We start from the raw sequence: 115,343 nt of genomic DNA, 5'->3' as shown, positions 1-115,343 counted from the left end.
TACTACGGTGTGATTGATGAGCGCATGGATCTGCCGCTGGTCACCGCGCTGGCTGACGCGCACCCTGACTGGCAGATCATCATGGTGGGACCGGTGGTCAAGATCGAGCCTGCGACGCTGCCGCAGCGTAAAAACCTGCACTGGTTCGGACAGCAGCCTTATGCCGCCCTGCCGCAGTTTCTGGCGGGCTGGGATGTCTGCCTGATGCCGTTTGCGCTCAATACCTCCACGCGCTTTATCAGCCCGACAAAGGTTCTGGAGTACATGGCCGCGCAGCTGCCGATTGTCAGCACAGCGATCGCTGACGTAGCGCGCCAGTATGCTGACGTCGTGACAATAGCCGATTCGCAGGAAGCCTTTATTCAGGGCTGCGAACACGCTCTGCGCCAGACAGCTGAACGGCGTCATATGCAGGCTGAAGCGATGGCTGCCGTAGTCGCCGCGACGTCCTGGGATAATACGGTGGCGCAGATGCAGCAGCACCTCAGCGCCATTAAACGTCAGCCCGCCCGGCCTGCGACGCAGGCCGCTGCACCCGCTGAACGCACGCAGCCGGTCACGCTGCATCCGGTTGAATGTCTTATCCTCGGCGCAGGGCCTACCGGCCTGAGTGCCGGTTATCATTACGGTAAAGGGGCCGTCGTACTGGAGAAAAATGAGTCGCCAGGCGGCTGGTGCCGGTCAATCGAAGATAAGGGTTTTACCTTCGACTATGCCGGTCACATCATGTTCTCCAACGATCCCTACGTGCTGGAGCTCTACGATCTGCTGCTGGGTGAGAATCAGCACTGGCAGATGCGCGAAGCTTGGGTCTATAGCCACGATGTCTATACGCGCTACCCGTTCCAGTCAGCGCTGCACGGCCTGCCGGCGGAGGTGATTAGTGAATGTGTGCTGGGCGCGATTGAAGCGCGCTACGGCGCGGCAGAAAACGATACCGCCATACTGCCTGGCGCAGACGCATCGCGCGACTGCTGCGCCGACGGCGTGGTAGCGGATGAGAGCTGCATCACTGAACAGCGCGACAGTGAAGATTTTGAACATTTTATCTATCGCGTCTGGGGCAAAGGCATCGCCCGTCATTTTGCCGTTCCCTATAACCGTAAACTGTGGAAAACGCCGCTGGCCAGCATGGAGACCTCGTGGCTGGGCGGTCGCGTACCCCTGCCGGATCTGGCGCAGATCGTCAGCGGTGCGCTTGCGCCGCTGGAGAAACCGGTCGGGCCCAACGCGCGCTTCGGCTATCCGCTGCGCGGCGGCTTTCAGGCGCTGATGAACGGTTTCCTGCCTCACCTTAGCTGTACGCTGGAGACCGGAACGGCGGTAGCCGAGATTCAGCCGCAGTCGCGCAGCGTCACGCTCAGCGACGGCAGGCATCTGCAGTATGACCAGCTCATCAGCACGCTGCCCTTACCGGAACTGGTGCGCCTGATGGGCGCCCGCGCGCCGCAGGCGGTACAGCAGGCGGCTTCTCAGCTGCGTCATACCTCTGTGTGCTGCGTTAATCTTGGTATCGGACGTCCGGCGATCAGTGAAAAGCACTGGATTTACTATCCGGGAGACACGCTGTTCCATCGCATCTTTCTGCAGGGTAATGCCAGCCCGCACTGTAATCCTCCGGGCGGATTCGGTCTGACCTGTGAAATCACCTGGCGTGACGATCAACCGCTGCCCTGTGAGGGTGAAGCGCTGATCCAGCGCTGTATCGATGACTGTATCCGGGTAGGCATTATCAATGAGGATGATGAGATCCTCACCAGCAGTATCGTAAACATGCCGTACGCCTATGTCGTTTACGATCATGCGCGCAGTGCCAACGTGGCGCTGATCCGTAGCTGGCTGGCCACGCAAAGTATCCATCTGGCCGGGCGCTATAGCGAATGGGAGTATTACAATTCGGATCACGCTTTCCTGGCGGGCAAGCGGGTAGCAGAGAGCGTGAAAGATCTGCTCAGCAATCGCAAAACTATCGCCTGAGGCGGGGCGTGCCGGGCCGCATGGCCCGGCACGCCTTACTGACCGGCGAGCCGCTTGCGTATCGGCTCAAACTCTTTTGTGGCGCTGCGCGGCAGGGGATCGGGCAGATTTTTCTCTGCCGCCTGCCAGTAGCGCCACGGCACTTTCTGACGACCCAGTTCATAATCCATGCCGTCCCAGCTATCTTCACGAAAGCTATAAAATGCCCAGTGCGCGTCATGGCTGTCCAGCACCGTCAGCACATCTTCCAGGTACCGGGTACAACCGGCCAGCGTGCGCACGCAGCCAAACTCGCTAACCACCAGCTGCCGCTTATCGATCCCGTTACGCGCAGCCCATTCAAAAGGGCGTGCCAGATAGTCCGCGACACGCGCCGCATCCCACTGCTGCATATCCTCGCCGAAAGGTACGTAACCCGGATAGGGCCAGGGTTTTTCACGCCGGGCGTTGGGTGCGCTGGTCGCAGCATAGGGTTCATACATGTGCACGCTGTAAAGTATGCGCGTGTCGTGCAGCGCCTCAGGCCAGTAGTCAAACGCATCGGCGGCGGCATACCAGCCGCTGTCGACCATTATCGGTGTAACGGCATCTGCTTCACGAATAGCGGCTATCAGCGCGGCATAAAACGCCGGCAGATCGCGGCTTCCGCCACGCTGCTGCTGATACCAGCGCGCCATCGCCTCGCTGCTGGCGTGCTCTGCCAGTCCGCCATTTTTTTCCGGCGCGGGCTCATTGATCAGGTTATAGGCGGCGATAGCGGGATGATGGTGCAGAGCAGCAGCCAGATCGTGCCAGTAGCGCACGCTGGCTTCCCACCAGGCTTTATCCTGCCAGAGCCGATCGTCAAATTTTCCCCCGTTATTCTGCGCCCAGCGCATGCCGGGCAGAGAGAGAGGCGTAATAACCACGCGCAGGCCCGCTGCCCAGGCGCGGTCGAGGGTGTGGATAAGCGTCTGCAGATCGCCGGCGTCCAGCCCGCGATACTCATCTGCGTTACCCAGCAAAAAATCGCGTTGCTGCGTGGGCCACTTATCCCAGGAGAGCCGTACCCAGCTGGCACCGTAGTCATGCAGAGCCGTAAAATATTTGCTGTCAGGCGGCAGCCGGTTAAAACTGTTGGCCCCGTGCCGCGATGCTGACCAGAACGCCATGGCGTCTGCCGCCAGGCTAACCGGGCTGGTCAGAACGAGTGTTATAAACAGGGTAATAGTTGTCAGAAATGCACGCACAAGAACTCCTTCTTTTGCCTGCATTTATAGCGATAAAACCGCACCGGCAGGTGTTATTTTTCGTGAAATTTGCGCGCGCCGGATATTCACGATCGGTTCACACTTAGCGTTTAGTACCGGGCTTAAGCGATCGGTTTAGCTCCTGAATCCGCTTCATGGTTTTCACCGTGCGTCCGGCATTGACTGAGGCAACCGACAGGATAAGCATTTCAAGACAGACCAGCACGGTCCCGTGCAGCGGCATGCGTCCTCCTTCCCCGCCGCGTGGTACATTGATCACGATATCAGCCTCGCGCGCAAAGGCAGACTCCATCGCATGCGTCAGCAGAATGACAGGAATGCCCAGCTTTCTCGCCTCCTTTAACGCCGTGACCCCTTCACGATGCGCCGATTTCTGCGCCATCATCACCAGTACATCACCACGCTGCAGGCTCAGCAACTGCTCTGCCAGCGCAATGCCGGTGCGGTTCAGGGTTGTGGCGGGCAGCCCGATACGGCTGAACATACGGGCGCTGTAGTCCGCAAGAATACCTGACGCGTTGATGCCAAAGAGGGCGACCTGACGCGCTTCGCTCAGCAACGCCACCGCCTGTGCCACCGCCTGACGGTTTTCGGGCTGTGCCAGCGCGTGACACGCCTGCTGGTGTCCCAGCAGCACAAAATCGATGCTGGCATCAATATCGCAGGCCAGTTCGCTAACGGTCGCGCTCATCTTTGCCGCAGAGTTAATGGCCGGCCCCGCCCACTCCGCCAGCGTGAGTTTAAGATCGCGCAGGCCCGTAAAGCCCAGCGCCTGTACGGCACGGATCACCGTCGCATCAGACGTTCCCGTTGCGGCGGCAATATCGATAGCCGTCGCTTCCGCCACGCTCTCACGATGCGCATCAATATAGCGGGCGACCGTCTGCAGCCGGGGGGAGAGACTGGCGATACGAGCCCGGCAGCGGTCGCCAAAAATGTCTGTCCGGACACCCTTTTTTTTCAGCGCCATGGGCTGAGGCTCCTGACATTACCCGCTGTGAAAGGCGGATATGTTGTAGTGGCTGGTCTCGTGATAATGAGATGCGCCCTATTCACTTTACTCACAGAACGAGAAACCTCTTCGCATTTTAATGATTAATATATTGATTTATAACATTAATATTTAAATATACCGTCATTAGACGGATTCCGGATAAATGTAGTATTACCTGCATTATATCCGTTTACTACTACATTCTTTCATGTTTGAATGATTCTCAATTACATTCAAGCCTGCATTTTGGCCGCTGAATGATTATTCTGCCTGCCCGCGCGCGGCAGGTTTTGCCGATGGCTTTATGACGGAACACTCCGTCTTTACCAGGTTTGCTGACATGCTTATTTCCTCTACTTTTGTGCCAAAGGCGTTACGCCCTGCGTTATATGTTGCGCTGCAGGGGCTTATCCCTGTCTCCGTTACGGCCAATGCCGCAGAGCAGGAAACCACGCTCACGGTTCAGGCTGATAGTGAAACCGCGTCCGGCTATAGCGCCGGCAGCAGCACCGTCAGCAGCAAACTGCCCGTTGCGCGGCTTGATGAGATCCAGTCAGTCAGCATTGTAACGCCGCAACAGCTGGAGGATTACCAGGTCAGTCGCCTGACGGAGGCGATGCGCTTTGTCAGCGGCGTAAGCGAAGGTAATACGCTGGCAGGCACGGAAGATGGCTTTGTGCGCCGCGGGTTTGGCGGCAACAGCGACGGTTCGATCTATCGCGATGGCATACGCAGCAGTCAGGGCCTCAATGTCAACGCAGCAACGGAGCGGGTTGAAGTACTGAAAGGATCCGCTTCACTGCTCTACGGCATCCAGAATCCGGGCGGCGTCATCAATATCATCAGCAAAAAACCGCTTTATGAATGGCGTACCGCGCTGAGCGGCCGGACCGCCAGCAGCGGCGGCGGCAGCGGTACGTTCGATATCACCGGACCACTGGATAACGGTTTTGCTTTCCGGCTGGTCGCAGAGCAGCAGAACCAGGATTACTGGCGCAATTTTGGTCGTGATAAACACCGGCTCATCGCACCCTCGCTGCAGTGGTATGGCGAGAAAGCCAGCTTTCTGCTGAGTTACGAAGATTACCAGTATGATATTCCTTACGATCGCGGTACGGCGTTTATCCATAACCGCCCGGTTGATATCGGCTACAAAGATCGGCTGGATGATAAAGCTGGCCACGCCTGGGGCCATAATAAAACGCTGCATACCCACTACGACTGGCAGTTTAGTGACGACTGGAGCACGCGTGTGACGCTGGGCTGGAACCAGCGGCAGTATGATAATAATGAAGTGCGCGTTACCGCCATCGATCCGGACAGCGGGGTTGTGACGCGTCGCGCTGACGCCAATCGCGGTTTTAATCATCAGACAAAATATATCGCCTGGGATCTGACCGGTACGCAGCAGCTTGCCGGCATGACGCACACGCTGGTGGCGGGCACCGATTATGAGATGAATCAGACCTTGCGGGCGCGGCAGTATCAGGGCAAAGCAAATCGCGGGTTTACGCTTGCCGAACCGCATTACGATCTGCTTGCGCCGGTCACGGATGCCACTACCGAGCGCCGCGCAAATGCGCGGCTGCTGAACCGCATTCACAGCCGCTCGCTTTACGCCAAAGATAGCGTAGCGATTAACGATCGCTGGACCCTGGTGGCGGGCGGCCGCTATCAGCATTATGAACAGCGCGCCTCAAAGGGAGCCGACCCAATCGTGCCGACGCTGGAGAGCAGCGGCAACAAATTTTTGCCGCAGGCAGGCGCGATCTACAAACTGACACCGGATATATCGCTCTACACCAGCGTCAGCAAATCGTTCACCCCCTCAACCGAGGTGGATGATGCGGGACGGGTGGGCAAACCTGAACAGGGCACCAGCTGGGAAGCGGGCAGCAAGTGGCAAATCACGCCGACGCTGTTTGCCAGCCTGGCGCTTTACCGCATTAATGAGCGCGATATGTCACTCAGCATCAATGGCACCACGCGCACTATCAACCGGGCGCGATCCACAGGCGCTGAAGCGGAGCTTAACGGGGAAGTGGCTGCCGGCTGGGAGATCAGCGCCAGTTACAGCTATGATATAGCGGAGATCGCTGACGATGGCGTAAACAGGGCCAATAACGGCAACCGGCTGCAGAACGCTCCCCGTCACGCCGGTGCACTTTGGCTCACCCACACGCTGGCGCTGCCCGGCATTCCGGGTGATTTCCGCATCGGGGGGGGTGCCCGCTATGTCGGTTCACGCGCGGGCGATCCGGAGAACAGCTTTACCCTGCCTGACTATACGGTAGCCGACACCTTTATTGCCTGGAACAGTACCCTTTCCGGACATAAAACCCGGCTTCAGCTGAACCTGAATAATCTGTTTGATAAACACTACTACACCTCCAGCGGTGGCAACCTGCGCGTACGCGAAGGCGAGACCCGCAATCTGGTGGCGGAGGCGAGCATTGCGTTCTGATTCACTCTTTTTCGCCAGCCTGCTGCTGTTAGCCGGGCTGCTGCTAAGCCCGCTGGCGCAGGCAAAAACACTTACCGATATTGACGGTCATTGGGTGACAATACCCGATCGCCCGCAGCGTATTGTGCTTGGCGAGAGCCGTATGCTTTACACACTGGCGCTGCTGGCGCCTGATAATCCGCTGCAGCACATTGTGGGCTGGCCACGCGATCTGCAGAAATATGATGCGCAGATGTGGCGCAGCTTTGCGCGGCGTTTTCCGCAAATAGAGACGGTTCCGTCACTTGGCAGCGGTGGCCCGGCGGCGATCAACCCGGAACAGATTATTGCGCTGCGCCCCGACGTCGTCATTTTACCCAGCCTGGCACGCTATGATGATGCTGACGCGCGTCTGCTTGCGGTACTGCAGGCGGCACACATTCCGGTCGTGAAGATCGACCTGCGCGTTCAGCTGCTGAAGAATACCCGGCGCAGCGTGGAGATCCTGGGTGATGTAATTAATCAGCAGGCGCGGGCAGCCGCATTTAACCGGTTTTACGCCGCCCATATGCGGGTCATTGAGGAGCGGCTTGCTGATTTTCACGGTGCGCGCCCTGAAGTGCTGCTGCACCTGCATCTGGGACGCCGCAATGAGTGCTGCGTGACGGCAATCAACGGCAGTCTGGGCGAGCTTCTGCGCCTGGCCGGAGGCGACAACATCGCCGCCCGTACCCGGCAGGGTGTGTTTGCCCGCCTGAGTGAAGAGAGCGTGATTGCCGCGCAGCCTGACTACTACTTTGCTACCGGTTTTAGCGACAATCAGAGCAGTGGCCGGCTGAAGCTCGGACCGGAGATCGCGCCTGATGTTGCACTGCAGAGTTTTCAGCAGCTGACCGGACAGCAGAAAGGGCTGCGCGGGCTGAAGGCGCTGCATAATGGTCAGGCGGGCGCGCTGTGGATGAATTTTTATCTCAGCCCGTGGCACGTCGTTGCAGCAGAATTTATGGCTAAAACGCTCTATCCGCAGCGTTTCGCTGACGTCGATCCTCAGCAGACGCTGGAAACACTGTTTCGCGATTTTTTACGCATGCAGCTGCAGGGAACCTGGTTTATGCGTATACCCGCTGACCAGCCGTAAACTCAGCGCTGATGGCGGCGTTTGAATACCCAAAAGGACCAGCTGTGGTAGGCCAGCGTCAGCGGCAGGAAAATCAGCATGCCGGTCAGCACCACGCCCTGCGTCACCGGCGACGAGGCCTCTTCCTGAATACGCAGCTGAAACGGCAGCAGCCACGGATAGAGGCCGAACGCCAGGGCGATGACCACTGCGCCGACAAGCAGCAGCGTTGTCATCAGCAGCGCCACCATCGCTTCGCGCCAGAGTAATATGGCCTGAAGCACAATCAGCAGCGGGATCGCAATCAGAATAAGCTGGCCAGGCGCGCGCTGCCAGCTCAGCTGCCTTAGCGTCGGCTCCAGCAGTATCACGCCTGTCAGACATATCACCGCGCAGGTCCATGCCAGCACGGCAAGTGACCGGGCGCGTTCTCCCGCCGCCTCACCCAGACGCCAGCAGATCCAGCAGCAGCCCAGCAGCAGATCGACTGCCACCACGCCGGCGCCACACAGCAGCGGTGCCAGCGAGAGATCGATCATAATTCCGGCAGGCGGACGCGAAACCAGGATCAGGCCGCTTATCCAGCCGGGCAAAAAGGCTGCGGCCAGCGAACTGGCTATCATCAGACGGTCAAGCCAGACACGCCATGCCCTACTCACCTGCGCGCGATACGCCAGCGCCAGCGCGCGCAGAAACAGCGCCAGCAGCAGCAGAAATACCGGCACCATCAGCGTCTGCAGCAGCAGACTATAGAGCGCAGGAAAAAGCGCCAGCATTCCCCCGGCCATCAGCACCAGCCAGGTCTCGTTAGCATCCCATAGCGGCAGCAGGCTGTGTGCCATCCACTGCCGCTGCTGTGGCGTGTCGAAAGCGTAAAACAGCATGCCCACGCCAAGATCGGTGCCATCCAGCGCCAGATACATCAGCAGTGAAAAAATCAGCACGGCGGCAGAGAGATCGGCAAGCATCATCAGCTCCTCAGGCCGGTGTTTCAACGTGCTCGGCTGCCACGTCGGCATCGTCAGGCAGCGGTGCGTTGATTTGACGCACTAAATAGAGCAGGCCAGCCGCAAAACCCAGCGTATAGACCAGCACGATAGCGATAAAAATGACCAATGTACTGCTGAGCGACAGCGGCGAAAGGCTGTCAGCAGTACGTAACACGCCATAAACCGTCCAGGGCTGACGTCCCATTTCCGTGACCACCCAGCCAGCCAGCAGCGCCAAAAACCCGGCAGGCGACATCAGCGTCAGCAGACGCAACAGGCGCGGTGAATGGTATAAACGACCGCGCCAGCGCTGCAGGTTGGCCGCCAGGCTAACCACCAGCATCAGTACGCCGCATCCCACCATCAGGCGAAACGCAAAAAACACCGGTAACACGGGCGGCAACGCCTCTGCCGGAAACTCGCTCAGACTTTTAATATGCCCGCTGAGGTTGTGACGCAGGTAGAGGGAGCCGATCGCCGGGATCGCCAGTTCAGCGTGGTTGCGCTGCGCCTGCTGATCCGGAATGGCAAACAGCCGCAGCGGCTCTCCCTGACCCGGCGGCGGAGCGTGCCAGCTCCCCTCGATGGCAGCCAGCTTAGCCGGTTGCCAGGTGCGCGTATTTTCACCATGCAGATCGCCCACTACAATCTGCGCCGGTACCGCCAGTAGCGTTACCGTCAGCGCGCTGCGCAGCATCAGACGACTGGCCGCTTCATCCGGCTGACGGCACAAGCGCCACGCGGCTACGCCGCCCAGCAGGAAGCTGACGCTTATTGCCGAGGCGAGCAGCATATGAGCCAGACGCCAGCCAAAGGAGGGAGCAGCAAGCAGCGTCCACGCGCTGTCGGGCAGCAGACGGCCATCATCGGTCAGATGAAAATCAACCGGCGTCTGCATCCAGGAGTTAGCCGCAAGGATCCAGAACGCGCTCAGCACGGCGCCCAGCGCCACAAAACAGGTCACGGTGAAATGGACGCCAGGCTTAACCCGATCAAAACCAAACAGCATCACGCCGGTCAGCGCGGACTCCAGAAAAAAGGCGATAAGCACTTCGTACAGCATCAGCGGGCCTATCACCCCGCCCGCGCGTGACGCCAGCCCGGACCAGTGCGTGCCGAACTGAAATTCCATAACGACGCCAGAGACGGTGCCGATAGCCACCGTCAGGGCAAAAATTTTGATCCAGAACTGCAGCGCCTGCCGCGCTTCAGGGCGCTTCCCCCATAGCCAGCGCGCTTCAAACCAGACCAGGAAAGGCGCCAGGCCCAGCGTCAGCGCTGCCAGCGTAATGTGCATGCCCATGGTCAGCGCAAACTGACCACGGGCAATCAGCAGCACCCACTCCTGACTATTCACGGGTCGGCTTACCGCTGTAGCGGGTAATCGGGGTCTCCTCCTCTTTCTGCATCTCGCGCGAAAAAACTTCCAGCGCCGACAGCAGCGGACGCACACCCTGCCACAGGTCTTCATCATTAAGCAGTTTCATTACCCCTCTGATGCCGGGCGCAGCTTTCTCCTGCTGAACAGACTCGCTCGCTGGCTTCATCGCGACCAGCGCATCGCGCAGCGCCAGCAGTACATGATTAAACCGCTCGGGCGGAATAGTGCTCAGCATCATAAACAGCAGCGAAATGTTCTGGATGGCGTTCTGAGTACCGGGGCGATTCAGCCCGCCGGCAAGAATTTTACCAATGTCGTTGTTCGCTTTAACCACGTCATTGGCGAGACGCAGAAAGCCGTGCTGATGCAGATTCTCCAGCAGCGTATTGAGTGACTCCTGCGCGGTAGGTTCAGTGCGCGCAGGTTCAGGCTGGTAGTCCAGCGGTTCGGCCATTAGCTTTTCTCCGGGTGCGAAACATGTTCAGGGGGCAAACGGTACTCCGGCTGCTGCCATTTCACCTCAACCGGCAGGTGATCCAGCGGCGTGCGCTGACCGTGACGGAAGTTATGCAACGGCAGCGGATGCGGCTGAGGCTGACGCGCCAGTTTACGCAGGCTGACGGCAATCTCTTTGTAAGCCGGCGTGTTCACATCCGGGTCGTGGTGGTTACCGGTCAGACCATTGACGCCGGGTTTGCCATAGTGAATCGGGATAAACAGCACGTTCCCTGCGGCACGATCGGTCACCACCACCGGCACCTCCAGCGCGCCGCGCCGCGAGCGGATTTCAACCCAGTCACCCTCCTGCAGCTGACGCGCTTCCGCCAGCTGCGGCGAGATCTCCACAAACCAGTTGGGTGACAGCGACATGATGCGTCCGCCCTGCCCGGTCTGGTTTGTGGACTGGAAATGCTCCAGCATGCGGCCATTATTCAGCAGCAGATCGTACTCTGCGTCCGGCTGCTCTTCTGGCGGCTGCCACTCAAGCGCATAGAGACGCGCTTTACCATCCGGAAACGCAAATGCGTCGGTATAGAGCAGCGGCGTACTGCTGCCATCTGCTTTCACCGGCCAGAGCTGTGACTGCCAGCCTACCAGCTGTTCATAGCTCACACCGGCAAACAGATCCGCAATGCCCGCCGCCTCCGCCATGATGGCGCCGGGGTTTGGATAGCGCCAGTGATGCCCGAGACGCGCGGCGAGATCGGTCAGAATCTGCCAGTCAGGCCGGCTCTCACCCAGTGGAGCAAACGCCGGGGAGAAGTGCTGTATACGGCGCTCGGTATTGACGAATGTGCCCTCTTTTTCCAGGCTCGGACAGCCGGGCAGCACCACGTCGGCGTAGCGCGCGGTTTTGCTCATGAAAATGTCCTGCACCACCATAAAATCGAGCTGGCTGAACGCTTCATCCACTTTGGTGGAGTTAGCGTCTGAAAAGGCGGTATCTTCGCCGATGATGTACATTGCGCGCAGCTGCTTATCGTGGGCGTGCTCAATCATCAGGAAGTTATCCAGCCCCTCTTCATCAGAGAGCGCTTCCGGCGCAACCTGCCAGGCACGCGCCCACTTCTCGCGAACCGCATCATCCGTTACGCTTTCATAGCCGGGGTAAACATTGCTCAGGCAGCCAAAGTCGCTGGCCCCCTGCACGTTGTTATGGCCGCGCATCGGATAGCCACCGGTGCCGGGGCGACCATAGTTGCCGGTCACCAGCAGCAGGTTAGAGAGTGCCGTGCTGGCATCGGCACCGTGGCTGTGCTGCGTGATACCCATCGCCCAGAGAATACAGGCGCTGTTTGCCTGGCCGATCATCTCCGCTGCCTCGGTGAGCGCCTCCACGCTCAGACCGGTTACTTCACTCGCCATCTCAAGCGTAAACGGCGCGAGCGAGGCGCGGTAGGCGTCAACATCATTAACGCGTTCAGCCAGAAACGCGTCATCTGCATAGTGATGATCGAACATATATTTTGCCATCGCAGAGGCCCAGACCATATCGGTACCGGGCCGGATACGCAGATAGCAGTCGGCGCGCTCCGCCATTTCATGCTTACGCGGATCCACGACCAGCAGTTTCTGCCCGTGATGTTTATGGCTCTGTTTGATGTGCGAGGCGAATACCGGATGGTTTTCTGCAAGATTACTGCCCACGGTGATAATCAGATCGGTCTGCTGCAGATCGCGCAGCGTGCCGGCATCGCCGCCATAACCCACGGTGCGGAACAGCCCCTGGGTAGCCGGGTTCTGACAATAGCGTGAAGAGTTATCGACATTGTTGGTACCAAAAATCAGGCGCGCGATCTTTTGCGTCAGATAGGCCTCTTCATTACTGGCTTTACTGGAGCCAATAAATCCAATTGCTGCGCCGCCGTGCTGATGCGCTACGGCACGCAGCCCTTCCGCCACCCGGTTCAGCGCCTCTTCCCAGCTGGCAGGCCGGAATGCTCCGTTTTCCCGGATAAGCGGCGTGGTCAGGCGATTCGGGCTGTTAACAAAATCCCAACCAAACTTGCCTTTTACGCAGGTGGAGATGCCGTTTACCGGCGCCTCAGCGACCGGCTGCACCTTCAGGATATGGCGATCGCGCGTCCAGACCTCAAAGCTGCAGCCAACGCCGCAGTAGGTGCAGACTGTTTTGGTTTTTTTAATTTCTGTTTTGCGCAAAGCATCATCAATCAGTGAGATGCCGGTTATCGGCTCCATGCCGATACTCTTCTCCATTTTTTTAATGGCATCAATAAACGGCCGCTTTAAATCCTCATCCATGCGGGTAAACGGACCGGCATCGGGCTGCATGGTTTTTTCTAAAAGCGCGTTACACGGGCAAACCGTGACGCAGTGACCGCAGCTGACGCAGCTCGATCCGGCAATCTCCGTCCCGCCATCCCACAATACGCGCGGATGTTCTGCGCTGTAGTCAATTGAGAGTGTCTCATTGACTTCTATGTTCTGACACGCCTCAACGCAGCGTCCGCAGAGAATGCACTGGTCGGGATCGTAGGTATAAAACGGATTGCTGTGATCTTTCGTGTAGGGTTTACGTTCATAGGGATAGAACTGAATCGGCATGTGCATATCGGCTACCGCATTATGCAGCGTACAGTCGCCGGTATTGTGCTCACACACCGTGCAGTAAAGTTCATGGCGATTCAGAATACGGTCCATACCTTCCTGCTGTGCAGCAGCCAGGTCGGCGCCTTCACTGACCACCTGCAAGCCTTCATACGTCCGCAGGGTACAGCCACGCACCTGCTCTCCGTCAGCCCTGACCCAGCAGACATCGCAGCTTTGCAGCGGCGGCAACGCCGGGTGGTAGCAGACGTGCGGCAGTTTTTTTCCCTGCTGCTGCAGAAAATCGATCAGCGGTTGATCCGCTGCGCCACTCAGCCGTTCCCCGTTATAAATAATGGTACAGAGTGCTTCGCTCATTTTCGCCTCGTTGACGACAGTGCTCATTATGTTTATCCCGGTAAAACGCCGGGAATTTATTAAAGTTATTCAATGAGCTTAGAGCTAATTTTCTGCTCTGCAATATTGCCGACTCGCTTATTTTATAAATGTGGACTAAGAGGGGATAAATAATCATTACGTTAGTGAAATTGTAAGGAAAAATAACTTCCCCCACTGCATGGATATTGCACAAATAAAATTCATTCGTAATTTTTTTACGTGACAAATATCGCATCTCTGCCAGGCTTATTTTCTACACGTTCACTGTACAAGGAGCCCGTTATGAATTCGTTCACTAACAAAACGCTAATCGCTAATGAATATCCGCAGCCGCCGTTTAACACGCCGTCGCAGGATTTCCCCGGCTTAGCCAGTAAAATGGATCCGCGTCCCGATCACGGTGAAACAAGCTATCGCGGTTCAGGCCGCCTGACCGGACGTAAAGCGCTAATCACCGGCGGCGATTCAGGTATTGGCCGCGCCGTGGCTATCGCTTACGCTCGTGAAGGCGCAGACGTTGCCATCAACTATCTGCCTGCTGAAGAGTCAGATGCGCAGGAAGTGGTTAAGCTGATTGAAGCTGAAGGACGTAAAGCCGTCGCTATTCCGGGTGATATCCGTTCCGAATCGTTTTGCCAGCAGCTGGTTAAAGAAGCCGCTGAAAAACTCGATGGCCTGGATATTCTGGTTAATAATGCCGGACGTCAGCAGTTTAATGAATCTATTCGCACGCTCTCGACGGAAGATTTTGACGCAACGTTTAAGACCAACGTCTATGCGATGTTCTGGATCACTAAAGCCGCGCTGGAATATCTGCCAGAGGGCGCCTCTATTATAAATACCTCTTCCGTTCAGGCTTATGAGCCAAGCGCTATTCTGCTGGATTATGCGCAGACCAAAGCCTCAATTGCCGCCTTTACTAAAGCGCTGGCTAAACAGCTGGCGGAACAGAAGATCCGCGTTAACGCTGTGGCACCGGGCCCATACTGGACGCCACTTCAGGCGTGCGGTGGTCAGCCGGAAGAGAAACTGCAGCAGTTTGGTTCCGGTGCACCGATGGGCCGTCCGGGCCAGCCGGTGGAAATCGCGCCGCTCTATGTCACCTTTGCTGAAAACCTGAACGGCTTTACTTCCGGCCAGGTATGGTGCTCAGACGGCGGTACCGGCACGCTGTAATAGCACATTCTGCCCGATATCAGCGTGGCTGCCCCTGTGGCAGCCACGCTGTCGTTTCAGCTGACAGGGAAGCATGATGAATAACCAGATTTTGCAGTCGCCGATGCGCGAGAAAGGGTTTGCGCGCCTTGGAGATTACGCTGCCATCGGGGAAGGCCGTTCCGTTGCGCTTATCGCACCGGATGGGGCTATTGACTGGTGGTGTGCACCTAATCTCGACTCCGCCCCGCTGTTTGACCGCCTGCTCGATCCGGAGATTGGCGGGTTTTTCCAGATTGTACCCGCAGCCCCCTTCCGCACCGAACGCGCTTATCGCGCTGACAGTAACGTGCTGGAAACCACCTTTATCACCGCAGAGGGTTCAGTCCTGCTGACTGAATCATTAAACAGCACGCTGGCCGGTCGTCTGCCGTGGAGTGAGCTGGCGCGGCGCGTTGAAGGGATCGAGGGCCACGTTGAGCTGACGCTGACGTTACGCTTTGGTACGCTGGCTGAGACCTGCTCGCCGTGGCGGGACTGCACTGAACAGGGCGATGTTTATCATATTGCCGATCTGATGGCGATGCTGCGCACCAGTGACGCGTGGCATGTTACGCAGCGGGACGATGAACGTATCGCTGCCACGCTCAAAACCTCGCCCGGCAGTCACGCGCTGGTTGCTCTGCTGGTCACCGAGCGCGAACCGCTGGCGGTGCCGGATTTAAGCGCTATCGATACCCGTATTGAAACCAGCCACACCGCCTGGTGCGACTGGACGCGCAGCCTGAGTTATCAGGGGCGCTATGAAAAGCACGTGCGGCGTTCAGCGCTGTCGCTGAAATTCCTCTGGTACTCTCCTACCGGCGCGCTGGCGGCGGCGGCCACAACTTCCCTGCCGGAAGGTATCGGCGGCGAAAAAAATTATGACTATCGCTATGCGTGGGTACGCGACGCCTGCCTGATTATCAAATCGTTTGTGTTTCTGGGCGCGCTGGAAGATTGTAAGGCTGCTTTCTCATGGCTGTCGAAAACGATTATTCGTCACGGCACCGCGCTGCGCGCCTGTTATACGCTCGAAGGGGATGAAGTCCCGGCTGAATCTTATCCGCCGCTGCGGGGGTACCACCATTCACAGCCGGTACGCATCGGCAATAATGCGCGCGATCAGCTCCAGCTCAGTATGTATGGCGACATGCTCGCCACCGCCGATTTGTTTATACAGGCTGGTCACATTCTCGATCTCTCTACCTCGCGCATGCTGGGTGAGCTGGCGAATCATTGCGCTGATTCATGGCGTCAGCAGGATTGCGGGATCTGGGAGCTGCCCGATCAGCATCACTATACGCATTCCAAGATGGCCTGCTGGCTGGCGCTGGATCGCGCCGTGGCGCTGGCAGAGGCGAAACATATTGAGCGACCTAGCTTGAGCGCTGGCAGCGCGAACGCGATCGCATCAGCGAGTGGGTGGAGGCGCACTGCTGGAGCGAGGCCAGACAGGCTTATCTCTTCTACCCGGACAGCGAAGATAAACTGGATGCGGCGCTGGCGCTGATGCACCGTTACGGCAACCAGGTGAATCCTGAGCGCATGCGCGCGACCTATCGCGCTATCCGTCAGGATCTGGGACACAACAGCGCAATGGTTTATCGCTACTCCGGTGTGGAACAGGAGGAGAGTACCTTTATTGCCTGCTCTTTCTGGCTGGTGGAAGCGCTGGCCGCGCTGGGTGATATTCCACAGGCAGAGCAGGCGATGGAAGAGATCCTCGACAAACTTTGTCAGCGTGGCAACGTTGAAACCTTTAATGAGATGTTCGATGTTCGCACCGATGAGTGGCGCGGTAACATGCCGCAGGGGCTGAGCCATCTGGCGCTGATTTGCGCAGCGCAGTCGCTGACGGATCACGGCTGAGAAAAGGCTAACGCCGCAGGCATGAGGGCGGGAACGGAGTCCCCCCTGATGCCGCTTAGTGGCTCAGGCTATACTGTACCGTGAGCTCACCCTTCTTTTCTTTTACTTTGCCAATCACAATGTCACCGATCTCCCCGGTACTGAGCACATGCGTGCCGCCGCAGGCATAGGGGGTCAGTTCACCCCAGCTCACCATACGTTTTCCCGCCTCTTCACCCAGCACGCGGGGGTAGTTGCCCGCCACCAGCGCTGCAGCCCGCTGCATCAGCGCCTCTGCCGTAACCGGCTGAGTCTGATCCAGCGCGGTAAAAACAATGCGACCTTCCCCTGGCCGGTGGTTGGCTTTATATCCACGCCAGCCAAATGACTCTCCGGCATAAGCGATCAAATGACCCGCGGAGTGGTAACGCGAGTGCAGCTCGCGCAGCTCGCCATCCACCACCAGCTCCACCTCGCCTGGTTCAACCGGCCGATCGGTATAGTGTGCGACATTGTCGCCCTCCTGCAGCGCCTGCAGCATCGCCGCGCCGGCAAGGGTTCCGCGATCGGAGGGCTGTCCGCCACCCTGCGGATGAAACAGCGTTTCACTGAGTATGAGACGAAAGCGGCCATCATCCTGCGGTTCACAGCGTAATACCCGGGTGGTAAGCGTCAGCTGGTCGCTGGTGAAATAACGTTTGAGCGTCATAATACGTCTGGTTCCTTACGGCAGAGAAAAACGATCTCTCTTTTTAACCTGGTTCGGGGGCGGCAGGCGAAAAAAATCCGCAGGGCGAACGCTGCGGATAGATTTTGTGGCGATCAGTGCGCCTGATGTACGCGCTGGCAGTTATCAGCGCCTGCGGCCACCGGATGCGCGTCGAGATCGGCGCGCGCCGCACGAATTTTCTGCGTGTCGACGGCAAAGCGCTGGTCACGATCGCGCAGCAGCGCCGGGTTCATCTCTCCGTCGGCGGTAAAGCCCATCATCAGCGCTGGCTCGCCCAGCGGCAGGGTTTTGTCGCGGTCAGTATGCCAGGTGTGCCAGGTTTTTCCGTAGGTATTGACGATTTTGCCCATCAGCGCATGTTCAGCGGCGTCCGGGATGCCCGGCGCAATCAGAGAGCCTGATTTCACTTCATAGCGGTGGCTGTGCCAGTACTTCTTCTCGCCCGCCGGAAGCTGCTTAAACAGCCGCTCGCTGATGATATATTCAACGCCCATCAGCTTGGCATCTTTTTTATTGCCGTCGAAGATCACTGCCTGCATCACATCATCGTTGAGAATGGTAACATAGTGATGCGCTTCCATCTGTCCCTGTTTATCACCACAGTAGTAGTGAAATCCATCCAGATAGGTGTTAATGGCATCAATCGGCGGGCGCGACTGCAGTGCGGCCGCGCCGCTCTCCAGCAGCGCGGTTTTACCCGCCACGGGCGCACCGGGAGCGTTGACCGGTGACGCACTGTTATTCGCGCCGCATCCTGACAGCAACAATACGGTGAATCCACTCAATATAAGATTACGCATAGAGCATCCTTTTATTCTTTGAGTCATAAACATAGTTAATATGAATCAGGATGCCAGCGCAGCGGCGGAAACAATTACGTTACTGATTGTCCGATAAAAAAAGGCGACCGCCATAGAGAATTATTTAGAAACCTGTTTTATTACGCTTCAGGCGGCCAACTGCGCGAACGTGAATAATACTTAGCACTTCCCTCTTCTGTTATCAGCAGAATATCAGCCTGAACCGGAGTCTTTATATGTCAGATTACTCCTCTGTCGCACTGCTCGGCCCTGGCGCTATCGGCACCACCGTTGCAGCTGCCCTGTATGAAGCCGGGCGCCCGCCGCTGCTCTGTGGCCGTACGCCCCATGCATGCCTGAGGCTGCGTCATGACGACGGCGAAATCCGGGTGCCGGGTCCGGTGCTGACCGATCCTGTCGCTATCCGTCATGCGGTTACGCTACTGTTTGTTGCGGTCAAAACCACTCAGGTGGCGCAGTGTGCAGGCTGGCTGCGGGCATTATGCAATGAGAATACCGTGGTGTGCGCGCTGCAAAACGGCATTGAACAGCAGACGCAGCTGCAGCCGCTGGTGAATGGCGCGCAAATTATTCCTTCGGTGGTCTGGTTTCCGGCTCAGCGCGAAGCGGACGCCTCTGTCTGGCTGCGCGCCCGGCCGCGGCTGACGCTGCCCGATACGCCAGGCGCAGCACGCATCGTTGCTGCTCTGGCGGGCACGCGCTGCAGCACCGATCTCAGCGCTGATTTTCACTCTGTGGCATGGCGCAAGCTGTTACAGAATGCGGTAGCGGGCCTGATGGTGCTGGCAAATCGCCGGGCAGGCATGTTTAACCGGAGAGATATTGCTGAACTGGCGCTGGCTTATCTCAGTGAAGCACTTAACGTGGCGCGCGCCTGCGGGGCAACTCTAAGTGACAATGTCACACACGAAATATTGGCAGGGTTGCAGAGCGCACCAGCCGATCTGAGCACCTCTATTCTCGCTGACCGGCAGGCGGGTCGACCGCTGGAGTGGCAGTGCCGCAACGGGGTTATACAGCGGTATGGACGCAGCAAAGGCGTGCCTACGCCATTGAGTGACATTGTTGTGCCACTGCTGGCGGCAGCAAGCGAAGGGCCAGGATAATTATCCTGACATTAGCTGACAGCAGTTGACGCAGCTGTCAACCAATGACGTTTTTTTGCCCACCGGTATATCACAGAGTAATATCTCGGGTTTACGATATTTCTGCCCAGACAGGCTCGGTGACCAGCATAATATCGCGTCTTATCTCTCTGTAATCTCAATTAACGCGATAACCTGTTATCCCGCCGTCGCGCTTTTTGACAGTTCTTTACTTCAGCGCTACGCTTATTGCCAGTGATATACATCACAAAGTTGCGTAAAGAAAAATTATCTCCTAAGGTGTTCGCCTTTCGGCCTCTTATAGCTTTCTTTTCCACCCTGCAATAACCGGCTGCGAAAGCTATAAGATCGCTTTTATTTCATTGTCAAAGGAAGCCTATGAGCACTGAAACAGTAAATAAACCCGATCTGACCGTTGATGATATTACCGTCATCGACAATAAACTTTTAAAACGCGCCGTCGGCGCAGCTGCTCTTGGTAATACCATGGAGTGGTTCGATTTTGGCGTATACAGCTATCTGGCCGTGATTATTGGTCAGGTCTTCTTCCCCGATGCCAGTAATACCGCGCAGCTTATCGCTTCATTTGGTACCTTTGCCGCCGCGTTCCTCGTGCGTCCGATTGGCGGTATGGTGTTCGGACCGCTGGGCGATCGCTTTGGCCGTCAGAAAGTCCTCGCTTTTACCATGGTAATGATGTCCATCGGCACCTTCTGTATTGGTCTTATCCCGAGCTATGCCAGTATCGGCATTGCGGCGCCGATTCTGCTGCTGGTAGCCCGTCTGGTTCAGGGCTTCTCAACCGGCGGCGAATATGGCGGTGCAGCAACCTTTATTGCCGAGTATTCAACTGATAAGCGCCGCGGTTTTATGGGCAGCTTCCTGGAGTTCGGCACGCTGGCGGGCTATCTGCTGGGTGCCAGCCTGGTAACCGGGATGATTGCGTACCTGCCGCATGATGAGATGATGTCGTGGGGCTGGCGTATTCCGTTCTTTCTCGCGGCACCACTAGGTCTGTTTGGTCTCTATATTCGCCTGAAGCTGGAAGAGACGCCGGCATTTAAAGACCATATGGATCAGCGTGAAGAGATGGAGCATAACAAGCCGCCGCTGACGCTGTGGCAGATGCTGCGTACCCAGAGCAAACCGCTGCTGAAGTGTATCGGGCTGGTGCTGCTGTTCAACGTCTCCAACTATATGCTGACCGCATATATGCCAAGCTACCTTACCGGGATCCTCGGCCTGAGCGAACTCTCCGGCCTGCTGCTGGTGATGGTGGTGATGTTTATCATGATGCCACTGACGCTGATGTGGGGCTACTTTACCGATCGTCTCGGCCGCAAGCCGGTTATCGGCTTTGGCGCGCTGGGCCTGATTGTGCTGGCTATCCCTGCGTTTATGCTGCTGGGTACCGGCAATATGTACTGGGTTTTTGCCGGACTGGCGATTCTGGGTCTGCTGCATACCTGCTTTAGCGGCACCATGCCTGCCACCCTGCCGGCACTGTTTGTCACCGATATCCGTTATAGCGCGCTGGCGATTGGCTTCAACCTTTCGGTCTCACTGTTTGGTGGCACCACGCCGCTAATCACAGCCTGGCTGGTGGATACCACGCACAACAAAATGATGCCTGCTTACTACATGATGGGCGCCGCAGTTATTGGCCTGCTGACGGTGCTGACGCTGAGCGAAACGGCGCGTAAACCACTGAAGGGGTCATCGCCTGCGGTCGCCACCCGTGCGGAAGCGCATCGCCTGATTGATAAACTGCGCCGGCAGCGCAAACACAAAAAGCAGCAAAAAACTGCCTGATACGCTGTCACGCTGGCCACCTTCGGGTGGCCTTTTTTTTGCCTGCAATTGCGTGCGCCTCACAGACACCGCATTGAAATCTATGCCTTAATGCCGCTTTACAGCTCTCTTCTCTACGCTTCTGTCTATAAGGATAGGCTATGCCTGCTCAGATGATGCCAGCGCATCGACGTATTATCGTCGCCGGTTCGGTTGGCAATTTTATCGAATGGTATGAATTTGCCGTTTATGGCTTTATGGCCCCGATTATTGCCAGGCACTTTTTCCAGCTGCCGGATGAGCGTGCCGGCACCAGTATCATCCTGACCTGGGCCGCCTTCGCCGTGGCGTTCTTTTTCCGTCCGCTCGGCGCGATTATTTTTGGCCGGCTGGGCGATCGTCACGGACGTAAACCGGTGCTTATCGGCGTACTGATCATGATGACGCTGGTGACGGCTGCTATCGGGCTGGTGCCGGACTATGCGGCTATCGGTCTTGCCGCGCCGTTAATGCTGACGCTGTTGCGTATTCTGCAGGGCCTGTTTGCCGGTGGCGAGTATGGCGGCGCGGTGTCGCTGATGACGGAAGCCGCCCCGCCAGGCAAACGGGGCCTGTATGGTGCGTGGCAGTCGCTAACGGTGGCGTGCGGCCTGCTGGCCGGTGCGGCGACCGTCGCGCTGATCCCGCTGCTTATCGGTGAAGAGGCGATGTTCGCCTGGGGATGGCGACTGCCGTTTTTGCTGGCGCTGCCGCTGGGAGGCGCTGCACTCTGGCTGCGGGCCGGGCTGGATGAGTCGCCGCAGTTTAACGCTGCGCGGCAGGCTCCGGCGCCGGAACGCGCTTCTTTCACCGCCACATTGCGCGCCATTGCGCTTGCCATCAGCCGCCTGATGGTCTGGTCAGCGGCGGGCTACACCTATCTGGTGATTATGCCAACCTATCTGCAAACCACGCTGCATACCGGCTTTAATCAGGCGCTGCTGATTGCCGTGATCTCAAACCTCGGTTTTGCCACCACTATTCTGCCCGCCGGCTGGCTGAGCGATCGCATCGGCAGGCGTACCATTATGCTGGTTGCCACCTTTATGCTGCTGATCTTCGCCCTTCCGCTGCTTGGGGTGTTGCAAAATCCCGCTTCCGGGCTGTTAACGAAAGCGCTGGTGGTCTTTGTGGCTGGTGCGCTGGTCGGCATGCTGGCAGGCCCGGGACCCGCCATGCTGGCAGAGATGTTTCCCACGCGGGTGCGGTACACCGGCCTGGGTTTCGCCTATGCCCTCTCAAACGCGTTATTTTCCGGCTGCGCCGGGCTGATTATTTCAGGGCTGATCAAACAAACCGGAAATCCGGATATTCCGGCATGGTACGTGATGATTACCGCACTGATTAGTTTTGTCGCGCTGCTGAGTTTAAATAAAGACGACCATAAGCGGCCATTATAATAACGACTGATGAGTGCCAGCGCAGAAATAGCAGCGGGAGAGGAATAAACATAGCGGGAAAAGGCGATGTGCTGAAACAAAATATCCCGGCACGAACGTGCCGGGAAGCTAAGACTTACCAGTGATACTTGTTGCTATCTTCCCAGTCTTTCAGCTCTTTTTCTGCCTGGTCTTTACCGTAGCCGTAGCGTTCCTGAATGCGGCCCAGCAGCTGATCGCGTTTGCCGTCGGCAACGTCCATATCGTCGTCAGTCAGCTGACCCCATTTCTCTTTCACTTTTCCTTTGAACTGCTTCCAGTTTCCACTGATGCGATCTTCGTTCATAAGTGCTCTCCTGTTTGACGGTGAAAGCCGTCTGGCTTTATTGGCGCATCGCTTACATGCGTAACCATAACCGTAGCCTATGACGGCAAAAATAAATGTTTTGCCGCACAAATCGGAAAATTTACTTCTGCAACGACTTTACGGCGCGCCCGGACTTATATTTCCAAATATAGGCTATGATTTTCAGGGTACTCAGCACTTTACCTGAGACCTTTCTTCATTACCGGGGTGATTAGCCTTTTATTTCATAGAGTAAATGATTTCGGGAATGCGAATCGCTTGATGTCGTCCATTGCCCCGCGCGGGGCTTAACGAGGCAATAGAATGGAATCCACAACGTTGGAAAAATCCTGGGGTGCTGAAATCCTGGCTGACGGCACCGTGCGTTTTCGTCTCTGGGCACCGGGTCAGCAGCAGGTAGCCCTGCGCCTGAACGGTACTGATTATCCTATGCAGGCGGAAAAAGATGGCTGGTTTACCCTGTCACAGTCAGGGGTGACGCCAGGTGCAGAATATCACTACGTGCTGGCCGATGGCAGCGTGGTGCCTGACCCGGCTTCGCGGGCGCAAAAAGCAGAGGTTAACGGTCCGTCACTGGTCATCGATCCCCAAAGCTACCGCTGGCAGCAGACCGAGTGGCGCGGACGTCCATGGCAGGAGACGGTGGTGTATGAGCTGCATATCGGAACCTTTACGCCTGAAGGGACCTTTCGTGCAGCTATTGAAAAACTGCCGCAGCTGGCTGAGCTGGGTATCACCATGATTGAGGTGCTGCCGGTGTCGCAGTTTGGCGGTAATCGCGGCTGGGGCTATGACGGCGTCCTGCTCTATGCGCCACACACCGCTTACGGCAGCCCGGATGATTTCAAAGCGTTTGTTGACGCGGCGCATGCGCTTAACCTCTCCGTGGTGCTGGACATTGTGCTGAATCACTTCGGTCCTGAAGGCAACTATCTGCCGCTGCTGGCCCCGCAGTTTTTCCATGAAGAGCGCCAGACCCCCTGGGGGGCCGGTATCGCCTACGATGTGGATGCGGCCCGCCGCTACATCTCTGAGGCGCCGCTCTACTGGCTGAAAGAGTATCGCCTCGACGGCCTGCGTTTTGACGCTATCGATCAGATTGAAGACAGCTCAGATAAACATGTGCTGATTGAAATTGCAGAGCGCATTCGTCATGAAATCCCGGACCGTCCGGCACACCTCACCACGGAAGATTCACGAAACGTGATCTTCCTGCATCCGCGCGATGAACAGGGCAATACTCCGCTCTTCAGCGGAGAGTGGAACGACGATTTCCATAACGCTATTCATGTGCTGGCAACCGGTGAAACTCACGCCTACTACCAGGATTTTGCCGATGCGCCGGAGAAAAAAGTCGCGCGTATTCTGACCGAGGGATTTGCCTATCAGGGTGAGGTCTCGGCCCAGAGCGGTGAGACGCGCGGCGTACCGAGTGCAGGCCAGCCCCCGGTGGCGTTTGTTGATTTTATTCAGAATCACGATCAGGTGGGCAACCGGGCACAGGGCGATCGCCTGATCACGCTGGCCGGAGAGGCGCGTACCAAAGTGCTCTACTCGGCTCTGCTGCTGTCACCGCATATCCCGCTGCTGTTTATGGGCGAAGAATATGGTGAAACTAATCCGTTTCTGTTTTTTACCGACTTTCACGGCGATCTGGCGAAAGCGGTGCGTGAAGGACGTGCACGCGAGTTTACCGGCCATGCCGGACATGACGATGAGGTGCCGGATCCCAACGCGGAAGAGACATTCCGGCGTTCAAAGCTCGACTGGGCGAAGACGACCAGCTGCGAGGGCAAAGCCTGGCTGGCGCTGACGCGCACGCTGCTGTCGCTGCGTCAGCAGCATCTGGTTCCGCTGCTGGCGACGGCCGGGGGTCACAGCGGTCAGGTACTGGCGACCGGTGATGGCTACGTCGCCGTGAAGTGGCGCTTCCCGCAGGGCACGCTCTCTATGGCTTTTAATCTGGGCAATACTGCTCAGGCACTTCCTGATATGCCAGGCGAAACGCTGTTTGCCTGGCCGCAGGAGCAACATGAACTCGCGCAGAACGCCATTATTGTCCGTCTGGCACCAGGAGCAGCAGCATGACTATCCCGACCTCCACTTATCGCATTCAGTTTCGCAACGGCATGACCTTTGATCGTGCCACGGAACTGGTGCCTTACCTGCAGAAGCTGGGCATCAGCCATCTGTATGCTTCACCCATTTTTACCGCGACGAAAGAGTCAACGCACGGCTACGACGTCACCGATGCCAACGAAATCGATCCGGCTATCGGCGGCAGAGCGGGCTTTGATCGACTGAGCGCAGCGCTGCAGGCCGCCGGCATGGAGCTGATCCTGGATATTGTGCCTAACCATATGGCGGCTTCACTGGAGAATGCCTGGTGGCGTGATGTGATTGAGCATGGACAGGAGAGCCAGTATGCGCGCTATTTTGATATCGACTGGTCGCGCAGACTGACGCTGCCGTTTCTCGGTGACGATTTCGATCGCGTACTGGAAAAAGGTGAGATCACGATTAAAGCCGATCCGCAGAGCGGTAAACCGGCGCTGGCGTATTTCGACAGCTACTATCCGCTGACGCCTGCGAGCTGGCAGGGACGTGAAGCAGAACTACTGGCGCTGACGGACCCCGCCGCCATTACTCAGCTGCACGAGGAGCAGCCGTGGCAGCTTATGAACTGGCGTGAAGCGCGTAGCGCCCTCTCCTATCGCCGCTTTTTTGAGATCACCGGGCTGGCAGGCGTACGCGTCGAAGATCCGGTGGTCTTTGAGGATTCGCACCGACTTATCCTGTCGCTGGTGCGCAGCGGCGCGGTTAGCGGCCTGCGTGTCGATCACGTTGATGGCCTCGCCGATCCGCTGGGTTATCTGCAGCAGCTCCGCACGGCGGCCGGTGAAGGGTGTTACATCACCGTAGAGAAAATTCTGGCCGACGGTGAACAGCTGCCGAAAGAGTGGTCCGTCTCCGGTACAACCGGCTATGAGTTTATTGCGGCGCTCTCGCATGTGCTGATTGACGATACAAAAATCGACACGCTGCGTCTCGCCTATGAGTCAGCCACGCGCGAGCGCAATGACGTTGAAGCCGGTCTGCGCGCGGCGCGCGAGCTGATGGTTGACCGTAATTTTGCCGGCGAATTCAGCCGGCTGCTCTCGCTGGCAACCGATGCTGCCGGACTGGAGCATCGCAATTTTGGTGAGGCGGAGCTGCACGTGGCGCTGCGCGAGTTGCTGATTGCTTTCCCGGTCTATCGCACTTATGGTCGGGCAGCGGGTATGCCGCTGGTGGGCGAAGAGCGTCTGCTCAGCGTGCTTGAGGGCGTAAAGCATAGCGCGTTCCCTGCTACCCTCAGTTTCCTGCAGGCGCTGCTGCTGGGTGCAGTCAGCGAAGAGGGTGAAGCGCTGGCGGCGGAGTTCCGCGCCCGTTTCCAGCAGCTGACCGGACCGCTGATGGCGAAATCGGTTGAAGATACGCTGTTTTTCCGCAATCACGTGGCGCTTGCGATTAATGAAGTGGGTGCAGAGCCGCTGCCGCACGCGTTCTCACTGGCACATTTTCATCAGGAGATGCAGACCCGTCTTCAGCACCAGCCTGACGCTATCTCCAGCACTTCCACGCACGATACCAAACGCGGAGAGGATGCGCGCGCGCGGCTCTATACCCTGAGCGAAGCGCCGGATGAGTGGGCAGAGAACGTGACGCGCTGGCAGCAGCTTAATCAGGAGCGCGTTCAGGAGCTGGCGGATGGCCCCGCGCCGGAACCCGCCGTTGAGTGGATGCTCTATCAGGCGCTGGCCGGTGTCTGGCCTGCGACGCTGCAGCCGGACGATCGCACCGGACTGGACGCGCTGTGCGAACGCTTTATTCCGTTTGTGGAAAAGGCGCTGCGCGAAGCGAAGCTGCGCACCGACTGGGCAGACAGTAATGAAGCCTATGAAAATGCGGTACTGGATTACGTACGTCACCTGTTCGCTGCAGAAAACGCTGCATTTCTCACGGATTTTGCCCAGGCGCTGCAGCCGTTTATCCGCGCCGGCCTGGTGAACAGCTTTACCCAGACGGTGATCAAACTTACCGCACCCGGCGTGCCTGATATCTATCAGGGCTGTGAAGCGCTCGATTTCAGCCTGGTCGATCCGGACAACCGCCGCGAACCCGATTTTGCAACTCTGGTCAGCCAGCTTGATGCTGACGCCTTCCCTGACTTTACCAGTCAGCAGGGCTGGCTGAGCGGCAGCCTGAAACAGCAGATGGTTATGCGCCTGCTTCACCTGCGCCGCGACCACGCCGCGCTCTTTCGTTTTGGCGACTATGAAGCGCTGGACGCCAGCGGTGAACATGCAGAAAAAGTGGTGGCCTATGCCCGTCAGTCTGAAACGGGTGCACTGATTGTAATTGCTCCGCGCCTGATCTTTGCTGATGCCCAGTGGGCAGACGTCTCGGTTGCGCTGAGCGAAACGCTGTCGCACCGCAAGTGGCTGAACGTCCTGAATGGAGAAACCTACGCTATCACCGACAGTATCGCGCTGGAAAACCTGAATTACAGCGCACCGCTGGTCCTGCTCAGCAGCTAACCCTGACTGATGGAACTGAAGTTATGCCTGCATATCTGTTCACTGAATGGAGAGGATTAAATGTCAAACGGTAAGCCTGTTGAGATTACGGCTGGTACAGGGTATCAGCTCGGCGCTAACTTTGATGGGGAAGGCGTTAACTTCGCCCTTTTCTCCGCACACGCTGAGCGGGTTGAACTCTGCCTGTATGATCCGAGCGGTCAGCATGAGATTGCCCGCTTTGATCTGCCGGAATATACGCATGAAGTATGGCACGGCTATGTGCCCGGCCTGCAGCCGGGTGCGCTGTATGGCTATCGCGTGCACGGCCCTTATGATCCGGAAAACGGTCATCGCTTTAACCCGAACAAACTTCTGATCGATCCGTATGCGCGGGAACTGCAGGGCGATATCGACTGGAACGAAGCGCATTTTGCTTACGAACTGTTGCATGAAGATAAAGATCTGACCTTTGACAGCCGCGACAGCGGTCCGTTTACGCCTAAATGCCGGGTGGTAAACCCGAATGAGTTTGACTGGCAGGATCAGAACCGGCCTTCCATTCCCTGGTCTCAGACGCTGATCTATGAAACCCACGTTAAGGGCTTCACACAGCTCAACCCGCTAATCCCGGAAAACATGCGCGGCACCTACGATGGCATGGGTAATAAAGCCACGGTGGATTACATCAAAAGCCTGGGTATCACGTCAGTAGAACTGCTGCCGGTACACTGGTTCCCGGACGATCAGCATCTGCTGGACAGAGGCCTGAAAAACTTCTGGGGCTACAATTCGCTGGCGTTTTTTGCACCCGCTACACGTTATTTTGGTCCGCGCGGCATTCAGGGCTTTCGCGATATGGTGCGCAGCTTCCATGATGCCGGCATCGAAGTGATCCTCGATGTGGTCTACAACCATACCGCTGAAGGTAACGAGCTTGGCCCGACGCTCTCCTTTAAGGGTATCGATAACTTCTCTTACTATCGCACCCTGCCGGACCAGCATCGTTACTATATCAATGACACCGGTACCGGAAACACGGTAAATACCTCGCATCCGCGGGTACTGCAGCTGGTGACTGATTCGCTGCGCTACTGGGCAGAATCGATGCATATTGATGGCTTCCGCTTCGATCTCGGCACCATCCTCGGCCGTGAGCCGGAGGGCTTCGATCAGCGCGGCGGTTTCTTTGACGCGGTAACGCAGGATCCGGTGCTGTCTAAACTCAAGCTGATTGGTGAGCCGTGGGACATCGGCCCTGGCGGCTATCAGGTTGGTGGCTTCCCGCCGGGCTGGGCGGAGTGGAACGATAAATATCGCGATACGGTGCGTGAATACTGGAAAGGTGACAACGTCTCGACGGACTTCGCCGCGCGCCTGCTCGGTTCCGGCGATCTCTACGATCAGCGCGGTCGTCGTCCGTGGGCCAGCGTCAACTTTATTACCGCCCATGACGGGTTCACGCTGAATGACCTGGTTTCCTACAACGAGAAACACAACGACGATAACGGCGAGGATAACAACGACGGTCATAACGATAACCGCTCATATAACTACGGTGCTGAAGGCGCAACCGAAGATGAGGGAATTGTCGCCGTGCGCGAACGTCAGAAACGCAACTTCCTCGCCACGCTGCTCTTCTCCCACGGTACGCCGATGCTGCTTGCAGGCGATGAGTTTGGTCGCAGCCAGATGGGCAATAACAATGGCTACTGTCAGGATAGTGATATCTCCTGGCTCCACTGGGAAAACCTGCCGCCGTCGGCTGACGCGCTGCGTGAATTTACCAAACGCGTCATTGCCCTGCGTGCTAAACAGCCGCTGCTGCGCCGCGAAAGCTGGCGCGACGGCATGGACATCAAATGGTTTAACGCCGGCGGTGGTTTCCAGCAGTCGGAGCAGTGGGAAGAAGGCTCCACGCTGGGCGTCTATATTGGCCGTCCCGATCTGCAGCCGGAAGAAGGCATCTGGCACGACGTGCTGATGCTGTTTAACCCGTTTGAAGGCAATGTGCCGTTCCGCATTCCGCAGTTTGGTGAAGGCGGCTGGGTGCTGGAGCTGACCACGTCAGAGACCGCCAATGAGGGCCTGGTCATCACTCAGGAGCAGGATTTCGAACTGGAAGGGCGCAGCCTGGCGCTGTTCCGCCGTCCGTAACCCATTCCCCCGCGGAGCCGATCGCCGGCTCCGCATTTTTACCCGCCTGATGCACTAACTGTTAACGCCGTCACGAAAAAATCCTTAACTATTTTATCCTGCTGCCGATGAACCTCCATCGACCCTGCTTTTTGTGTGCCTTTGCGCCGGGGTGTAACGCTATTAAGGATAATAATATGACCATCTCGCAACGCCTGCTGCTCACGTTTTCTATGCTGTTCGGCGCGATTATTCTACAGGCTCTTCTGGCTATCTCCCTGCTCTCAGGCTTTCAGGAGCGCTTTGAATTCGTCCAGGACAATGCCATCCCTTCAATAAAAGATCTCAGTGAGCTGGTGGATCAGAGCAATCAGCTGGCGTTGCTGCTCTATAAGCATCAGTCTCAGCCTGATGAGCGCGCGCTCCCGGTAGTGGAAAGCAGCATTCATCAACAGCTCGGGCTGCTGAAAACGCATACCGATTATTATCTCGCGCATGAGATATCGAGCGAGGAGGATAAGCGCCTTACTGAAGTCGCCTACGCCAGCCTGCAACGCGTTAACGACCACCTTCCGGCATTTCTCAGCGCCTCCCGTCAGCATCAAAACGCGGTCAGCCTGGCGTTGATTGAAGGCGAACAGGGGATCGGCGCCGCTATCCGGGAGCTTATCCGCGGCTATCAGCAGCAGCTGGAACTGAACATCACTATCAGCAATACGCTGCGCGCTGCCAACCGCGCAACATTCCATAATGTCCTGTGGGCCACCATCGCCGGCGTGGTCGCGACGGTCGTTGTTTTTGGTATCTTCGCGACCCTGACAGTGCTGCGCATTCGTCGCAGCCTGAGCCACGCCGGTCAGGTCATGCTGCGCGCCAGTGATAATCTCGATCTGACTCTGAATGCTGACGCTACGCGCCGCGATGAGGTGGGTAATATGGCTCAGGCATTCAACACGCTGATAGGTAACGTGGCCACCTCACTGTCGGCGGTGCAGCACGCGTCCCGTTCGGTCAGCGGAGCAGCGGCAGAAATCAGCGCCGGTAATCAGGATCTCTCGGCACGTTCAGAAGAGCAGGCGGCTTCGCTGGAGCAGACCTCTGCCAGCATGACCGAGCTGGGCGAAACCGTACGCCAGACGGCTGATAACACCCGTCAGGCCAGCAGTCTGGCAGAACATGCCAGTACGCTGTCGGAACAGAGTAGCCAGTCACTCACTACCCTGCTCACCACCATGGGTGATATCCGCAGCAGCTCACGCAGCGTCACCGAGATTGTCTCGCTGATAGAAGGGATCGCTTTTCAGACCAATATTCTGGCGCTGAACGCTGCTGTTGAAGCCGCTCGCGCCGGCGAACACGGCAAAGGCTTTGCCGTTGTTGCCGGTGAAGTGCGGAACCTGTCGCAGCGTTCAACGTCTGCGGCACGGGAAATTAAAGTGCTGATTGAAAACGCACATCGCCTGACTGAAGCCGGGGCCGCACAGGCCAGCCACGTCAGCCAGAATATGCAGATAATGAATGATGCCATTCATCAGGTCAGCGCTCTGATGGGCGAGATTGCCGCCGCCGCCGTTGAGCAGAGTCAGGGCATAATGCAGGTTCAGCAGGCCGTCAATCAGATGGATGACGTAACGCAGCAGAACGCCGCGCTGGTGGAGCAGGCTTCTGCCGCCTCGCAGTCCCTGCAGGATCAGGCAGAGATGCTCAGCCAGCTGGCGGCGAAATTTATTCTCACCGCCGAGCCTGAAACCGCCCCGGCAGCGACCGGCGACTCAGCCGCAGCACCGGCATTCGCCTTTTCATAATACGGGAGCAAACCGGCGCAACCGTTTCTGCAGCGATCGGATGCGCGCCCTGTTCATCTCCTCTGGCGCCTGCCCGCGACGACGGGCAATGGCGGCAGAGCGATGCGGTTACGTCACTTCTGCGTTGATATCTGAAACGTTCAGAAACGCGCCGCAATAAAAGTCACGATCGTTTCGGGCAAAGAATAATCTTAAAGTTAGCTTAAGACTAAGACTGTAATCTGTTGAGTGCGCACTGCACATGCGATGCACGCGCGTACGAAGATGGTAATTTCTGGAATAATTTGCCCGCCCTGCGCGGGTTTTTTTAAGTCAAATTTGCACTAATCCCCGATAAAGCCACCACGCTTCGCTTTTTATCAGTGCCACTCTAATATGAAGGCGGCGATAACGTTTGTGATCATCACGCCTGCACGCTTTTTTTGCCTGCAAAAACAGTACCTTTACGCACCGGAGAGATAGCCTATGCTGGCTGCACAATAAAATTCCACGTTAGAGGGATCTGTTATGTTTGCTGCGTCCGTACCCTGCACCAAAGAAGTCATGCCGTTGTATCATGAGATCATTGATACCGTTAATCTGAACGGCGTACGCTGCCACATCATCTATAACAGCGTGGCACCCAGCGTCAGCGTAATAGTGGCGGAGGTAAGCGAAATGCAGCATCGGGTGCTGGCTGTGCTAGAGCTGGAGCGCGTGAATGGGATTAATACTCTGCTGCGCATCAAATCATTTAGTACGGCGTCTGAACAGAAGCTGGCTGGCACTATCGTAATTGAACCCTGCGGCCTGGCTGCAGCCCTCTATAAAGCGCTGACAATAAAAAAGCATATTACGCTGACAGGATTGTAAGGCATGAAGCGCCCGCAGCGTGCGGGCTCTTCTGTCACTTTGTATCAGCTGCCGCAGCTTCCCGCGCATTAACCTTTTCCAGATATGAATCAGCCTCAGCCTTATCCATAATCACCTGGGCGCAGGCCATGCAATGGCTGCCTTTAACATCGGGTACGATGTCATCGGGATTACCTGTATTGAGCGGTACATCTCGCGTGTCGTAAACAAAAGCTTCTGAGCCACATGCCGGACATTTCATGCTATTTCTCCCTTTTTAAACCGGTGAAACAATCATAGCTGACAGACCTCAACCCGGCTGGCAACGGCTGACCAAATTATGCGGCGTCAGCATCACTATCCTGAGACATCGTCACCAGATTCGATAATTTCAGATATTTCACACTCTCGTTTAATCGCCCGCAACGCCCTGCCCCGGCTTAAGCGTAAACAGGTGATTCGCTCATTTTATGCAACAGTTTGTCCCCTGTAGTGCTGTTTATCCCTTTGCAGCGTACAGATAGAGTGTGTGTTATCAGCAACGGCCTCAGAGGCCCGATAACACTCAGGAGCAGCAAAATGAAAATTGCATTGATTGGCGCATCCGGACAGGCGGGTTCCCGCATTCTTCACGAACTGACTGCACGCGGCCATACCGTAACGGCTATTGCGCGCAATGCGGATAAGATTGCGCCAGCTGAAGGCGTTATTCCGGCCGCGGGTGATATCAACGATCCGCAGGCGCTGGCAGAGGTGCTGGCCGGGCACGATGCCGTGATCAGCTCAGTACACTTCAGCGCCAGCGATCCCGATAAACTGATAGACGCGGTAAAAGCGTCAGGTGTAAAACGCTATTACGTTGTTGGCGGCGCAGGCAGCCTGGAAGTTGCGCCAGGCGTAAAAGTGATCGATACCCCCACCTTCCCGGAAATGTACAAAACGGAAGCTGAGGCGGGCGTGCGCTTTCTGGAAAAACTGCGTGCGCAGCATGACCTTACCTGGACCTTTCTTTCGCCATCCGCCCTGTTCACGGCGGGCGAACGCACCGGTAAATTTCGCCTGGGGAAAGATACGCTGCTGACCAATGAGCAGGGTAGCAGCATTTCGTTTGAAGATTACGCCATTGCGATGGCTGATGAGATTGAAACCCCGGCGCACGCTAACCAGCGCTTTACCGTGGGTTATTAATGGTCGAAGCGCAGAGACGCACCTCAGGGCAGCCTGAGGTGCTTGACCAGATAGTCGATCAGTACGCGCTGCGCCTGCGGCATCTTTTTCTGCGTGAGATAGACTGCACTGACCGCCAGCCGATTGGGTTCATATTCCGGCAGCAGCCTGACTAACCTGCCCGCTGCAATCTCCTCCTGCACGGCAAACAGCGGGAGCACAGCCATTCCGCCCCCCATTTTTACCGCTTTCAGCAAAATCGCTGCTTCATTGGTGCTGATACTGCCTGTTACGGGCAGGTCGATAACTTCATTTTCATGATGAAACCGCCACGCATGACCAAAACAGCTATAGGTCAGACAGTTATGAGCCTGCAGCTCGCGCAGGCTGCCGGGGGTGCCCTGTTTATCCAGATAGGCTTTGCTGGCGCACAGCACTGAGGAGCAGTATCCGAGGTGACGCGCGTAAAGCGCCGGGGCGAGTGTGGCGGCGATGCGGATAGCCAGATCGATCCCCTCTTCTGCCAGATCAAGCGACCTGCCTGTAACCTGCAGAGTAACCTCTATTTCCGGGTAGATTTGCAGAAAATCGATCAGCATGCCCGTCAGGCAGCACTCGGCCAGCAGGGCGTCAGCGGTGACTTTCAGTTTACCTCTCGGTACGGCAGTGATCCCCGGCCCCATCGCGGTAAGTCCGTCGACGAGCGTCCTGATCTCCTGACACAGCAGCAGTGCCTGCTCGCCGGCGACGGTCAGGCTGAGTTTGCGTGTCGTGCGGTGCAGCAGACGCGAACCTGTCCACTCCTCCATCAGCGCAATGTAGCGTGATGCCATAGCCCGCGACAGGCCCAGATGCTCTGCCGCCGCCGTTATGCTGCCTCGCTTTGCCGTCTCTGCAAAGACGATAAGCGCTGTGATCCTGTCCATTCACTCACCTCGTGCAACAATGCACCTGAAGTATGCCTGTTTTACTGTTGCGGCGTCTGATTATCATTAACAGCAGTAAACCCTGCAGGATGTTGATGATATCATCGCAGAATCTGTTGAGATCTGAGGCCACCCGCATGACCGTTTTTTACCAATTCTCCGCAACCCGCCTGCAGGGTGAGCCGGTTTCAATGTCTGACTACGCCGGTAAGCTGGTTCTGGTGGTGAATACCGCCAGCCACTGCGGGTTTACGCGCCAGTATGCGGGCCTTGAAGCGCTCTGGCAGAAGTACGCGGCACAGGGGCTGGTGATACTCGGTTTCCCCTGCAACCAGTTTGGCAAGCAGGAGCCCGGCACTGCCAGTGAGATTGCGCAGACGTGCCATATTAACTACGGGGTAAGCTTCCCGATGTTTGAAAAAACCGAGGTTAACGGAGCCGCAGCACATCCGCTGTTTGATTATCTTAAGACGGAATTACCTGGCCTCGCGGGCAGGCGAATCAAGTGGAACTTTACGAAGTTTCTCGTCGGACGCGACGGCCAGCCGTTAAGACGTTTTGCCCCCATCACCTCACCGGAAAAAATAGAAGCGGCAATCATTGCGGCGTTATGACGGTATAACTTCGCCCGTTTGCTCTTAGCCTGACCTGCAACCCTACCGCCTCTCTTTGATCTGGTTTCAGAGGGCTATAGGTTTAAACCCTGCATCCAGAACTGACTGAGTTGTGCAACGGAAACAGTGGATGCAGGCAGCAGGGGTTCGGGTTGTTCAGAAAAAATTTTCTTCGCTAATTGCCTTCCCACCAGCTGCGCTGCGGCAGTTTTACTGTGTCTCTGGTGGTAAAAGTGTTGCAGAGCAATGACCGGATCCTCTATCTCTTCCAGTATACATGTCAGACGCCATGCATCTTCCAGCGCCTGACACGCTCCCTGCCCGGAGGTGGGCAGAGAAGCATGAGCCGCATCCCCGATGAGTAAGACATTATCTTTATGCCAAAAAGGAAGCGGATCGACATCATGCACCAATATACCCTTCACAGATGCTCTGTCGCATGACAGTAACACCTTCCGCACCGGCTCAGGCCAGTCCTGAAAGCGCTGATTTAGCTCATCGTACCAGTATGCCTGAGAAAATTTATTATCAGCAGGCGTGTTCCAGGCCCCTGCCCAATAGCACCACTCATTCTTTACCGGAACGATTCCAAAACGCTCACCCTGACCACGGAAATCATCGATCGCATTGTTCAGGAGGCACTTTGGCTGTCTTGCCACCCCGATTACATTCACAAAACCATGATAACGAGGTGTGACTTCTTCCGAATATAATGCCTGGCGGACAACCGAATTCATGCGACCGTCCGCGCCGACGACCAGATCAAACGCCTGGCTTAGCTTCATTACGTCCGCTGCACTGATTGCTCGATTGAACGTAATCTCTCTGCCCAGACTCGCAAACGCACTGGCCAGTAAGCCCATCAGCTCACGCCGTAACACTGTCACACTCGGAAAACCACAAAGTGAATTTACTGCTGAAATGTCGAATTGCGTCTGGAGGCAACCATTTCTATCAAACTGGCGCATCATGCACGGTACACCTCCTGTCTGTTTAATTTTTTCGTCCAGACCCATCTTATGCATGACGAACATGGCATTGGGCCATAATGTCACGCCTGCGCCCATGTCAGACACGTTTCTTCCACGCTCAAACAGGCTGACCTGATGGCCCTGTCGGGTCGCGAGTATGCCAAGTGCCATTCCTGCAATGCCGGCACCGACGATGGCAATTTTCTTAGGTCTGGTCATCAATATTCTCCTTGTACGAAACGGAATAAAAATTGTAATGACCTTCTGATTGTTGATAAATACAAAGCTATAGCTTTGTTAATCTCATTTTCCGGGATAATTGATGATTGAAAAATGTGAATTGCAGTGGTTGATCAGCTTTCAGGTTGTTTATGAAAAGCTGAGTTTTAAGCGCGCGTCAGAGCAGCTTCAGTTGCCATCGTCTAATGTCAGCCGACATGTGGCTTTACTGGAACAACTCCTTCATGTGCGTCTGCTGGAGCGTACAACGCGCAGAATAATGCCAACCGCAGCCGGCAGACAGCTATATCAATCCATTACTCCGCTGACTCACGGATTAGATCATGCTTTGCAAGAAGCTGCCCTGTCTGGTGATTCACTGACAGGGCACCTGAAGATCATTACACCAGATCTGCCATTCATGGCAGATATCCTCGCTGACTTCTGCATCAGGCATCCTCAAATCCAGCTCAGCTGTGACACGCAATTGGATCCAACAGAAGGCCTGCTGGACGGCTTTGATCTGATATTACGCTTTGGGCGTGGGCCACTGAAGGACTCCAGCTGGGTTGCGAGGGAGATCCTTCGCTGGCCGAGCTGTGTGGTCGCGGCCCCGACACTTCTGGAACGTTATCCCTTACCGCAATCTATTGATGAACTGACCAAACTCCCCTGCATTACCAGTATGTCGGTACTTCAGGGAATGCCGTGGAGATTTGAACACGGCCATACCGTTCAGGTGCAGTCCGGCTACAAGGTGAACAGCGGACAGATGGCTAAAGCCGCTGCAATGAAAGGAGTGGGTTTTGCCATTTTGCCTCATCATGCCTGTGAGTCAGAAGTGAATAACGGTTCCCTCGTTAAAATCACCTGCAACCGCCAGCCCGAAGATTTGGTGCTATATGCGCTCTATTCCGGCAAAAAATACCTGCAGATAAAAGTAAAGGCGTTTCTGGAACATCTGCAACAGGCTATTGCTCCACTGGATATACACAGTAAGAAAAAACCATGATTGACCTGGCAATTCACTATTCTGGCTGAAATGAAAAAAGTGCGGCAAAAGGGTTTGAAGAAATGGCTCGGCGGTGTTTTGAGCAACGCAGCCAGACACTCTTCGTTAAATTACTGCCCGGTAAGGTCTGTACGATCTCCACGCAGTGTTGGATGGGAGATGACGATAAACTCGACCGCAGCATCAGTGCCATTTCTGGCCTGATGTTTTGAGCCAGGGGGAATCTCAATGCCCTGCTGAGCAACGATACGATGCTCTTTCCCTTCCAGTTCCATGGTCAGAACCCCATCCAGAACGAAAAAAAACTGCCTGGATATGGAGTGTTAGTGTCGCTTTTCACACGTTTTTGGGGCATCTTTTCATGAATAACCAGCATATCTTGTCTGTTTACCAGATACCAACCATCGCACTTATCACCCCATACATAATGCTCAGCATTAGACTTAGAAATCATGGATTATTACCTGTTGCTCGCTTAAGAATTTCCGACCTGATGAGTTGTTATACTTTGAGAACTCTTCGATTCGCAACAGAGACGTTAAGTTAAGTTTGGATAACAGGCTTGTACAAGACCAGTAAGCAACAGCCCTGAAGGACAGACTCGCCGCTTCTGCTGAAGCGTTGACGCTGTGTTCACTTTGACAGAGTACTTTGGTAACGGTTTTGGCAGCCTGGTTATCAACGCTATCTAAAATGAGGCACGCAGACAGGCGTTGGAGACATTAGCCTTATTTTCAGCGTCGAATGCACAATCTTTTTATAAAAACGCGGCCTTACTCTTGTCAGAAAAAGTCTCTTCCCATCAGGTCTTACCCGGACAGATCTGCGCTGTATGGATATAGTTAGCAAGCTATAATATAGCTGCGTAATGTATGTTCGAATCGGGATGAGAGGCGGCGGCGCTGAAAGCTGCGGGTTCAGCAAACAGGCAGCGGACACCGCTTCGCTATACGTTAACGGGTTTCTCATGAGGCGGGACTCAGAGGCCGATTCATAACAGCATGATTATATTTAATAGGGCAAAGCTACCCGTTTGTCACGATCCTGACGTCCGCTTCTCGCTCAAAGCGAGTTTTTTAATGCCGCCCGTCCGCTTTGTGCCAGAAGCGGATATTGCCTTTGAGCCTGAACTGTCAAAGTTTTATCAGTATCAAAGCTGATGGAATGTATGTGCAGCAAAGCGGTTTTCAGATAATCCGGGGCTGACATCAGATTTAGCTTTGAGCAGTACACCGTCATATTCAGACTGCACAGTAAGTCCCACAGAAGCAGTGGTGCAATAGAGACGGGTAAACCTCTCACCGGCAAGTGTCGGGCAGGTGCACTGGATCCCAGGTGAGGTCAGAATAGTGTCGGTGGTCCCATCCGGGTGGTAACGGATAACACGGTTCCCTCCCCATTCAGCATTCCACTGCGGGTTGCTAAACGTGAATAAAGGCATTACTGCAGAAAACGTGCAGAGAGCCGGTCGCCGAAAAGCATGATGGCGAGCCCGGTCAGCATGACCAGCACTCCTCCCAGCTTCAGCAACGAGACTGGCCGCCTTACCGCGCCCATCAGGGCAAAATGGTCGATGATCTGCGATGAGAGTAGCTGTCCGACAATCGCCAGTCCAAGCAGGGCTGAAAAACCAATTTTGGGTGCGAGCACGACATAGCTGAATAATGCACAGGCACCGATCAGTCCGCCCGCCAGGCTCCACACAGGCTGCGAAGGAATAGCTGCAAGGGAGATGAAGAGCCCCCCACGCAGCAGCGAGTATATTCCGAGGCTGAACGCTCCGACCGTAAAGGAAAACCACGCGGCGGTGACAGGATCCCCGCCGAGCCCTTTTGCGAGCTGACTGTTCAGGGTCGTCTGAAGCGTAATCCCCAGACCTGCCGCAAACGCTATCACGTAATAAATCGCGCTCATGCTGTCTGTCTCTGTCAGTTTGCCTGAACCAGCGGCAGGAATTTTTCCGCAAAGATGTCTGGCTGATACCCTGCTGCGGCAAAAAGGTGCTCACGTGATTCATCGATGGCGGCGCGAAGGTGCTTGCTGTCCACACCCAGCACTTTGCCGTTTTGCTTGACGATGCGCCCGCCGATCATCACGGTATCAATGTTGCTGCGTTCAGCAGCATGTACCACCGTGCCAAACGCATTTCCGTTGGGATAAAGGTTGAGGTCAGCCGCGTTAATCAAGATCAAATCTGCCTGTTTGCCTGGCGTCAGGCTCCCGATTTTATCCTGCAGCCCGGCACAAACCGCGCCATCAACGGTTGCCGATTTAAGCAGCTGCGCAGCCGGAAGCGTTGTCAGCGAATGTCCGGAATCACAGCAGTGCTGCTTATGCATACCCATCACACGCTGCAAATAGAACGCCACTCGCATTTCCATAAACATGTCGGTGCTGTAAGACGTTTCATTGTCCACGCTAAGGCCAGGATTGATGCCATGACGCTGCGCGGCTTCAATGGCGAACATCCCGCTTTCGATCCCATAGTGCGAATCTGAGCGCGGGCAGACGTTGACCCGGACACCGGCGGCGCGCAGAATCTCCCATCCCTTATCTGGCAGGGCTGTGCAGTGGTTGAAAATATTGTCCGGGCCAAGCAGACCCTGCTGATGCAGTGAATCGAGTTCGGAGGCCATTTCAGCACCAAAGAACTCGGTGACAATCGGCAGCCCCAGCCTGCGGGCCTCAGCCCACAATTCCGGCTCCAGCTGGGCCATGACGCCCAGCGTCACAAGACTCTCAGGATTATCCCTGAAATATTTTTCCTGCAGACGCTGCCAGTTGCCAGGCCAGTGCGCCTTATCCCATTCACCGGCCACCGGCGCGCCGGAAGCATGGATAGCGCGAATACCGGCATCAAGCAGGGCTTCAACGGCGGCATCGGCGTGTGCTGCGGTCCGGCTGTTGTGTGAGTTATCAATCATCGTGGTGATACCCGCATCAATCGCGCCCAGCGCCGTCAGAAGATTACCGACATAGATATCTTCCGGGCGGTAATATCTGGCGAATGAAAAGTGCGTCGCATTGCTATAGTCGTCCAGACAGGTTGCGTTAGGGTTGATGCGACGCAGCTGACCTTCCCAGGCGTGACGATGAGAATCGACCATCCCCGGCATGGCAATCATATTTGTGGCATCAATGACGTGAGCACCTGGTGCGTCAAGGTTCTGACCCACGGCGGTAATCGTTGAGCCGTTGATGAGGATGTCACCGCGCTCCATGTTGCCGACGCTCTCGTCCATACTCAGTATCGTCGCGCCACGAATCAACGTAGCCTGTAACGTGACATTCTGATTGTTAACAATATTTCTGATGTAATCGGTCATTAACCCGCCTCTTTCCTAATCAATAAGGAAACGATACGCGACGCTATTAACCTTAAAAAGATGTCTAAACCGTTTTTATCATTCATAATTCGCGAATAATCAGACTCAGTTTTTACTCAGGGAAAGGATGATGGATCGGATTCAGGCTATGCAGATTTTCATGCGGATTGCTGAAGCCGGAAGTTTTGTGCGCGCGGCAGAAACGCTGTCACTGCCTTCTTCGACTGTTACCAGCACGATCAAAAACCTGGAGAAGTACCTGCAGGTACGTCTGCTGAACCGCACGACAAGACGGGTCAGCCTTACTCCTGAAGGTCTGCAGTATCTGGCGCAATGCCGGGAAATCCTGTCGCTGATTGAACATAGCGAATCCAGCCTGAGTGATTCCATCAGCCGTCCCCGGGGGCGGCTGCGGGTTGATATGCCTGGTGGGATCGCCCATTTCATCGTCATGCCAAACCTGAAAAACTTTTACCGGCTTTATCCGGATATTTACCTGATGATTGGTGTGAGCGATCGGCAGGTCGATCTTGTGCAGGAAGGGGTGGATTGCGTCATACGAACCGGTGAATTAACTGACTCTACATTGGTTGCCCGTCCGCTTGGCCGGTTTCGCTGGGTGACCTGTGCCTCACCGGACTATCTCAGGGAGTTCGGTGTTCCTGAAACGCCTGAAACGTTGTCACAGCATCGGGCGATTCATTACTTTTCCGGTTCGGGAAGACGCACTAATGAACTGCGTTTTACACAAGGCGCTGAGACCCTCTCTGTTCCGGTGGAGGGGAATGCAGCCGTCAACGAAACGGGACTCTACATTAGACTGTGTCTTGAGGGATTTGGGCTGGCACAGCTTGCTGAGAATGTGATTTCGAAGGATCTGCAGCAAGGCAAACTGGTCGAAGTTCTGGCGGACTGGCAGCCCCCCTCCGTGCCGGTGACGATGCTCTATCCGCATCAGCGTTTTCTTTCTCCCGCCGTGCGTGCTTTTGCTGACTGGGTTTCCGGACTTTTTAACGAAGGCGCAGGTGAGAAGCAATCTTTCCGGTAAAAGAGGGCGCCGGTAACAGGAAGCGCCTTTAGAACAATAATCAACAGCACCCTCAGCAGAGGACCCGATCGTTTCCCCTGCTGTATCGGTGAATTTAGCCCGGCTGCTGTGCAGGTTCCAGGTGAGCGTTGCGTCCGGCAGCCATTCCGGTGCAGGCGCCTGCGACTGCGATTGCTGCGGTCATCAGTAATGGCATCGTCCAGCCTCCGGACAGCTCCTGCACTTTGCCCAGCAACAGCGGTCCCATCGCCGCCATCAGATAACCGACACTCTGTGCCATGCCTGACAACGCGGCAGCATCATCGACGTTTTTAGTACGCAGTCCGATGAAGGTCAGACCCAGCATCATGCTGGCACCTGAGCCGAAGCCGAGAAGCCCCGCCCACAGCATGGCCAGATTCGGCAGATACAGGATGCCGATAAAGGACACCGCGGTTAACAGGCTGACGCCAGCAGCAGCTAATTTCTGATCGTTAAGACGACGCAGCGTGGCTGCCAGAATCAGGCCGGGTATGGCAGTGGTCAGCTGAAGGATGCCGTGTACCTCACCAGCCTGAACGGAAGAGAGTCCACTGTCCGTCAGAATGGCAGGCAGCCAGCCGACCGCCACATAAAACGGCATCGCATTCAGGCCCATAAACAGGGTGACCTGCCATGCCAGAGGCGAGCGCCAGACCGCGACGGTCGCTGCTTTTTTCTCACCCGCTGCTGGCAGCTGATGCTTCTTCGCTAACTGGGGCAACCATAAAAACAGCGCAAAGAGTGGTGCAAAAACCAGCATGGCTAACGCGATGTTCCAGCCCCAGCGCTGCGTCAGAGGAATGACAATGGCAGAGCCAATGGCACCAGCCGCGCCCATGGTGATGGAATAGGCCCCTGTTACGGAAGCCATCCTGTCAGAAAAGTCACGCTTGATAAGGCCAGGCAGCAGGACATTGCCCAGGGCAATCCCGATACCTATCAATACTGTTCCGGCATAAAGCGCCCAGACACTGGCTGTGGAGCGAAGCAGAATGCCCGCTGAAATCACGATCAGGGCACCAAAAAGGGTTCGTTCCAGGCCGTACTTGCGGGAAATGGATGCGCTCAGGGGGGAAAAAGCGGCAAAGGCCAGCAAAGGCAGCGAGTTAAGTAACCCAATGGCTGTGATACTTAGCCCAAAATCATGGCGAATGGACTCTAAAACGGGTGCGATAGCGGTAAAAGGAACACGCAGGTTAATGGCGATAAAGAGGATGCCGGTCACAAGTATGACAAAAGACCACTTGTTCGTAATGCGGGACATAGATTCTGCTTTCTCTAAAAAAAGAAAGACTTTAAAGGAGGTATAAGTTACAGAATATAGATAACCTGACAACATATAACTAAATCATGCCAGTTAATAAAAAACCGGTGACCTCACCGGATGAGTTTGATGCTGATGCTTTCAGTCAGGCTGCGGTCGCCCTGCATGTATTATCGTCTGGCGAGTATGCCGGGCAGAGTCCACACGCTCACCGTAAAGGACAACTTATTCTCGCTTTACGCGGTGCAGTAAGCTGTGAGGTTCAGGATGCGCTATGGATTGTTCCGCCGGGACATGCTGTCTGGGTACCGGGAGAAATACCTCACAGTTGCCGGGTTACGAAGAATGCGGCCACCTGCTTTTTGTTTATCGAACCCGGCGCGGCAGCGATGCCGGAAACCTGCTGTACCCTTGCCATTACCCCTCTGGTCCGCGAGCTGATTCTGTTTCTGGCAGAGCAGGAACATGCTTATTTACCTGACGATAAAACCGCGAGGCTTGCAGCGGTACTGCTGGAACATATACCGGATGTGCCGGTTAAAGCGCTTCACCTGCCTGTATCCGACCATCCTAAAATCCGGTATATGGCTGAGGCACTTTTTAATGTGCCTGATGACCGGAGAACGTTAAAACAGTGGGCTGCGGATCTTGCAACCAGCGAACGATCTCTTGCCAGACTGGTCAGAGACGTGACAGGAATGAGCTTTGGTCGCTGGCGTCAGCAGTTGCACTTAATGATTGCTCTAAGCCATCTGGCAGAAGGTCAGTCCGTGCAGCGCGTAGCTGGAACGCTGGGATATGATTCGGTCAGCGCATTTATCACAATGTTCAGAAAAGCACTGGGGAAATCGCCGACACACTATTTTTCGTCTCTGAACTAATGCAAAAAAACACCAACCAGATTTATATAAACAACGTCAACGTCCGATTTTTGCTTAAAGCGGACAGGGAGTGACCTGTATTTTTATTCCTGATGTAACCTGCAAAGCAGATACCCATCTCCAGACCGCTGGAAACAGCAGAATCCTGTCTGGTTCAGATGCATACCGGCAATAATCAGTTTGTCATCCACGGCCTGTTGCAGCGCTTTTTTCCTTGTCTCTTCAGCCTGTAGAGGATTGACATCAAACATGATTGAAACAGCGGGAACTGCTGACTGAATATAGGGAAAATGAACGACATCTCCCCATATTAACACCGCTTTTTTATCGGAATGAATATGAAATCCGGTGTGTCCTGGGGTATGGCCTGGTAGCCATACAGGGCGAATGCCCTGCACAACTTCATTTTCATCAAGCAGGCGTATCTTCCCGGCATAGGCGGCCAGGACTTTTCGGAACAGTGCAAAATTATGTTTGCCGCGCTCACTGGCTCTCTGTAGTTTTTCATTATCCTGCCAGTGCGCAATTTCAAGGGGATGAATATAGAGATCAGCTTTTTTATATACCGGCTCTCCGTTTTCATGCAGCAGACCGCCGATATGATCGGGATGACCGTGCGTCAGTAATATCCTGTCTACGACATCAGGCAGAATGCCGAGCATCGTCAGCTTCTCCTTAAGCCTCCCACCCACGTTGTTTTGCCCGCCAGCGCCCGCATCTACCAGAATAGTGTGTCCATATCCACGGATGAGATAACCGTTAATATGGATATCACCCTGTCTCTCAATCCCGGCAGCGCACTGGATACTTGCAGCCTTTGCGACGTCAATACCTGAAAGAAGATCAAGCGTGGCCGCCATAGTGCCATCGCTCAGCGCAATAACCTGATAACCGCCAACCTGACAGGTCGGGAAACTATCACCGTGCATACATACCTCATAATAGTGCTGGCAGGCGCCCGCTTGCCTGATGTGTTTTCATCATGCTAAGCAACTGTTTTCCTGATTTGAATCGAAATTAATTCACTGATTAATGATATTTTGTCACTGTAAAGAATTTTGTATCAATAATCAGGCCGTATTAATGCTAAGAAAAATTCCCAGCAGTCGAGCCATGCTTGCCTTTGAAGCCGCAGCAAGGCATGGAAATTTTGCGCGGGCAGCGCAGGAGTTATCACTTACCGAAGGCGCAATCAGTCGACAAATAGCCCGCCTTGAGTCCATGTTAAACTGCAGATTGTTTGATCGCAGCGGAAGTCGCGTTACGCTCAATTCAGTTGGCGCCCGCTATGCAGATCAAATACGCGAATCGCTTGACCGGCTGGAAAGAGATACGCAATCGGTCATAGGTGTGCCAGAAGGCGGTAAGACTCTGGAGATTGCTGCCCTGCCAACGTTTTCATGCCGCTGGCTAATCCCGCGTCTGAAAAGCTTTTATACCCTGTATCCGGAAATTAGTGTGAACATCGCCGCCAGAACAGATCCTTTTATTCTCGCTGGCAGTGGTTTTGACGCGGTAATACATTTCGATCATCCGGCATGGGCAGGTATGCATATGCAGTTTCTTTTTCAGGAAACGCTGCTGCCTGTATGCCATCCGGCACTTCTGAAGAACAAAAAAGAGAGCGTGCCGCTTAATGAGCTGCCTCGCATTCACCGTCTTCAGAATCCGCAGGCATGGCAGTACTATGCGCAGGAAACCGGAATTGAACTTGATAACCCGGCGCAGGGAGTCCGCTATGATCTGCACGAAATGTCTATCGCCGCAGCGCTGTCAGTACAGGGCGTTGCACTGGTGCCGCGGATATATGTCGAAAAAGAGTTAACTAACGGCGAGCTTATTGCTCCCTGGCCTGAGTCTGCTTCACTCAGCAAAAACTTTCATTTAATAAAACCGGCTTCAACAGGCATAAATGAAACGGCGCTGCATGCTTTTGAGCAATGGCTGATGACGGAAATTAATCCGAAAGCATAACGTCGCCGTTATTGATAAAACCAACTTCTGACGCTGATAACGCTCCGGACACGTCTCCGACCGTTGCAGAACTGCGCGTGCGGGTGCTCTGGTCGGAAGCAAGATGAAGGCACAGACTGACCCCTTCCCGCCGTCGTTTAAGGCCAGCTGTTTTTGCCTCTCCCGCTCTGTTGGCGGAATGCCAGGGTGTCAGTGGCCGATACGGTTTCCGTGCTCATCGATAATCTGTTCACCATCTTCTTTCATCAATGCCCCTTTCTGTGGATCAGGCAGAATATCCAGAACGGCTTCAGACGGACGACAGAGCGCTGTACCGAGCGGCGTTACCACCACCGGACGGTTAATGAGAATGGGGTGAGCCAGCATAGCATCCAGCAGTTCGTCATCGCTGAACCGATCCTCTGCCAGACCCAGCTGCTCAAACGGTTCCGTATTTTTGCGCAGCAGTGCGCGCACGCTGATTCCCATATCTGCAATCAGCGTCTGCAGCTCAGCGCGTGTCGGCGGCGTCTCCAGATATAAAATCACTGCTGGCTCCACGCCACTATTGCGGATAAGCGCCAGGGTGTTACGGGACGTGCCGCAGGCCGGGTTGTGGTAAATAGTAATGTCAGTCATCAGTCATACTCCATACAGGCGCTGCATGCACGCAGCCCGGATCACGTTTAAACAGACAGGCGCAGGGCCAGCGCGGCCAGCGTCACAAAAAGCACCGGCAGGGTCATCACGATGCCAACACGAAAGTAATAGCCCCAGCTAACAGTGATATTTTTTTGCGCCAGAACGTGCAGCCACAGCAGGGTTGCCAGGCTGCCAATCGGGGTAATTTTCGGGCCGAGGTCGCAGCCAATGATGTTCGCGTAAATCATTGCCTCTTTTACCGTGCCCTGAGCGGTACTGCCGTCAATAGAGAGCGCCCCGACCAGCACGGTGGGCATGTTGTTCATGACCGATGACAGAAAGGCCGTCAGAAAGCCCGTACCCAGCGTTGCCCCCCAGACGCCGTGCTCTGCAAAGCGGTTCAGAATGGCTGAGAGATCATCCGTCAGGCCGGCATTACGCAGACCATATACCACCAGATACATGCCCAGCGAGAAGATAACGATTTGCCAGGGTGCACCTTTCAGCACCTTACGGGTATCGATAACGTGACCTTTGCGTGCAACCAGCCAGAGAATGAAGGCCGCCGCTGCCGCAACCAGGCTGACCGGTACGCCAAGCGGCTCCAGCGCAAAAAAACCGGCCAGCAGCAGAATCAGCACCAGCCAGCCGGTTTTGAAGGTCCGCCTGTCACGGATAGCGTCACGGGGCATTTTTAGCTTTGTCAGGTCATAACCTGCCGGAATATCTTTGCGGAAAAACAGGTGCAGCATTACCAGCGTAGCCACTACGGAAGCAATATTCACCGGCACCATAACGGACGCATATTCGCTAAAGCCCAGCGTAAAGAAATCCGCCGTTACGATGTTGACCAGGTTCGATACGATGAGCGGCAGGCTGGACGTGTCCGCGATAAACCCAGCCGCCATCACAAATGCCAGCGTGGCACCTGGGCTGAAGCCCAGCGCCAGCAGCATGGCGATGACAATCGGCGTGAGGATAAGCGCCGCGCCGTCATTGGCGAACAGCGCCGCCACCGCCGCGCCCAGCAGAACAATATACGTGAACAGCAGCCTGCCTCTGCCGCCTCCCCAGCGGGAAACATGCAGTGCCGCCCACTCAAAAAAGCCGGATGCATCCAGCAGCAGGCTGATGATGATAACCGCGATAAACGTGGCCGTGGCGTTCCAGACAATCTGCCAGACCGCTGGAATATCCCCGATATGCACCACGCCCGTCAGCAGCGCCAGCGCAGCCCCGATAACAGCACTCCAGCCAATACTGAGTCCTTTCGGCTGCCAGATAACCAGCACCAGCGTCAGAACAAAAATTGCACCTGCCAGAAACATAGTCCCTCCTTCACTACTGCACCTCACAGAATAAGCACAGCGCAACCAGAAACGTTAAATATGGAAAAGCATATATGTATAGGTAAATTTTTAAATGCAGACAGGTTTGCCATTGGTCGTAGCGTTGTCCCGCTCAGCCTGCCGGCTAAGATGCTGGATGTCATCCTGCTGACACAGATAAGCCTGTTCAATCACGGCTGCAGCCCAGGCGGGCATGTGAGGGGACAGCCGGTAATGGATCCATTTGCCGTCACGCCTGTCGATAAGCAGGCCGCTGTCTCTGAGTAGCGCAAGATGCCGGGATACTTTGGGCTGGCTCTCTTTCAGTATCAGCGTCAGCTCGCATACACAGAGTTCACCTTTTTCACGCAAAAGCAGGACAAGCTTTAAACGCGTTTCGTCAGACAGCCCCTTAAAAAGCTGAAGAGGAAAAAGCTGAGGCATGATAACTCCGGGTAGCTGGCGTAAAAAGCCAGTGTGACTTTACGCGCAAATGCCGTCAATACATATGCATAAATTCATATATAAATACCAGGCTGATTCCATGTGTTTCTGCGGTGACATGCGCAGACATGGTTAATATACGCGCTGGTACCGCTGTTCGCAGCCCTTTTCCGCTTACTGAAACGTTGACCTCTCACCGTTTTTGTTTATAGTTTAGTGCCTGTCCTGAGAGGGACAGGCTTCGCCGTCAGTGCCCCGCGCCGGGTTTCGCTGGCTTATTGCAGTCCTGAAGGCATCCTTTTGCCGTAAAGGAGAACTCAAAAATCATGCGTCTTACGCCACCCTGAGTCGTCATCCTCCCCTGTCGCACTGAGTAGTTTCAGTCGCGCACTCAAAAACATCCCGTCTGCGGATGTGCTTTTTCGTCCCTGAATTTTTTGCCCTCACGGGCTGACTGTATCTAAAATCTGAGAAATTACTATGCTGCTGTCCTCGACGCGTAAGGACTGGCTGGGCAACGTCCGTGGTGACGTGCTCGCCGGTATTGTCGTCGCGCTCGCGCTCATTCCTGAAGCGATCGCGTTTTCCATCATTGCCGGAGTCGACCCGCAGGTCGGCCTCTACTCGGCGTTCTGTATTCCCGTGGTGATGGCCATCTTTGGCGGACGTCCCGCCATGATTTCATCGGCCACCGGTGCCATGGCGCTGCTGATGATAACCCTGGTGAAAGATCACGGCCTGCAGTATCTGCTGGCGGCATCAGTGCTAACCGGCCTGCTGCAGCTGGCTGCCGGCTACCTGAGGCTTGGCAGTCTGATGCGCTACGTGTCGCGCTCGGTCGTGACGGGCTTCGTCAATGCGCTGGCTATTCTGATATTCATGGCGCAACTGCCGGAGCTGACCAACGTGACCTGGCACGTTTATGCGCTTACCGCCGCCGGCCTGGCCATCATCTATCTTTTTCCATACCTCAATAAAACCATTCCCTCCCCGCTGGTCTGCATCGTGGTGCTGACGGCCATCTCCATGTGGCTGCACCTGGATGTGCGTACCGTGGGCGACATGGGCAAACTGCCCGACAGCCTGCCGGTGTTCCTCATTCCGGACATTCCGCTGAACCTGGATACGCTGCTGATTATCCTGCCTTACTCTGCCGGTCTCGCCGTGGTGGGACTGCTGGAGTCAATGATGACCGCCACTATCGTGGACGACATGACCGATACCCCGAGCGATAAAAACCGCGAGTGCAAGGCGCAGGGCATCGCCAACGTCTGCACGGCGTTTATCGGCGGCATGGCGGGCTGCGCCATGATTGGTCAGTCGGTGATTAACGTAAAATCCGGCGGGCGCGGGCGCCTCTCCACCCTGACGGCCGGGCTGGTGCTGCTCTGTCTGATTATTTTCCTCCGCGATCAGGTGTCGCAGATCCCGATGGCGGCGCTGGTCGCGGTGATGATCATGGTCTCCATCGGCACCTTCTCCTGGCGATCCATCACCGACCTGCGCCGCCATCCGCTCTCGACCAGCGTGGTCATGCTGGCAACCGTGGTCGTGGTGGTGGCCACCGACAACCTGGCCTTCGGCGTGCTGACCGGGGTGCTGATTGCTTCGCTGAACTTTGCCACTAAGGTAGCACGCTTTATGACGGTCAGATCGTCACGGGAGGGTGAGACACGGATCTATACCGTGACCGGCCAGGTCTTTTTTGCCTCCGCCGATCGCTTTATGAGCCACTTTGACTTCAGGGAAGCGGCAGAGCGCGTGGTCATTGACGTCACGCACGCCCACTTCTGGGACATCACCGCCGTTAGCGCACTGGACAGGGCGGTAATTAAGTTCCGCCGCGAAGGCGCTGAGGTAGAAATACCGGGCATGAACGACGCCACCCGTACCCTCGTTGACCGCTTCGGCGTGCATGACAAGCCGGAAGAAGCGGAAAAACTGATGGGCGGTCACTAACTGACAGGAGTTACAGCTATGAACAATACCGTTGTGGCCTGCGTGGATGGTTCGCCGTCAACCGGGCCAGTCTGTGACTACGCGGCGTGGGCCGCCGCCGGCCTTTCCGCGCCGCTGGCCCTGCTGCACGTGCTGGAAAAAGACGGTCATCCGGCCGTCTCTGACCTGAGCGGCAGCATTGGCATCGACAGCAAAGAGCTGCTGACCGAAGCGCTTGTGCGCGTAGAGGGTGAGCGCAGCCGCCTGCTTATGGCGCAGGGGAAAACTATTCTGGCCGGCTGTGCTGAACGGCTGGCCCGGGCGGGACGCCCGGAGGTACGCCAGCTGCAGATGCACGGCGCACTGGACGAAATCCTTGCCGGGCTGGATGACGTCAGGCTGATGGTGCTCGGACGACGGGGCGCAGAACATACGGTGGGCAGCCAGCTGGAAAGCGTCATCCGCCTGCAGAAAGCGCCCGTGCTGGTTGTGCCGGAAACGTTTATTGCGCCATCCCGGGTACTTTTTGCCTGGGATGGCAGCGAGGCCAGCCGCCGAAACCTGACCCGGCTGACCGTGAGCCCGCTGCTTCGCGGCCTGGCCTGCCATGTTGTGATGGTGAACGGCGACGATGCTTCACTCCATGATGCGCAGCACATCCTGCAGGCAGCCGGCATTGATGCAGAGTCACGGCTGATACAGGATGAATCCGTCTCGCGCGGGCTGTGCCGTTACGCGCAGGAGAACGGAACGGACCTGATCGTGATGGGAGCCTGGGGACACTCCCGGCTGCGCTGCTTCTTTATCGGCAGTCACACCACGGCGATGCTGGCTGAAAGCCGTTATCCGCTGCTGATGCTGCGGTAAACGTTACGGGCCTGCAATCGCAGACCCTTTTCATAACGAGCCTCCGGAACACAAGTCCCGGAGCAGTTCATTTGTGCGGCGCCTTTGTCAGCCGTGCTCAGGGAATACCATGCGTCAGCTGTTTCGCTTTATGTATCAGCACGGCAGTCATCTCGCCTTTGGCGCGATACTGATGGCCATGTCGAGTTTTGGACAGACTTACTTCGTATCGCTTTACGGGCAGGACCTGCGTCAGGCATTCGGGCTCAGCGACGGCGGACTGGGCGGCCTTTATGCCGCGGGCACCGTGATGAGTGCCGTCACCCTGACATGGGCGGGCCGGCTGATTGACTACACCACTACCCGTCGATTCACCCTGGCCGTTACCCTGCTGCTGATAACGGCGTGCCTGCTCGTCTCCGGTGCGCAGGCGGCATGGACGCTCTGTGCAGGCTTTTACCTGCTTCGCCTCGGCGGACAAGGCCTGATGGTGCATACCGCCCTGACGGCGACTGCGCGCCAGTTTCCGCTTGATGCTGGCAAGGCACTGGGTGCTATCGCACTGGGCCTGTCGCTCGCACAGGCGCTGTTTCCGTTGGCTGCCGTGCAGATTAACGCTCTGACGGGATGGCGCACTGCCTGGCTGATAAACGCTGCGGTTCTGGTGGCCGGCGTTGCGCTGGCTGTCAGCTGCCTTCCGCGCGCTGCCGAAAAGCCGCTGCGGACGTTCAGAAAGCGGGGCGCAGAGAAGGTTCGCGAAGCGTCAGTATGGAAGAACCGGAATCTGCTTTTTGCTCTGCCCGCAGTGCTGGCGTCACCTTTCATCACCACAGGGTTCTTTTTCCATCAGGCGCGTCTGGCAGAGGAGAAAGGATGGGCGCTGTCGTGGGTTGCAGGGTGGTTTATTGCTTACGCGATAACGCAGGCGGTTTCCCTGTTATCATTTGGTCCGCTGATAGACCGGCTGACGCCACGCCGTCTGTTGCCGTGGTTTCTGCTGCCGCAGGGCGCTGGCATGCTGGCGCTGTGGCTCAGTAACAGCGTGTGGGTCACGCCGTTTTATCTCATCATGACCGGTATATCGTCAGCCATTGCGTCCACACTGGCGACTGCGCTATGGGTACAGCTGTTTGGCCCCGCGCAACTGGCAAAGGTGCGCTCGGCTGTTGAGGCGGGTACCGTGCTTGCCAGTGGTGCCTCTCCGGTCATCATGGGCGTTCTGATTGATAACCATATTGCCCTTCGGGTGCAGGCGCTGTTATGCCTCGTCTTTATACTCGCAGCCAGTCTGGTGGCAACCCGTGTCAGAGCTGGCGTACCGGAAAATGAAACTGATATTTCTGGCTAATCGGAACACGATACGTGAGGCAGGAAACACTGTCCGCTTTGTGCCAGAAGTGGACGTTTCCGGCATCTGCATGCACTAAGCCGTGGAGAATAGCTTTCACTGCATAACCATACAGATATACAGGAATTATCAGGGGCATTTGTCAGTATTTCGGACAGGAAAAATACCGAAAACAGCCTTCGGGCTGCAGAACCGCGCTGAGGGCTTTTCAGGCGGTGCATCAGGCACTTTTATGTAAAAAAGACTCTCATGCATACAGTAAATCGTGCATGCTTCATGACACAAATTCACAGGTAGTGAATCCGATTGAATAAGGAATTCAGGACGTGATTGACTTCACCCGTTTTGTCGAACGCTATGAGCAATTTAACGCTTCATTACTCCCTTCTGATAACATCACCGAAAGCCGGATCAATGATTTATATATCCGGGTATACAGGCCAATGGCAGCCCTTGATGAGGTTCTTATTGTCTACCATGGTGGCGGGGTCAACTCTGACGCTGGCTACGACATTCTTGCACGACAGTTGAGTTACGATCTGCCCGTCTGTGTTTGTCTCGTCGATATCCGTGGGCACGGTCGTTCGGTAGGTGTCCGGGGAGAAGCTTCCAGTCCTGTTCAAATCTGGCGTGATGTGGATGTCGTCATTGATTATGTCCGAACCTCTTTTCCTGATGCCAGAATTCACTTGATTGGGCACTCCAGTGGAGGCGGTATGCTGATAAATTACTTTACCCGATACTCTCTATCGAGGGTTGTTGAAAGCCTGATCTTGCTAGCCCCAGCATTAGGTCCTTTTTCACCTCCTGCTCTGAACCGCGAGTTTTCCTCTCCCTTTGCATCGATAAACCGTTTGAGCTTCATAATCAATGCTATGAGTGCAGGTTTTCTATATGGACGTCGTGCAGGAGTAAGGCTTAATTTCCCCTGTGAGGTTATTAATGCAAGGCCTGACTTTGTTCAGACATACAGCGTTAATATGGCTAACGCTCTTACCCCTCGTAATCCTGAAAGGCAACTTAAAGAAATCTCTATTCCAGTAACAATCATGCTTGCTGAGCATGATGAACTGTTTGATGTAAGCCGTATGGAAGAATTTTTCAGGAACTGCGGCAATCCGAATGTAAGCAGTCGGGTTGTGGCAGATAGTACACATCTCGATTGTATTTTCGAGTTAACGGATATGGTGAGGGAACACTTCACTGGCCTGACTTCAAGAGCGCAATAGGTCAGTTATGTTCAACGTATTAGAACCCCTCAGCTGTCATAAGTGAAATGTCCGCTGCTCGCTCATAGCGGACCTGACCCACGCGCCAGTCTGTTTGTGCCAAAGAGGGCATAACTCACTTTAAAACAAGTTAATTAACCGGGCAGTTCGCCCATCCTTTTGCTCATAAACTTTGGCAGGATAAATGCGCTCTTCTGTCAGCTCGCGATCCCTTCCAGCGTGACAGAGGCCCCGCCGCATACGATGACCAGTACATTATCAGCCGGCTTGAATAAGACTTTTTTGTCGTACAAAAGTGAGAGTGATACACCGCATGCAGGCTCAGTGAGCACCCGATGGTCATCGAGAAAGCACCGGCAGGCATTCAGCGCTTCCTGGTCTGAAACCAGCATACTTCTGACGTCCATACGGCTGGCCACATTGAAAACATTTTCGCACACCTGGCTTGCGGCCAGCGTCGTGGCTATGCCGCTGACCTTATCAAGACGTACCAGCCTGCCGGCATTAAGCGAGGCGCGAAGAGAGGCCGTACCCTGGGTTTCTGCGGCGTAAACCGGAATATGACCAAGCTGATGTTTCACCAGTCCCTGAGCGATACCGGACAGCATGCTCCCGCCGCCAACAGAAAGAATTACCGCATCAGGCGTTACCCCTTCGCTGATGACCTCATCCACGATTGTGCTGATACCTTCCCACAAAAGTGGATGATCAAAGGGATGTACACAGATAATGTCATCCGTCGCCAGTGACAGGGCGTAGTCGTTCGCCTCACTCCATACTTTTCCGTGCACAACAACTCTTGCACCCTCCTGTTCAATAAGCTGTTTTGCCCTGTCAGACGTGGTTTCCGGCACAACCACAGTGACCGGCAGCCCCAGTTTGCGGCCGCAATGTGCCACCGCTATGCCTGCATTGCCGCCCGATGAACTGATGAAAGCTGTTGCGCCCCTTTCCGCATAATGGCGACAAATGTTCTCTGCACTTCTGAGCTTGAACGATCCCGTCGGCTGGGAAGATTCCATTTTAAGCCAGACAAGGCATCCACAATGCTGGCTTAAGGGCAGTGAATGTATAAGAGGGGTTTGTATACTTATTGCCATGAGGAAGATCCTTATTATCTTTTCCCGTGATAAACGAGAAGCATTCCAGGTTTAGAAACAGATTTATCATAATGGGTTAGAGCGTAAAGGGATGGATACAATGGGTAATAAAAGTGCCGGTTACAATTCCGTCCAGACAAGACTAAAGTGCGACCGTTTTTCGCTCAAAGCGGACGTTGCTCCAGTATCGGCCCGCTTTGTGCCAGAAGCGGACGTTGCACGTTTCATAATTAAAAAATTAAGATTGAACATTAAGAGGACGATGGTAAGGTCGTTATTTCCTCACTTCCGGAAAGGATCTCATTATGAACAATGTGTTACGGAAGAATTATCCCGAACTAGGTGAAGTAAAGGCTCCTTATGTTCACTCTGTAAAACATAACAGTACGCTCTACATTTCAGGGTTGACTGCGTTTGGTACAAGTGCTCAACATAAAGGTATTGCTGGACAGGCACAGGAAATATTCAGCCAAATCAGGAAAATAATCAGCATAGAAGGTACAGATTTTTCAGCCCTAATCAAAGTAACCATATTCATTACCTCTTTTGAGGAGATCGACGAGTTACGCAAAGTATTGTACCAAAATTACGGTAATCACTTGCCAGCCAGCTCGCTCGTAGAAGTCAGCCGCCTCTTTTCACCTGACCTCTCAATTGAAATTGAGGCTATATTTGGCCTTTGATTTATTGCTCATAACCGGATGGCGATAACTGATCGGTTCTAATGCCGTTTTCTCATATCCTCTCTGAGACATGACGTCCATTGATATAACGTCCGCTTCTCGCTCTTTGCGGACGTTAAGGTACGCAGCGGGCTGAGTTCTCCCGGAGTTGATCAGGACGGGGGCTCAGAACAGTAAGCACATTTGCTTAGGACATATCTCAATAGCCCGTCATTTGTTCAGGAACACCTATAATTTAAGTTATCTTAAATTATACATCTGTCAGGTATCGCTATGGCCAGTTATACAGTCCGGATTGAGTTAAAGGAGCAGACCGAAAAAGCGCACATTGAGATGATGTTTGCCATGCATGAGAACGGTTTTTCACGAAGCGTCGTCTGCAGGCGGGGGTTCACGTATGCCCTGCCGACGGACGAGTTCGTCTACGTGGGTTCTGAAAAGATTACGGATTTAATGAGCCGGGTATGCACCCTGCTGAGCAGCTTCAGTGAGGCGCCCGTCGTACTGATAACCGGTGCCGGAGAGCGGTGCTGGTCAGGACTGCGTGTGATTGACCTTGAATAGTCCAGCCCTGTTCAGCAGCTCCGGCCGTCGCGCTGCAGAATGATGCCTGACCCGGCGACCGCCTGCATGTGCGTCATACCAGTACGCGGTGACACGATGTGGACTTTATTGACCCTGCTCCATCAACTCTAGTGTCTGTCCATCGGGGCTTTGTAAATAGATTACTCTGGTTCCCTGCATGGGGCCTGATAAGATTGTCTGAGGTTTACCTGGTGTCTTCCAGCCATACTCAGATGCTTTACTCAAGAGCGTATCAATATCCTCAACTATAAATGCAAGGTGAGCATAGCCAGGGATATAAGGTACTGAAGGTTCTTCTGGCTGTTTGATGTTATCGTATTGCAGTAATTCAATTTTGATGCCAGCCAGTTCAAGCAACGCCATTCGCACATCAGCGCCCCTTGCGCCTGTCACTTCATCAATGATAGGCCCAGACATTTTTCCTTCGCGTAATAACTTTCCGCCAAGAATATCAGTCCAGAAAAATAATGACTCTTCAATGCTTCTGACTGAAAATCCGACGTGATCTGCTTTTTTTATCATACAATTACCTGCTGTGCGCGACTGCATCGTAAACCAATATCAATTATAGAAAACCTGAATGTTCGCTGTGAGCAAACATATCTGAATGGCTTAATTGAACATACTACTGTCCGGACCCGGGTACTGCTGTTGCAGTCAGAAAAGATTCTATTCCTGTATGCTTAGACACCCTGGATGACGTGCTCCGGAGAACAGAAAAACTGTTGAGCTGATTTCTATGTCAGAACTACGCGGTCACGGCCCGGCGTTGGGTAGAGCAGCTCTCACCGGTCCGGCCGTAAAAATGACGATGCAGGTTATCTTTGTGGTTGCGGATTGTGAGCGTGCATATGCAGGTATAGCGCGTGCTAAGGCATCAGGAAGATGATCCTGACGTAGAGAGCATATGTGTTTCTTAACATTCAGAAGGGGCAGAAAGCATACATGTCCCCAGACAAGCAGCACAACGACTGATAGTATAATTTTCAATCAAAACGAACCGTAGCGGTTGTATCTGTTTGTTGTGTGCCGGAAACGAAACGACTCATTTCCAATGTCTGAATAGGCCAGATATGCCCTTTCCATATTTACTTACTGAAGCCTGTAGCTACTTGCGTTTCAGTAACCACTACCCTGACAACGATATTCTTTAAAACCCAATGACCTCAGTTCCCTTGCAATTAGCCGATTCATTACTCCATGTCCCATAAGCAGCACGGTACCGTCAGATCTTTTTGCAAACGCTGCAAGGATACCCGCAGCCTGAATAGCACGTTTCTTTGCTGTTCCGACGCGCTCTACGTCACGGGATATGCCGCATAACCACATGACGCGGAAAAAAACAGCCCATACGGTCGGTGATAGCCTGAAACCGGGCATAGGAAATACCGGCAGATCTGCTTCCCTGAAAACCTCATCAATGACATCCGGTTCAAGGTCTAATGCTTTCAGGGAAGAAAGTGCTCTGGGAAGAGGGCTACTGAGGATTTACGATGCGCTGAACGCCAATGATTCACTGGACTCAGGCGGTATATCTTCTCCTGTATCAGAACGATCATAATCTGCAATCCAGTTGGACATTTCACGGCTCGTTACTTTCGCAGAACCTGTAAAAGCGGGCTTTCCATGACGCATTAAAATAATTTCCATACAACGCTTCTTGCTTATGGTCCTTCCAGGCGGTCAGACTAACGCGATAAACATATGACGCACCACTACTTTGTCCAGGATTGATACTGATCGATGAGATGATATTTCAGGTGATAATCACTGTATGAAAAAGTAAATACCTTAATACACACGTCACACCGTCATGATGTCCGCTTCTCGCCCATAGCGGACATCAGCCCGATGTCAGTCCGCTTAGCGCCACAACCGGACGGTTTACGTCGCTTCCCGGTTTGCCGCAAGGCGAAACCGGGGTCTGCCCGCTGCCTTCGTGACCCTGTTCACACTCTGTTCAAATAAAAAGCATAGCCGCTACCAGACTGATGATAAAAACACCGCCGATGGTCCGTTAAGTTAATTTATTGTTAATATATTGATTAATTTATGTTAATAAAATACAGGTTTTCGGCCCCGTAAAATAGCAACCTGACTCAAAACGGATTTTTATAACTTATTTTTTACATAAAAAACCATTAAATTTAACAAATGCGGACATTGCTCACATTTCGCTCAAGGGCGAGCGAAAAGCGATACCCCCTTACGTTAATCTCAGAACGTGGATGTGAAAGCTGTCGCCTGTCCCCTTTATCAGAACCTCATAAGAAAGGTACCGAAATGAAATTTAACCTCGCATTAGTCAGTGCATGTGTGGTTTCAGCATGCATGTTATTTACAACACCTTCATTTGCCGCCAAACCTTACGATATCGCCGTCGTTGCCAAAGTTACGGGCATTCCCTGGTTTACCCGTATGGAGGTCGGCGTAAAAGAAGCCGCGCAGAAACTCGATGTCAACGCATACCAGGTCGGTGCGTCTACCCCGGATCCGGCCCAGCAGGTCAAAGTTATTGAAGATTTGATCGCTAAAAAAGTTAACGCAATCATTGTGGTACCCAATGACGCTAAAGTGCTGGAACCGGTGCTGAAAAAAGCCCGCGATCAGGGCATCGTGGTATTAACGCATGAATCGCCGGATCAGCAAATTGGCCAGTGGGATGTCGAAACCATCGACAGCCAGAAATATGCTCAGGCCAACATGGATGAGCTGGCAAAAGATATGGGTGGCAAAGGGGGTTACGCCATTTATGTCGGCTCTCTGACCGTGCCATTGCACAATGCGTGGGCGGATGCTGCGATTAAATATCAGAAAGAGAAGTATCCGGACATGCATGAAGTGACTTCACGTCTGCCGGTGGCCGAAAATATTGATAAGTCATACTCCACCACGCTGGATTTAATGAAAACCTACCCTGACCTGAAGGGGATTATCGGTTTCGGCTCGCTCGGTCCTATCGGTGCCGGTCAGGCTATTCAGCAGAAACGTGCAAAAAACAAAATTGCAGTTGTCGGTATCGCTATGCCAGGCCAGGCGGCTCCTTACCTGATGCGCGGTGATATTAAGAAAGTTCTGCTGTGGGATCCGAAAGATGCCGGTTACGCCCTGGTGACAGTTGCCGATCAGCTGCTTCAGGGTAAAGAAGTGACTAAAGAGCTGAGTATCGAAAAATTGGGCAAAGCCGATGTAGATATGGACAAAAAAGTGATCCGCTTTAATAAAATTCTTGAAGTCACACCAGAGAATGCGAAATCACTTGGCTTTTGATGGGTCATTTTAATTATTTTATTTTCCGGAGATATATTATCTCCCGCGCTACACCAGGCAAATAGAAACAGATACGGCGTTGTATGCTGTGCTGTATCTGAATTTCTACTGAGAGATTGAAAACCTATATCCTGTATAGCCCGGATTGGGTGTGCATGAATTCCTGCGATCACATCCGTCAGTGATCCGCAGGAGTAAATGCAGCCAAAGCCCCAGCCCGAATATAACCGGTATGCTTAAGGACCTGTGATGGATATGCACAACGCGCCCCCTGCCCCTGCTGAAGCCTTTATCAGTCTTGAGAAGATCAGTAAAAAATTCCCCGGCGTATTAGCACTGGATAATGTCAGCCTGACGCTTAATAAAGGCGAAGTACATTGTCTGGCCGGTCAGAATGGCTGTGGTAAAAGCACGATAATTAAAGTCATTTCCGGCGTCTATCAGCCGGAAAAAGGTGCGACGATTACGCTGGACGGAAAACTATTTCATACCCTGACGCCGCAGCTCTCTTCCTGGTACGGTATTCAGGTTATTTATCAGGATCTGTCCCTCTTTCCAAATTTATCGGTAGCCGAAAATATTGCTATTAACCGTTATCTCCCGGGCGGTGATTTTTGGGTACATCGTGAGTCAATGCGCAAAAAGGCTGTAGCGGCGATGCAACGCGTCGGCGTTTCTCTGGATCCGGATCGTAAAGTAGAAAAACTTTCGATCGCCGACCGTCAGTTAGTCGCAATATGCCGTGCAATCGCCGCTGATGCCACGCTGGTGATCATGGATGAACCGACGGCCTCACTGACCCGAACCGAGGTTAATGGCCTGCTGCGGGTAGTGAGCGAGCTGAAAGCCGCCGGTATCTGTGTGGTGTTTGTCAGCCACCGTCTGGATGAAGTAATGGAAGTGGCTGACCGCATCAGCGTAATGCGCGATGGCAAACTGGTCGGCACCTGGCCGGCGAGCGATCTCGACAGCAACGAGCTGGCGTTCCTGATGACCGGTCAGCGCTTTACCTACAGCCACCTGCCGCACCGGGCACCTGCCGAAGTTACGCCGTTACTGGAGATCAGCCATCTGAGCCGCAAGGGTCAGTATCATGATATCTCGCTGTCGCTGCGCCAGGGCGAGATCGCATCGATTGTTGGTCTGCTCGGTTCAGGGCGTACGGAACTCTGCCTGAGTCTGTTTGGCATGAGTCAACCAGACAACGGCGAGATCCGCATCAACGGTAATGCGGTGAAACTCCACTCAAACCGTGACGCTATCCGGCACGGTATTGCCTATGTGTCAGAAGACCGCCTGACGCAGGGGCTGATAATGGAGCAATCCATTTACGATAACACGCTGGTATCCATTTTCGACAAGCTGCACACCCGCGCAGGATTGATGGATCATCACAAAGCCGCCCTGGTGGTGAAAGAGCTGATCCGCGATCTGAACATTAAAGTTTCGGACAGCAGTTTACCCGTGAAGACGCTTTCCGGCGGTAATGCACAGCGTATCGCCATCGCCAAATGGGTGGCGACGCAGCCACGTATCCTGATCCTCGATTCGCCGACGGTCGGTGTGGATATTGCCAACAAAGAGGGAATTTACCGCATCGCACGCGATCTGGCGGAGTCCGGCATGGCGGTGCTGATGATTTGCGATGAGATCCCGGAAGCGTATTACAACAGCCATCGCGTGCTGGTAATGCGCAAAGGTAAACTGGTAGCGGAATTTGCGCCGCATCAGAGCAGCGAAGCGCAGATTGCGGAGGTGATAAATGGGTAATAAATCGCTCTCGAAACTGTTTTCACAGCACGAATTCTGGCTGGGATTACTGGTTCTGCTGTTGGTGATTGGTCTGAGCGTCCGCACCAGCGAATTTATGACGCTGGGTAACCTGACGGACGTCGCCACCAGCTACGCCATTCTCGGCATTCTGGCCTGCGGTCTGTTTGTGGTGCTGATCGCCGGAGGTATCGACATCTCCTTCCCGGCCGTAACCTCCATCGGCCAATACGTTATGGCGAGTTACATCATCCATCACGGTGGCAGCTTCCCACTGGCATTTGCTCTGTCGATGGGTACCGGTTTGCTACTTGGGCTGGTCAACGGTTTTCTGGTTTACTGGCTGCGCGTGCCAGCCATCATCATCACCATCGCCACACTGAACCTGTTCTACGGTTTGCTGGTGTATCTCACTAACGGCACCTGGCTGTACGGTTTCCCCGACTGGTTTATGAACGGCATTAACTGGTTCTCCTTCACCGCCGCCGATGGCTACGACTATGGCCTCACTCTGCCGCTTCTCAGCCTGCTGGGGGTGATCATCGCCACCGGGGTACTGATGAACCGGACCCGCGTGGGTCGCCAGATTTACGCTATGGGCAGCAATCGTGATGCTGCTTCGCGTCTTGGTCTGAATATTTTGCGGCTGCATTTCTACGTCTACGGTTTTATGGGTTTGCTGGCGGGAATTGCTGCCGTGGTGCAGGCGCAAATCACTCAGTCAGTCGCGCCTAACTCCCTGCTCGGTTATGAGCTGACGGTCCTTGCCGCTGTAGTTTTAGGCGGTACCAGCATGACCGGCGGGCGTGGTTCGCTGACCGGCACCATTCTGGGCGTGATGCTGCTGGCCTTCCTGCAGAATGGTTTGACCTTACTCAGCATTTCAGCTTACTGGCATCAGGTATTCAGCGGCGTAATCATTCTGGTCAGCATCAGCAGCACCGCGTGGAATGAAAAACGCAAACTGGCAAAGGGAATGTGACATGACAACCATAAACCGACTCTTCCCCGGCGACCGCATCATTCGTTTGCAGTTACTGATTATCGTAGCCGTTGCCGTACTGTTTTCGTTCACGCTGGGCGGCAGCTTCTACAGCGTCGGCAATTTCCAGTCAATCGCTTCACAGTTACCGATTCTGGGCATGCTGGCGCTGGGGATGGGCATTACCATGCTTACCGGCGGTATCAACCTTTCGATCATCGCCGGTGCCAATGCCTGTTCGCTGGTGATGGCGGCCATTCTGGTGGCCCACCCTGACCAGCCGCACTATTTCGCACTGGCGATGCTCGCCGGACTGGCCGTAGCGGTGGTCATTGGCGTGCTCAATGGTGCGCTGATCGCATATATCGGCGTTTCGCCGATTCTGGCGACGCTCGGTACTATGACACTTATCGCCGGGCTGAATATTCTGCTGACCAACGGCACAGTGCTTTCCGGTTTTCCAGCGGCCATTCAGTATCTCAGTAACGGTAGCCTGATGGGCATTCCGGTTGCGCTGCTGTTATTCCTGCTGGTAGCACTGCTGCTGTGGGTCCTGCTGGAACATACCACGCTGGGTCGCAGCCTGTATCTGATGGGCTCCAATGAACAGGCTACGCGCTTTAGCGGTGTTAATACGCACAAAGTCACCATCGCAGTGTACGTGCTTTCGGCGCTGCTCGGATGGGGTGCAGCACTGCTGATGATGTCCAAATTTAACTCGGCGAAAGCGGGTTACGGCGATGCCTATTTACTGGTGACCATTCTGGCCTCTGTGCTCGGCGGAATTAACCCTGACGGCGGTTTTGGCCGGGTCCTCGGGCTGGTGCTGGCGCTAATCGTTCTGCAAATGCTGGAGAGCGGCCTGAATCTGATGGGCGTCAGCAGTTACCTGACCATGGCGCTGTGGGGATGCGTTCTGATCCTGTTTATCGCTCTGCAAAACAGAAAATCATAAGCGAAAGCTTTCTAAAAAAAGGAAAGAACATGGCGAGTTATTTTATCGGCGTAGACGTAGGAACCGGCAGCGCCCGCGCAGGGGTTTTCGATATGAGTGGTCGTATGCTCGGTCAGGCCAGCCGTGAGATCACATTATACCGCCCGAAAGCCGATTTTGTTGAGCAATCTTCCGACGAGATCTGGCAGGCCGTTTGTAACGCGGTAAGAGACGTAGTCAGTCAGGCGGATATTAACCCGATTCAGGTGAAAGGCGTCGGTTTTGACGCGACCTGCTCGCTGGTGGTGCTGGATAAAGAGGGCAATCCCCTGACTGTCAGCCCATCAGGACGCAGTGAACAAAATATTATTGTATGGATGGATCATCGCGCCATCACTCAGGCAGAACGCATCAATGCCACCGGCCATCGCGTACTGGAGTTTGTCGGCGGGATTATCTCTCCGGAGATGCAGACACCCAAACTGCTCTGGCTAAAACAGCACATGCCGACCACCTGGAGCAACGTCGGACATCTGTTCGACCTGCCTGATTTTCTTACCTGGCGCGCCACGCAGGACCCCACGCGCTCGATATGTTCCACCGTCTGCAAATGGACATATATCGGTCACGAAGACCGCTGGGATCCCGGCTATTTTCGTCAGATCGGTCTGGACGATTTGCTGGAAAACAACGCATCAAAAATCGGCAGCGAAGTGAAAGCTATGGGTGAGCCGCTGGGGCATGGGCTGACACAGCGCGCTGCCGCAGAGATGGGACTGATAGCGGGTACCGCAGTCAGCGTCTCGATTATTGATGCTCACGCAGGCAGTCTTGGCATTCTTGGCGCCAGTGGTGTATCCGGCGAATCAGCGGATTTTGACAACCGCATCGCACTCATTGGCGGCACATCTACGGCGCATATGGCGATGTCGCGTAGCGCGCGCTATATCGGCGGCATCTGGGGGCCGTATTATTCGGCAATTCTGCCGGATTACTGGTTGAATGAAGGCGGACAATCCACTACCGGCGCGTTGATTGATCATGTGATTCAGTCGCATCCCTGCTATCAGGATCTGCTTAAACAGGGTAAAGACAGCGGTAAAAACATCTATGAGGTTCTCAACGGCATTCTGCGCAGCATGGCGGGCGAATCAGAGAATATTGCGTTTCTGACTAAAGACATTCATATGCTGCCCTATTTTCACGGCAATCGCTCACCGCGCGCCAACCCGACGCTGACTGGCACGCTGACGGGCCTGAAATTATCACGTACGCCGGAAGATATGGCGCTGCATTACCTCGCCACCATTCAGGCGCTGGCGCTCGGCACTCGCCACATTATTGAAACCATGAACCAGAATGGTTACTGCATTGATACTATGATGGCGTGTGGTGGCGGCATCAAAAACCCAATCTTTGTGCAGGAGCATTCCAATGCGACGGGCTGCGCAATGCTGTTGCCGGAAGAGAGTGAAGCGATGCTGCTTGGCAGCGCAATGATGGGCACCGTCGCGGCGGGCGCTTATGAATCATTGCCAGAAGCGATGGCTGCCATGAGCCGCATTGGTAAGACCATCACGCCACAGACAAACAAAATCAAAGAGTATTACGATCGTAAGTATCGCGTCTTCCATGAGATGTATCATGACAGTATGAAATACCGGCATCTGATGCAGGGGGAAACGCAATGAATGCGGATGAAGAATTTGCCCTGGCGTGTCAGGGCTGGCAGACCTACAGTCAGGAGTTGCTGGCGCTGCAGCGTCATCTCAATGCCGCGACCTGGCAGCAGCTGCTGATGCTGATCACCGGCTGCAAGGGAAAAATTGCCGTGACGGGCGTTGGCACCTCGGGCATCGCCGCCCGAAAAATCGCCCACATGCTGGCATGCGTCGAGCAGCCGGCAGTGTATCTCAGCGCTACCGATGCGGCCCATGGCGATCTGGGCTTCATGCGCAGCAACGACCTGATGATCCTGATATCGCGAGGCGGCAACTCTGAAGAACTGACGCGCCTGCTACCGACGCTTAAAACCAAAGGCGTGACGATTATTAGCGTGACGGAGAACCCGGACTCAGCCATTGCCCGCGCCGCCACGCTGGTGGTTAAAACACATATCCAGCGTGAAATCGACCCGCTTAATATGTTAGCCACTACCTCTATTGTGCTGGTGCTGGCGGTGTTTGATGCGCTGTGCGGAAACATTATGCTGCGTAACGGCTTCGATCAGAAGCGGCTGCTGAACGTTCATCCGGGTGGCAATGTTGGTAAAACGTTGCGCGAACAGGATGTGTGAACAGGACGTTAATTGTTTTATCTCATCTGGTCCGTCAGCCATACCCGCCAGTAGATATGCCGCGTGCGAGCGGTTATACCAACGATAGAACCGGGTAATAGCCCGGTTTGTCCCTTTTTCAGCAATCTCGCTTATAGGGTATTACCGGCCGCGCTTTTTATCCGGCATAAACAGCCCAGCAGCAGCAGGAAAGCACACAGGCCATAAACCCACTCAATGCCGTATATATCTGCCATCTTGCCAGGACCGGCGGCGGCGAGCCCGCTGACGCCAAACATGAGCCCGGTGACCATCCCTGCACGACCCGGGACAATTTCCTGAGCGTAAACCACCAGCGCAGAGAAAGCCGATGAGAGAATCAGGCCAATAAAGATGGTGAACACAATAGCCTGCAGGTGAGTGTCAGCATGGGACTGCAGCCAGGCGGATATCAGGCGGCGACTTAACGAATAAGCGCCGCGCCTGCTCTTCATAACTGACACTCATCAGCGCTTTTTTCCGCAACGCCATCAACGCAGGTTGCGGGAGCGCGCAAGATAGTTATTTACCGGCTTGTGACATCTGTTCGGCAGACTTCAGATGCTCTTCAACAACCGGCGTGTGTGCGTCAGCCAGTGCTTTGACATCGGGATCCTTAATCATTTTGGCGTCACGCTGCAGGGTCGACAGCACCATCTTGTGATCTTTCGTGCCGGCGTTAGTCATATACATCTTGTCAAATGCGGCACCGCTCTGTTTTTCCAGCTGAGCGGCCATCGTTTTGTGCTTCGCATCCGGTTCAGTCGGCAGCGTTACGCCTTTTTGCCCGGCGACCGTCTGAACTTTGGTCAGCGCAGCGCTGTGATCGTCTACCATTTTTTGTGCATAGGCCTTCACTTCGCTGCTTTCCGCTTTCGTCAGCGCAATTTTGCCGGCAGCGACTTCATTGATATTGGCCTGCGCCATATCCTTCAGCGCTTTTTCATCGCTGGCGCTCAGTTTGCCGCCCGCTGCGCTCTGGCCTGCAGCACCATCCTGCACGGTGCTGGCTGGCGTCTGAGCATATACGCCAGCTGTGCTAAACATGGCGACAACTGCTGACAGAACCAGTACTGTTTTCAACGTTTTATTCTTATGCATATTATTCTCCAGAATATCGATGAGGTGGCTGACGTCTGGCTATTAACCATACGCAGCCATGCAGGGAAATCAGAAGTGTATTAATCAGTATAGACAGTGATAAAGAGAGGAGATTTTACCGCGCTAAATTCCGCGAAATCTATTGGAGACAGGTCACGATAAGATCATTTAACGCGAGCCGCAAAAAAAACAGCTCGTGTTAAAAAATACAATGAAGATATTTTATATTAATCAACTGAACAGGCAGGTTTTATATCAGTCCGTGCCTCCCTGGTAATAAGACCCGGACTTTTCAGACAGAACGTTTACTCATTCAGCAGGGGCAACCTGCTCACGGACGCGTAAAGATGCCATGCATCTCAAAAAAACCGATAGTTTTCTTTGTTCCGTCATCCACTATTTATCTTCTGATATCACCTGCGCAGATTGAATATCAGATCTGTTCTTTTTCCTTTATGTCCGCAACTGGCGAAAGAATATCCTCAGGCAGACTCTCAAGCGGTAAATTGCTCTCAACTTTGTGAGGCCAGTCAGGATTAGCCAGCGCAGCCTTACCGATAGCAACAAAATCAGCGCCCATACCGAGCAGTTGTTCTGCCAGCTTACCATCATCAAGGCCGCCATTAGCGATAATCACAGTATCCGGAGCCGCTTCCCGCGCAATTTCAACAAGGCTTCTCTGACCATCTTCAAACGCAGGCAACCACGATTTGTATTCAGTTATATGAATGTAATCGACGCCGGCTGCGGCAAGCAGAGTAAAAATTGTTCTGGCTCCGCTCTCACCCTCTTTCCATTTATGATGAAAATCATTTACTTTTCCCTGCGAAATTCTGACGCCCAGCACGCTATCCGTACCGATTTCTTTGCGCACCGCGCGGATAACGCTTAGCGTAATAGCCAGACGATTTTCGAGTGTCCCACCCCATTCATCGCTGCGCGCATTGGTATAATCTGTCAGGAACTGGTCAAGCAGATAACCATTAGCCGCATGAATCTCCACTCCATCGAATCCGGCCTTGCTCACGGCCCGCCCGGCGCTATCAGCAAAACTGGTGATAATTGCCTGAATCTGCTGTTCACCCAGTGCCTCAGGTATGCCGTACTCACCAGAACCATGATAGAACTCCAGCTGCTGACCTTTAGGTTTTATGGCTGAAGGCGCCGCGGTACCAGGGCGATAAATATTGTGCTGAGACAGCGCGCCAGCATGGATCAGCTGAGCAATAATGCGCGCACCGGCGTTATGAGAATGCCTGACAACCTGTTTCCAGCCTGATATCTGCTCATCATTAACTATGCCCGGCTGAAACGCATAGGTCTGCGACCATGCCGTATCGATATAGATACCCTCAGTAATCAGGGCGCCAAATCCACCGCGCGCAAACCGGGTGTAGTAATTCAGCATCTTTTCTCCCGGCACACCGCTTTCCGAAGCGGAAATACGCGTCATGGGAGCGACCATAATCCGGTTTTTAAATATGACATTTCCAATAGAAGCAGTATCGAACAGTGAAGTATGTGGCATGGAAAATACTCTCAGTTAATTATAATGAATGCCATTATAATAGAGACTGAAGGAGAATATAAACGCGACTTAAAGCATCACTGTATAACGGAATCAGATATAATGAATGTAAAGCATATTGAATTATTCATCGTTCTTGCTGAAACCTGTAACCTGAGCCGGGCTGCGCGAAGACTGGGCATGAGCGCAATGACCGTTTCCCGGCACCTTGCTCAGCTTGAAAAGGATCTGGGCGTACGGCTGTTTCAGCGCACCACCCGTGCTGTGTCGCTAACCAGTGAAGGTGAAGAGTTTCTTCCCTACGCCAGAACTATCACCGAGGCGGAACAAAGCGCCCGGGTCATGTTCAATAATGAAATTGCCGGGGCATCAGGCTTGCTAAAGATGTCGGCTCCGTCAGGTATTGGCCGGCGCAACATTCTGCCCCTGCTTCCGGAATTGATGAAAAAAAATCCAAAATTGAAAATCGATCTCAACCTTAGCGATGACGTGGTTGATATTGTAGGGCAAGGTTATGACGTAGCGATAAGAGTGGCACCACTCAAAGATTCCAATCTGATTGCACATAAACTCAGTAATAACCCGCGTATCCTTTGTGCATCACCAGAATATATTTCGCAATATGGCCAGCCTGTAATTCTGGCAGACCTTTCTGATCACTGGTGTCTCAAAACGGCAATGGTGGCGCAATGGACGTTTATACAGAATACCGCAACCATAAATTATGTTTTTGACCCACGATTCACCTGTAATAGCGTTGAGGGTGTACGATCAATGTGTAAAGCAGGGGCCGGAATTGCTCAGCTGACAAAAGTTGATGTTGAGCAGGAGCTGGCGAAAGGCGAGCTTATCGAAATACCGCTGAAAGATGCAGAGCCACACATGCTGGCAATTTGGGCACTATTGCCAACTAAACGCTATCTTCCCTGCCGCGTAACGCTTTTTCTTGAAGCATTAAAAGTTTCACTGAGCGGGTTATCATCCTGAAGCTAACAGGATTAGCGGCGAAAGAGTGCCTGAAGGTAAAATAGAGCCTGTTATACAGGTGTACAGCGGCACATTATCGAACTATTTCTGAGCAGGCAGACGCAATGCTCTGCCAGATAACCAGGCCCCCGAAAGGCCTGTTCAGATTCTGTGGATTCAGGAACATGGATGGAAGGCCTGCCATTCTCCGAAAAATCTGGATAAGAATGATGTGATGACGCGCAATTTTAAATACCGGAAAATCACGCTGCCGCAAATTTCCGGAAGCACCCTGCTTTAGAGATATGAGTTCAGTCACAATTTTTGTATCCATTGCGCATTCTAAAAGTAATCGATTACTTTTTGCGTTACTTTTGTAATCGATTACTTTTTGGAAACGGGAAAAATTATGCTTCGTCACTTAGTCTTTAGCACCTGCCTTCTGGCTTCAACAGCAATGACTTCCACTGCTGCTTTGGCAGTGAATGTGGATGACAGTATCGCTCTGCAGATGTATACCCTGCGCAATGCCGGTCCGGCAGAAAAACAATTTGCCATGGCGCATGATGCCGGGTTTAAGCACGTAGAAATAGTCGGAACGCACGACCTCAGCGCTAAACAGTTAAGCTCCCTGCTGAAAAAGAACGATCTTACCGTTACCTCAGCGCACGTGCAGCTTTCAGCACTGGAAACAAATTACGCCGAAACGGTCGCCTTTAATAAATCAGTTGGCAATAGCACTATCGTTGTCCCATGGATTGAGCCGCAGGATCGTCCTGACAGTTCTCAGGGCTGGATCGACTTTGCCAGACGTCTGGATGCGATGGGAGCAAAACTGCGCCATGATCGCCTGCAACTTGCTTACCACAATCATAACTTTGAAATGAAAAAATATGGGGGTGTAACGGCACTGGAAATTATCCTGAATCACTCTTCACCGGATAATCTCAAACTTGAGATGGACGCAGCCTGGGTATCGCGCGGTGGTCAGGATCCGCTTCGTTTTCTCAAAGCCTATCCGGGACGGGTTTATGCCATTCACGCTAAAGACAATGCCTCAATCGGCATCCGGGACGATGAAATGAACTTTGCGCCCTTGGGTGAGGGATTACTGGACTGGTCAGCCATTCTGCCTGCAGCCAAAAACAGCGGCGTAAAGTGGTTTATCATTGAGCATGACAAACCAAAAGACGCGTGGAGCATTATCAGCACGTCACTGCGTAACCTCCGGGCCGCACTGCAAAAACAGCCGCATTAAGATTGTTTATGCGCTGGCTCGCTTAATCAGGTGGCCCTGCAGAATGACGCGTTGCGCCGCGGAGTCAGGCTGGTCTATCTTCTGCTGAATCAGCCTGAAAGCTTCACGGCCAATATCCCTCGAGGGCTGTGCCAGCGTGGTCAGCGGCGGCGAGATCATCTCCGCCAGCTCAGTGCCGTCAAACCCGGCTACCGCTATGTCACCGGGCACGCTATAACCAGAGGCCTGTATTGCCGCCATTGCACCCGCTGCCAGCGTGTCTGATACCGCAAATACCGCATCAGGGATCTCATCAGCGGCAAGCAGAGTCATCATTGCCTGCCTGCCTGCACTGAAACTCAGTTCACTGGCATAGCTGATGCCCTGCCAGTCCAGATTGTGCTCGTCCAGTTGAGACAGATATCCCTGCTGGCGCAGGCGCGCATATTTATAGCTGAGATCGTGATTTATCAGGGCTATACGTCTGCGACCCTGATCCGCCAGATAACCCACCACCTGCTGTGATGCCTCGCTGTCGTTAATGCCGACGCAGGATATGTCACCGGCATCAGCATACTCTGCGCACTGAACCCAGGGCGTATCAGCAATCAGATGGCTCAGCTCCGGCAGCTTGCTAAAAGCGTCCATGGTAATGATACCGTCAACCATTTTCCCCGACAGCAGCTGCAGGCTGGAACGGGAGCGCTCAATGTCCGAACCGGAATTGCACAGAAGAATGCGGTAACCGTTCTTCTCGGCCTCTTCTTCGATGCCTTTGACCACCTCGGCACAAAACGGATTCGAAATGTCGGACACCATAACCAGAATCATTGAGCTGCGCGCGGTGCGCAACTGGCGTGCCAGCAGGTTAGGCTGATAATTACTCGCTTTGATGGCCTGAAGCACTTTTTCGCGGTTGGCGTCTTTAACCGTATCGCTGTTGTTTAATACGCGTGACACCGTTGCAACGGAAACACCCGCCAGACGGGCGATTTTTTGAATGGACATGGAAGGATCCGGACCGAAACATATAGCACACAGGCTACCATAAAACCGCGCGAACAATAAGTTAACCCGGTCTGTGCAGGACGGACCGGGTTGTGTATCAGCAATTAACGCTGACCCAGCGTTGTTCCCTGTGACTCTGCACAATGGCTTCAACGATCGCCATCACCTGAGCACCATCGCGAAAGGTGGCATAGGTGGTATCCTGCGGAGCAGGCGCTCTTCCCTGCTCCACTGCCTGATAAAACTGCTGCATCATGGCGCGGAACGCATCCGGCCAGCCTTCGATATGCCCCCCGGGAAAACGTGCGCGGCGGGCCACGTCAGGATTCATCAGGGCAGGATCGTCTGACAAAAGCTGGTTAGCTTTATGCCGGTATCCCAGCCACAGCTGCTGGGGCGTTTCCTGATCCCAGGCCAGCGACGCCTGGCTGCCATTCACTTCCAGGCTGAGGCGATTTTTGCGACCGGCTGAAACCTGCGAGACGCTAAAGCTCCCTTTACTGCCGTCATCAAAGCGGAACAGCACAAAGCCCATGTCTTCTGTGGTGACCTCGCGGGACTCATATTGTGCCTCCTCGTTCTGCGTGCCAAAAGTGCCGGCGGCAGCCAGGCTGGCTTTGCGCGTGGGCCAGACTATCGATAAATCGGCCATCACCTCCACGATTTTACGTCCGGTGACAAACTGAATGGTATCGCACCAGTGCGAACCGATATCCGCTACGGCCCGCGAGGCGCCGCCCTTTTCTGCATCCACGCGCCAGTTATAGTCGGTCTCTTCCAGCATCCAGTCCTGCAGGTAGCTACCCTGAGCCGAAAACAAACGCCCCAGCTGCTGGTAGCGCACCATACTGGCTGCCTGCTGTACCATGGCAAACTGGCGATAGACAAAGCTGACCCCGTTTACCACGCCCGCCTTTTCAGCCAGTTCAACCAGCTCACGCGCTTCATCCATGGTCATGCACAGAGGCTTTTCAGAGAAAACATGTTTGCCGGCGATGATGATTTGCCGGTTTATTGCTGCATGGAGATGATTTGGCGTGCAGTTATGCACAGCGTGCAGCCCTTCATGCTGTAAAAACGCCGCGACGTCGCTGTAGGCGTGCGGCACGTTCAGCTCTGCTGCACGCGCCTCGGCCGCGCTCTGGCTGGTATCACAGATGGCCACCACGTTAATGTTGCCAAGACGGCGTAACGCCTCAATATGCGCCGGTCCGATAAAACCGGTGCCGATAATCCCTGTGTTAATCACTTAAATCCCCTCTTATTTCAGACCCAGCTGGGCGCGCACTCCGGCGGTATCCTGTTGTCGTGCGGCGAAGTCGTCAAATGCGCGATCGGCAACCGGAATGATGTGGCGCTGAATAAATTCGGCTCCCTCAAGTGCGCCGGTGTCGCTCTCTTTCAGGCAGCACTCCCACTCCAGCACCGCCCAGCCGTCGTAGTCGTACTGCGCCAGCTTGCTAAAGATCCCTTTGAAATCAACCTGACCGTCGCCCGGTGAGCGGAAACGCCCGGCACGATCGATCCAGCGCTGATAGCCGCCGTACACGCCGCTGCGACCGTTAGGCAGATACTCGGCATCTTTCACGTGAAACGCTTTGATGCGCTGATGGTAAATATCAATGAACTGCAGATAGTCGATATGCTGCAGCAACAGATGGCTGGGATCGAACAGGATGTTGCAGCGTGGATGATAATTCACCGCCGCCAGAAAACGGTCAAACGTCACGCCATCGTGCAGGTCTTCACCCGGATGAAGCTCGTAACAGAGATCAACGCCGTGACGATCAAACTCTTCCAGAACCGGCAGCCAGCGGCGCGCCAGTTCGGCGAACGCCTCTTCCAGCAGAGCCGGATTGTGCGGCGGCCAGGGATAGACATAGGGCCACGCCAGCGAACCGGAAAAGGTTGCATGCGCGCGCAGCCCCAGCTTTGCCGAAGCCGCCGCAGCCTTTTTTACCGTCTCAATAGCCCAGGCCGTGCGCTTTGCGTTATCTCCGCGTACGTGTTCCGGCGCAAAGCCATCAAATGCCGCATCATGCGCAGGATGAACCGCAATCAGCTGTCCTTCCAGATGCGTTGAAAGCTCGCTGATTTCCAGACCGTATCCTGCCAGTAATGTCGTGACCTCATCGCAATAGGACTGGCTGGCTGCAGCACGCTCAAGGTCAAAAATGGCCGGATGATTACAGGGGATCTGCAATGCCCGATATCCCAGGTCTGCAGCCCATTTCGCCAGCCCCTCCAGCGAATTAAACGGAGCCTGTTGTCCGATAAACTGCGAAAGAAAAATGCCAGGTCCTTTTAACGTTTTCACGTACACCTCCGGTTAATCAAACCGCTTCATCCCGGTATTTAAAGGAGAAGAGGAAAAGAATGGCGATCGCCGCTGCTGCAATAGCCGGGACCCACCAGAACGTTGCCCAGTTTTCTGCCGTGCCCTGGCCGGCAACCAGGTTGTTGTAAAGTGCGCCAGAAATCTGTGAGCCCAGCAGCATGCCAATGCCGTAGGTGAACATCACTACCATGCTCTGCGCCTGCCCCTTGACCTTTTCGCCAGCGATCCTGTCGGTGTAGATGAACCCCACCACGAAAAAGAAGTCGTAGCAGACACCGTGCAGCAGAATGCCCAGGTAGATCAGCGCGCGGCCCTCATCGTTCATACCCATCGCAAACAGCGCATAGCGCACGAACCATGCCAGCATCCCGACCAGCAGCATGTATTTCACGCCGAGGCGGCGGAACAGTAATGGGATCACCAGCATGAAGAAAATTTCAGACATCTGACCGAAGGACATCGCGGTGCTGACATTTGACACGCCGGCGTCTGCCAGCCATGAGGCGGTATAGGCATAGTATGTGCCCAGTGGAATAGAGATCAGGGTGGCGCACAGCGCGAACACAAAAAAGTGCCGGATTTTAAGCAGTGCAAACGCATCCGCGCAGAACAGATCGCGGACCTTTAGTGGTAACTCTTTGGCGGGTGCCGGGGTATGGGGTAGCGTCAGGCTATAGATCGCGAGTGCCACAGAGCAGACCGATGCAACGGTGAAGATCGACGTGCTGGCAGAAATGCCGGCAAACCCAATAAAGATGCCGGCCACAATCCAGCCAATCGTCCCGAACACGCGCACCACCGGAAAACTTTTGTCGCTGCGGGCCAGGCTGTGAAAGGCAATGTTATTGGCAAGCGCCAGGGTGGGCATAAAGCACAGCGTATAACCAAATAACAGGGCGATGAGCAGCGCACCGTTCCCGGCCACCAACGCAGACGGGATAAACCACAGGATCATTGCGCCGGCAAGATTCATTACCGCCATGACTTTTTGCGAAGGAAAGAACCGGTCTACGAGCATGCCCAGCACAAAAGGAGACAGGATCGAGGCTATCGGCCCTGCTGAAAAAGCATCACCAATCAACAACGACATATTATGCTGCGCCATCACCAGCCCGAGCGTAACGGACCAGCTTCCCCAGATAAAAAACTGCATGAACATCATCAATGAGAGGCGAGGGATCAGTAAACGCTGTTGTGCCATTGCCTCCTCCCTGCCTGTTGCTGTAGTAGTCATACTCTCCTCACGCCCTAAAGTAATCGATTACATTTTTGAATATGCATAAAGTAATCGATTACAAATGGAGTTTCCGTCTACCTGATCACACATTACATTTAATTACTTTCTGACCCGATTCGTTAAGATGCTGAGTTTCTGACGCAGCGCCTGAGGCAAACACGTTGTTATTCAAAATAGTCAAAACTTATCTGACAGGCGCAAATTTTCCTGACCATCCTTCGCACTGGATCAAACCAGTAGCACTCAATCGCGATCAAATTACAGACCAAAAACCATATCCCCTTAGGGCAGCAGCAAATCAGAAGAGCTGGCCCTGAGCCAGCTTTCTGTAATCAGTTGAACCAGGGCTGGAAAGGATCGTGAAGCGTTGCCCAGCTGTCAGACCCGGCCTGCATCTCTTCGTCGGTTAACAGCGCGCTGTTCAGTTTCAGCCGAAGCTGAGGTTCATCCATACCGATGCCAATGAAGACCAGCTCCTGTCGCGCATCACCGGTATCCTCAGCCCAGTTTTGTATGATGTAATCACGTGACTCTCTATCTTCCGGCCAGTGCTGTTGCGGCACGTTGGCCCACCACATGCCTGCCAGCCCCTGACGACTCACGCCTCCCGCCTGAGACCAGGAGCCGGCATATCCGGGCCGGCTGGCAAGCCAGAAAAAGCCTTTCGATCGCACAATGCCTTTCATATCGTTTTCAATCACGTTCAGGAAACGGTCCGGATGAAACGGACGACGGGCGCGAAAGACGAAGTTATGAATGCCATACTCTTCTGTTTCAGGCGTGTGTTCGCCCCGTAGCTCCCTGAGCCAGCCCGGCGCCTGAGCCGCCGCGTCAAAATCAAATAATCCGGTATTTAGTACGTTATCCAGTGCGACCCTGCCAAATTCGGCGTTAACGATTTTGGCTCGGGGGTTAAGAGAGTGCAGAATCGCCATCAGACGCGTTTTATCTGCTTCGCTGATCAAATCTATCTTGTTCAGGATCAACACATCGCAAAATTCGATCTGGTCGACAAGCAGATCCACGACCGTGCGCTCATCTTCCTCACCCAGCGACTCGCCGCGAGCCTGGATGCTTTCATCAGACTCATAGTCGCGAAGGAAATTGTAGCCATCAACAACCGTTACCATGGTGTCAAGCAAGGCAACTTCGGAGAGGCTCTGGCCGCTGTCATCGGCGAATGTGAAGGTTTCCGCCACCGGCAGCGGTTCAGAAATACCGGTGGATTCAATCACCAGATTATCGAAGCGCCCTTCCTGCGCCAGCCGGTTAACTTCCAGCAGCAGATCTTCGCGCAGCGTGCAGCAGATACAGCCGTTACTCATCTCTACCAGCTTTTCATCTGTGCGCGACAGTTCTGCGCCGCCCTCTCTGAGCAGCGCTGCGTCAATATTGACCTCTGACATGTCATTGACGATAACGGCCACGCGACGGCCTTCGCGATTATTCAGAATGTGATTCAGTAACGTCGTTTTCCCTGCGCCCAGAAATCCGGACAGAACGGTAACAGGTAACTTTTTAAACTGGCCAGCGTGTGGCGTGCAATCAGACATGACATGCTCTCCTGAAATGAACTGCTGAGTTCGTGGTCGCCAGCGAGCTGACAAACAAGCCGGACGACAGATTTGTTTATTGTTATGTTATAACATAACCTTCGCGCTTGTCATTGACTCAAATGTGTATTGAGTTAACGCCAGGTATTTCAGAGCGTTTTTTACACGCGCTACCTGCCGGGAAAACAGATACTGCAGCAGGCTACAAAGCTCGCCGGTGATTGACAAAAGCCAGATAAAAATCTGATAATGTTATGTTATAACGTTACCTTGGCAGATGATAATGAAATTTCCGTTTAAAATGCTCGCTCCGGCGTTCATGGCTTTCTCGTGCACAACCGCATTCGCCAGCACCTGGCCACTGACCGTTGAGAACTGCGGCGTTTCTGAAACATTCAGGCAGCCGCCCGCTCGCGTCGTTACGATTGGACAGCACGAAACTGAACTTCTGCTGGCGCTGGGGCTGGAAAAAACGATTGCCGGCACCTCGGTCTGGTTCGGCAAGCTTCCGCCCGAGCTTGAAAGCAGGGCCGCAGGCTGAAGCGCCTTGCTGATAATTCGCCCGGGTTTGAAACGGTTGTGGCGCAAAAGCCAGAGCTGGTACTGGCGCAGTACAGCTGGCATGTCGGTCCACAGGGTGAAGTGGCCACGCGTGAACAATTTGAGCAACTGGGCATCAGAACATGGATATCCCCTGCTGACTGCACGGGCAAAACCGTCACAGAGATGTCGAACGGCGACGGCGCGCGTACTACGCCTTATACGCTGAACTCCGTCATGAATGAGATCACTCAACTGTCACAAATTTTCGATGTCGCCGATCGCGGAGAGACGCTCAAAAAGAATCTGGCGGATCGGATCGCTCACGCGCAGCAGCAGGCAGACGCGCAGACAGGACCTCCGCTTAACGTCGTTTTCTGGTTTTCCAGCAGCCGGCTGAAAGGCGATCCGTGGGTGGCGGGTAATGACGGCGCGCCGGGCTGGATAAGCAAGACCCTTGGCCTGCAGAATATCATTCACTCTTCAGAGGAGTGGCCTGCGGTGACGTGGGAGCATATTGCTCACTCTCAGCCCGACGTGATCGTTATCGCCAGCATGGACAGACGGCTTTATCCCGCTGATGACGCTCGGTAAAAAAGGCCTTTCTCCAGAATGACCCTGTCACGCGCGAAATCAATGCGGTCAGGCAAGGCCACATCATCGTCGTACCGGCAATGTCGCTCAATCCCTCACTGCGCAACGTGGATGCAGTAGAGCTAATTGGCAAACAACTGTCCGCATACAGAAACGAACATGGCAAATAAGATCTCTTCGCCAGCGCAGACAGCGATAGTCATTCTGGCAGGCTTGCTCAGCCTGCCTGTGACGATGGTGTTAGCCGCCTCAACAGGCGACATGCCCGTTTCTTTTACCGTTACCGCTCAGGCGATCGCCAACGGGCTGGGCCTGTCACATTATGACCTCCCGCCGGTTGAGGCGGGCATCGTCTGGCAGTATCGAATGAGCAGAGCGTTAATGGCGGCCAGCAGCGGTGGCGGACTGGCGCTGTGCGGGCTAGTGCTACAGTCCGTTTTGCGTAATCCGCTTGCTGAACCTTATCTGCTGGGGATTTCAGCCGGTGCTTCAACCGGTGCCGTCTGTATTATGCTGTTAGGCGTTGGCGGCGGGATTGTCACTGTCGGCGCCGGCGCGTTTACCGGTGCATGCCTGGCGTTTGGGCTGATTTTGCTTTTATCTGGCGGCATACAGAATCACACCGGAAGAATCATCCTCGCTGGCGTGGCGGGCACTCAGCTGTTTAATGCACTGACCTCTTATATTGTCAGTACCGCCGCGAATGCCGAGCAGTCGCGCGGTGTGATGTTCTGGCTACTGGGTAGCCTCAGCGGCGTGCGCTGGCCTGATGCCATACTCTGTTCTCTTGTTTCACTTGCCGGTTTAATGCTGGTTATTGGCCATGCACGATCGCTGGATACGTTTACTTTTGGCGTTGAGATATCGGCCACACTGGGCACGCGTGTGCTTTTTGTCCGCATAATGCTACTGCTGGTTACCGCTCTGGTCACGGCCGTTATCGTCAGTTCGATTGGCGCTGTCGGATTTATCGGCCTGGTCATTCCTCATATAACGCGGATGCTGGTGGGCCACCGGCATCTGGTTAGCATTCCCGTAACGTTTATTGCTGGCAGTCATTTTATGATCCTCGCCGATCTCCTATCCAGAACGTTGATAACGCATCAGGTCTTACCTGTCGGCGTGGTGACTGCTCTGGTCGGTGCACCTGTTTTTGCCGTTATTCTCTATAGCAACCGGGGGAAGTCGATATGAGTATTGTGGTCACTCATCTTGATGTTGAATTGCAAAACAACACTATCCTGTCAGACATCTGTTTTAGCGCCGGACCTGCGCAGACTGTTGGGCTGCTTGGGCCGAACGGCTCCGGTAAATCAACGCTGATCAGGTCGCTGGCGGGTTTGTTTCCCGCTTCCGGCAATCGTATTCAAATCGCCGGTACGTCGCTCTGCCAGTTTCCACGCCGCCACCTTGCACGGAAGCTGGCCTTTGTGCCACAGCATGCAGAAGCTGATAACGAACTGAGCGTCATTGATATTGTGCGTCTGGGGCGTACGCCACATCGCAGCGCATTCAGTCGATGGCGGGATGCGGATAATCATGCGGTGCAGGAAGCGCTTACACAGATGCAGTTAAACAGTCTGGTCAGCCGGCCGTGGCAGCGCTTATCAGGCGGTGAACGACAGCGCTGTCAGATTGCACGCGCGCTGGCGCAAAAGCCCGATATCCTCCTGCTTGATGAGCCGGTAAATCATCTGGATATTCAGTTTCAGCTCGAATTAATGCGGCTTATTACTGCGTTGCCTGTAACGGTGGTTATTGCGCTGCACGATCTGAATCTGGCCGCCAGGTATTGTCAGCATCTGGTCGTTCTGCAGCAGGGCAAAGTTATTGCAACAGGCTCTCCGGAGAGCGTTCTGACGCCAGCGCTTATTCATTCCACATGGAAAGTTCACGCACTGGTTAACCAACCGGGAAACGGTGCCATAAACATACAATATGTTTAACCACTCTATTTATAAACGACCTGGCTCTCTTTCCACTGCTTACTTATGAAAGTGTACTGAAGACAGGCAAGAAACTTTTGAGGAACCGGTATGGCCATTAAATCTCCCTGCACCGACGTTTGCATCTTTGAACAGTCGAAAGGCTGGTGTAAAGGATGTGGTCGCACGCTAAAAGAGGCAAAAGAATGGCGCAAGCTTTCTCCTTATCATCGTAAACAGATTGAGCGAGCGCTTCCTGTGCGGCTGAACATTCTAATGAAGAGTTAAACACCACCGGTTTTGTCGAATGCGCGCTGACGCGCCTGACGCGCCCCTGTGAGGTTACCACCCTGGTTAATTTTTGAACTTCCATGAGTCTGCCTGCGCTGAGCGAAACCTTACAGGAGGCTATTCCTTCTGAACAGAATCACTTTGCGGCGTCCGGTGACGTGCCTGCCTTTACTGACAGGCACTGCGCTTCTAGCGACTCAGGGTGGCGAGTAAGGCATCAATAGACGTCTGCAGACCAGCTTCAACACTCATCGTCAGATCTTCCATTTCAAGTGACACATCACCGTTATAACCAGTCATACGCAATACTGAAAAAAACTCTTTCCACCATTTCAGATCCTGCCCGCAACCTACGGCGACATAGTTCCAGGTACGGGTTTTAGTATCGGTAACGGGCTGGTACTCCATCAGTCCATCAATGTCGGCGAGACCCCGCTCGATTCGCGCATCTTTACCATGAACATGAAAAACCGCGCCTTCCAGCTTACGCGCTGCTGCTATGGGGTCAGCGCCCATAGCTATCAGATGAGAGGGATCCAGGTTGATGCCAATCATGTCATCTACGGCGTGACGCAGACGCAGTAAGGTGGATGGGTTATAAACCAGCTGGCTGGGAAACTCTTCGATAGCAATTTGCTCTACGCCATGGTGCTTTGCGTGCTGCACAAACTTTTTCCACCATGGGATCGCGACATCGTTCCATTGATAATCGATTACACCCGGCATGTAATCCGGCCATGAAACCGTTGATGTTATCCAGTTTGGCACGCGATCTTCTGGCCCGCCTCCGGGCAAACCGCTCATCATCACAATCTTTTTAACACCCAGTTTGCCTGCTAACTCAACCGCCCGGTAACTGCTTTTGGTATGGGTTTCGCCCAGTTCACCAGGCGCTAACGGGTTGCCAGAACAGTTCAGCGCCACAATACGCATCTCCCGCTCAGCCAGTTCCTGTTTGAATTGCTCAAGCTTTTCGGGCGAATTTAATAACGCTTCGGTTTGAACATGTGGACAGGGTGACCAGCCGCCTGCGGTCATTTCAACCCCACTGATCCCATAACTTTTAACTTTGTCCAGCATTGCCGGAAAAGGTAAATCCGCCAGAACATCAGCACACAATGCAAGTTCCATTCTATTATCCCCAATATTTTGCGTGCGTTACGCTCTTTCGAATTGATCGATAAACCCGGATTTAGTTCTGGCATTCGCTAATAAGGTGGTTTTGACTTCATCACCCAGTAAATCTGCAATATCCGCCAGAATCTGAATATGTTCATTTTTTGTTGCAGCTACAGCGACAACAATAAAAACAATTTTTCCTTTACCCCAGCTGACGCCATCGGGAAACTGAAACACCTGAAAGCCAGATTGAATGACCAGATCGAGGTTTTCCTTTGCGCAATGGGGAAGCGCAATACCTGCTCCAATGTAGGTTGAAACACTCTTTTCCCGCGAGAGCATTGCCTGTTCAAAGCCGGGTTTGACATAACCCGCTTTTTCCAGGGCGCTGGCGGCAATGTGTATTGCCTCATTTTTATGCGTTGCCCGGCACTGCAAATGCAGCGCGTCTTCCGTTAAATTCAACATCACTTATTCCTCACTGGTGGCGCAAGAGTGCATTAATCAACGATAAAGGGCGGGCTGCGGTGGAATAATGACATCGTGTTTTTCGCCATCTTTCAGCGAGGCTAAACCGGCATCACAAACCAGCGCCACTACGTAACCATCCCATGAGGAGGGGCCGCTCATCTCGCGCCCGTTACGCACGTTATCGACAAAATGCTGCACTTCCCGATCGTATGCCGTGGCGAAACGTTCCATACAGGATTGTGCAATATGCTGTGCGTTGCCGTTCAGCGAACGCGTACTAATCAGCTGCTGTTCAGTCAGCGCGACAATCGCGTTTTCGCCAATCACTTCGCAGCGAATGTCATAGCCGTAATGGCAATTTACAAACAGCTCATCATCGATGCGCACACCAGATTCGGTCTCGAAAATTATGATTAAAGGATCCTGTAAATGCGGCTGCGCACGCCGGGTTTTCTTACGGGGTTTGTCCACGCGCACCGAAATAATATTCTCATTAAGCAAATAGCGGATGATATCGATTTCGTGCGTGGCGGAATCATTCACCGCCATTTCCAGCGTATAGCTTTCCGGCACAGAGGGATTTCTGTGCGCGCAATGGATCAGCAGGATATCGCCGGGTTTCCCGTCATCAATTGTCTTTTTCAGCGCCTGATAACCTGGATCGAAACGGCGCATAAAGCCAAGCTGAAGCAGACGCTTACCGGTTCTGACTTCAGCATCAATAATTTCTGCTGATTCATCAGCAGTTGGTGTTAATGGCTTTTCACAAAATACCGGTTTGCCGGCATTAAATGCCGCAAGGATTTGCGTTTTATGAACCGGGCCTATTGAGCAAATAAACACTGCATCGACCAGCTCCGAATTAATCATCTCTTCAGCATCATAAAACGCCGTAGCGTTAAATTCTCTGGCCGCCGCATCGGCTGCCGTATGGTTTATATCGCAAACAGCAGTAACCTGCGCGCCAGTAATTGTATTTTGAAAACGTTTCAGGTGATCCTGGCCAATCATGCCCAGACCAATCAGGCCAATTTTGACAGTCATTTATTTACCCTCAGTTACTAAAGCGTTAGAAACGAAATTTCTTTTCGATTTGTTCTAATGTCAGACCGCGTGTTTCCGGCAGATATTTCACCAGCAGAATCAACATAATGATGTTAGTTGCCCCGAAGAAGCCAAAGGTCAGGCCGCCTCCGTAATGGTTCAGCAGGAAAGGGAAAATAGACTGGATTATGAAATCGAATATCCACAAACCGAATACCGCAAAGCCCATACCGATACCGCGCATTCTGAGAGGATAGATTTCTGCCAGCATCAGCCAGAACACCGGTGCTATCCAGCCCTGCATGAACACCAGAAAAACCAGCATCAAGCCAAGGATCACATAGGGTGCGCTGGCAAAATTCGCATGCAGAATTTCTGCACCATCCACAACTTCAGTGTGAAACAGGAACTTAAACGCTAAACCAATCAGTAGCAGGCTCAGCGTGACGCCGGCCTGTCCGGTAAAAAACATTTTCCGGCGTGAGTGTTTGCCAATTAACGCCATGCCAAGGAGGGTAGCCAGTACAGAGATAATGCCATTGGCTACTGCGCCAGTGACAGCTGCCGCATCGCCCAGGCCCGTGGCTTTCAATACCGTTGGCGCGTAGTACATGATGGTATTGACCCCGGTAACGCGCGTTGCGAGTACGATCATTAAGCCCGTTAACACCAGTTGAATCACCCAGCGTTTTTTCAGTTCGTCAAACAGGTTTAATTTCATCTGATCGGCTTTGACGATTTGCTGGATATCTTTCACTTCGCGGTCAACTTCTTCCGGCAGGCGAAGCGTTTTCAATACGCTTATGGCCTTTTCAGTTTCACCGCGACGAATAAAGAAACGCGGTGATTCCGGCATCATAAGCATACCGATCCACAATAGCGCGCCAGGCAGTGCCGGAATAGCCAGCATAATGCGCCAGTTGTGCTGCAACTCGGGATAGACATTCACAAGCGTTGCATTAACGGAATACGCGAGGAACTGGCCGGTAACAATCATTAGCTCATTGACGGTGACTAACCGCTCGCGCTGATCGGCTCGTGCCAGTTCGGAAATATAAATGGGTACGGTTACAGAAGCGCAGCCCACCGCTAAGCCCAGGATAAAACGCGCAACAATCATTGATGGCACATCCCACGCAAACGCCGTGCCTAACGCGCCGAACATAAAAACAGCTGCCACCCAAAGCAAATTTTTACGACGTCCTTGCTTATCTGATAAATATCCACCAAATAGCGAGCCCAGCGCGGCACCAAACAGCAGAAATGAAGTAATAAATCCTTCCTGAGCCGGTGTCAGATTCATATCATATTTCATGAATATTAATGCGCCGGAGATAACGCCGGTGTCATAACCGAAACATAAGCCGCCAATGGTTGATACAAGCGTAATCAAACGCATGCGCTTAGGATTTTGCAGGTGAGTTTTGTTATACATAGTTTTTCCATCTGGTTGTAAGGTAATACCGTTGCAAGCCGTTTATAGTCAGAATAAAGCTATGTTGTTTTAAAACGTTAAAAAGAGCAGTTAACTTACTGGCTGTGTAAGTATGATTTTAATTTCAGCGTGAAGAGGCTGCTGTGACCCTCAAACGTTACGACAACGTTATATCAAAGTGAAAATCAAAAGCCAGACACGTCTCTCCGTACTATTTACCAGCGTGCTGGCGATCAAATATTTTTAATTACATTCGTGAAAAGCAGTGATAATCATCACGCCGTCAAATATGAACGTTGACATAGCAAGATTGAAGAGAGTTTGAAAAGTCAATTTTTACCACCACTGTGGTGGCTTACTTGTAAGAAATAAAATAGCAATTTTGATGATTATTGACCGTTTAATGAAAATACCCCTCTTAACAGAGTTAGCTTGTTACTGTCTTTATCTGAATGAGTGCATCCGGCTGCTTTTTAAAAAACGTGATGACAATCATGTCTCCTTGCGTGACCAGAGCGGTCATAACAATTAAAGAGAGTTAAGGATAAAGGAATTTCATTCTGGCATTATATATCAGTGGGTTAGTCAGGAAGAAAAAGCAAAGTTGATGATTACCAGCGCGTAAAGTCGTGTCAGAATAGCGCCATCACGACAGGAGACATTATGATCACCTTCAGTCTTAACGAGCATCCGTCCGCACGCGGCTTCGACAGTGGCCTGCGACCGCGCCTGAGCTTCATCTGCAAAGCTGAAGGCAAAGAGGAAGCGATTCCTCGCGTAATGCACAAACATGATGAACGCTTTGAATTGATGTTTATCCGCTCAGGCAAGGGTATTTATAATATCGACGGCCGTAGCTATGTCGTTAAATCTGGCGATATATTACTGTTCAATGCCAGCGTGCTTCATGATGAATGCCCGGAAGCCTCAGATGACCTGCTGATATTCAGCTGCGGCGTTGAGCAACTGAAGGTCGATGGTTTGCCACTGAACGTCCTTACGCCTCGCTCGCAAACCGCGGTCATGCCAGCCGGCAATTATTATCATGAAATTTGCCAGTTGTTTGAACAGATGTGGTCGCATGTCAGTAATAAGCGTCTGTACAGCACAGAAATTGGCGATAGCTTACTCAGCGTGCTGTTATTATTGTGCCGGAATATCTGGATAGAAAGCAAACCGCAACAGGAAAGCGCCAGCGTATTATTAGGGCAGCGCGTGAAGGACTATATCGACAACCATTATAAAGAAGATATCTCCCTGAGTTCGATTACTGCAGCGATGAATATGAATCAGTTCTATCTGGCGCATGTCTTCAAAGCCTACTCGGGTTATTCCCCAAAACAGTATCAGACCCGCCGCCGTATCGGCGAGGCACAAAACTTATTATTAAGCACTGACCTGGGAGTCATAGATGTAGCAAGTGCTGTAGGCTACGATAACGTAAACAATTTCCACCGAATCTTTCATAATCTTGTCGGCATTCCGCCTGCCCGTTATAAAAAATTCTGGATAACCGGGCAGATAAAAAGATAAGTTACATGGATACTTTGTGTGCGGCACGATCACCCTGCCCCTGATCTGTTCTGAGATGCTTCCGGTTTTCTTTTTCTCATACAGTTTAAGACGCATCCGGTAATATTGCGTGACCGTATGCAGGCTTTCTATCTCCTGTTGATTCCCGCTATATTAAATTCTGATGCAGAGGAAATTATGCTCAAAACTCTTCACGGTATTTCAACCCATTACTGCAATGTGGTTACTGAAGCACGTATAGCTGCGGAAGCGGGCTATGATGGTCTGGAGTTTTTGCATGATAAATTGCTGCGTTATCTCGATCACGGCGGCAGTACTGCACAACTTAACACGCTGGTGCGGGGTCATGGATTACAGACCTTGTGTCTTAATGCCCTGATAAATATTGAACGCTATCAGGGTGCAGAAAAGCAGCAAATGCTGGCTGAAGCCAGGCGACTGACGCAGATTGCGGCGGATTTGGCCTGCCCGACCATTCAGATTCTGGCGCAGCACGGCATTGATCATCTGCCAGAGAGGCAACTTCTCGATATTATTACCGAAAATATTGCTGAGATTGCCACTATTGGCCAGCAATATGGGGTGCGCTATCAGATTGAGGTTATCGCGCATACGCGATACAACACGCTCAATCAGGCACTGGAGGTGATTCAGCGTATAAATGCACCTAATATCGGTTTAGTCATCGACTTCTGGCACCTCTTTGCGACCGGGCATACTACGCCGGAGGATATTCAACAGCTCGATCCTGCCCTTATCTACGGCGTGCACTCTTGTGATAGCCGTAAGCCCCGCCCTGGTGAAGAATGGAACGAAACGGTGTTGCGCGCTTATATGCCCGGCGAGGGGGATATTGATATTCAGGCATGGAGCAATGCGGTAAAAGCCACCGGTTTTGATGGCGTATGGTCAGCAGAATTATTCAGCCCGGCACGCTGGGAAATGGACCACGCTATCCTGGCAAAACAGATCATTGATAATATGAAATTCTATTTAGGTTAGGTTAAGGCTTTGGCTGTCCGCTTTGTGCCGAAAGCGAAACTACTAATTTTCAATGTCTGGAGACTCCGGACGTGCCCCCAACCCGATATCTTTAATTACTGAAGTCTGTAGATGCTCGCGTTCCAGTAACCATTACCCTGACTACAATATTCTTTAAAACCCAAAGACCTCAGTTCCCCTGCAATTAGCCGATTCATCACCCCATGTCCCATAAGAAGCACAGGCCCGTCGGATGCTTTTGCCAACCCGACGAGGCTATTCGCAGCCTGAGCAGCACGTCTCTTTGCTTTTCCCATGCGCTCCACATTACGGGACAGGCCACATAGCCACATAACGCGAAAAATAGCAGCCCATACGGCTGGAGATAACCTGAAACCGGGCAGGTGAAATACCGGCAGACCAGCTTCCCTGAACACCTCATCAATAACGTCCGGTTCAAGCCCTAATGCTTTCAGGGAAGAAAGTGCTCTGGGAAGAGGGCTACTTATGATTCGCGATGCGCAGACCGCTAATGATTTGCTGGAATCGGGCGGTCTATCTTCTCCTGTATCGGAAAGATCATATCTGGCAATCCAGTTGCACATTTCACGGCTCGTTACTTTCGCAGATCCTGTAAAAGCGGGCTTTCCATGACGCATTAAAATAATTTCCATACAGAACTTCTTATTTATTGTCCTAATGTCCGCTTCTCACTCAAAGCGGAGATGACTAAACCTGAATGCACTCATCCATGGCGAGCCGTTGACAGTGCATAGCCATGTACTCCATCAGAATCTTCAGGCTGTTTTTCATCGGATGGCAAAGGTGCCGGAAATGCCCTTTACGCCTTTAAAAGGTTCCGGGGCGTTTTGAGTAGCGCAACCAGAAACGTTTTTTAAGACACAGTCAGGTAAGGTCTGTTCGATCTCCGCGCGGTGTTGGATGTGAAATGACGATAAATTCGATTGCGGAATCCGTGTCATTTCTGGCCTGATGCTTTGAGCCAGGGGGGATCTCAATGCCCTGCTGAGCGACAATTCGATGCGCTTTTCCTTCCAGCTCCATGGTCAACACACCATCCAGAACGAAAAAAAACTGTCTGGATACCGAATGGTAGTGTCGCTTTTCACATGTTTCCGGCGGCATCTTTTCGTGAATAATCAGCATGTCTTGCCGGTTTACCAGATACCAGCCATCGCACTTATCACCCCATACATAATGCTCAGCATTAGCCTTAGAAATCATTGGTTTTTACCTGTTGACCGCGTAAGAATTCTGAACCTGATGCGTTGTTATACTTTGAGAGCTCTTTGATTCGCAACAGCGATGTTATGTTTGATGCGGCTCTATCTGCAGATGTAAGAAAGCCGCTGGGTAGCGGCCTTTTATAAACGTATCGTGATTCGGTTTCGGTAAAGTTACTCACTCTCTGAGATTTCATACTCTCTGGCGATCGCGCTGGTTTCTCTTCCCCAGACCGAAGCCCTGGTTCTTTTCTGATGGGCGTCAAAAGTAGCCTGGTTTGTAAAAAGTTCTTCGACGGTCCAGACCAGGGGGTCTGCTGTTTCAGTAACCTCAAATGATACGCATCCGGTTTCTTTCCTGGTTAGTTGCTTGTGTTCAGGAAGGTACTGGCGAACAAGATCCGCTTCTTCTGCACTTTTACACACCAAACGACCCGTCAGCTTAATCATTATCATCCCGTTATTTTCATGCGGTTTTATCGAGTATCCCAGCGACGAAGTTACACCAAACCGTTGAGGAAAAGAAACCGATCAGAAGCGGGCCTGACCGCCTCCTGTGCTGGCAGAAGTCCCGACCGGTTCACCGCCGGGACCTTGCTGCAACGGGCCCGTTCCCCCGGGCACCGTCTTTTTAGCACCTGTAATGTCAGACTTGAGCCAATGCGCGGGTGCCCCCCTGCGGATAACCGTTATTCTGCGGCTTTAACTTCCGCGTGTTTTTTATTTTCCGGATGTATCCTGAACCAGATGGCATACATAGCAGGCAGGAAAACCAGCGTAATAATAGTTCCGGCAAAGGTTCCGCCAATCAGCGTGTAGGCGAGCGTTCCCCAGAAAACCGAGTGCGTGAGCGGTATAAAGGCCAGGATAGCGGCCATCGCCGTTAGTACAACGGGACGGGCACGCTGAATAGTGGCTTCGACAACGGACTCAAAAGGCGTCAGCCCTTCATGCTCATTGTGATGGATCTGCCCTATCAGGATTAATGTGTTGCGCATCAGAATCCCCGACAGGGCGATCAGCCCGACCAGCGCATTTATCCCGAACGGCTGATTGAACAGCAGCAGCGTCGGTACCACACCAATCAGCCCCAGCGGCGCCGTCAGAAACACCATCACCATCGCTGACATTGACCGCACCTGCAGAATGATAATCAGAAGCGTAATGGCAATCATGATCGGGAACAGCGGCGCCATCGCCTTAGTCGCTTTACCCGACTCCTCAATTGGCCCGCCCCTGCTCAATGCGGTATCCGGCCGGAAGCTTAGCGATAACAGGCTGTAATTTTTTCAGGATTGTCGTGGAAACATCGGGTGGCTGCATGCTGTCTGAAATATCGCCCCGTACGGTAATCGTCGGGGTTCGATCGCGACGCCGCAGTACGGGATCTTCCATTCTTATCTCAACGTCGCCTGTCTGAGACAGCGGAATGCGCTGGCCTGATGATCCCACCAGGGTAAATCCAGCTATCCTTGCAGGATCGAGCCTGATATCGCCGGCTGCACGCCCCATCACCTCTACAGAACGGATATCTTCGCGAACGGATGTCACAGGTACGCCAGAGAGCAGAAACCGGAGCTGCTGCGCAACGGCATTAGACGTCAGTCCTACAGCCTGGAGACGATCCTGATTCAGCGAGAAGTGCAGCGTCGGCACGCGTTGCCCCCAGTCGGTATTGACGGTCCTCATATCAGGACAGGCCAGCATAACCGCCTCTACTTCGCCCGCTATTTCACGCAGTTTATCCGGATCAGGTCCCATGACCCGCCAGGCAACCGGATAAGGTGAATAGGGGCCAAAAACCAGCTGTGTTACGCGGACGCGTGCTTCAGGAGCGAGTCCGCTGGCTGCAGCCTCACGCAGCCGGTGCTTGAGAACATCCCGGGCATCCTGACTCTCTGTCAGAACAACAATCTTTGCAAAAGAGGGATCGGGAAGCTCAGGCGCCATTGCCAGATAGAAACGGGGTGAGCCCTGTCCAATGTAAGAGGTGACGATTTTTGCCTCTTTCTGCTTTTTCAGCCACTCCTCGATTTTCGCCGTGGTTTTGCTGGTCTGCTCAATTGAGGTGCCGTAAGGCATCTGAACCTCAATCAAAACCTCCGGACGATCTGATGTCGGAAAGAACTGTTTCTTTACCAGCCCCATGCCGAGAATAGCCACGGTGAAGATGATGATGACCGTCGCGGCGACTAACCATTTTCGTGCAATAACGTGCGCAATTAACCGGCGAAAACGATTGTAGCGCGGGGTATCGTAAATTGTGGTGTGGCCACCTGATAAGGCTTTGATTTCTGGCAGCATTTTCACGCCAAGATAGGGCGTGAACACTACGGCTACTACCCACGACGCTATCAGGGCGATACCGACAATCCAGAACATGTTACTGGTATACTCACCGGCGGTAGACTGTGCAAAGCCGTTAGGCATAAACCCCACCACCGTCACCAGTGTTCCAGCCAGCATCGGGGCGGCAGTATGACTCCATGCATAGGCGGAAGCTTTGATGCGATCGTAGCCCTCCTCCATTTTTACCACCATCATCTCAATCGCAATGATGGCATCATCCACCAGAAGCCCCAGAGCCAGGATCAGTGACCCCAGAGTGATACGGTCAAAGTTTTTACCTGATGCCTCCATGACCATAAAAACCACCGCCAGCGTCAGCGGCACCGCAGCAGCCACCACCACGCCCACCCGCCAGCCCATGCTGATAAAGCAGACCACCATGACCACAAGCAGCGCAACGAAGAACTTAAGCATAAATTCATCGACGGCTGAGCTGATGTTAACCGACTGGTCGGTGACTTTCGTCAGCGTCATACCCAGCGGCATGGATGCGTTGATACTGGCCGCTTCAGCATCCAGCGATTTCCCCAGCTCAAGGCCGTTCCATCCCTCACGCATAATAATTCCCAGCAGCAGAGCGGGTTCACCCTGATTACGGATGAGAAACGTAGCGGGATCCTCATAGCCTCGTTCAACGGTGGCAATGTCCGACAGCAGCAGCGTTCTGCCACCGATCACAATCGGCGTTTTACGAATCTGCTCAAGTTTGCTGAACGCCCCGTCAAGGCGAATAAATACCTGTGGGCCCTGGGTGTCAATGGAGCCTGCCGGCGTCAGGGCATTCTGGTTATTGAGCGCTGCGAATATCTCCTGGGGAGAAACGCCCAGCGTGGCCAGCCGGTCATGAGAGAAGGAAACAAAGATGCGTTCGGTCTGCTCACCAATGATATTGACCTTTTTCACACCCGGCACATGAAGAAGCCGCTGGCGCAGTGATTCTGCATCGCGTACCAGTAAACGCTGAGGCTCTCCTTTCGCTTTTAAAGCGAAGAGGGAAAAAGTGACGCCCGAAAACTCGTCATTGATCATCGGTCCGATGACGCCTGCAGGCAGATTTTTTGCCTCATCACCCAGCTTTTTACGGGCCTGATAGAACGCTTCCTGCACCTGTGAGGGTGGCGTGCTGTCCTGCAGCGATAGCAGGGTGAATGCCATTCCCGGACGGGTATACGTTTCAGTACGGTCGTACCACTTAAGCTCCTGCAATCGCTTTTCCAGCGGTTCAGCAACCTGATCCTGCATTTCCTGTGCCGTCGCACCCGGCCATGCGGTAATAATCGTCATCTGTTTGACGGTAAAAGGCGGATCTTCTGCCCGCCCCAGCGCAAAAAAAGAGAGGATGCCTGTGACCGTAATCAGAATGATCAGAAACAGCGTAATTGAGCGTTCACGGACGGCAAGCGCAGAGAGATTGAAACGGGAATTACTCATGCGGCTAGCCTCCGGCAATGCTGCCATCACCCTGACGTGCCACGCGGACGGTTTCACCGTCATGCAGCAGGTGAGCGCCAAGCGCAACCACTTCTTCGCCAGCACTGAGCCCACTGGTCACTCTGGCGTTATCGTCACTGATACCTTCTACCTGCACAGCCCGCCGGGTTACACGTGCAGATCGCTCTTCAATTACCCAAACGCTCGCGCCTTTACCCTGATCAAACAGGGCGGTTATGGGTACCTGCATGACCTTACCTGAAGCTTTTGCATCGGCAATACGCAGCGTGACCGTGGCGCCCAGCGGTGAGTCAGCCAGCGCCCCTTCCAGCACATATCGCGCTTCAAAAGTACGGCTTAATGGATCGGCGGCAAGAGGCATTTATTGCTATCAACTGCGGCGCCCTGCCGCGCGATCTGGTACAGAGTGAACTGTTTGGTTACGCAGATGGCGCCTTCACAGGTTCACGTCGTGGTGGTTCCGCAGGCAAGTTTGAACTGGCGGACGGTGGCACTCTGTTTCTGGATGAGATCGGCGAGATGCCGCTTGAGGCACAAACCAGTCTGCTGCGCGTGCTGCAGGAGAACGAAGTTCAGCGTATCGGGGCGGCGCAGCCAGTAAAAGTCAACGTGCGGATTATTGCGGCAACACATTGCAATCTGCTCGAAGCCGCAGAGAAAGGCGCTTTTCGGCGCGATCTTTATTATCGCCTGAATGTGATCTCATTAAATATTCCACCGCTGCGTGAGCGCCGCGAAGACATTCCGGAGCTCGTTAACGCATTCATTCGGGCACTGTGCGCGCGTCTGAAACGCACGCCTCCTGTGGTCATGCCTGACGCGATGACGGACCTGCAGTCCCGGGAGTGGCCAGGCAATGTGCGTGAGCTGGAAAATGTCGTCGAACGCCTGGTTAACTTATGTGAAGGCTTAGAGATTACCTGTGCAGATCTACCCGACTCGCTGCAGGAGATGACCGCCGCTTATATGAGCGGGGAGGCGCTTTCCTCGCTGCAGAATCTGGAACGCGCGCACATTCTTCAGGTGTTAGAAGAACAGAGGGGAAACCTGCGTCAGTCTGCACAACAGCTGGGGATCTCCCGGACAGCGCTTTATAACAAGCTTAATGCGTGGCAGGTTGATTATCGCGCACTCAGAAAACGTCCTCACTGAGCGCAGCGGACGAGAGAAGTTTCGTTCCCGACAGGCCTGCAGGATGCATTGCAGGCCCTGAATACATTTTTAACTGAAGCCCGGTTTTTAAATCACGTTAATCACAACTTTCCCGAATGCACCCTGTTCCACGTGTTCCAGCGCCTCCGGCAGCTGGTCGAATGAATAACTCTTATCGATAACCGGCTTTAAGTTAATCTCATCAACGGCCCTGACAAAATTTTCAAGGGCCCGACGATGCCCTACCCCAATGCCCTGCAGCGTCGGAGATTTCAGCAGAAGCAGAGCGCCGGATGCAGAAACATCGTGCGTGTCCATCATGCCAATCAGCGAGATACGACCGTGCGAAGCCACTGCGCGAACTGAATCGGCAACATTGCGCCCTCCGACCGTATCGATAACGTGATCTATTCCCCTTTCACTGGTCAGGCGGTATACGGCCTCCACCCAGTCCTCTTTCTTCCGGTTAATCCCGCGATCTGCGCCCAGCATTTTTGCGGCTGCAAGCTTCTCATCGCTGGATGAGGTGACAAACACCTGCGCCCCCATGGCTTTTGCAATCTGCAGTGCAAATAGCGACACGCCACCCGTCCCCTGAACCAGCACGCTTTCACCGGCGCGCAGGCCGCCACGTTCAACCAGGGCAACCCAGGCCGTCAGGCCTGCACAAACCAATGTGCTGGCTTCAGCATCAGTAAGCGTCCGGGGCGCGCGAACAAGCCACTCCTCATTCATGACCACATACTCAGCCATTACGCCCTGAAGAGCGTAGCCGAGCGAGTTGTATTCAGGGTTTTTAGCATTATTGACTGGGCGACCCTCGATCCACTCTGCATTGAAAGATGAAATAACTCGATCGCCTGCGCTGAAACGGGTAGCCCCCGTCCCCACGGCTTCAACCACACCCGCCATATCAGACCCTGGTGTGAGCGGCATCGTCATCTCATTACCCATTTTTCCTTCGATAATGGCGTTATCGCGGAAGTTCAAAGAGAGGGCCTCTACACGCACCAGCACTTCATACGGGCCTGGCTGAGGAATATCTGTGTGCGTGAGCTTCAGGTTCTGACGCCCTGTTTTGTCCAGGCTCCAGCGTTTCATTAAGCGTTTCATTGCGACTCCTTTTGGGTTAGAACGATAGAGCATCATTCTTACATTGCCTGTGCATTGACAGTGGCGATAATATTTCCCTCTATTGATTCCTGTCAGGCGACAATATGAAAAGTGAAATGAGCGGCATTCCGGTTTTTGTGGCTGCTGCTGAGTCAGCAAGTTTTTCTCAGGCCGCCGAAAACTTGCACCTCACGCGTTCGGCCGTAGCGAAAACCATCGGCCGGCTGGAAGGCAGGCTGGGCGTTACGCTTTTCAGCCGCACAACCCGTCGTCAGACCCTGACGGATGAAGGCGCGCTCTATTATGCATTCTGCCGTCGGGCGCTGGATGAAATCAGAATGGCAGAGGAGATGCTGGAAGGCGGCAAGCTGCAGGCAAGCGGTAAACTAAGAGTCTCTGTGCCGGTTTTGTTCGGACATTTTTGTGTGGCACCGCTATTAGCCGCGCTGGCAAAAGAGCATCCCGGGCTGGCACTGGAAATTTCTTTCAGCGATCGCCAGGTTGACCTGCCATCAGAGGGTTTTGATATGGCTGTCAGGATTGGCATGCTGGATGACAGCAGTAGCCTGATAGCCCGCCAGCTAACCTCTCACGCCATGGTTTTATGTGCATCACCGGCATATTTGCGTGAAGCGGGAGAACCTGCCTTACCGGAGGATCTGCAGCAGCATGCCGCGATTGCCTACCTCAGTGCAGGACGCATTCTTAAATGGCGTATAAAAAATGGTGATAAAGGGATGTATGAAATGACGCCATCCGCCCGGCTGATAATGGATGACATGCAGGGTATAAGAGATAGTGCCGTTGCAGGAGGAGGGATCGCCTGGCTGCCTGACTGGCTTGTGCGGGAACAGCTTATCAATGGCAAGCTGTTACAGGTGTTAAAAAACTGCTCTTCTGAAAGACAGCCGGTCTATGCCGTATGGCCGCAAATGCCTTATCTTCCTCTTAAGGTCAGGCTGGCGGTAGATAAACTGGTGAGCGAACTGCCAGCTATGATCTCTGGTGCTGAAGACCCGATCTGAGATTCGCTCACGCCGTCTGTATGTCTGGTTTGTGGCAGAAGCGGATGTTAGCCTCATTAAGTCCACAATCAAATTGCGCCACAGCAACGGTGACAGAAAAGAATTTTGGTCAGTAAAACTCATCTTTATGTTGATATCTGTATTCTTGCGTTATCCCGGTATAACCATATGAAGCCGCTTTATAATTAACAACATGCACATTTGACTGCGGATATAGCGGGCAACTTGCTGCCCGCGTCGCAATGATTCAGGCCACGTCCAGACATTTCGGTACGAACAACATGGTGCTGACCCTGCAGCCCCGGCCGACTTTTCCGCGCTAAAGCCCCTGGACAGGATGTGAAAGTGTTTTTTGCCCTCAAATCCCGGCACGACAAAACAGGCGCCGTTGCTGATGGAAAAATACTCCCGGTATCCCCCCGTCCAGTCTTTAGAGTGAGAACGCATCCAGTGAGTCAGTAAACGCGGCGCTTTCGATGCCAGATAACCAATAAAGCCCTCAAAAAAGTCAGGCGCAGACCCTAACTCCGGAGGGATCGGGCAGAGCCGGTTAGCGGGGGTGAGGCTGAAGATCCGGCAACGCCGAAGAGCCGGAGGGGGCCATCAGTTTTTTGATACTAATGACCGCTTCGTACCAGGAGCGGACTTACCCATAGCAATAAATCAGATTATTTATCAGCTACTCTCTTTTCATTTTTTATCTCTTCTCTCAGCACCGCAATCAGCTCCTTCAGCCCTTGTGGAACCCGCCGGTGACCGGGATAGTAAAGATACATAGGCTCTTCAACGGGTGCCCATTCCGGGAGCACAATCCTCAGGCTGCCGTCACGAATGTGGTCACGAACCCTGTCTTCAAGGCAGTAGGCCTTGGCCGGCGTTGATAACCAGCGCGCTGGGGTTTAAACCGGCCGCATCTATTCTGGTCTGCAGGCCGATTATCTGATCATACTCACTAAGGTCAGCACTGAATGAGTGTACGCTAACTGAAAAGTGTTTTTGCAGATGTTCGCGTGTAGCTGATAGCTTTTTATCATCCCGGGCCACGATGGCAAGATCGTATCCGTTAGCCGCAAATTCTTCCGCAAGCGCCAGGCCAATACCGTTACTTGCGCCGGTTATGAGAGCCAGTTTTTTCTCACTCATATCATTCTCCTGTTGAGACGGTTTACCCGGCCCTGTACAGGCCGGTAACAAAGGGATCATCAGATACTGTCGGTCCAGCGGTAAGCCGGTTGATAACCCAGGATGCGCATTGCCTTTTCGCTGCTCAGCACCGATTCATTGCCTGCAAATTGTTTACGCTGCTCAACTTCAGGGTAGTAATGGTCGAGAAGTTCCTTTGTGGGGATTCGCATGCAGGTGACATCACTGGTAATAAAGAACTCATCTTTGCCCCTGACGTCATATTCGAGAGCTTTTTCAATCGCCTGGGCAACGTCACGAACGTCAACGTAGGTCCACATATTCCATAACCTGACGGCCGGATCGTCCTGCCAGCTTTCAAACCGGGCGTATTCATCCGGCCCCATAACATTAGAAAGCCGGAGACAGGTAATGCGCATATCAGCGTTATTAAGGCAGAACTGACGGGCCATTTCCTCACCCAGCACTTTCGTCAGCGCGTAAATGCTAATCCCCCGTGCCGGGTAGTGTTCATCAATCGGCACATATGGGGGCGCCCACCGATCGTAAGGCACGCCGGTAGGAACCTCGCTCGATGACCAGATGATATTTTTAATCCCCAGACGCCTGGATGCTTCAAATACGTTGAAAGTGGCCAGCATATTGTTTCTGAACTCGTCAGAGTCGGGGATCATCCGGGGATGGGGGATACTGGCGAGGTGAACCAGAGCATCAAAAGCTGCAGGTTCGGGTCGTGAATAGATGTCTTCCCCGACGGAGGAAAGGGCGTCAAGTGTTGCACCAAAATCCTCTAAATCCGCAATCATCGCCGGATGTTTGCTGGTTGACGGTTCTTTCTTATCAATGAGGAACAGGTCATACCCTGCTTTTTCAAGCCACTCTACTGTGACCCTGCCAATTTTCCCTGACGCACCGGTAATGGCTATACGTTTCTTATCTGACATACTTCGTCCTTATGGTTGAGGTGCAAATCAACCCTAAGTTTTGATGACAACAGAAAATTAGCGATGAGCCTGGCTAAAAGCTACGGTTACTTTGATTCATCGATCTAGTTTTATTTACAGAACAGGCGGAATCCATCAATCGGCAAGGGTGCTTATAAGGCTTCATAATTAAAGGCCCGCTTTTCGCTCATAGCGGACGTCATAAGCCTCTCTTAGTGTTCAAAACTACCGCAGAGTAAACAACGCTTAAGCAGTGCGGCTTTTAAGCGACGTGAAAGATACTTATCAGGCCTGCGGCCTTAAGCGGTCGCGTGTTCGGGCAGGCATCGTATCCATTTTGGAACTACAGTTACCGGTGAGGTTGTCATTGACTCGTATCAGGAGGTGTATTCAGTGTTTGATCACGACGACGATCAGGAGAAACCTGTCATCGGAGAGGCAGCACTCAACCTTGCAATGGCGGGACAGGACATTAACCAGCGAACCCTGACGGCGGAGCTGGATTTGATGGCTGGTAACGCCACTAACGCGGTCAGGGCGGAAAAAATCAGAAAAGCCAGACACTGGCTCAATGGTTTCTCTCAAACTGATATGCGCGACAAGGCTGGGCTGCACTTAAAGATGAAAGCAGACCCGGACGACGACGGAAAACATCACTAACCGTTGCCCGGCCCCGGCCGGAAGACGACGAAGATAAGCCAACCTCATAACGGGCGCGTCCGACGCGTACCGGCCGGAGAAACTGTCAGGGATGACACCCGGTTGTTAACTCAGGCAACACCAATCAGAACGGGCAAAAGATAAATAACCTGCCCCACCCCCATCACAAACTTCCTGTTCTGTCAGGCTGGGGAAGGCGTTTAGTGACGGTCAGAACGCGTGGCAAAGAAGACCACGGCGGCTCCAAGAGCGACAACCAGCGTATCTTCAATCAGGCCGCTTCGGGTCTGTCCGATTTTTGTTATCGCCTTTTTGCGGGCTGCAAGCGTGGCATAAGCCAGTGGCACCGCGGCAGAAATAGCTACCGCGGCCCCGGTCTTCTCTTCGCCACGAGGTGCCAGCGCGGCACCGGCAATCCCGGCACTGGCCACGCGCGCCGAGAGGCCAGGAAACACAGTGCGGTCCGGTGCTGATTTCATTTTGTCGCCATACAGCTCCCCTGCTCCCATCGCTAACGCCCCATATTTAAAGAGCGGCCGATCCAGCAGCAGCAGAGCGCCTGACGTATTGCGCTTCGCAAGACGTGCCGCAGCAAGAGCCGCCATCGGCGTCATTGAACGGCAACTGGCGACCACGCCAATCAGGGCAGAATAAACAAAACGCGTTATTTTCATTATTGGTTTTCCGGATAGTGAGAGATCTATTTGCTCTTACGCTCCGCCGGGATATAAGGCAGGAACGCGCTATTTAACAAGCACATTTACATGGTCACATTATCTGAGTGTTGGGATCTATACTGCCAGCATCATGCCTGCTGGAATAATCAGTATAGATGAGCGGTTTGAGCGTGCAGAAAGAAGAGAAGCGGGCGGGTAATAGTGGAAGCATTCAGGCATGTCAGCGTGTTGCATGCCTGAATGTGAATATCGACTATTCGATCTGTCAGAACTGCCAGGAAACGCTGACGTTCATATTTCGTGGCTCACCATAGACGTAACTGTTCATATAGCTGTAGTAGTGGCGATCAAAGAGATTATCGAGGTTGGCCTGTACCGCAACCTGTTTATTCACCTGATAGCGCGCAAACAGCGATGCCAGCGGATAGCTGCCTTGATACACCCGTACGCTCTCACCGCTGGCGTTGGTCACATCCTTAAATACCCGATTCTGCCAGTTAACGCCGCCGCCAATAGTCAGGTCAGGAATAGCGGCCAGCTGATAACGGGTGAATAGCTTAAAGGAGGTCTGCGGCTGGTAACTGTTAAAGCGGCCACTTTTGTCACGCGCAACATAGCGGGTGGCACCAAATGTCAGTTGCAGATTATCAGTCAGTGCACCATTCAGTTCAAACTCGGCGCCTTTACTCACGGCACCTTTAGCGGCGACATAAGCCTGCTCGCTGCCATTCAGGTAGACACCATCAAGCGCCTGACCGACATCATCCTCTTCGATACGGAATATCGCCACGGTGGCGGTGAGCAGGCCATCGTTCCAGGCAGATTTCAGCCCGGTTTCGTAGCTTTTTCCGGTTACGGGTGACAGGTAGCCGCCTCGGGTATCGCGATAAGTCTGCGGCAGGAAAATAGCCGTGTAACTGCCATAGGCGGACCAGGTATCGTTGATGTCATACACCAGCCCTGCATAAGGCGTGGTGTTATTTTTAGTCACCTCTCCGCTGCTGCCGGTGGTGCTCCACTGGGTATAGCGCGCGCCAACAATCAGTGACAGCGGATCGGCCAGCGACAGACGTGCTGCGCTGTAAACGGATTTCTGCCGCACCGTGTCATTGGCGTTGCGATACCAGCCCTGCCACGCCGGCTCCGCTACATTACCGCTCCAGTGGTTATCAAAAATACCCATATCGGCTGCCGTGATCTCACGCGCTTCTGCATCGCTGAAACCATCCTGGCTATACGTTGCATTGTGCTGCCGGCTGTAACTGGCACCCGCCATTAACAGATGCTGACGACCAGCCAGCTCAAACGGGCCGCTGGCGAAGCCATCGACAGAGTCCAGTTTACGTTTGCCGCGATCCATACTGCCGTAGCCGGTCGTACCCTCACCGCTCTCCCGATCGGGATTGCCCATCACATAGAGCAGCTTATCGCTGAATGTGTTTTCAGCGTGCGTGCCGTTAACATGAACATTCCAGCCGTTATCAAAGTTATGTTCAATATCGGCAAAGACTTTACGGGAGTTGGTATTATACCGCGCCCAGTTGGCTGCTGAATTCAGGCTGCGATCGTAATGGGTGGTGGCATTGTTACTATAAAACATCGGCAAACCGCCCCAGGTTGGGTTGCCGGTGTTGTTATCTTCGTAGTCATATCCCAGTGACACGGTGGTGCTTTCAGAGAGATCGGCATCAATGACGCCGTAGATAAACTTTTTGGTCTTCTGATAGCGATCCAGCCAGCTCTGCTGGTCAGTGTAGCCGCTCACAATGCGGCCACGCAGGCTGCCATCCCCGTTCAGCGGAGAAGAGAGATCGGCCACATAACGCTGCTTATTCCAGCTGCCATAGCTGGCACTCAGCGTTCCGGTGGCGATTTTGCTGTCGGCATGTTTGCGCACCATGTTGATTGAAGCCGCCGGGCTGCCTGCGCCGGTCATCAGGCCGGTTGCACCGCGCACGATCTCAATGCGCTCATAAATAGCGGAGTCGGAAGCCGCATCGCCATAATTCCATGCGTCGTTGACTAAAGCCGGAATACCATCAAACGTAAAATTGCTGACTTTGAAGCCGCGCGAATAGTACTCAGAGCGTTCACTGTCGACAAGATTAGTGGATATGCCGGTAACGTTGGTTAATACATCATTAACCGACTGCAAATCCTGATCCTGCATGCGCTGCTGTGTCACGACGCTAAGAGACTGCGGTACATCGCGCGGTGTCAGCATCAGCTTAGTGCCCGCACGGGTGGTCTGCACCGCATAGTTCTGGTTACTGAGCGCACTGTTATCGGCCGAATCAGTGCTGACGATCATCTCCTGCGCATCCTCCTCTGCCGCCCGGGCGGGAGTGAGAAGGGAATGCACGGTCAGTGCCAGTAATGAGATGCTGAAGAGGTTATTGAACCCTGATTCCCTGCTACAAAAAGCCATAAACTCTCTCTTAAACATTGGTATTAGGTTAAGCAGTGATGCGCTGTTTTTATATTTATCCGTTCAGCGCAGGCAGGCAGAGGTCCGCCTCACCTGAGAAAGACAATGATAATCATTTGCTTTAGCAATTCTCTAAAAGATTCCATTGCAAATGTAACTTTATGTAAAAATCATAATATTCAGTGATATAGGGAGTTAAAACCCGGAAATAGCGGTGGTTTAGGTCATACCGATTCAGAGAAAGGCAGAGTGCAGGAGGTGATCAGCGATGATTACGGGAGAGATCGCGGTGCCATTCAGGCAGGCCATCCATAGCCTGCCGTTTGCATACAACAGACCCGCTGTTATTTATAGACGGTAGCGGTAGCTGACATCTTTGAACCCTCTTTTGCAGAGGTGATAACGTAGTATTTACCGCCCAGTTCATCTGCCTTTTTGGAGAGATCGGCTTTGGCATCTGAAGGCGCAGTCTGCTCTTTCATCGAGCTTATCTTGCCCACTTCCTGATACTGGCTGGCCTGTTCTTTAGTGATCTCCTGCGCGGCTAAAACAGAGCCAGAGGCAAGTGTTCCCAGAAACAGAGCAGCAGCGACCATTATTTTACGTTTCATACATTAGTCCTCGTGAAATAAAAAATAACCGGATATCCCTATAAACAGATAGTTCAGAATAAAAATAAAGCAACGTTCTTTCAGGAGATTTTTTAATTATGCGGGCAGACAGCTTTTACCCGCAGCCGGCTGTCCGGTCCGGTGATACGTGCGTGATGTCGAAACGGCCACTTTCTTCCTGAATACAACGGCCTGCCGGGCGATTCACGGTAGCGCGAGCGCTTCCTGCGAAGCGGCCGCACGTTATAGCCAGCGGCAGGCGTCGCCGCGCGTAAATATATATATACTGCCTTCAAACCACCCGCCGGTTTTATTATCACAGGCAGCATTTCTACTTTTTCACAGCAGATCGCTGCATCTGATATTTATTTCTGTATGACGGCCGTTGCCAGGATGATATTTATTTTTCCGGGTCGGGTAACGCAGCAGGTGCGTGTTGCTCTTTGGCGATAATTGAGCGTTTATCGTAAACGCTATATGCTGTATAAGCCGTTCGCCCGTCGGCCGAAAAGCTGCTGCTGCACTCGTCCGTTGCTCAGCAGCCCGGATTAGCCTGAGTAAAGGTTTGCCTCAGATGGATGCCTGCGACCAGAACAACCTGTTGCCTGAAGGAGAGATATGCTGACCATAATGGATGCGCTGCTGGCATTCAGCTTTGCCGCGCTGTTACTGACTCTGACGCCGGGCCTGGATACCGCGCTGGTATTGAGAACAGCAACGGTTGAGGGACGAAAACAGGCGGTTCACGCGGCGCTGGGTATCAGCACCGGCTGTCTGGCCTGGGGAGCCGCCGTGGCGTTCGGGCTGGGGGCGCTCATCGCAGTGTCAGAACTGGCTTACGACATCCTGAAGTATTGTGGCGCGCTCTACCTGAGCTGGCTGGGCATTAACATGCTGCTGCGGCCGAGAAAGCAGCTGGCGCTGGCGGATAATACCGCTAAAAAAGGCTCAAACTGGTTTTTGAAAGGCGTGCTCGGCAATGCACTCAACCCTAAGATTGGCATTTTCTATGTCTCCTTTTTACCGCAGTTTATTCCGCAGGGTCACTCACCGGTACTCTGGACCTTTATTCTGGTCGGTATCCATATTGTGATCGGGACGAGCTGGTCGATGGCACTGATAAGCGCCACGCGCCCGCTGGCAACGATACTGCGAAAAGAGCAGGTCATTCGCTGGATGGATCGTACCACCGGCGCCATTTTTCTGGCCTTTGCTGCCCGTCTGGCCCTGAGCCGTCGCTGAACAGCGCGGCTGCGGTAAACCTGCCGCAGCCGGCCTGAAACGCTGCTCAGGCCGGTACTGTTATCACCGTTAAGATTGATTATTCCTGCGTTGCTCACCCGCCCGTACTGCCCGGCATTCAGCACCAGCATGCCGATGTTTTCCAGCGGCTGAGGCTGTGCCCGTCCGTTAATATCGGTAACGCCGTTATTCAGCGTCAGCGCAGAGGGTGCATTTTCCACGCGCATACCCACGGCGTTCTGCACGCGGGAACCGATGACAATACGGCCATTATTGATCGCGCTGCTGTTATGGCGTTGTTCAATAGCGCTGACGCCGCCGCTCAGCGTAACCGCGACATCCTGCGTTCTGTCCGTTTTGCGGTTTTGTGGCGAGCGACCGATGGCGATGGTGCCTTGTGCCGCGTTAATAAAGTGCCCTGCAGCGCCTAACGTAACCCCTGCCGCTGAGCTGTTATTAACCACATCCGTGACGCCGACGTTGATGCTGCCGCGGTTAATCGCACTGCCCTGACCAATCCAGATCGCGTTGCTTTCCAGACCTTCAGGCGCATCGCCGGGGGCAAGATTAATCACACCATTATTGGTAACACGGCTGCCGCTTTTTACCGCGACAGCTTTACCGATATAGCCCAGCGTGCTGCGGTCGACGCCCGTGCCGCTGGCGTTATTCAGGAAGCCGGCGTTCAGCGTGCCATTATTTATTCCGGTACTGCCTGAGAGAAGTGCCAGTGCCCTGCTCTCAGCAATGCCGGTAGCGGTCACGGCGAGCTTGCCATCAATGGTTGCGGTCGCGCCGTTGCTGGCCTGCATCGCCGTGCTGGCGTTGATAACTTCAACCGTACGCCCTGCAGAAATTTTCACACTGGCGTCACGGCCATTCGCACTAAGCACCATCCGGTCGCCCGCCGGCAGCCTGACTTCATCGCGGCGGTTGCCGGCACCGGTGCGATAAACCACGCGGCCTTCATTAAGCGAAAACGCTTTATTGAACGCGTTGCCATACTCTTCCTGCGTAATATTGTCATTCAGCAGCTGATTAATTAACCAGTCATTATAATTCCTTATTTCCGTAAGGGAGGCTACCGTGAACGTGGCGACTCCGCCATCCCGCGTATTTACGCTGAAAGTCCCGGTATAACTCACCACGCTATCTCTGCTCAGCGTCAGTTGATTATTTTCAGGAGGTGCCTCAACGGCGGTGAACGTAATACGATTATTACTGTTCCAGTTCAGATGGCCGCCCTGTGCCGTGGTAAAAAGCTGGCTTTGTCTGGCCGCCATTGACCAGCGGTTTGTGTCCGAACCTGCGATTTTGTCAGGTCGCCCGATATTAATATTAAGCGTGCCGCGCGTAACTGAGGCGATGCGGGCACCTATATATTGCCGATCGTTTACAGCATAAAAGTCCTCTGCCTCTGTCTCTGTATTGATTTCTGGTAAATCTGTAAAGGCTAAGCTGTCATAAACGCGGAAGGATTTATAGCTGTTGTTCCCGGGATCGGGAATAACGATATTCAGATTTTGCTGCCCGACATTAATACGGGGTTACCCGGTCAGCGTATCGGTAACGATCCGGCCCGCGCGCTGCAGCTCACCCAGCGTGGTGCGCATTACGCCACTCACGCCCGGTGTAAACTGCGGCAGTCCGGTCAGCGACCGAACTGAACCACCACGCAAATAAAATGCACCCGCTTTATAATCATTGTTTTCAGGCGTATAGGGCTTAAATATCTCCGCCGATGCATTTAAAACCGGAAACATCATACCTTGTGCTGCAATAAGGGCCAGAAGTACAGGATTTAATTTAAACACGATATTTTCCTCAGCTGAGAAAAAAGCAAAACCTGAAAACAGAACACGGCTTTCAGGCATCGGCAGAGCGTATTTATTTTGGAAATGTCAGATAAAAGTAATCAATGCGCAGACAATAACATCACGTTACTAATGCATTGTCCAGCCTGGCTTACGCTTCGTTAGCGCATAAAACAGAAGTTAAGATAAAAGTCTTTTACGTGAATTTATTTCGTCGGATCTAAAAAATTTAATAACTGGTTAGTTATTAAAAATAATGAAAAAAATAAAAGCACCGTTTATTAACATAACTTATTAACCTGCCACTCAGAAAAATCACAGCCACACTGATTAGCCAAATGCGTAAACCAGTGGGAACTGCGCTGTGCATGAGTCATGCGCATAACTCGTCTGGCGGCAACCAGTCCCTGTTTTACCCGGAGTCCGTCCGGTAACCGATGTCGGCCTGACGATCGCATCCGCCAGGTCAGGACACCAGTAAGCTATCCGGCCTCCCTCCTGAAGCAACCCGTTATACGTTTACGTTGTACCAGTACAAGCAAGCCAGTAGCGCTGCATTCTCATCGCCATGAATGCACCGCCTTTGTCCGCTGGTCTTCTTCTTTGCTTTGGAAAAATTCGGGCAGGCACGACGCGCTGTTTACAGATGCCTCAACAGGTATGTTTTTCTAAACAGCGTTTTTAGCCAGGAAAAATTACGTGCACTTTTTTTAGCGCCTCCTGATATTAAGGTTCAGTTAATATTCAACTGCAATACTTAACTCTATCCTGACCAGGAGTTGAGTATGACAAAAAAGATAATGCATTATCTTCCGCACAGTTACGCGCCATTCTTTCGCGCGCTGCATATCGCTATCGCGCTGCTGATAGCCGGACAGATAATTAATTCAAACTTTATTGAAGCAAAAGCGCTGAACAGCGCGGGATTACCGGCATTAGTTACCTGGCTGCATGCTATATCCGGGCTACTGCTGCTGGTACTCGGAGCAATACTGTTGACCTGGATGCTGACTCAGAGAGGGATCAAATGGTATTACCCGTGGATTTTCTTCAGGTTTGATCAAATAGAGCGCGATATACATCAGATAGTACGCCTGAGGCTTCCCGCTGCGTCAAACGGTGGACTCGCGGCAACGGTGCAAGGATTGGGCGTAATTGCTCTGCTGCTGGTGGCCTCATCAGGCGGTGTCTGGCTTGCAGCGGAGAGATATTTTCCCGCTTATTATTCTGACGCTGAACTAATTCTTCACTGGAATAAATTACTGACAACATTTGTTGAAATATATCTCTATTCTCATGGTTGCATGGGGTTGATTCATATATTTTTGCATTATAAATCGTCTTCAGCTGATTTTTATCATTCAGGTAAAAGATAATATTATGAGAATTGCACCGGTATGCTCCCTGAAATGGGTGCCGGGTGGCTCGCATATTAATCCCGCCACTAAATTTATACGTGATGGCTATTTTCAGCAATTTGGTGCTCACCTGACAGAGTTAATGCCGTGGGTGTTGATGTTGTGTGACGGAGAAGAGAATTTGCTGGCTGCCTGCGGAATGAAAGCTGCATCACACGGCGCGCTGTTTCTGGAGCAATATCTCGACAAACCGGCTGAGAGCAGCCTGCAACAGCATGGCTTTTGCAATGCACAGCGCGGAGACATTGTAGAAGTTGGCAATTTCGCTGCGACAGAAGGAAGCGCTGCCCGCGTCATGTACGCCGCGGTGTGTCTGTTGCTTAACCATTATCGCTATCGCTACATCATGTTTACCGGAACAGTGAAAATTCGAAATATTTTCAGTCGTCTGCACCTGAAGCCGGTAACCATCACTGCTGCGGAACCTACACGTCTGACGGTAAATCCCGCAGCCTGGGGAGACTATTATCAGCACGCGCCTCAGGTGATGGCGGGTGATCTAACCAGCGGTCAAAAATCACTGGCTGAACATTCGCTGCTGCTCAATCTGTTTGATGAACTGCCCGTTGCCCCATGGCGCCTGCAGCAGAAGGAGATCCGTCATGTTAATTGATGCCCTTGCCAGCCATGCCCGGCATCAGCCCGATGCTACAGCCCTGGTTAATAGTCAGCGAAGCTGGACATGGCGTGACTATGAACAGGCGGTGTCACGTTTTGCTGCTGAGCTAAAGCAGGCGGGCGTCCGCCGTCTGGGTCTGGCCCTGGAAAATGGTCCGGAATGGCTGATAGCCGATCTGGCATGCCTGAAAGCCAGCGTCGTCTGCGTCCCTGTGCCCTCGTTTTTCTCTCAACAGCAGCGTACGTGGGTGGCCCATTCGGCCGGTCTGGATGGCTTACTGGGAAGCCTATGCCCGGCTGGCTGGCGGTCTAAAGATTTCTCTCTGGGCCAGTTGCATATATGCCGCTCTGCTGAGACACCGCCTCTGCATCAGGACACGGTAAAAATCACCTATACCTCAGGTACTACTGGTCAGCCAAAAGGGGTCTGTCTCACGCAAAAGGGCGTTGAATGGACCGCTTCAGTGCTGGCCAAGCAGATGTTGCCCCTGGCTCTGAACCGTCATCTGGTCGTACTGCCGCTGAGCACGCTGCTCGAGAATATTTGCGGAGGATATGTGCCTTTGTTACTGGGCGTCACCACGGTTGTGCCTGCGGCTGCTGAAGTGGGCTTTACCGGTTCAAGTCAGTTTAGCCCGGACATATTTGCCGGAGCGCTGATGCGCTGGCACCCGCAGAGTCTGGTGCTGGTACCCGAACTACTGCGCGTGCTGAGCTATGTGCATCATCAGTTACCCGCAGCAACTCAGCCACTGAAGTTTATTGCTGCGGGTGGTGGAAAAATTGCGGCCGGCGTGCTGCGTGCAGCACGTCAGGCTGGACTGCCGGTCTATGAGGGTTACGGGCTTTCCGAATGTGGGTCGGTGGTAGCACTGAATCTGCCTGAGCATGTGATGGATGGCAGTGCAGGTTGCCCTTTGCCAGGCATCGACGTGGCAAACAGTGCTACAGGCAGCCTGCTGGTGGCGAGCCCGGGTAACGCCGCGGGTTATCTGGGCGATGCCCCCTTTGAGAAATGGATTGATACCGGCGATCTTGCCGGACAGGACGCCGGGGGATTTATCCATATCACCGGTCGGGCGCGCAACGTCCAGATAACAGCATTTGGCCGTAACTTCTCACCAGAGTGGATTGAAGCTGAAGCGCTCAGCTGTCCGGCCGTGCGGCGCATCGTTATGTTTGGCGAAGGTCTTAAGCAGAACGTTGCGCTGGTGGATGCTTTTGCTGGCAATGAGGCATTAGCGCGTGAGCAGCTGGAGGCCTTATCCGCGACTTTGCCGGATTACGCGCGTCCGCATCATCTTATTTTTACCCCGCTTATTTCATCACCCGAAATGCTGACTGCAAACGGGCGCCCGCGTCGTGATGCGATCTGGACGGCGATGAAAGATCAAATAGTGAACTGTGAGGAGTACATCTGAATGGCTTTTTATCAGCAATTGCAGGACAAAACAGAACAGGCGCGGGAAGCGATGCTGAGCAGCGTCGTCATTGAGCAGACTGCCCGGGGCGCGGTGACACGTGACATGTATATCGCTTTTCTGACACAGGCTTATCATCACGTCAGTCATACGGTACCGCTGCTGATGAGTGCCGGCAGTCGCCTGCCTGCAGAAAAAGAGTGGTTGCGTGCCGCGCTGGCTGAGTATATCGAAGAGGAATATGGCCACCATGAGTGGATCCTGAATGACATTCGCGCCTGCGGCGGTGACGCTGAATGCGTGCGTCAGGGGCAGCCAGGGCGGGCAATAGAGCTCATGCTTGCTTATCTCTATTACCGCATCGAACGCGTTAATCCGCTTTGCATATTTGGCATGGTTCACGTACTTGAAGGAACCAGCGTAAATATCGCCACGCCGATTGCAGAATCCCTGCAGCAATCACTCGATTTGCCGGAGGAGGCCACAACCTATCTGCGCTCACACGGGGCACTGGATCTGGAACACCTGAAGTTCTTTGCCAGCCTGATGGATAAAGTGACAGATGAGCGCGATCAGCAGGATATTGTGCATACCGCCCGCATGGTTTATGCATTGTATGGTGAGATGCTCCGCGCACTTTCTGAGGTGCCGCATGGAGCTGCTTAACAAAAATATTGTGCTGACCGGTGCCAGCGGCGGGATCGGTCAGGCGCTGGCAAAGAGGCTGGCGCTGGCGGGTGCCCGGCTATGGCTGGTAGGACGTAATCAACCAGAACTCAACAGGCTGCGACTCTGCATGGAGCATCCAGAGCGGCATACCGTTTTTGTGGTTGAGAATTATAGCGATGAAGAAATTCTGTCGCTCAGCCGCTGTTTTCATGCCGGCCACCGCCTGGATGTGTTGATTAATAATGCCGGAACCAGTCGTTTCGCGCTGCTTGAGCAGCAAAGCATTGCGGATGTACGTGAGCAGCTGCTCGTTAACGTTGAAATTCCGCTGATTCTTACGCGCGCGCTGATCCACCAGTTCAGCGCAGAGGGCACCATTCTCAATGTCGGATCTATTCTCGGCGAGCTGGGACATCCGGGATACAGCGTTTACTGTGCATCGAAAGCAGCGCTGCATCGCTTTTCTGAAGCGCTGGGCCGCGAGCTCAGCACGACAGGCATAAAAGTGCTCTATGCAGCGCCGCGGGCCACACAGACCGGGCTGAACTCTGCGGCGGTAAATGCGATGAACAAGGCGCTGGGAAACAAAAGCGATTCACCCGAAGCAGTAGCGCAGTTTATTACTGAGGCGTTACTGCAGGATCGCCGCAGAGCCAGAATGGGGGGAGTGGAGCGTGTTTTTGTCCGGATAAATGCCCTTCTGCCTCACCTTGTCGATCGCGCGCTGATAAAAAAACTGCCGCTGATTAAGCGCTTTTTGCAGTCTGATGCTCCTGTGGAGATGAAATAGATGAATCCATTTTTTGCCTTATTACCTCTGTCACTTTTTGCGTTACCGGGTGCGGCATCGGCAGAATCAGCGCTGACCACCCTTCAGCATGACTGGTCGGTCTGCCAGTATCGGTCGCTGGAAGATCAGAAACAGGCGTGCTTCAGCGCACTTAGCCAGCAGGCACATCATCTTCAGGGCCACGATCAGGAGCCGGCGCTGCTTATCTGGGGTGCCATTATCGACAGCAGCTGGGCGGGCGCAAAAGGCGGCCTGGGTGCGCTCAGCCTGGTTAAACAGGCTAAAGCGGATCTGGAAAAGGCGTTATCTATTGACCCGGACGCTTTACAGGGGTCCGCCTATACCAGCCTGGGCGCACTCTATTACCAGGTTCCGGGCTGGCCAATTGGTTTTGGCGATAATAAAAAAGCGGAGGCGATGTTCAGGAAAGCGCTGGCTATCAATCCGGCAGGCATCGATCCTAACTATTTTTATGGGGACTTTCAGCTGGCACAAGGCAATAAACAAGTGGCCAAACAGTATCTGGAAAAAGCGCTCAACGCCGCGCCCCGTCCTGGCCGCGAGATTGCGGATCGCGGCAGACATGCTGATATAGAACGTGACCTGGCTAAGCTGGATAAAATGTGACGGCTCAATAATGTTCTGTTTCAGACCGCGATAGCGCATTCACTGTACCCTAATAACCGTCAATGGTGCGGCATCTGCCAGCAACCCGTCACAGATGCGAGGGCAGGCAGAAAAACTGGTATGCGACGTCACGGCGGGCTTTTGCCTGGTACATGGCGGTGTCAGCCTGCTGAATCAGTAATTTAGCGGATAATGTCGCAGGTCGCGCCTGGCTTATGCCGATGGCGGCCCCGATGCTTATCGTCCTGCTGCTGATGCTGAAAGGAGCATTGAAGCTGGCAATCAGACGTTCAGCAAGCGCAGAGGCCTCCCGGCGATCGCGGCATCGGGCTGCTACCACAAACTCATCGCCGCCGAGTCGGGCAACCGACTCATCCGGCGCCAGGCAGCTCTGCAGCCGCTCGCTTATCTGTAACAGCAGCGAATCACCTGCCGCATGGCCCATTGAATCGTTAACGGCTTTAAATCCGTTCAGATCGAGAAACAGCACCGTGACAAGGCGCTGCTCCTGCTGCTGTGCGAGCAGGGCGTCAACCTGCTTATAAAACCAGGAGCGGTTTGGCAGGCCGGTCAGCGCATCGCGCATCGCCTGCTGCTCCAGCTGCAGCATTTTCTCTTTGTCGCGGGTGATATCGCGCGATACCAGTACCGCACCGATGTTCTTTCCCGTGGAGGGATCGGTCACGCCGCAGGCTTTTGTGCCAAGCGTAATATAGTGGCCATTGCGATGACGTTTGTGCACCTCCACCACATCCGGCTGCTCCCCCCCGGCGAAAATAGCACTCAGCACCGCGGCTGCAGGTGCGCGATCGTCAGGGTGCAGAAAGTCCGTCACCCGCTGGCCCAGCATCTCTTCGGCTGACCAGCCAATCATTTCGCTGTAGGAGGGAGAAATTGAGACATACCGCCCTTCGGCATCGCAGTGAGCGATAAGATCAGTGCTGTTTTCAATCAGCAGGCGATATTCAGCGGCCGTGCGCAGCGCCTCCTCCAGCGCCTTACGCTGTCCGGTGACATCCAGTACGAAACCGCTGTACTGCAGGTGTGGCGCTTCCGCCCGCTCGCCCGGCAATCCTGACACGATGACATGGCGCAGGGTGCCATCCAGGCAGTTGATCGGCACTTCAATATGAAAAGGCTGTACGCGCTCCAGGGCCGCAGTCAGCAGCAGCGCAATTTTTGCATCCTCATCAGCCTGGGCGATGCTCAGCCACTCCCGTAGCGTGACGCCTTTGAGCGCAGGCATCAGGCCGGCAGGGCACTCCTGGCTGGTGACGCAGATCCCCAGGGCGTTGGTGGACCAAACGGCGGATAAGATAGGTTTGATCGTTGTGCTCATGATAGCTGGACCTGGTTTATTCTGACGATACTCAAAGAGCATAAAACGTATTGTGGCAGATATCCCGATCGCCCGGCTTGCTATCCTGCACGCGCGTAAAAGAACGATGATAGTCAGAGAATCATTTTACGCCTGCCTGATTTGGCAAAACGTCGCTGTTTCTCTGACCCGATACAAAAACTGACGCAGCACAGAAGCGTTATCGGCTGACCCGCCTGCAATCTTTAATCGGTAAAGCGTTATTCCCCGCGGCGGGCAGCGAGAGCCTCCTTTTACGGCAATCTGCCCCGTCCCGTCGCTGTACAGATAACACGTAAAGTGAGTCAAATGGAAAAACTGATGCAATCAACCATGCAATCAAGTTACGCCTTGATTATGGCTGTGATATACCTGTCTGCGTAACGTCCTGAGACAGGATTTAATATGATTACGCCGCTTTTTACGCGCTGGGCAGCCCTGCTTCAGCAGCAGACGCAACGTCCGGCCTATCTGCGCATCGCGGATTTCATTGCAGAGGGCATCAGTACAGGCGAATTGCCTTCACGCTACCGTCTGCCGCCGCTGCGTGAACTGGCTGAAACGCTGGGTCTGAATTACACCACGGTAACGCGCGGTTATGCGGAAGCGCGGCGCAGAGGATTAATTGACTCACGCCCCGGACTCGGCAGCTTTATTCGTGCACGGGCATCAGCCTCTTCAGCTCTGCCTGCCAGCACTTATGAAATGACCATGAATGCGCCGACAGAGCCTGCCGGTGCCGCCGTTGAGGAAGCGCTGCGCGCAGGAGCCATCAACCTTTTTAACCAGACCGACATGCTGAGTCTGCTGCGCTATCAGGATTTTGGCGGGACGGCAGAGGATAAAGCAGCAGCGATGCGCTGGATCGGGCGCAAACTTCACGTAGAGAGCGAGGCCGACGTGCTGGTTTGTCCGGGCATTCACAGCGCTCTGATGGGCATCATGACGCTACTGAAGCGCAGGAAAGGTGCGGTCTGTGTCAGCAGCCTGATTTACCCTGGCATGAAGCGATTGCCAGTCATCTGGGTGTGCGGCTGCAGCCGGTGCTCTGTGACGCGCAGGGGCCCGATCCGCTGGCGTTTGAGGCGCTGTGTCGCAGCGGCGAGATCGGCGCATTCTATATCAACCCGACGCTGCAAAATCCGACCACGATGACGATCCCGGAAGCGCGCCGGCGGGCGCTGGCTGAGTGCTGTCAGCGCTATAACATTACGGTCATTGAAGATGACGCTTATGCGGCGCTCAGCGATGCGCCGGTGCCAACGTTTGCCGGATTAATACCGGAACTGACCTGGTATCTTACCGGCCTGTCGAAGTGCTTTGGCCCCGGATTGCGGATCGCGTTTGTGAAGGGCCCGGACAGACAGATGACGCAGCTGCTTTCCGGCGTGCTGCGGGCGCTGACGGTAATGTCCAGCCCGCTCACTAATGCGCTGGCGCGACAGTGGATCAATGACGGGACGGCGGATCGCATGCTGATCGCTATCAGACAGGAGGCGGGCATCCGCCAGCAGATTGCAGCGGCCTGCCTGACCGGATATCCGTTTCAGGCTGACAGCGCAGGCTATCACCTCTGGCTGCCGCTGCCCGGTCTGGTCAACGCCAACGCCTCCGACATCGCGGCAAAGCTGCGTGAAAAAGGGATCAGCGCCGTCTCCGGTGCCGCGTTTTGCACTGGTAATCTTCCTGCTGACGCGCTGCGCATCTGTCTGGGCGGTTCTCAGTCGCGGCAGCAGTGTGAAGAGGGCCTGAAAATTCTGGCCGCCATGCTGGCCGATCCCATCCACTTTTCCGGTATGGCGATTTAGCAGCGTGACGCTAACAACAGTCAGTAAAACGTTAACTCCATCATTATGGGCAGATAAGGTTTAAAACATGAGCAATCAACTTAATGCGCTTCTGCAGCAGGAGCTGGACAGCATCAACCGCGCGGAAAAACGCAACGATCGACCCTATTTCGACGTATCGTTTATCCGTCAGTACCCGGGCCTGTATGGCCTGATGTGTTTCCTGTTTGTGCTGACCATGGCACTTTTACTCTACTCCGACTCCTTCGGCACAATTGAGTATGTCGTCTGCTGTGCCATTTTTGCCGTCTGTAACTTCTTTTTCTTTTTTCACGTGAACCCGTCTTACCGGGTAAAAGATATCGATAAAGGCGCATGGAAGAACTGCTATACCGGCGACTGGTACATGGAAGTTTACGTTCGCGAAGCCTTTATTCATGACCTGCTCAATGGAGATGTACTCACCGAAAGCGAAAAAGCTACCCTGCAGGCGCAGTATGCCCGTAAAGGCCATCTTTACTTTGCTGATATTTACCGTCTGAGAACCCGGTAGTCTGCGGAACTGAAAACAGCCTGCTGGCAGGCTGTAGAGTGCAGGTTGCTGTGCGGCATCAGGCCGGATTAATAGAGTGTCTCTTTCAGGCGACCAGGGAGTGCCGCATCGTAGGCGCCGGCGTCAATATCCTGCGAAATGCTGTTCAGTATGGAACCGGTGCTTGGCAGCGCCTCCCGCGTAATTTGCGTCGCCGGATCCCAGAGCCGGGAGCGAATGATGGCCCGGCTGCACTGGAAAAAGACGCTCTCAACGGTGATGGTTAACACCGTTTTTGGCAGCTGATTATTCATCGCGAAGCGGGTAAGTAAGGCGGGATCGACGCTTATGGTGGCGGTTCCGTTTACGCGCAATGTCTCCCCGATACCCGGGATCAGAAACAGCAGCGCTACCCGATTATCATGCAAAATGTTGCGCAGGCTATCGATACGGTTATTGCCGCGTCTGTCCGGCAGCAAGAGCGTGCGCTCATCCTCAATATGCACAAAACCTGCCGGATCGCCTCTGGGTGAAACGTCCAGCCCATCCGGTCCGCTGGTGGCCAGCGCGACAAAGGGTGAGGCGGCGATAAAGGGACGATACGCCGGGTGAATATGATCGGTGACTTTGGTCAGCGACGGTTTCGCCACCGCGCCGTAGCACGCTGCAAGCGCGCTTAAATCGGTAATCGTATTGCTTCCATCCGCCATTGCCGGAATCCTGTGTTTAACGGGCCTGCCGCTAACGTAAGGGATGCATTGCGCCGGAAGCAACGCGCGAATGGCATATTGCTGCGCCGCCGCACACTTATTTTCATCTGCACTCGTTCTCAGGCTGCCAGCTGCCGCCAAAGGCGACAGGAACCAGATCGGCTTCTGCTGCACCGCTGCGTACCAAATCCAGAAGAGCCTCTGCCACCAGCGCAGGCGCGTGCAAAAGCGCAGCACTTTCTGCCGCCTGAGCGCAGGCCTCGGCCTGTCCCGCTTTTACCGAATGATAAAACACCGTTGCCGTTACGAAAGGATAAAGCAGTGACACGCTGATACCTGCTGAAGCCAGCTCCAGACGCGCAACCGCCGAAAGCATATTCAGCGCCGCTTTGGCACTGGTATAGGCAGCAGAGCCGCTGTATGTTCCGAGTGTGGCACCCGAGCTGACGTTGACTATACTTCCGCCTACCTGCTGACGCATAACGGGCACCACCGCCTGCATCATCTGTAGCGGGGCAATAAGATTGAGCGCCAGCACCTCTCTGAAGTCGCTGACGTCGATCGCTTCCACCGGCGCGTACAGCCCCTGCCCGGCATTATTTATCACGACATCGACCCGGCCCCAGCTGGCGATAACCTGCTGAACGGCCCGCGCGCACGCTTCTGATTGGGTAAGGTCACAGGCGATTGCCAGCGCCCGTGTGGCCGGAACAGCCAGCGCTTCAAGGCGTTCGCGCCTGCGTGCCAGCATAGCGACGCGCGCCCGCCTGTAGTGCTGCACGCGCGGTCGCCTCGCCGATGCCGGACGACGCTCCTGTTATGATGACTACCCGGTTATTCAGTTCCATTCTTATCCTCTCTCTGTCATAACATCACCATGCTGCAGGCTGCGCAGACTGTTCGATCCTGAGAGTAATATGTCCGCAGCGTGCTCGCGCCAGCATACCTGCCCGATTCTGCTTTTATGCAGGATGACCGCTGCAGGAGTAAACGCGATACCATGATGAGTAAGACGCTGAGTGCGCTGGCGTTCGAAGTGTTACAGCGCGCAGGTACAGGCCCGCAGCCGGCAAAGTCGCCGTTGCCAGCGAAACCGCTCCCTATCTGGCTATCCGGCTGACTATTGATATTGCAGCCGTAAGCGAGCTGATGTGCCAGCTGCCGGCGACGGCTATGCCAGCTGCGCAGCTCGGTTTTGCGGTGGGTGAGGCAGAAGAGGCGCTGACTGACGCCTGGCTGCGTCTGCTGCGTGCCGGAGCAAAACCGGACGACAGAGCGATCATGGTGCCGCTGCTGGAGCGGGAGGTACTTTATCGCCTGCTAAGCGGCACGCAGGGAGGAGTATTGCGACAGATAGCGGACCACAGCGGGCACTTTGCCAATGTGCGTAAGGCGATTACCCATCTTCAGGCCTGTTACAGCGACCCTTTCAGCGCCACGCTGCTCGCTTCCCTGGCTGGCATGAGCGTTTCCGCATTTCACCGCCGCTTTAAAACCAGCATCGGGCTTTCACCGCTGCAATATCAAAAGCGTCTGCGGTTGTGTGCCGCACGTAAGCAGTTACTTATCCGGCAGGGAAATATTGCTGCTGTTGCCCTGGAGGTGGGCTACCAGAGCCTGACGCAGTTTACGCGCGA

The 115,343-nt window shown here is 53.9% G+C and carries 99 protein-coding genes and 6 pseudogenes (2 of these 105 running past the window's edge); 54 read left to right on the top strand and 51 right to left on the bottom strand.

Features of this window, described 5'->3' with window-relative positions; genetic code table 11:
- A protein-coding gene (locus tag HA43_RS02405; RefSeq protein WP_094110864.1) for an FAD-dependent oxidoreductase crosses the window boundary here: on the top strand, positions 1-1,977 show its 3' portion. 1,752 nt of this gene lie to the left of the window's left edge; only the last 1,977 of its 3,729 coding nucleotides appear in the window; the start codon falls outside the window, past its left edge; it ends in the stop codon at positions 1,975-1,977.
- A 35-nt stretch (positions 1,978-2,012) separates the two neighbouring features.
- On the opposite strand, the gene HA43_RS02400 is transcribed toward HA43_RS02405, so the two are convergent.
- Together HA43_RS02400 and HA43_RS02395 are read right to left on the bottom strand one after the other, a co-directional pair.
- Entirely contained in the window at positions 2,013-3,206 is a 1,194-nt protein-coding gene (locus HA43_RS02400) for a glycoside hydrolase family 5 protein (RefSeq protein WP_223811795.1), read from the bottom strand.
- 103 nt (positions 3,207-3,309) lie between these two features.
- Positions 3,310-4,197 carry a MurR/RpiR family transcriptional regulator gene (locus HA43_RS02395; RefSeq protein ID WP_094110862.1) on the bottom strand — a complete coding sequence of 296 codons (888 nt, stop codon included), beginning with the start codon at positions 4,195-4,197 and terminating at the stop codon, positions 3,310-3,312.
- Between the two features lie 364 nt (positions 4,198-4,561).
- Between HA43_RS02395 and HA43_RS02390 the strand changes: the two genes are divergently transcribed.
- Together HA43_RS02390 and HA43_RS02385 are read left to right on the top strand one after the other, a co-directional pair.
- Positions 4,562-6,685, top strand: a complete 2,124-nt coding sequence (locus HA43_RS02390; RefSeq protein WP_094110861.1) for a TonB-dependent siderophore receptor — start codon at positions 4,562-4,564, stop codon at positions 6,683-6,685.
- A complete protein-coding gene (locus HA43_RS02385) occupies positions 6,675-7,802 on the top strand; it encodes an ABC transporter substrate-binding protein (RefSeq protein ID WP_094110860.1) in 1,128 nt (375 codons plus the stop codon). Before HA43_RS02390 ends, HA43_RS02385 begins: the two co-directional genes overlap by 11 nt.
- Before the next feature lie 2 nt (positions 7,803-7,804).
- Here the strand turns inward: HA43_RS02385 and HA43_RS02380 are convergent, their stop codons facing one another.
- From HA43_RS02380 to fdhF, 4 genes are read right to left on the bottom strand one after another with little or no spacing between them, the layout of a single operon-like run.
- Complete coding sequence (locus tag HA43_RS02380) at positions 7,805-8,752, bottom strand: cytochrome d ubiquinol oxidase subunit II (RefSeq protein WP_158086425.1); 948 nt, start codon at positions 8,750-8,752, stop codon at positions 7,805-7,807.
- 7 nt (positions 8,753-8,759) lie between these two features.
- On the bottom strand, positions 8,760-10,127 hold the full coding sequence (locus tag HA43_RS02375) for a cytochrome ubiquinol oxidase subunit I (protein ID WP_071668299.1): 1,368 nt from the start codon (positions 10,125-10,127) through the stop codon (positions 8,760-8,762).
- Positions 10,120-10,605, bottom strand: a complete 486-nt coding sequence (locus tag HA43_RS18610) for a DUF1641 domain-containing protein (protein WP_040113859.1) — start codon at positions 10,603-10,605, stop codon at positions 10,120-10,122. The genes HA43_RS02375 and HA43_RS18610 overlap by 8 nt, the downstream gene beginning before the upstream one ends.
- Positions 10,605-13,577, bottom strand: coding sequence for a formate dehydrogenase subunit alpha (fdhF, locus tag HA43_RS02370; RefSeq protein WP_094110888.1), 2,973 nt, complete (start codon positions 13,575-13,577; stop codon positions 10,605-10,607). Before fdhF ends, HA43_RS18610 begins: the two co-directional genes overlap by 1 nt.
- A gap of 303 nt (positions 13,578-13,880) precedes the next feature.
- Here fdhF and HA43_RS02365 point away from each other — a divergent pair, with 303 nt between their 5' ends.
- Positions 13,881-14,774 (top strand): SDR family oxidoreductase, encoded by an 894-nt coding sequence (locus HA43_RS02365; protein ID WP_040113858.1) that lies wholly within the window; start codon positions 13,881-13,883, stop codon positions 14,772-14,774.
- Between the two features lie 76 nt (positions 14,775-14,850).
- Positions 14,851-16,664 (top strand): annotated as a pseudogene (locus tag HA43_RS02360) (glycoside hydrolase family 15 protein).
- A 55-nt stretch (positions 16,665-16,719) separates the two neighbouring features.
- On the opposite strand, the gene HA43_RS02355 reads toward HA43_RS02360, so the two are convergent.
- Both HA43_RS02355 and HA43_RS02350 read right to left on the bottom strand, forming a co-directional pair.
- Positions 16,720-17,352, bottom strand: coding sequence for an alanyl-tRNA editing protein (locus tag HA43_RS02355; RefSeq protein ID WP_094110858.1), 633 nt, complete (start codon positions 17,350-17,352; stop codon positions 16,720-16,722).
- A gap of 113 nt (positions 17,353-17,465) precedes the next feature.
- A complete protein-coding gene (locus tag HA43_RS02350) occupies positions 17,466-18,173 on the bottom strand; it encodes an OBAP family protein (RefSeq protein ID WP_052246560.1) in 708 nt (235 codons plus the stop codon).
- Between the two features lie 236 nt (positions 18,174-18,409).
- On the opposite strand from HA43_RS02350, the gene HA43_RS02345 reads away from it, so the two are divergent.
- From HA43_RS02345 to HA43_RS02335, 3 genes are all read left to right on the top strand, one after another.
- Complete coding sequence (locus tag HA43_RS02345; protein ID WP_094110857.1) at positions 18,410-19,300, top strand: oxidoreductase; 891 nt, start codon at positions 18,410-18,412, stop codon at positions 19,298-19,300.
- Between the two features lie 378 nt (positions 19,301-19,678).
- Positions 19,679-21,112 (top strand): glycine betaine/L-proline transporter ProP, encoded by a 1,434-nt coding sequence (proP, locus tag HA43_RS02340; RefSeq protein WP_094110856.1) that lies wholly within the window; start codon positions 19,679-19,681, stop codon positions 21,110-21,112.
- Between the two features lie 140 nt (positions 21,113-21,252).
- Complete coding sequence (locus tag HA43_RS02335) at positions 21,253-22,530, top strand: MFS transporter (RefSeq protein WP_094110855.1); 1,278 nt, start codon at positions 21,253-21,255, stop codon at positions 22,528-22,530.
- 115 nt (positions 22,531-22,645) lie between these two features.
- On the opposite strand, the gene HA43_RS02330 is transcribed toward HA43_RS02335, so the two are convergent.
- A complete protein-coding gene (locus HA43_RS02330; protein WP_065647325.1) occupies positions 22,646-22,855 on the bottom strand; it encodes a CsbD family protein in 210 nt (69 codons plus the stop codon).
- A gap of 324 nt (positions 22,856-23,179) precedes the next feature.
- Here HA43_RS02330 and treZ point away from each other — a divergent pair, with 324 nt between their 5' ends.
- From treZ to HA43_RS02305, 5 genes are all read left to right on the top strand, one after another.
- A complete protein-coding gene (treZ, locus tag HA43_RS02325) occupies positions 23,180-24,964 on the top strand; it encodes a malto-oligosyltrehalose trehalohydrolase (RefSeq protein ID WP_094110854.1) in 1,785 nt (594 codons plus the stop codon).
- Positions 24,961-27,456, top strand: a complete 2,496-nt coding sequence (treY, locus tag HA43_RS02320) for a malto-oligosyltrehalose synthase (RefSeq protein WP_094110853.1) — start codon at positions 24,961-24,963, stop codon at positions 27,454-27,456. Before treZ ends, treY begins: the two co-directional genes overlap by 4 nt.
- A 60-nt stretch (positions 27,457-27,516) precedes the next feature.
- A complete protein-coding gene (glgX, locus tag HA43_RS02315) occupies positions 27,517-29,592 on the top strand; it encodes a glycogen debranching protein GlgX (RefSeq protein ID WP_094110852.1) in 2,076 nt (691 codons plus the stop codon).
- Between the two features lie 176 nt (positions 29,593-29,768).
- Positions 29,769-31,376 carry a methyl-accepting chemotaxis protein gene (locus HA43_RS02310; RefSeq protein ID WP_094110851.1) on the top strand — a complete coding sequence of 536 codons (1,608 nt, stop codon included), beginning with the start codon at positions 29,769-29,771 and terminating at the stop codon, positions 31,374-31,376.
- Between the two features lie 507 nt (positions 31,377-31,883).
- Positions 31,884-32,228, top strand: a complete 345-nt coding sequence (locus tag HA43_RS02305) for a hypothetical protein (RefSeq protein ID WP_071668292.1) — start codon at positions 31,884-31,886, stop codon at positions 32,226-32,228.
- A gap of 34 nt (positions 32,229-32,262) precedes the next feature.
- Here HA43_RS02305 and HA43_RS02300 read toward each other — a convergent pair whose 3' ends face one another.
- Positions 32,263-32,469, bottom strand: coding sequence for a type II toxin-antitoxin system MqsA family antitoxin (locus tag HA43_RS02300; protein WP_094110850.1), 207 nt, complete (start codon positions 32,467-32,469; stop codon positions 32,263-32,265).
- A gap of 317 nt (positions 32,470-32,786) precedes the next feature.
- Between HA43_RS02300 and HA43_RS02295 the strand changes: the two genes are divergently transcribed.
- Positions 32,787-33,395: an NAD(P)-dependent oxidoreductase gene (locus HA43_RS02295; protein ID WP_094110849.1), complete on the top strand. Its 609-nt coding sequence runs from the start codon at positions 32,787-32,789 to the stop codon at positions 33,393-33,395.
- 23 nt (positions 33,396-33,418) lie between these two features.
- On the opposite strand, the gene HA43_RS02290 is transcribed toward HA43_RS02295, so the two are convergent.
- Positions 33,419-34,300 (bottom strand): LysR family transcriptional regulator, encoded by an 882-nt coding sequence (locus HA43_RS02290; protein WP_094110848.1) that lies wholly within the window; start codon positions 34,298-34,300, stop codon positions 33,419-33,421.
- A 137-nt stretch (positions 34,301-34,437) separates the two neighbouring features.
- Here HA43_RS02290 and HA43_RS02285 point away from each other — a divergent pair, with 137 nt between their 5' ends.
- Positions 34,438-34,914, top strand: a complete 477-nt coding sequence (locus HA43_RS02285) for a glutathione peroxidase (protein ID WP_094110887.1) — start codon at positions 34,438-34,440, stop codon at positions 34,912-34,914.
- A 74-nt stretch (positions 34,915-34,988) separates the two neighbouring features.
- Here HA43_RS02285 and HA43_RS02280 read toward each other — a convergent pair whose 3' ends face one another.
- Positions 34,989-36,104, bottom strand: coding sequence for an FAD-dependent monooxygenase (locus tag HA43_RS02280; protein ID WP_094110847.1), 1,116 nt, complete (start codon positions 36,102-36,104; stop codon positions 34,989-34,991).
- A 103-nt stretch (positions 36,105-36,207) separates the two neighbouring features.
- On the opposite strand from HA43_RS02280, the gene HA43_RS02275 reads away from it, so the two are divergent.
- Positions 36,208-37,116, top strand: coding sequence for a LysR family transcriptional regulator (locus HA43_RS02275; protein WP_169713296.1), 909 nt, complete (start codon positions 36,208-36,210; stop codon positions 37,114-37,116).
- 110 nt (positions 37,117-37,226) lie between these two features.
- Here the strand turns inward: HA43_RS02275 and HA43_RS02270 are convergent.
- From HA43_RS02270 to HA43_RS02255, 4 genes and pseudogenes are all read right to left on the bottom strand, one after another.
- Positions 37,227-37,570 (bottom strand): annotated as a pseudogene (locus tag HA43_RS02270) (cupin domain-containing protein).
- A gap of 696 nt (positions 37,571-38,266) precedes the next feature.
- Positions 38,267-38,557, bottom strand: coding sequence for an SMP-30/gluconolactonase/LRE family protein (locus tag HA43_RS02265; protein ID WP_223811793.1), 291 nt, complete (start codon positions 38,555-38,557; stop codon positions 38,267-38,269).
- Positions 38,557-39,030 carry a DMT family transporter gene (locus HA43_RS02260; protein WP_094110846.1) on the bottom strand — a complete coding sequence of 158 codons (474 nt, stop codon included), beginning with the start codon at positions 39,028-39,030 and terminating at the stop codon, positions 38,557-38,559. The genes HA43_RS02265 and HA43_RS02260 overlap by 1 nt, the downstream gene beginning before the upstream one ends.
- 14 nt (positions 39,031-39,044) lie before the next feature.
- Complete coding sequence (locus HA43_RS02255; protein ID WP_071668285.1) at positions 39,045-40,442, bottom strand: amidohydrolase family protein; 1,398 nt, start codon at positions 40,440-40,442, stop codon at positions 39,045-39,047.
- Positions 40,443-40,572: 130 nt separating this feature from the next.
- Here HA43_RS02255 and HA43_RS02250 point away from each other — a divergent pair, with 130 nt between their 5' ends.
- Positions 40,573-41,490, top strand: a complete 918-nt coding sequence (locus tag HA43_RS02250) for a LysR family transcriptional regulator (RefSeq protein WP_071668284.1) — start codon at positions 40,573-40,575, stop codon at positions 41,488-41,490.
- A 94-nt stretch (positions 41,491-41,584) separates the two neighbouring features.
- Here the strand turns inward: HA43_RS02250 and HA43_RS02245 are convergent, their stop codons facing one another.
- Positions 41,585-42,775, bottom strand: a complete 1,191-nt coding sequence (locus HA43_RS02245; protein WP_094110845.1) for a CynX/NimT family MFS transporter — start codon at positions 42,773-42,775, stop codon at positions 41,585-41,587.
- Positions 42,776-42,861: 86 nt separating this feature from the next.
- Here HA43_RS02245 and HA43_RS02240 point away from each other — a divergent pair, with 86 nt between their 5' ends.
- On the top strand, positions 42,862-43,656 hold the full coding sequence (locus HA43_RS02240; RefSeq protein WP_071668283.1) for an AraC family transcriptional regulator: 795 nt from the start codon (positions 42,862-42,864) through the stop codon (positions 43,654-43,656).
- A gap of 83 nt (positions 43,657-43,739) precedes the next feature.
- Here the strand turns inward: HA43_RS02240 and HA43_RS02235 are convergent, their stop codons facing one another.
- Positions 43,740-44,585, bottom strand: coding sequence for an MBL fold metallo-hydrolase (locus tag HA43_RS02235; RefSeq protein ID WP_094110844.1), 846 nt, complete (start codon positions 44,583-44,585; stop codon positions 43,740-43,742).
- A gap of 154 nt (positions 44,586-44,739) precedes the next feature.
- Between HA43_RS02235 and HA43_RS02230 the strand changes: the two genes are divergently transcribed.
- A complete protein-coding gene (locus tag HA43_RS02230) occupies positions 44,740-45,630 on the top strand; it encodes a LysR substrate-binding domain-containing protein (RefSeq protein ID WP_071668281.1) in 891 nt (296 codons plus the stop codon).
- Between the two features lie 189 nt (positions 45,631-45,819).
- On the opposite strand, the gene arsC is transcribed toward HA43_RS02230, so the two are convergent.
- The 3 genes from arsC to HA43_RS02215 all read right to left on the bottom strand — a co-directional run bounded on the left by arsC (position 45,820) and on the right by HA43_RS02215 (position 48,023).
- Positions 45,820-46,248 (bottom strand): glutaredoxin-dependent arsenate reductase, encoded by a 429-nt coding sequence (arsC, locus tag HA43_RS02225; protein WP_065647630.1) that lies wholly within the window; start codon positions 46,246-46,248, stop codon positions 45,820-45,822.
- A gap of 47 nt (positions 46,249-46,295) precedes the next feature.
- Positions 46,296-47,579 carry an arsenic transporter gene (locus HA43_RS02220; RefSeq protein ID WP_094110843.1) on the bottom strand — a complete coding sequence of 428 codons (1,284 nt, stop codon included), beginning with the start codon at positions 47,577-47,579 and terminating at the stop codon, positions 46,296-46,298.
- 90 nt (positions 47,580-47,669) lie between these two features.
- Positions 47,670-48,023, bottom strand: a complete 354-nt coding sequence (locus HA43_RS02215) for a metalloregulator ArsR/SmtB family transcription factor (RefSeq protein WP_065647628.1) — start codon at positions 48,021-48,023, stop codon at positions 47,670-47,672.
- Positions 48,024-48,503: 480 nt separating this feature from the next.
- On the opposite strand from HA43_RS02215, the gene HA43_RS02210 reads away from it, so the two are divergent.
- From HA43_RS02210 to HA43_RS02190, 4 genes are all read left to right on the top strand, one after another.
- A complete protein-coding gene (locus HA43_RS02210) occupies positions 48,504-49,982 on the top strand; it encodes a SulP family inorganic anion transporter (protein ID WP_084798731.1) in 1,479 nt (492 codons plus the stop codon).
- An 18-nt stretch (positions 49,983-50,000) separates the two neighbouring features.
- Positions 50,001-50,828: a universal stress protein gene (locus tag HA43_RS02205; protein WP_094110842.1), complete on the top strand. Its 828-nt coding sequence runs from the start codon at positions 50,001-50,003 to the stop codon at positions 50,826-50,828.
- A gap of 109 nt (positions 50,829-50,937) precedes the next feature.
- Entirely contained in the window at positions 50,938-52,155 is a 1,218-nt protein-coding gene (locus HA43_RS02200; RefSeq protein WP_071668278.1) for an MFS transporter, read from the top strand.
- 326 nt (positions 52,156-52,481) lie between these two features.
- On the top strand, positions 52,482-53,384 hold the full coding sequence (locus HA43_RS02190) for an alpha/beta hydrolase (protein WP_094110840.1): 903 nt from the start codon (positions 52,482-52,484) through the stop codon (positions 53,382-53,384).
- 197 nt (positions 53,385-53,581) lie between these two features.
- On the opposite strand, the gene HA43_RS02185 is transcribed toward HA43_RS02190, so the two are convergent.
- Entirely contained in the window at positions 53,582-54,484 is a 903-nt protein-coding gene (locus tag HA43_RS02185; RefSeq protein ID WP_094110839.1) for a pyridoxal-phosphate dependent enzyme, read from the bottom strand.
- Positions 54,485-54,789: 305 nt separating this feature from the next.
- Between HA43_RS02185 and HA43_RS02180 the strand changes: the two genes are divergently transcribed.
- Entirely contained in the window at positions 54,790-55,167 is a 378-nt protein-coding gene (locus HA43_RS02180; protein ID WP_094110838.1) for a RidA family protein, read from the top strand.
- Between the two features lie 273 nt (positions 55,168-55,440).
- Positions 55,441-55,731, top strand: a complete 291-nt coding sequence (locus HA43_RS02175; RefSeq protein WP_094110837.1) for a hypothetical protein — start codon at positions 55,441-55,443, stop codon at positions 55,729-55,731.
- Positions 55,732-55,836: 105 nt separating this feature from the next.
- On the opposite strand, the gene HA43_RS02170 is transcribed toward HA43_RS02175, so the two are convergent.
- Together HA43_RS02170 and HA43_RS19345 are read right to left on the bottom strand one after the other, a co-directional pair.
- Positions 55,837-56,274 carry a VOC family protein gene (locus tag HA43_RS02170; protein ID WP_065647619.1) on the bottom strand — a complete coding sequence of 146 codons (438 nt, stop codon included), beginning with the start codon at positions 56,272-56,274 and terminating at the stop codon, positions 55,837-55,839.
- Positions 56,275-57,240: 966 nt separating this feature from the next.
- The gene (locus HA43_RS19345; RefSeq protein ID WP_313109747.1) at positions 57,241-57,402 is read right to left on the bottom strand and encodes a hypothetical protein; all 162 of its coding nucleotides are present in this window, start codon (positions 57,400-57,402) and stop codon (positions 57,241-57,243) included.
- A 633-nt stretch (positions 57,403-58,035) separates the two neighbouring features.
- Between HA43_RS19345 and HA43_RS02160 the strand changes: the two genes are divergently transcribed.
- The 6 genes from HA43_RS02160 (at position 58,036) to HA43_RS02135 (ending at position 65,004) form a co-directional block, all read left to right on the top strand.
- Positions 58,036-59,022: an autoinducer 2 ABC transporter substrate-binding protein gene (locus HA43_RS02160; protein WP_094110836.1), complete on the top strand. Its 987-nt coding sequence runs from the start codon at positions 58,036-58,038 to the stop codon at positions 59,020-59,022.
- 255 nt (positions 59,023-59,277) lie between these two features.
- Entirely contained in the window at positions 59,278-60,792 is a 1,515-nt protein-coding gene (locus HA43_RS02155) for a sugar ABC transporter ATP-binding protein (RefSeq protein ID WP_128083766.1), read from the top strand.
- Positions 60,785-61,774 (top strand): ABC transporter permease, encoded by a 990-nt coding sequence (locus tag HA43_RS02150; RefSeq protein ID WP_071668181.1) that lies wholly within the window; start codon positions 60,785-60,787, stop codon positions 61,772-61,774. Before HA43_RS02155 ends, HA43_RS02150 begins: the two co-directional genes overlap by 8 nt.
- Before the next feature lies 1 nt (position 61,775).
- Positions 61,776-62,729 carry an ABC transporter permease gene (locus HA43_RS02145; protein WP_071668180.1) on the top strand — a complete coding sequence of 318 codons (954 nt, stop codon included), beginning with the start codon at positions 61,776-61,778 and terminating at the stop codon, positions 62,727-62,729.
- 29 nt (positions 62,730-62,758) lie between these two features.
- The gene (locus tag HA43_RS02140) at positions 62,759-64,399 is read left to right on the top strand and encodes an FGGY-family carbohydrate kinase (protein WP_094110834.1); all 1,641 of its coding nucleotides are present in this window, start codon (positions 62,759-62,761) and stop codon (positions 64,397-64,399) included.
- Entirely contained in the window at positions 64,396-65,004 is a 609-nt protein-coding gene (locus HA43_RS02135; RefSeq protein WP_094110833.1) for a KpsF/GutQ family sugar-phosphate isomerase, read from the top strand. The genes HA43_RS02140 and HA43_RS02135 overlap by 4 nt, the downstream gene beginning before the upstream one ends.
- A 131-nt stretch (positions 65,005-65,135) precedes the next feature.
- Here HA43_RS02135 and HA43_RS02130 read toward each other — a convergent pair.
- From HA43_RS02130 to HA43_RS02120, 3 genes and pseudogenes are all read right to left on the bottom strand, one after another.
- Positions 65,136-65,390: pseudogene (locus HA43_RS02130) on the bottom strand (hypothetical protein); the annotation flags it as partial.
- 154 nt (positions 65,391-65,544) lie between these two features.
- A complete protein-coding gene (locus HA43_RS02125; RefSeq protein ID WP_094110832.1) occupies positions 65,545-66,123 on the bottom strand; it encodes a DUF4142 domain-containing protein in 579 nt (192 codons plus the stop codon).
- Between the two features lie 433 nt (positions 66,124-66,556).
- Positions 66,557-67,651 carry an oxidoreductase gene (locus HA43_RS02120; RefSeq protein WP_094110831.1) on the bottom strand — a complete coding sequence of 365 codons (1,095 nt, stop codon included), beginning with the start codon at positions 67,649-67,651 and terminating at the stop codon, positions 66,557-66,559.
- Positions 67,652-67,753: 102 nt separating this feature from the next.
- Here HA43_RS02120 and HA43_RS02115 point away from each other — a divergent pair, with 102 nt between their 5' ends.
- Together HA43_RS02115 and HA43_RS02110 are read left to right on the top strand one after the other, a co-directional pair.
- Positions 67,754-68,638 carry a LysR family transcriptional regulator gene (locus tag HA43_RS02115; RefSeq protein ID WP_071668195.1) on the top strand — a complete coding sequence of 295 codons (885 nt, stop codon included), beginning with the start codon at positions 67,754-67,756 and terminating at the stop codon, positions 68,636-68,638.
- 436 nt (positions 68,639-69,074) lie between these two features.
- A complete protein-coding gene (locus tag HA43_RS02110; protein WP_233496277.1) occupies positions 69,075-69,875 on the top strand; it encodes a sugar phosphate isomerase/epimerase family protein in 801 nt (266 codons plus the stop codon).
- A gap of 6 nt (positions 69,876-69,881) precedes the next feature.
- On the opposite strand, the gene HA43_RS02105 is transcribed toward HA43_RS02110, so the two are convergent.
- The 5 genes from HA43_RS02105 to zigA form a co-directional block, all read right to left on the bottom strand.
- On the bottom strand, positions 69,882-70,862 hold the full coding sequence (locus tag HA43_RS02105) for a LacI family DNA-binding transcriptional regulator (RefSeq protein WP_071668173.1): 981 nt from the start codon (positions 70,860-70,862) through the stop codon (positions 69,882-69,884).
- 97 nt (positions 70,863-70,959) lie between these two features.
- Positions 70,960-72,111: a Gfo/Idh/MocA family protein gene (locus tag HA43_RS02100; RefSeq protein ID WP_094110829.1), complete on the bottom strand. Its 1,152-nt coding sequence runs from the start codon at positions 72,109-72,111 to the stop codon at positions 70,960-70,962.
- A 12-nt stretch (positions 72,112-72,123) separates the two neighbouring features.
- A complete protein-coding gene (locus HA43_RS02095) occupies positions 72,124-73,179 on the bottom strand; it encodes a sugar phosphate isomerase/epimerase family protein (protein ID WP_071668171.1) in 1,056 nt (351 codons plus the stop codon).
- Positions 73,180-73,195: 16 nt separating this feature from the next.
- Entirely contained in the window at positions 73,196-74,434 is a 1,239-nt protein-coding gene (locus tag HA43_RS02090; protein ID WP_094110828.1) for an MFS transporter, read from the bottom strand.
- 335 nt (positions 74,435-74,769) lie between these two features.
- On the bottom strand, positions 74,770-75,990 hold the full coding sequence (zigA, locus tag HA43_RS02085; RefSeq protein WP_071668169.1) for a zinc metallochaperone GTPase ZigA: 1,221 nt from the start codon (positions 75,988-75,990) through the stop codon (positions 74,770-74,772).
- Positions 75,991-76,273: 283 nt separating this feature from the next.
- Here zigA and HA43_RS19395 point away from each other — a divergent pair, with 283 nt between their 5' ends.
- From HA43_RS19395 to HA43_RS02065, 5 genes are all read left to right on the top strand, one after another.
- Complete coding sequence (locus tag HA43_RS19395; RefSeq protein ID WP_425298521.1) at positions 76,274-76,531, top strand: hypothetical protein; 258 nt, start codon at positions 76,274-76,276, stop codon at positions 76,529-76,531.
- Between the two features lie 38 nt (positions 76,532-76,569).
- Positions 76,570-77,124, top strand: a complete 555-nt coding sequence (locus HA43_RS19390; protein WP_425298520.1) for an ABC transporter substrate-binding protein — start codon at positions 76,570-76,572, stop codon at positions 77,122-77,124.
- Positions 77,125-77,283: 159 nt separating this feature from the next.
- Positions 77,284-78,318, top strand: a complete 1,035-nt coding sequence (locus HA43_RS02075) for a FecCD family ABC transporter permease (protein WP_083429487.1) — start codon at positions 77,284-77,286, stop codon at positions 78,316-78,318.
- Complete coding sequence (locus tag HA43_RS02070) at positions 78,315-79,070, top strand: ABC transporter ATP-binding protein (protein WP_094110827.1); 756 nt, start codon at positions 78,315-78,317, stop codon at positions 79,068-79,070. Before HA43_RS02075 ends, HA43_RS02070 begins: the two co-directional genes overlap by 4 nt.
- A 90-nt stretch (positions 79,071-79,160) precedes the next feature.
- The gene (locus tag HA43_RS02065; protein WP_094110826.1) at positions 79,161-79,337 is read left to right on the top strand and encodes a DUF1289 domain-containing protein; all 177 of its coding nucleotides are present in this window, start codon (positions 79,161-79,163) and stop codon (positions 79,335-79,337) included.
- A gap of 192 nt (positions 79,338-79,529) precedes the next feature.
- Here the strand turns inward: HA43_RS02065 and HA43_RS02060 are convergent, their stop codons facing one another.
- Genes HA43_RS02060 through HA43_RS02045 form a run of 4 tightly spaced genes read right to left on the bottom strand, consistent with a single transcriptional unit; the run spans position 79,530 to position 83,409 of the window.
- On the bottom strand, positions 79,530-80,471 hold the full coding sequence (locus tag HA43_RS02060; RefSeq protein ID WP_094110825.1) for a sugar phosphate isomerase/epimerase family protein: 942 nt from the start codon (positions 80,469-80,471) through the stop codon (positions 79,530-79,532).
- A gap of 27 nt (positions 80,472-80,498) precedes the next feature.
- On the bottom strand, positions 80,499-80,927 hold the full coding sequence (locus HA43_RS02055; protein ID WP_094110824.1) for a PTS mannitol transporter subunit IIA: 429 nt from the start codon (positions 80,925-80,927) through the stop codon (positions 80,499-80,501).
- A 36-nt stretch (positions 80,928-80,963) separates the two neighbouring features.
- Positions 80,964-81,974: a Gfo/Idh/MocA family protein gene (locus tag HA43_RS02050; protein WP_094110823.1), complete on the bottom strand. Its 1,011-nt coding sequence runs from the start codon at positions 81,972-81,974 to the stop codon at positions 80,964-80,966.
- A 25-nt stretch (positions 81,975-81,999) separates the two neighbouring features.
- Positions 82,000-83,409, bottom strand: coding sequence for a sugar porter family MFS transporter (locus tag HA43_RS02045; protein ID WP_094110822.1), 1,410 nt, complete (start codon positions 83,407-83,409; stop codon positions 82,000-82,002).
- Positions 83,410-84,072: 663 nt separating this feature from the next.
- Here HA43_RS02045 and HA43_RS02040 point away from each other — a divergent pair.
- Both HA43_RS02040 and HA43_RS02035 read left to right on the top strand, forming a co-directional pair.
- The gene (locus HA43_RS02040) at positions 84,073-84,942 is read left to right on the top strand and encodes an AraC family transcriptional regulator (protein ID WP_071668161.1); all 870 of its coding nucleotides are present in this window, start codon (positions 84,073-84,075) and stop codon (positions 84,940-84,942) included.
- A gap of 117 nt (positions 84,943-85,059) precedes the next feature.
- On the top strand, positions 85,060-85,944 hold the full coding sequence (locus tag HA43_RS02035) for a sugar phosphate isomerase/epimerase family protein (RefSeq protein WP_244555202.1): 885 nt from the start codon (positions 85,060-85,062) through the stop codon (positions 85,942-85,944).
- A gap of 95 nt (positions 85,945-86,039) precedes the next feature.
- On the opposite strand, the gene HA43_RS02030 is transcribed toward HA43_RS02035, so the two are convergent.
- The 5 genes and pseudogenes from HA43_RS02030 to HA43_RS02010 form a co-directional block, all read right to left on the bottom strand.
- A complete protein-coding gene (locus HA43_RS02030; protein WP_223811788.1) occupies positions 86,040-86,597 on the bottom strand; it encodes a histidine phosphatase family protein in 558 nt (185 codons plus the stop codon).
- Positions 86,598-86,829: 232 nt separating this feature from the next.
- A complete protein-coding gene (locus tag HA43_RS02025; protein WP_071668158.1) occupies positions 86,830-87,168 on the bottom strand; it encodes a cupin domain-containing protein in 339 nt (112 codons plus the stop codon).
- A 173-nt stretch (positions 87,169-87,341) separates the two neighbouring features.
- Positions 87,342-87,617, bottom strand: coding sequence for a putative quinol monooxygenase (locus HA43_RS02020; RefSeq protein WP_071668157.1), 276 nt, complete (start codon positions 87,615-87,617; stop codon positions 87,342-87,344).
- A 239-nt stretch (positions 87,618-87,856) separates the two neighbouring features.
- A pseudogene (locus HA43_RS02015) lies at positions 87,857-90,947 on the bottom strand (efflux RND transporter permease subunit).
- A 4-nt stretch (positions 90,948-90,951) separates the two neighbouring features.
- Positions 90,952-91,320, bottom strand: a pseudogene (locus HA43_RS02010) (efflux RND transporter periplasmic adaptor subunit); the annotation flags it as partial.
- On the opposite strand from HA43_RS02010, the pseudogene HA43_RS02005 reads away from it, so the two are divergent.
- Positions 91,314-92,120, top strand: a pseudogene (locus HA43_RS02005) (sigma-54 interaction domain-containing protein); the annotation flags it as partial. The pseudogenes HA43_RS02010 and HA43_RS02005 sit on opposite strands and share 7 nt — an antisense overlap.
- An 87-nt stretch (positions 92,121-92,207) precedes the next feature.
- Here the strand turns inward: HA43_RS02005 and HA43_RS02000 are convergent.
- Entirely contained in the window at positions 92,208-93,233 is a 1,026-nt protein-coding gene (locus HA43_RS02000; protein WP_094110821.1) for a zinc-dependent alcohol dehydrogenase family protein, read from the bottom strand.
- A 104-nt stretch (positions 93,234-93,337) separates the two neighbouring features.
- Here HA43_RS02000 and HA43_RS01995 point away from each other — a divergent pair, with 104 nt between their 5' ends.
- Positions 93,338-94,258 carry a LysR family transcriptional regulator gene (locus tag HA43_RS01995; protein ID WP_094110820.1) on the top strand — a complete coding sequence of 307 codons (921 nt, stop codon included), beginning with the start codon at positions 93,338-93,340 and terminating at the stop codon, positions 94,256-94,258.
- An 852-nt stretch (positions 94,259-95,110) separates the two neighbouring features.
- Here the strand turns inward: HA43_RS01995 and HA43_RS01980 are convergent.
- Together HA43_RS01980 and HA43_RS01975 are read right to left on the bottom strand one after the other, a co-directional pair.
- Positions 95,111-95,401 carry an SDR family NAD(P)-dependent oxidoreductase gene (locus HA43_RS01980; RefSeq protein ID WP_223811787.1) on the bottom strand — a complete coding sequence of 97 codons (291 nt, stop codon included), beginning with the start codon at positions 95,399-95,401 and terminating at the stop codon, positions 95,111-95,113.
- A gap of 59 nt (positions 95,402-95,460) precedes the next feature.
- Entirely contained in the window at positions 95,461-96,345 is an 885-nt protein-coding gene (locus HA43_RS01975; protein WP_094110819.1) for an NAD-dependent epimerase/dehydratase family protein, read from the bottom strand.
- Positions 96,346-96,738: 393 nt separating this feature from the next.
- Between HA43_RS01975 and HA43_RS01970 the strand changes: the two genes are divergently transcribed.
- Positions 96,739-97,005 (top strand): hypothetical protein, encoded by a 267-nt coding sequence (locus tag HA43_RS01970; RefSeq protein ID WP_071668145.1) that lies wholly within the window; start codon positions 96,739-96,741, stop codon positions 97,003-97,005.
- Between the two features lie 200 nt (positions 97,006-97,205).
- Here the strand turns inward: HA43_RS01970 and HA43_RS01965 are convergent, their stop codons facing one another.
- The 3 genes from HA43_RS01965 to HA43_RS01955 form a co-directional block, all read right to left on the bottom strand.
- Positions 97,206-97,679, bottom strand: a complete 474-nt coding sequence (locus HA43_RS01965) for a hypothetical protein (protein WP_094110818.1) — start codon at positions 97,677-97,679, stop codon at positions 97,206-97,208.
- A gap of 268 nt (positions 97,680-97,947) precedes the next feature.
- Positions 97,948-100,110: a ferric-rhodotorulic acid/ferric-coprogen receptor FhuE gene (gene fhuE / locus HA43_RS01960; RefSeq protein WP_094110817.1), complete on the bottom strand. Its 2,163-nt coding sequence runs from the start codon at positions 100,108-100,110 to the stop codon at positions 97,948-97,950.
- A 344-nt stretch (positions 100,111-100,454) separates the two neighbouring features.
- On the bottom strand, positions 100,455-100,721 hold the full coding sequence (locus tag HA43_RS01955; protein ID WP_071668142.1) for a YdgH/BhsA/McbA-like domain containing protein: 267 nt from the start codon (positions 100,719-100,721) through the stop codon (positions 100,455-100,457).
- 618 nt (positions 100,722-101,339) lie between these two features.
- Between HA43_RS01955 and HA43_RS01950 the strand changes: the two genes are divergently transcribed.
- The gene (locus tag HA43_RS01950; RefSeq protein ID WP_425298519.1) at positions 101,340-101,963 is read left to right on the top strand and encodes a LysE family translocator; all 624 of its coding nucleotides are present in this window, start codon (positions 101,340-101,342) and stop codon (positions 101,961-101,963) included.
- A 1,547-nt stretch (positions 101,964-103,510) separates the two neighbouring features.
- Here HA43_RS01950 and HA43_RS01945 read toward each other — a convergent pair.
- Positions 103,511-103,837, bottom strand: coding sequence for a hypothetical protein (locus HA43_RS01945; protein ID WP_094110816.1), 327 nt, complete (start codon positions 103,835-103,837; stop codon positions 103,511-103,513).
- Between the two features lie 725 nt (positions 103,838-104,562).
- Here HA43_RS01945 and HA43_RS01940 point away from each other — a divergent pair.
- Genes HA43_RS01940 through HA43_RS01915 form a run of 6 tightly spaced genes read left to right on the top strand, consistent with a single transcriptional unit; the run spans position 104,563 to position 109,320 of the window.
- Positions 104,563-105,153 carry a cytochrome b/b6 domain-containing protein gene (locus HA43_RS01940; protein ID WP_094110815.1) on the top strand — a complete coding sequence of 197 codons (591 nt, stop codon included), beginning with the start codon at positions 104,563-104,565 and terminating at the stop codon, positions 105,151-105,153.
- A 4-nt stretch (positions 105,154-105,157) separates the two neighbouring features.
- Complete coding sequence (locus tag HA43_RS01935; protein ID WP_094110814.1) at positions 105,158-105,808, top strand: thermostable hemolysin; 651 nt, start codon at positions 105,158-105,160, stop codon at positions 105,806-105,808.
- On the top strand, positions 105,798-107,234 hold the full coding sequence (locus HA43_RS01930) for an AMP-binding protein (RefSeq protein WP_094110813.1): 1,437 nt from the start codon (positions 105,798-105,800) through the stop codon (positions 107,232-107,234). The genes HA43_RS01935 and HA43_RS01930 overlap by 11 nt, the downstream gene beginning before the upstream one ends.
- Positions 107,235-107,900, top strand: coding sequence for an iron-containing redox enzyme family protein (locus HA43_RS01925; protein WP_094110812.1), 666 nt, complete (start codon positions 107,235-107,237; stop codon positions 107,898-107,900).
- A complete protein-coding gene (locus HA43_RS01920) occupies positions 107,887-108,693 on the top strand; it encodes an SDR family oxidoreductase (protein ID WP_094110811.1) in 807 nt (268 codons plus the stop codon). Before HA43_RS01925 ends, HA43_RS01920 begins: the two co-directional genes overlap by 14 nt.
- Positions 108,694-109,320 carry a tetratricopeptide repeat protein gene (locus HA43_RS01915; protein WP_094110810.1) on the top strand — a complete coding sequence of 209 codons (627 nt, stop codon included), beginning with the start codon at positions 108,694-108,696 and terminating at the stop codon, positions 109,318-109,320.
- Between the two features lie 88 nt (positions 109,321-109,408).
- Here the strand turns inward: HA43_RS01915 and HA43_RS01910 are convergent, their stop codons facing one another.
- Complete coding sequence (locus HA43_RS01910; protein WP_094110882.1) at positions 109,409-110,659, bottom strand: sensor domain-containing diguanylate cyclase; 1,251 nt, start codon at positions 110,657-110,659, stop codon at positions 109,409-109,411.
- 423 nt (positions 110,660-111,082) lie between these two features.
- Here HA43_RS01910 and HA43_RS19105 point away from each other — a divergent pair, with 423 nt between their 5' ends.
- The 3 genes from HA43_RS19105 to HA43_RS01900 all read left to right on the top strand — a co-directional run bounded on the left by HA43_RS19105 (position 111,083) and on the right by HA43_RS01900 (position 113,017).
- On the top strand, positions 111,083-111,832 hold the full coding sequence (locus tag HA43_RS19105) for an aminotransferase class I/II-fold pyridoxal phosphate-dependent enzyme (RefSeq protein ID WP_244555200.1): 750 nt from the start codon (positions 111,083-111,085) through the stop codon (positions 111,830-111,832).
- A complete protein-coding gene (locus tag HA43_RS19100) occupies positions 111,721-112,485 on the top strand; it encodes an aminotransferase-like domain-containing protein (protein ID WP_244555199.1) in 765 nt (254 codons plus the stop codon). The genes HA43_RS19105 and HA43_RS19100 overlap by 112 nt, the downstream gene beginning before the upstream one ends.
- Positions 112,486-112,552: 67 nt before the next feature.
- Positions 112,553-113,017 (top strand): YlaC family protein, encoded by a 465-nt coding sequence (locus HA43_RS01900; RefSeq protein WP_040113832.1) that lies wholly within the window; start codon positions 112,553-112,555, stop codon positions 113,015-113,017.
- 68 nt (positions 113,018-113,085) lie between these two features.
- Here HA43_RS01900 and HA43_RS01895 read toward each other — a convergent pair whose 3' ends face one another.
- Both HA43_RS01895 and HA43_RS01890 read right to left on the bottom strand, forming a co-directional pair.
- Entirely contained in the window at positions 113,086-113,706 is a 621-nt protein-coding gene (locus HA43_RS01895; RefSeq protein ID WP_071668140.1) for a pyridoxamine 5'-phosphate oxidase family protein, read from the bottom strand.
- A 103-nt stretch (positions 113,707-113,809) separates the two neighbouring features.
- Complete coding sequence (locus tag HA43_RS01890) at positions 113,810-114,487, bottom strand: SDR family oxidoreductase (protein WP_244555198.1); 678 nt, start codon at positions 114,485-114,487, stop codon at positions 113,810-113,812.
- A 323-nt stretch (positions 114,488-114,810) separates the two neighbouring features.
- On the opposite strand from HA43_RS01890, the gene HA43_RS01885 reads away from it, so the two are divergent.
- Positions 114,811-115,343, top strand: partial view of an AraC family transcriptional regulator gene (locus HA43_RS01885; RefSeq protein ID WP_342039320.1) — the 5' portion only. The gene runs 64 nt beyond the window's last position; only the first 533 of its 597 coding nucleotides appear in the window; it begins with the start codon at positions 114,811-114,813; the stop codon falls past the right edge of the window.

It is taken from the genome of Pantoea eucrina (assembly GCF_002095385.1).
Classification (GTDB): domain Bacteria; phylum Pseudomonadota; class Gammaproteobacteria; order Enterobacterales; family Enterobacteriaceae; genus Pantoea; species Pantoea eucrina.
Note: the sequence above shows the minus strand (reverse complement) of the source record. Positions and strands in the feature narration are given on the sequence as shown.

What these genes read in the sequence shown, in the direction of transcription:
- HA43_RS19395 (WP_425298521.1), top strand. Translation starts at nt 76,274, where the DNA reads ATGAAATTTCCGTTTAAAATGCTCGCTCCGGCGTTCATGGCTTTCTCG.
- HA43_RS02035 (WP_244555202.1), top strand. Translation starts at nt 85,060, where the DNA reads ATGCAGGCTTTCTATCTCCTGTTGATTCCCGCTATATTAAATTCTGAT.
- HA43_RS02395 (WP_094110862.1), bottom strand. Translation starts at nt 4,197, where the DNA reads ATGGCGCTGAAAAAAAAGGGTGTCCGGACAGACATTTTTGGCGACCGC.
- HA43_RS02260 (WP_094110846.1), bottom strand. Translation starts at nt 39,030, where the DNA reads ATGAGCGCGATTTATTACGTGATAGCGTTTGCGGCAGGTCTGGGGATT.
- HA43_RS02020 (WP_071668157.1), bottom strand. Translation starts at nt 87,617, where the DNA reads ATGATTAAGCTGACGGGTCGTTTGGTGTGTAAAAGTGCAGAAGAAGCG.
- HA43_RS01915 (WP_094110810.1), top strand. Translation starts at nt 108,694, where the DNA reads ATGAATCCATTTTTTGCCTTATTACCTCTGTCACTTTTTGCGTTACCG.
- HA43_RS02170 (WP_065647619.1), bottom strand. Translation starts at nt 56,274, where the DNA reads ATGATAAAAAAAGCAGATCACGTCGGATTTTCAGTCAGAAGCATTGAA.
- HA43_RS01900 (WP_040113832.1), top strand. Translation starts at nt 112,553, where the DNA reads ATGAGCAATCAACTTAATGCGCTTCTGCAGCAGGAGCTGGACAGCATC.
- HA43_RS02380 (WP_158086425.1), bottom strand. Translation starts at nt 8,752, where the DNA reads ATGATGCTTGCCGATCTCTCTGCCGCCGTGCTGATTTTTTCACTGCTG.
- HA43_RS01910 (WP_094110882.1), bottom strand. Translation starts at nt 110,659, where the DNA reads ATGAGCACAACGATCAAACCTATCTTATCCGCCGTTTGGTCCACCAAC.
- treY (WP_094110853.1), top strand. Translation starts at nt 24,961, where the DNA reads ATGACTATCCCGACCTCCACTTATCGCATTCAGTTTCGCAACGGCATG.
- zigA (WP_071668169.1), bottom strand. Translation starts at nt 75,990, where the DNA reads ATGTCTGATTGCACGCCACACGCTGGCCAGTTTAAAAAGTTACCTGTT.
- HA43_RS01945 (WP_094110816.1), bottom strand. Translation starts at nt 103,837, where the DNA reads ATGCCTGAAAGCCGTGTTCTGTTTTCAGGTTTTGCTTTTTTCTCAGCT.
- HA43_RS02175 (WP_094110837.1), top strand. Translation starts at nt 55,441, where the DNA reads ATGGCCAGTTATACAGTCCGGATTGAGTTAAAGGAGCAGACCGAAAAA.
- HA43_RS02250 (WP_071668284.1), top strand. Translation starts at nt 40,573, where the DNA reads ATGGATCGGATTCAGGCTATGCAGATTTTCATGCGGATTGCTGAAGCC.
- HA43_RS19105 (WP_244555200.1), top strand. Translation starts at nt 111,083, where the DNA reads ATGATTACGCCGCTTTTTACGCGCTGGGCAGCCCTGCTTCAGCAGCAG.
- HA43_RS02345 (WP_094110857.1), top strand. Translation starts at nt 18,410, where the DNA reads ATGTCAGATTACTCCTCTGTCGCACTGCTCGGCCCTGGCGCTATCGGC.
- HA43_RS02025 (WP_071668158.1), bottom strand. Translation starts at nt 87,168, where the DNA reads ATGATTTCTAAGGCTAATGCTGAGCATTATGTATGGGGTGATAAGTGC.
- HA43_RS01995 (WP_094110820.1), top strand. Translation starts at nt 93,338, where the DNA reads ATGAAAAGTGAAATGAGCGGCATTCCGGTTTTTGTGGCTGCTGCTGAG.
- HA43_RS02245 (WP_094110845.1), bottom strand. Translation starts at nt 42,775, where the DNA reads ATGTCCCGCATTACGAACAAGTGGTCTTTTGTCATACTTGTGACCGGC.
- HA43_RS02240 (WP_071668283.1), top strand. Translation starts at nt 42,862, where the DNA reads ATGCCAGTTAATAAAAAACCGGTGACCTCACCGGATGAGTTTGATGCT.
- HA43_RS02390 (WP_094110861.1), top strand. Translation starts at nt 4,562, where the DNA reads ATGCTTATTTCCTCTACTTTTGTGCCAAAGGCGTTACGCCCTGCGTTA.
- arsC (WP_065647630.1), bottom strand. Translation starts at nt 46,248, where the DNA reads ATGACTGACATTACTATTTACCACAACCCGGCCTGCGGCACGTCCCGT.
- HA43_RS01975 (WP_094110819.1), bottom strand. Translation starts at nt 96,345, where the DNA reads ATGTCAGATAAGAAACGTATAGCCATTACCGGTGCGTCAGGGAAAATT.
- HA43_RS02185 (WP_094110839.1), bottom strand. Translation starts at nt 54,484, where the DNA reads ATGGCAATAAGTATACAAACCCCTCTTATACATTCACTGCCCTTAAGC.
- HA43_RS01930 (WP_094110813.1), top strand. Translation starts at nt 105,798, where the DNA reads ATGTTAATTGATGCCCTTGCCAGCCATGCCCGGCATCAGCCCGATGCT.
- HA43_RS02365 (WP_040113858.1), top strand. Translation starts at nt 13,881, where the DNA reads ATGAATTCGTTCACTAACAAAACGCTAATCGCTAATGAATATCCGCAG.
- HA43_RS02090 (WP_094110828.1), bottom strand. Translation starts at nt 74,434, where the DNA reads ATGACTACTACAGCAACAGGCAGGGAGGAGGCAATGGCACAACAGCGT.
- HA43_RS02140 (WP_094110834.1), top strand. Translation starts at nt 62,759, where the DNA reads ATGGCGAGTTATTTTATCGGCGTAGACGTAGGAACCGGCAGCGCCCGC.
- HA43_RS02335 (WP_094110855.1), top strand. Translation starts at nt 21,253, where the DNA reads ATGCCTGCTCAGATGATGCCAGCGCATCGACGTATTATCGTCGCCGGT.
- HA43_RS02000 (WP_094110821.1), bottom strand. Translation starts at nt 93,233, where the DNA reads ATGAAACGCTTAATGAAACGCTGGAGCCTGGACAAAACAGGGCGTCAG.
- HA43_RS02105 (WP_071668173.1), bottom strand. Translation starts at nt 70,862, where the DNA reads ATGTCCATTCAAAAAATCGCCCGTCTGGCGGGTGTTTCCGTTGCAACG.
- HA43_RS02150 (WP_071668181.1), top strand. Translation starts at nt 60,785, where the DNA reads ATGGGTAATAAATCGCTCTCGAAACTGTTTTCACAGCACGAATTCTGG.
- HA43_RS02145 (WP_071668180.1), top strand. Translation starts at nt 61,776, where the DNA reads ATGACAACCATAAACCGACTCTTCCCCGGCGACCGCATCATTCGTTTG.
- HA43_RS01980 (WP_223811787.1), bottom strand. Translation starts at nt 95,401, where the DNA reads ATGAGTGAGAAAAAACTGGCTCTCATAACCGGCGCAAGTAACGGTATT.
- HA43_RS02180 (WP_094110838.1), top strand. Translation starts at nt 54,790, where the DNA reads ATGAACAATGTGTTACGGAAGAATTATCCCGAACTAGGTGAAGTAAAG.
- HA43_RS02285 (WP_094110887.1), top strand. Translation starts at nt 34,438, where the DNA reads ATGACCGTTTTTTACCAATTCTCCGCAACCCGCCTGCAGGGTGAGCCG.
- HA43_RS02215 (WP_065647628.1), bottom strand. Translation starts at nt 48,023, where the DNA reads ATGCCTCAGCTTTTTCCTCTTCAGCTTTTTAAGGGGCTGTCTGACGAA.
- HA43_RS02275 (WP_169713296.1), top strand. Translation starts at nt 36,208, where the DNA reads ATGATTGAAAAATGTGAATTGCAGTGGTTGATCAGCTTTCAGGTTGTT.
- HA43_RS02205 (WP_094110842.1), top strand. Translation starts at nt 50,001, where the DNA reads ATGAACAATACCGTTGTGGCCTGCGTGGATGGTTCGCCGTCAACCGGG.
- HA43_RS02055 (WP_094110824.1), bottom strand. Translation starts at nt 80,927, where the DNA reads ATGTTGAATTTAACGGAAGACGCGCTGCATTTGCAGTGCCGGGCAACG.
- HA43_RS02255 (WP_071668285.1), bottom strand. Translation starts at nt 40,442, where the DNA reads ATGACCGATTACATCAGAAATATTGTTAACAATCAGAATGTCACGTTA.
- HA43_RS19345 (WP_313109747.1), bottom strand. Translation starts at nt 57,402, where the DNA reads ATGGAAATTATTTTAATGCGTCATGGAAAGCCCGCTTTTACAGGTTCT.
- HA43_RS02125 (WP_094110832.1), bottom strand. Translation starts at nt 66,123, where the DNA reads ATGCATAAGAATAAAACGTTGAAAACAGTACTGGTTCTGTCAGCAGTT.
- HA43_RS02155 (WP_128083766.1), top strand. Translation starts at nt 59,278, where the DNA reads ATGCACAACGCGCCCCCTGCCCCTGCTGAAGCCTTTATCAGTCTTGAG.
- HA43_RS02235 (WP_094110844.1), bottom strand. Translation starts at nt 44,585, where the DNA reads ATGCACGGTGATAGTTTCCCGACCTGTCAGGTTGGCGGTTATCAGGTT.
- HA43_RS02160 (WP_094110836.1), top strand. Translation starts at nt 58,036, where the DNA reads ATGAAATTTAACCTCGCATTAGTCAGTGCATGTGTGGTTTCAGCATGC.
- HA43_RS02110 (WP_233496277.1), top strand. Translation starts at nt 69,075, where the DNA reads ATGACTTCCACTGCTGCTTTGGCAGTGAATGTGGATGACAGTATCGCT.
- HA43_RS02305 (WP_071668292.1), top strand. Translation starts at nt 31,884, where the DNA reads ATGTTTGCTGCGTCCGTACCCTGCACCAAAGAAGTCATGCCGTTGTAT.
- HA43_RS01955 (WP_071668142.1), bottom strand. Translation starts at nt 100,721, where the DNA reads ATGAAACGTAAAATAATGGTCGCTGCTGCTCTGTTTCTGGGAACACTT.
- HA43_RS02350 (WP_052246560.1), bottom strand. Translation starts at nt 18,173, where the DNA reads ATGCGTAATCTTATATTGAGTGGATTCACCGTATTGTTGCTGTCAGGA.
- HA43_RS02355 (WP_094110858.1), bottom strand. Translation starts at nt 17,352, where the DNA reads ATGACGCTCAAACGTTATTTCACCAGCGACCAGCTGACGCTTACCACC.
- HA43_RS01950 (WP_425298519.1), top strand. Translation starts at nt 101,340, where the DNA reads ATGCTGACCATAATGGATGCGCTGCTGGCATTCAGCTTTGCCGCGCTG.
- HA43_RS02060 (WP_094110825.1), bottom strand. Translation starts at nt 80,471, where the DNA reads ATGGAACTTGCATTGTGTGCTGATGTTCTGGCGGATTTACCTTTTCCG.
- HA43_RS01940 (WP_094110815.1), top strand. Translation starts at nt 104,563, where the DNA reads ATGACAAAAAAGATAATGCATTATCTTCCGCACAGTTACGCGCCATTC.
- HA43_RS02300 (WP_094110850.1), bottom strand. Translation starts at nt 32,469, where the DNA reads ATGAAATGTCCGGCATGTGGCTCAGAAGCTTTTGTTTACGACACGCGA.
- HA43_RS01920 (WP_094110811.1), top strand. Translation starts at nt 107,887, where the DNA reads ATGGAGCTGCTTAACAAAAATATTGTGCTGACCGGTGCCAGCGGCGGG.
- treZ (WP_094110854.1), top strand. Translation starts at nt 23,180, where the DNA reads ATGGAATCCACAACGTTGGAAAAATCCTGGGGTGCTGAAATCCTGGCT.
- HA43_RS02330 (WP_065647325.1), bottom strand. Translation starts at nt 22,855, where the DNA reads ATGAACGAAGATCGCATCAGTGGAAACTGGAAGCAGTTCAAAGGAAAA.
- HA43_RS02040 (WP_071668161.1), top strand. Translation starts at nt 84,073, where the DNA reads ATGATCACCTTCAGTCTTAACGAGCATCCGTCCGCACGCGGCTTCGAC.
- HA43_RS18610 (WP_040113859.1), bottom strand. Translation starts at nt 10,605, where the DNA reads ATGGCCGAACCGCTGGACTACCAGCCTGAACCTGCGCGCACTGAACCT.
- HA43_RS01925 (WP_094110812.1), top strand. Translation starts at nt 107,235, where the DNA reads ATGGCTTTTTATCAGCAATTGCAGGACAAAACAGAACAGGCGCGGGAA.
- HA43_RS02070 (WP_094110827.1), top strand. Translation starts at nt 78,315, where the DNA reads ATGAGTATTGTGGTCACTCATCTTGATGTTGAATTGCAAAACAACACT.
- HA43_RS01935 (WP_094110814.1), top strand. Translation starts at nt 105,158, where the DNA reads ATGAGAATTGCACCGGTATGCTCCCTGAAATGGGTGCCGGGTGGCTCG.
- fhuE (WP_094110817.1), bottom strand. Translation starts at nt 100,110, where the DNA reads ATGGCTTTTTGTAGCAGGGAATCAGGGTTCAATAACCTCTTCAGCATC.
- HA43_RS02200 (WP_071668278.1), top strand. Translation starts at nt 50,938, where the DNA reads ATGCGTCAGCTGTTTCGCTTTATGTATCAGCACGGCAGTCATCTCGCC.
- HA43_RS02295 (WP_094110849.1), top strand. Translation starts at nt 32,787, where the DNA reads ATGAAAATTGCATTGATTGGCGCATCCGGACAGGCGGGTTCCCGCATT.
- HA43_RS02045 (WP_094110822.1), bottom strand. Translation starts at nt 83,409, where the DNA reads ATGTATAACAAAACTCACCTGCAAAATCCTAAGCGCATGCGTTTGATT.
- glgX (WP_094110852.1), top strand. Translation starts at nt 27,517, where the DNA reads ATGTCAAACGGTAAGCCTGTTGAGATTACGGCTGGTACAGGGTATCAG.
- HA43_RS02115 (WP_071668195.1), top strand. Translation starts at nt 67,754, where the DNA reads ATGAATGTAAAGCATATTGAATTATTCATCGTTCTTGCTGAAACCTGT.
- HA43_RS02210 (WP_084798731.1), top strand. Translation starts at nt 48,504, where the DNA reads ATGCTGCTGTCCTCGACGCGTAAGGACTGGCTGGGCAACGTCCGTGGT.
- HA43_RS02075 (WP_083429487.1), top strand. Translation starts at nt 77,284, where the DNA reads ATGGCAAATAAGATCTCTTCGCCAGCGCAGACAGCGATAGTCATTCTG.
- HA43_RS02030 (WP_223811788.1), bottom strand. Translation starts at nt 86,597, where the DNA reads ATGGAAATTATTTTAATGCGTCATGGAAAGCCCGCTTTTACAGGATCT.
- HA43_RS02135 (WP_094110833.1), top strand. Translation starts at nt 64,396, where the DNA reads ATGAATGCGGATGAAGAATTTGCCCTGGCGTGTCAGGGCTGGCAGACC.
- HA43_RS01895 (WP_071668140.1), bottom strand. Translation starts at nt 113,706, where the DNA reads ATGGCGGATGGAAGCAATACGATTACCGATTTAAGCGCGCTTGCAGCG.
- HA43_RS02230 (WP_071668281.1), top strand. Translation starts at nt 44,740, where the DNA reads ATGCTAAGAAAAATTCCCAGCAGTCGAGCCATGCTTGCCTTTGAAGCC.
- HA43_RS02220 (WP_094110843.1), bottom strand. Translation starts at nt 47,579, where the DNA reads ATGTTTCTGGCAGGTGCAATTTTTGTTCTGACGCTGGTGCTGGTTATC.
- HA43_RS02265 (WP_223811793.1), bottom strand. Translation starts at nt 38,557, where the DNA reads ATGCCTTTATTCACGTTTAGCAACCCGCAGTGGAATGCTGAATGGGGA.
- HA43_RS02280 (WP_094110847.1), bottom strand. Translation starts at nt 36,104, where the DNA reads ATGACCAGACCTAAGAAAATTGCCATCGTCGGTGCCGGCATTGCAGGA.
- proP (WP_094110856.1), top strand. Translation starts at nt 19,679, where the DNA reads ATGAGCACTGAAACAGTAAATAAACCCGATCTGACCGTTGATGATATT.
- HA43_RS02065 (WP_094110826.1), top strand. Translation starts at nt 79,161, where the DNA reads ATGGCCATTAAATCTCCCTGCACCGACGTTTGCATCTTTGAACAGTCG.
- HA43_RS02120 (WP_094110831.1), bottom strand. Translation starts at nt 67,651, where the DNA reads ATGCCACATACTTCACTGTTCGATACTGCTTCTATTGGAAATGTCATA.
- HA43_RS01965 (WP_094110818.1), bottom strand. Translation starts at nt 97,679, where the DNA reads ATGAAAATAACGCGTTTTGTTTATTCTGCCCTGATTGGCGTGGTCGCC.
- HA43_RS02290 (WP_094110848.1), bottom strand. Translation starts at nt 34,300, where the DNA reads ATGGACAGGATCACAGCGCTTATCGTCTTTGCAGAGACGGCAAAGCGA.
- HA43_RS02050 (WP_094110823.1), bottom strand. Translation starts at nt 81,974, where the DNA reads ATGACTGTCAAAATTGGCCTGATTGGTCTGGGCATGATTGGCCAGGAT.
- fdhF (WP_094110888.1), bottom strand. Translation starts at nt 13,577, where the DNA reads ATGAGCGAAGCACTCTGTACCATTATTTATAACGGGGAACGGCTGAGT.
- HA43_RS02310 (WP_094110851.1), top strand. Translation starts at nt 29,769, where the DNA reads ATGACCATCTCGCAACGCCTGCTGCTCACGTTTTCTATGCTGTTCGGC.